Source organism: Mannheimia indoligenes (genome assembly GCF_036880405.1).
Lineage (GTDB): Bacteria > Pseudomonadota > Gammaproteobacteria > Enterobacterales > Pasteurellaceae > Mannheimia > Mannheimia indoligenes.
In genome coordinates, this window is sequence record NZ_JBAJJM010000011.1 from 1 (window position 1) to 92,986 (window position 92,986).

Consider the following 92,986-nt stretch of genomic DNA (forward strand, 5'->3'; position numbering starts at 1 on the left):
AAACTTAAAAAAGTTAAAATGAATTTCTAGTTAGCACCTATTAAGACTTCAAAATTAAAAAATATTTTTAAAATCAAGTCAATCAACAAGTGCCCACACAGATTGTCTGATAAATTGTTAAAGAGCAAAATAAAACGACGCACCGGAATCAAACTTAATCTCTTCACAACAGTGCGTCGTTGTGTGGGGTGCATTATAGAGATTTTTAAAACTGTTGCAAGCCCTTTTTTTAAAGTTTTTTATCAACTGGATTATTTTTCATCAAAAACCTTAACATCGCTTAAACATCAATCACAGATAGTTGATTAAACCCCCAATCCTGCATAATTTGTCGTTTAATCTCGAATGCAGAAGTTTCTGAGGTACAAAATGCTTCATTAACTAACTCATTATTTTGATTAAATTTAACTTCTCCTAATAAGCTTAAAACCCGTTTAGCAATCCCTATTCCCGGATCAACAAAGTATTTCACTTTTGGTAATACTTGCTGCAATTCATTTTTTATCAAGGGAAAATGGGTGCAACCAAGAATAACCGTATCTAATGTGGAATGATCTTGCCAATCCTCAACAACTTTTTGTAAACGAGCCATATCCACTCTGCCCGTTCTCTGTTTTTCTTCTACAATTTCAACTAAATCCGTTGTACCAATTTTTTCTACTATGCAATCTTGAGCATATTTTGCAATGAGTTCATCAACATAGGGGCGAGAAACCGTTCCTTTTGTGGCTAGTAAACCGATGGTTTTACTTTCAGAAATTGCCGCAGCAGGTTTAATAGCCGGTACAGTGCCTACGATTGGAAACTGAAAATGCTCACGCAATGCAGGAAGCACAACTGTGCTTGCAGTATTGCACGCCACCACCACCATATCAAGCGGTTGTTTTTCTGCAATTTTTTGCACAATTTTGACCGCTCGTTCAATCAATACCTCTTCTGATTTCTCAGAATAGGGGAAAAAAGCATTATCAAAGCAATATAAATAGTGAGCCTGAGGTAGTACTTTACGGATTTCGTCATAAATCGTTAAGCCACCCATACCAGAGTCGTATAAAAGGATTGTTGGTTTCATTGTTATTTACTGAATGAATTAGTGTGGAAATGCTACTCCTTTCCCTCGTTATATTCAAGTTATCTCTATTTGACTTGATTATCGAAAATCGCAATAATCATTCTATTATTTAACCAAGGAGAACATTATGCAAAAATTTAACACACAAGAAATTGGTTGGATTGGTTTAGGTCAAATGGGCGAACCAATGGCTAAACACTTACTTAACAGTGGGGTAAAAGTAGGGGTTTATAACCGTAGTCCTGAAAAAGCGGAGAAAGTAGTGGCAGCAGGTGGGAAATTATATTCTTCTGTGGTGGAGTTAGTAAAAGCTCACGATATTATTTTCTTAATGATTGCAGACTACGCTTCTATTCAGCAAGTATTAAGTGCTGAGGTCTTAGCACAGTTAAAAGGCAAATTAGTCGTGAATATGAGCACCATTTCTCCAAGTCAAAACCAAGCGGTTGAAGCACTTCTTGCAGAACACGGAGCGGAGTTTGTGGAAGCACCTGTTTCAGGCTCAAGCAAAGTTGCAGAAGCTGGCAAACTATTAGTGCTTTCCGCAGGTAAAGAAGAAATTGTTGAGCAAATCAAGCCGCTTTTCGCTGCATTTAGTACGACAACTTTCTATTATGGCTCTGTAGGCAAAGCCGGTGGTATTAAATTAATGATTAACTCACTATTAGGCATTTTCGTTCAAGCTTACGGTGAGGCATTAAATTTTGCTGATCAGTACGGCATTCCGAAAGAGCAAGTGATTGAGATGATTTCAGGTTCGTTTATGAACAGCCCGATTTTCCAAGCAAAAGTGCCGATGTACTTAGCGAACGAGTTCCAACCTGCGTTTATGATGAAACATATGACGAAAGATTTTAACTTAGCAAGCGAAGAAATTGCGAAGTTAGGTAAATCTTATCCGTTAATTGAACAAGCAACCAAAACATACAATCAGGCAAACGATTCAGGCTTGAGCGAAGTGGATATGGCTGCGATTTATCAATATCTAGCAAAATAAAATCAAAAATCGGTTGGTGTAATGCCAACCGATTTTTTATAAATAAGGAAAGTTTTCTAAAAACAACTCTTTGACTTCAAGGAAATAGCCATTGATTTGATACACCCCTCGGCGGGCAAATAAACCGTTTTCTGCTTGAGCCCACTCTAATTTTTTCCTGATCGGATTTTGAGAAAACAACCATAAACCAATCGGCTCGTTACCAAGTGTCGGTATATTTGGGGCGATATTTTCAATCGTTGATCTCGGCACAAGCGTTTGAGCAAAAATCCAATTGGTATCACCATCTTTTAATAACACTTCTCTCAACCAAAAGTCTTCATTGCAAGCGGTCAGATTTTGCGAATTTTTTGCAACCCACTTTTCTTGCACCACTTCCACGTTGAAATCGGTTGCCACATCAAGTAACTTTTGAGTAAGCGAGCCATCGTGCAGAAGCCAGTTTTGTTGAGTAAAAGAAAGCGGCTCCGGCACTGAATGCCATTCCGCCGCTAACAGAATTTTACGATATTTTGTAAACATAAAGAAAAAAGGTAAATTGTAACATCAACAATTTACCTTTTTTGCCTTTAAATTTAAAGATTAACCTTTAATTAATTTTCTTACACCTTCTACCACAACAGAAATTGCTTTATGTTCGGTTTCGTGGATTGTGGCTTCGTTTGGAATTTCTTGTTGAGTACGGTTTACAATCACGCCGGACACCATACCTGCTCGTAAACCTAATGCAGAACACATTGTAAAGAGCGTAGCAGATTCCATTTCAAAATTCATTACATTGAGATCTTGCCACTGTTTTAATGAACCTTGAAAATGGCGATAAATTTTGCCTGTGAAGGTGTCGTAACGCTCTTGTCCCGGATAGAACGTATCAGAAGAAGCAGTAATACCAACGTAAGGTTTAACCCCTGCATCAACCGCAGCAGCGTAAAGTGCGTTAGTACACTCAAAGTTTGCTACAGCCGGATATTCCATTGGTGCAAAGTGTTTGCTTGCACCGTCTAAACGTACTGCACCGGTGGTAATTAAAATATCGCCTACATTGATATGTTCTTGAATTGCACCTGTTGTGCCAATGCGTAAGAAGGTACGAACGCCTAATTGAGCGAGTTCTTCCACACAAATTGAAACCGAAGGACCACCAATCCCCGTTGAACAAATAACTACGGCTTCACCTTCTACATAACCTAACCAAGAGGTAAATTCACGGGTAGATGCTAAAAACTCCGGGTTATCCATTTTTTTTGCAATACGCTCACTTCTGGCAGGATCTCCCGGTACTATCGCAATTTTTGCCCCTTTTAACATCGCTTTTGTTAAACCTAAATGAAATACTTCAGACATAACGATCTCCTTTTGATTTCTAATCATCATTCAAAATCATTCTACCTAGCAAGCGGTTGATTTTCGATATTTTTTTGCGATCAATGTTTGATTTTGTGAAGTAGATCAAAGGCAAACGGTTTCGTTCACTGAGCCTTTTTGATTTGCGATTCAATATAAGTCGGAGCGAAAAAATCCTTATCAGACAGATAGAACACAAAATCTTCTTTAACCAACATCGCAATTAGCTCATTAAGATTTTGAATATCCATCGGTGAATAAATCACCGTTAAATTATCAAATTTTTGAATGATTTCTGAGGCTGGGCGGTAATATTGCTCGCCATTCACAAAAATATAGTGCTTACAAGGGTAAACTTGCTTTTTCACACTTTCAATTGCTCGCCCCAACTCAGGTTGAGCTGTGGTTAGACTAACTACCGCCACCGTTGGTTGGTTGGTTGGTTGGCATTCATTCTATTTCCTTTTATTTATATTGCTATTCTTATTTGCAAAAATTAATGCTTTTTTAACCGCTTGTTACTAAGGCAAAATATCTCTCAAAATCGGATTTTGTAGCGAAATCAAAGTTTCTGTTGATTGAATTTCATCAATAGATTGAATTTTGCCCGCTAAAACCGAATGCAATTCTTCAATAGTGTGAGTCATCACTTTAATAAAAATCGAATAATTACCTGTTGTGTAATATGCCTCCACTACTTCATCAAACTCGTTAAGCTTCGCGATTACTTTATCGTAATCTTTTGCCGATTTGAGAATAATTCCTATAAAACAACACACATCATAGCCCAATTTCTGTTCATTGACTACAATTTTTGTTGATTGAATAACCCCTGCTTGTCGCATTTTTTCAACCCGAACGTGGATAGTTGCCGCACTTACGCCAAAATCTTTCGCCATTTCTGCATAAGGTATGCGAGCATCTTTAATTAAACAGCGTAAAATTTGCTGATCGAGTTTATCAATTTCTAATTTCACTTTGTTTTTATTGTGCATTTTTCCTCCTCAAAATCCATTTATTTAGATTTTATCTAAAATAACTTAACTTATTTTAAACTAAATTTAATACATTTGCTTTTTTATTTGATAAATATTGCATTTTTAACAGAATTCTTTAAATTAGCAACTGTTCATATTTCATATTCATTAGGAAAGCAATAAAAATGAAAAAATCATTCATCTTACAACAACAAGAAATCAGTTTTGTTAAAAACACCTTTACGCAATATTTAATCGACAAACTAGGCATTGTGGAAGTACAAGGTCCAATCTTGAGCGAAGTCGGTAACGGTATGCAAGATAACCTTTCCGGTATCGAAAAAGCAGTAAAAGTAAACGTAAAATGTATTCCAAACGCCACCTATGAAGTGGTTCACTCTCTCGCTAAATGGAAACGCCATACATTAGCTCGTTTCGGTTTTAAAGAAGGTGAAGGCTTATTCGTGCATATGAAAGCGTTGCGTCCGGACGAAGATTCATTAGACCGCACGCACTCGGTGTATGTGGATCAATGGGACTGGGAAAAAGTGATTCCTGAAGGTCGCCGTGATTTTGCGTTCTTAAAAGAGACCGTGAACGAAATCTACAAAGCGATTCGTTTAACTGAATTAGCGGTGGAAGCTCGTTTCGATATTCCATCAGTTTTACCAAAACAAATTACCTTTGTGCATAGCGAAGATTTAGTGCAACGCTACCCAAATATGACCGGTAAAGAGCGTGAAAATGCGATTTGTAAAGAGTGCGGTGCAGTGTTCTTAATCGGTATCGGCGGCAAATTATCAGACGGCAAACCACACGACGGTCGAGCACCGGACTATGATGACTGGACAACCGAATCCGAGCAAGGTTATAAAGGCTTAAACGGCGATATTTTAGTGTGGAACGAAGAATTAGGCACAGCGTTCGAGCTTTCTTCAATGGGTATTCGTGTGGATGAAAAAGCATTACGTTTACAAGTAGCAATTACCGGCGATGAAGACCGTTTAGAAATGGATTGGCACAAAGATTTATTGGCTGGCAAGTTACCACTTTCTATCGGCGGCGGTATCGGTCAATCACGACTAGTAATGTTCTTGTTACACAAAAAACACATTGGTGAAGTGCAATCTAGCGTATGGCCAAAAGCAGTGTTTGAAGAGTTTGAAAATATTCTCTAATCATAAAAAAGCGAACCTTCTGGTTCGCTTTATTTTTTCTACAAGCGGTCTGTTTTTGCAAAAAATTTACCGTTTTTGACCGCTTGTAAGTCTACAAAAATTATTTCTTCTCGCCTGCTACGCCAAAAACAGTACCTCTCTCTCTATCACCATATTTTTCAGCAGTTGTCTTATTTGTTGTTATTCCACCTTCAAATTGTTTATAAAGATAGGCCTCACCAGCAATAGCTTGTGCATTTTCACCGTAAAAACCTAATTCGTACTTACCTGAAATACCACCTGAAGCAGAAGCATTTGCTTTAATCATACCATCAACAATATTACCTTTTTCCAACTGGATTGTTGGAATAGCAGCATTATTAAATTGTGAAAGAGAACCTACACCTGTTTTCTCAGTAAAATTAACTTTGTAATTCAATGTTCCTACATTATCCGAGTTAAATGCTTTGCCAACATAAGTTACTTCGCCAGATGTAGGAAGATTTGTAGTTCTTACCCCTTCAATTCGGTTAACTCTAAACCTTCTTTGTTCTGTTGTATCTTCATTCCAAAATGCACTAATATCACGCCCAACAACGGTTACACTTGGGGTAAGATAAATATAGTGATTACCAACAAAAATACCGTCTAAATTTTCTGCAGACATACTAATGAAAGCGTGTTTACTTAACCCTTTTGGTAAAGATAAACCTGTGTGATCAATCCAAGAATAATTTCTTCCTTGTTCTTTGGTAATTTCAGCTGCTTTTTGTACTATTTCTTTTATTAAAGCCGTTTTATTTTTTAATGCAAGCTCAGCCGCTTCTTTTTCTTGTTTTGCTGTTGCTAACTGCTCAGCTGTACTATTTTTATCCGCTTGAGCCTTTGCTAAATTTGCTTCAGCTTTCTGTAACTCATTTTTGGCTTTTACTAATTCAGCATTTGCAGAATTTAGCTGATTTTGTACCGCTTGTTTTTCGTTATTTATCGTAGTTAATTTGCTTTCAGCGACTTCTTTTGATTTTTGTAACTCATTTCTCGCTTTTGCTAATTCAGCATTTACAGAATTTAGCTGATTTTGCACCGCTTGCTTTTCATTATTCATCGTAGCTAATTTACTTTCAGCTAATCCTTTCGCTTTTTCAGCATTTTCAAGGTTTATTTTTGCTTGTGTAAGTTGCTCAGAAGTTGCATTTTTATCAGATTTCAACTTTGCTAATTCTGCTTGAGCCTTTTGTAAATCACTTGTTGATGTTGCTAATTCTGATTTAGTTGTATCTAACTCTGTTTGGACTGAATTATTTTGAGGTTTGTCAGTAATAACATCTGATGAACCGCCACCGCTACTACAAGCAGTAATCCCAAATAAAATCAAACTAGCTAAAGAGAGTTTTTTAACATACATAGTGTTTTCCTTATAAAATTGACCGTGCAAATGCACACAAAAATTGTACAAAAAAAAAACAACTTGTCGTCAAGTAGAAATGAATTTAAAAAAATATTTATCTGTAAAAAATTAGCATTTTTAAACCGCTTGTAAAAACAAAACCCCACTTGCGTGGGGTTTTTCAGTATTAACGTTTGTTCGCTAATTTTGTTTTTGTGAGTTCGTAAACACGCAATTTCGCAATTTCTTTCGCTAATTTCGCTGTTAAATCAGCGTCGTTAGTTTTAGACAAGGTTTCTTCTGCTTTACGTTTTGCAGCAAGAATACGTTGTTCATCAAGTTCATCACCACGAATTGCGGTATCTGCAAGCACGGTAACAATGGTTGGTTGTACTTCAAGGAAGCCACCAGATACATAGATAAATTCTTCTTTGCCATCAGCTAAAGTGAATTTAACCATACCCGGTTTGATAGCGGTTAATAGTGGGGTATGCCCTGCATAGATCCCTAATTCGCCATCAACCCCTGAAACACGCACACTCGTTACTGTGCCTTCAAAGATTTTACTTTCCGCACTCACAACTGTGAGTTCAAATTGAGATGTCATACTGTTCTCCTTTGTTTAAGAACAATTACATCTGTTTTGCTCTTTCAACCACTTCGTCAATTGAACCCGCCATATAGAACGCTTGTTCCGGGATATGGTCGTATTCGCCTTCTAAAATGCCTTTAAAGCCACGAATTGTCTCTTTTAACGGTACGAATTTACCTGGTACGCTGTTGAATACTTCCGCAACGTGGAATGGTTGTGAAAGGAAACGTTCAATTTTACGTGCACGAGCTACTAAGCGTTTGTCATCTTCCGATAACTCATCCATACCTAAGATTGCGATAATATCTTTTAACTCTTTATAACGTTGTAATGTACCTTGTACACCACGAGCAACATTATAGTGTTCTTCGCCAACAACTAATGGATCTAATTGGCGAGATGTTGAGTCTAATGGGTCTACCGCAGGGTAAATACCAAGAGATGCAATGTTACGGCTTAATACCACTGTTGAGTCTAAGTGTGCGAAAGTCGTTGCCGGTGATGGGTCAGTTAAGTCATCCGCCGGTACGTAAACCGCTTGTACAGAAGTAATAGAACCTGTTTTGGTTGAAGTAATACGCTCTTGTAATACACCCATCTCTTCTGCAAGAGTCGGCTGATAACCTACCGCAGATGGCATACGACCTAAAAGTGCTGATACTTCAGTACCTGCAAGAGTATAACGGTAGATGTTATCTACGAAGAATAACACATCACGACCTTCATCACGGAATTTCTCCGCCATTGTTAAGCCGGTTAATGCTACACGCAGACGGTTGCCTGGTGGTTCATTCATCTGACCGTAAACCAGTGATACTTTGTCTAATACGTTAGAGTCTTTCATTTCGTGGTAGAAGTCGTTACCCTCACGAGTACGCTCACCTACGCCCGCAAATACAGAGTAACCGCTGTGCTCAATCGCAATGTTACGGATTAACTCCATCATATTTACGGTTTTACCTACACCCGCACCACCGAACAGACCAACTTTACCACCTTTCGCAAACGGAGCGACTAAGTCGATAACTTTAATCCCTGTTTCTAACAACTCAGTGCTGTTAGACTGCTCTTCGTAGCTTGGTGCTGCACGGTGAATTGTCCAACGCTCTTCTTCGCCAATTGGACCTGCTTCATCGATTGGCTCACCTAATACATTCATAATACGACCAAGCGTTTTTGTACCAACAGGTACTTCAATCGCTTTATTTGTATTTTCAACTTTTAAGCCACGTTTTAAACCATCAGATGAACCTAATGCGATACAACGTACCACACCGCCACCTAATTGTTGTTGAACTTCAAGCGTTAAGCCTGTTTCAACTTTTAATGCATCATAAACTTTTGGTACTGCATCTTGCGGAAACTCAACATCGATTACCGCACCGATGATCTGTACAATTTTTCCCGTTGCCATTACCGTTCCTCTATTCATTGTTAAATTGCTGCGGCACCCGCGACAATTTCATTTAATTCATTCGTAATACTTGCTTGACGAGCTTTGTTATACACCAATTGTAACTCATTAATCAGATTACCTGCGTTATCCGTTGCCGCTTTCATCGCAACCATTCGAGCTGCTTGTTCAGAGGCTAGGTTATCAACTACTGCTTGATATACCTGAGATTCTAAATAACGTACAAGCAAGTTATCTAATAACGCTTGTGGACTTGGTTCATAGATATAATCCCAAGAACCTGTTTGTCCTAATGAGTCATTTTCAAGTTCCGGCAATGGAAGTAGTTTTTGTACTGTCGGTTTTTGCGACATTGTGTTTACGAAGCGGTTATATACTACGTAAACTTCATCAATATCACCATTACGGAAGGCTTTTACCATACCGTTTACAATACCAACTAAATTTTCCATTGTTGGTGTATCACCCAATCCATTAATATGACCTTTAATCTCTAATCCCATTGGGTTGAAGAAAGAAATACCTTTGTTTCCAACCAAACTTAATTCAGATTTGATACCTTGATCATCTTTTTCTTTTAACTCATTTAAAACGGTTTTAAATAAGTTAATATTCAAACCACCACACAATCCGCGATCAGTTGAAACGACTAAATAGCCCACTTTTTTCACCGGACGTGAGATGAGGAACGGGTGTTGATACTCGATGTTACCTTTGGCAATATGGCTAATTACTTTGCGAATGCTATCTGCATAAGGGCGAGAAGCCGACATACGCTCTTGGGTTTTACGCATTTTTGATGCAGCAACCATTTCCATCGCTTTGGTAATTTTTTGCGTATTACGAACACTTGCAATTTTGGTTCTTATCTCTTTAGCACCTGCCATATTTTTTCTCCGCTAAAAAGTTAGATTACCAAGCACTGTTCTTTTTGAAACCAGATAAAATCTCGTTCAATTTATCTTTAATTTCATCATTGAAATTGCCAGATTTTGACAGTTCTTGCATAAACTCGCCGTAGTTGCTTTGAGCATACGCTAATAAGTTAGCTTCAAATGAACCTACACGCTCAACAGGCACATCATCAAGATAACCATATTCTGCTGCTGCTAGCGATAAACCTAACTGTGCTACAGACATTGGCTCGAATTGTTTCTGTTTAAGTAATTCAGTTACTTTTTGACCGTGTGAAAGCTGTTTGCGTGTTGCTTCATCAAGGTCTGATGCAAACTGTGCGAACGCTGCTAATTCACGATATTGTGCAAGTGCGGTACGAATACCACCGGCTAATTTTTTCACCAGTTTAGTTTGTGCAGAACCACCAACACGAGAAACCGAGATACCAGGGTTTACCGCAGGACGAATACCAGCATTGAATAATCCTGACTCTAAGAAAATCTGACCATCAGTAATCGAAATTACGTTGGTTGGAACGAACGCCGAAACGTCGCCAGCTTGAGTTTCAATGATCGGTAATGCAGTTAAAGAACCTGTTTGACCTTTCACCGCACCGTTAGTGAAACGTTCTACATAGTCTGCATTTACACGAGATGCACGCTCAAGTAAGCGAGAGTGTAGATAGAATACATCACCCGGGAATGCTTCACGACCCGGTGGACGACGTAATAACAATGAAATTTGACGGTAAGCAACTGCTTGCTTAGATAAATCATCGTAAACGATTAACGCATCTTCACCACGATCACGGAAGTATTCACCCATTGCACAACCTGCATAAGGAGCTAAGTATTGCAATGCTGCAGATTCAGATGCAGATGCTACAACCACGATAGTGTTTTGTAATGCACCGTGCTCTTCTAATTTACGCACTACGTTTGCAATAGTTGATGCTTTTTGACCGATCGCAACGTAGATACATTTAATGCCTGAATCACGTTGATTAATGATCGCATCGATAGCTAATGCAGTTTTACCGGTTTGACGGTCACCGATGATAAGCTCACGCTGACCACGACCGATTGGAACCATTGAGTCAACCGCTTTATAACCGGTTTGAACAGGTTGATCAACAGATTGACGATCGATAACACCCGGTGCAATCACTTCGATTGGCGAGAAACCATCATTTTGGATTTCACCTTTACCATCAATTGGCTGACCTAATGTATTAACTACACGACCTAATAAACCACGACCAACCGGCACTTCTAAAATACGACCTGTGCATTGTACTTCCATACCTTCTGCTAAATCTGCATAAGGTCCCATTACAACCGCACCGACAGAATCTCTTTCTAAGTTTAATGCAATCGCATAACGATTGCCCGGTAATGCAATCATTTCGCCTTGCATTACATCTGATAAGCCGTGGATACGAATAACCCCGTCACTTACCGAAACGATTGTCCCTGTGCTTTGAGCTTCGCTCACCACATTGAATTGGGCAATACGCTTTTTAATCAATTCACTAATTTCTGTTGAATTTAGTTGCATTTTTTATTCCTCTTACAAGCTCAACTCTTGACTCAAGCGGTTTAGCTGTCCACGACTACTACCATCAATCACCACATCATCATAACGAATGATTACACCCGCAATTAATGAACTATCAATTGATGAAGTAATACGTACTTTTGTTCCGAGTCGCTTTTCCATCGCATTGGCAATTTTTGCTTCTTGTGCATCTGTTAATTTATCTGCAGAAACAACCTCAACATCTTTTATTGATTCGTGCTCTGCTCTTAATTCTAAAAATGCATTCAATACAGCAGGTAATACCGCTAAACGCTTATTATCAGCCATAACGCGAATGAAATTTTGCCCATATTGATCTAATTGGTCGCCACAAATATTGATAAACGTATCAGAAATTTGACCGCTTGCAAGTGATGAACTGATGAAATCAGCTACTTGCTCATCATTCGCGACAGCTGCAGAAAATTGCAACATTTCCTGCCATTTATCCAATTGACCTTGTTCTAAAGCAAAATCGAAAGCCGCTTTAGCATAGGGGCGAGCTACTGTGCTTAATTCTGACATCTGCCCCACCTTTTTATAGTTCTGCAACTAGCTTATCAATAATATCGTTGTTCGCTGCAGCATCCACTGAACGACCGACAATTTTCTCAGCACCGGCAACAGCCAATGCAGCCACTTTTTGACGAAGCTCTTCTTGAACACGTTTACGTTCGCTTTCTACTTCCGCATAACCTTGTTCAATAATGCGTAGACGTTCAACTTCAGCCTCTGCTTGTACAGACTCTAAAATTTCATTACGACGTTTTGTTGCCAAATCAATAATTTTTTGTGCTTCTTCTTTTGCTAACAGGATTTCTTGATCTGCCGCAGCTTTAGAATCAGCCTGCTCTTGTTTCGCTTTTTCGGCAGAAGCTAAAGCATTAGCAATATTTGCTTGACGCTCTTCAATCGCTCGAATTAGCGGTGGCCATACATATTTCATACAGAACGCAACAAAGAGTGCGAACGCAATAAGCTGACCAATTAGTGTTGCATTTAAATTCACAACGCCTCCTATAAAGTTAGTTAAATTACCCGAAGGTAACGCCTATTATTTATAGGGATTAGCCTAATAAACCAATGAATGGGTTAGCGAAGATGAATAATAATGCGATACCCACAGCGATCATTGAGATAGCATCTAAAAGACCTGCAACGATAAACATTTTAGTTTGTAAGCTGTTTGCTAATTCAGGCTGGCGAGCAGAAGATTCTAAGAATTTACCACCTAATAATGCGAAACCAATCGCAGTACCGAATGCAGCGAAAGCTAATAAAATTACTGAACCAAAAATTGTTGCGGTAATTACGTTTTCCATAATGTTCTCCATAAGGGTTGAGGAATTTAGCCAAAGGCTAGGTTAGTTAAATATCAAAGGCTTATGCCTTTCATTTCATTGTTTTACAGAGCAATCACTCTACAAAATTTAAAATTGTAAAAAATTAAGATTTTTTAACCGCTTGTATTAATGATCGGCTTTATTATAACCAATACTTAAATACACGATTGTCAGCATCATAAAGATGAATGCTTGAAGCGTAATAACTAAAATGTGGAAGATAGCCCAAACAATTTGAAGCGGCACACCCAACATTTGAGGTACTATGCTTTCTGCCATATACATTACAGCAATCAAAATAAAGATTAACTCACCTGCATACATATTACCGAATAAACGGAAAGCAAGAGAAATTGGTTTAGCGAGTAAAGTAACCACTTCTAATAAGAAGTTTACCGGAATAAACGCCCAATGATTAAAAGGGTGTAACGTATATTCTTTTACAAAGCCACCAAAACCTTTCGATTTGATTGTGTAGTAGATAATTAGGCAGAATACACCAATTGATAAACCCAATGTTGCACTAATATCTGCTGTTGGTACTGCACGTAAATAGTCAATACCTAGCAAACTTGCTAATTGAGGTGGATAATCAACCGGGATCAAGTCAATAGCATTCATAATGAATACCCAGCAAAAGATGGTTAATGCTAATGGACCTACTTCGTGGCGAGGACCGTGAAAGTTCTCTTTAACCACACCGTTTACCCATTCAATAATCATCTCAACAAAACATTGCCACTTACCCGGCACGCCTGTTGTTGCATTTTTTGCTGCTTTGCGGAAAAAATAAAGGAAAATAGCACCTGCTACCAATGAGAAAAATAAGGTATCTAAATGCACATTCCAAAATCCCTCACCTGTCGTTAAAAACGTCAAATGGTGAGTGATATATTCTGCGGTAGACCCAGCCATAATTTATCCTTTCAAAATTAAAAAACTATGTTGATTTCCGACTCAAGAACATCGGCAATGCAATGTTTAAAAACAGTGCTAAAAAATAACCTACAAAAAATACTAAAAATTGGAAATGCGGAATTAAGGTAAAACTCACTATCATTAAAATGATTGCAACTAACCATTTAACCCCTTCTCCCCAATAGAAAGCGGTCATTTTTGTCCGATCTTTTGCAGAATTTCTAAAGAAAACCCAATACACAAAAACACAGTGAGGCACAAAACTAGAGATACCTCCAGCAAGAAAGGAAACTGCAATATTCCCTTTACACAAAAAAAGAATAAAAGCTAAAACTAAAATAGCTCCCGCTTCAATTCCCAACGCTCTGCGATATTGTGATTTTGCTTTATTGATTACAGCAGACACATTTTACCCTTTTTGAACAAGTTTACCTTAACAAACAGGCTAATAATTAGCCACTGTTGAATCAATGGAAATCCAACGAGAAATTATACTTTACAAATTAAGAGTTGCAACCTAAAACTTCATAAAATGAGTCATTCTTCACATTTTTGAAAAAAAACTCCGATTTTTACAAAAATGTAAAAAATTTGATCGGGGAATACATAGAAAGACAAGGTTGATTTGAAGGGAATAAGGGAAGTAAATGCGGTCATCTTGTTACAAACATATTACAATATTCTTTTAAGAACTTTGTAAAAAATAAGCCAAAAACAACCGCTTATTATCAATAATTACTTATCTAGAAAATTTATAAGCTAAATCATTCCAACGTAATTCATTTTTAAGCTGCGGTAACTCCGTATTTTCATTAATGTGAATGAACTCAATACCGAAATATTCAGCGAATGTGCGTAACATTTCTGCATCAATATCCAAACTGAAAGCACTATGGTGAGCTCCACCGGCTAAATTATCTATAGCATTTAATGTTTTTTCTCCACTGGCACGGCAATTTTAATAATTTCAACACAACTAAATGTCTTTCACCGACCAACTCCGGCACTTGTAATTCAATAACTTCAACCAATTCAATATCCTTTTTAACCGCTTGTACTTCGGTTTCATCATACACGCCTTTTAACGCATAAAATTTACCGTTTTCATTCGGTAAGTGGTAGCACCAATTTACCATATCATCAAGCGAGGCAAAGGCTCGACTCAGAACTCCGTCAAATTGTTGCTCTTGATATTCTTCCACACGGCTCAGAACAGGGGTTACATTTCGAATCCCCAATTCACGCAACGCATTTTTGATAAAAGTGATGCGTTTTCCCAAGCTATCCAATAAAACAAATTGTTTATCTGGATTAATAATCGCCAACGGAATCCCCGGTAAACCCGGACCTGTTCCCACGTCAATAAACTTTTCGCCCTGTAAATGTTGGCTCACGACAATGCTATCCATAATATGTTTCACCAACATTTCATCAGGGTTACGAACGGAAGTCAGGTTATAGGCTTTGTTCCATTTATCCAACAACCGAACAAACCCGACCAACTGCTCTTTTTGCTGATCGGGTAGGTTAATTTCAGCTTGGGCTAACAAGCGGTTAAGTTTTTCTAACATTTTGTAAATTCTATTTTAACCGTTCTAATGCTTTATGGGATTGTTTTAACATATCATCCCATTCTAGGTTATTATCATCATTGATAATATTTTCAATCGTCAGTTGATAAAATTTTCTTGCTTGAGCAATATCTTTTGAAGTACCAATGCCTTTCTCATACATTTCTGCTAATTTAAAAGAGTATTGCGGAAAGGATTTATACCCATTATTCAAATAAAGCGACCAATCATAATTGAGTTTATAATAATGAAAAGCCTCTTTTTCATTTTTACTTACGCCAGCTAAACCTTGCTCATAAATTTTAGCAAGGTTTACCAATGCCTCGTTCCAATAAGAAATACCCTTTACAGAATCAATTCGTTTTAAAGCTCGTATCGCTAACTCGCCCTTTTCTTGCTTTAAATAAAGATAGCTCAGATCTATATTGGTTTTTGCTGAACGATGGTATTCAACATCAACCTCAACGAGTTTTTCATAGTAATAGATTGCTTTATCTATATCCTTATTAACACCTGCTCCCTTTTGATAGGTTTGTGCAAGATATTCCAAAGCCTCTAAAGATCCAGAATTAGCGGCTTTTTCAAACCAAGTCATTCCTTTTGCACTATCTTCTGCAACATATTGCCCTGTCCAGTAGAGGTGCCCTAAATAATACATTGCATATAGTGCATTATCAGAATTTCCCTCTTTTGCCTGCTCTTCTAATAGCTGAATTGCATGAGGAATATCTCCTTTATCAAAGGCTCGATAGGCTTGTGTAATTTTATCTGAACTCATTTCATTTGCTTTGATATAAGACGAACATAAAAAGCAAATAAAAATAAATATTTGCTTTATATTTTTCATTTATAGATCTCCACGTTTCAACATTCCTTGCTTTTTCAAATTCACAAGTAGAATCGAAATCGCCGCTGGTGTAATGCCCGAAATGCGGCTGGCTTGTCCGATGGAAACTGGGCGGTGTTGCATTAGTTTTGCACGCACCTCGTTGGATAAGCTGTCCACTTTGTCGTAGTCAAACTCCGGTGGAATTTGGGTGTTTTCGTGGCGTTTGTGGCGTTCAATTTCGTTATATTGATGCTCAATGTAGCCTTGGTATTTAATCGCAATTTCCACCTGCTCTGCGGCTTGTTTATCTTCAATAGCTGGAGCAAACGGGGCGATTTGAGTGAGTTTCTCGTAGCTCATTTCAGGACGACGAATTAAATCTTCACCGCTGGCTTCACGGGTAAGTGGCGTGCTCAATAACGCATTCAGTTCATCTAAATTTGGCATTTGTAAGTGAGCCCACGTCTGTTTTAAGCGTGTGCGTTCTTGCTCAATCGCTTCCATTTTTTGATTGAAACGTACCCAACGAGCCTCATCAATTAAACCTAGCTGGTGAGCAATCGGTGTTAAACGAATATCGGCATTATCTTCACGCAGTAATAAACGGTATTCCGCACGAGAAGTAAATACACGGTATGGTTCTTTTGTACCAAGCGTGCAGAGATCATCCACCAATACGCCGGTGTAAGCCTGATCACGGGTTGGGAACCAAGACTCTTTACCTTGCACCTGTAATGCCGCATTAATCCCCGCTAATAAACCTTGTGCTGCCGCTTCTTCGTAGCCTGTTGTACCATTGATTTGACCGGCAAAGAATAAGCCGTCAATTGCTTTGGTTTCTAGGGTTGGTTTTAAATCACGAGGGTCAAAATAGTCGTATTCAATCGCATAACCCGGCTTGATAATACGGGTATTTTCCAACCCTTTCATTGAGTTTACGATCCCCATTTGCACATCAAACGGTAAGCTGGTTGAAATACCGTTAGGGTAAACTTCGATCGTGTTTAAACCTTCCGGTTCAAGGTAAATCTGGTGAGAATTACGATCGGCAAAACGCATCACTTTATCTTCAATCGATGGGCAATAGCGTGGGCCAATTCCTTCGATAATCCCTGTGTACATCGGGCTGCGATCCAAATTAGAACGGATCACATCGTGAGTTTGTTCATTTGTATGGGTAATGTAGCAAGGAATTTGACGAGGGTGCTGTTCCACCGATCCCATAAATGACATTACCGGTAGCACATCATCGCCGTACTGTTTTGCCAAAACATCAAAATTAATGGTACGAGCATCTAAACGTGGCGGTGTGCCTGTTTTTAAGCGATCAACACGCAAATTCAGATCACGCAAGCGATCTGCAAGCATAGTAGCAGCCGGATCACCTGCTCGACCACCTGCATAATTATCTAAACCAATATGGATCTTACCTGCAAGGAATGTACCAGCCGTTAAAACCACAGAACGAGATTTAAAAATTAGCCCCATTTTTGTTACCGCACCGACCGCACGGTTATTTTCCACTAAAATATCCACGACTTCTTGTTGGAAAATATCTAAATTTGGTTGATTTTCTAATGCGGTACGCACGGCATTACGGTAAAGCACACGGTCTGCTTGAGCACGAGTAGCACGCACAGCCGGACCTTTGGAACTGTTTAATGTACGAAATTGGATCCCTGCAAAGTCGGTAGCTATCGCCATTAAGCCGCCCATTGCATCAATCTCTTTCACTAAATGCCCTTTACCAATCCCCCCAATGGCAGGATTACAAGACATTTGCCCTAAAGTATCTACATTATGTGTTAAAAGTAGGGTTTTTAACCCCATACGGGCGGGAGCAAGTGCAGCCTCAGTTCCCGCGTGTCCGCCACCTACGACAATCACATCGTAAATTTGGTTATAAATCATATATCGCCTTTTCTCTCAAAAATACTGTGCAAAAATAAACGTGTATTTTAGCTTAAAAAGGGATCATCAGGGAAATAAAATTTAAATTGAACAAGATCCAAAGTTCCTTTGCTAAAGATAATATAGATCTATATAAAGATCTTTATTGTTAATCTTATTAGATCCTCTACTTTATGTGAGTAAAAGATCTTTTACAGGAAAAACAACAAGTTAAATCCAAAAATGGTCGTGAATAGATCTCACTAAAAGAAGATCTAACCTGTGGATAAAATCTAAAGTTATCCACAGAAGCTAAAATAAAGAAACTTTTAACAGTGTAATTCCCAAATAATTCAATCTTTTTTCATAAGTTATCCACATAGGGTATGTAACGTTTTTTAGATTAAATTCCTTTTTTCGTATTTCTACAGTAAAATTTTACTTCATTTTGATATGTAAAAAAGTGAGAAAAAATGACCGCTTGTAACTGCCAATCAGGCAAAAAATATACCGAATGTTGTGAGCCTTTTCATTTAAAAGCTGAAATACCACAAACAGCAGAACAACTTATGCGTTCTCGTTACTCAGCTTATACGCTGGTTAATATTCCCTATATTGTTGAAACTACAGTTCCAAACCAGCAAAAATATCTTGATCAAGCAGCAATGAAAACGTGGGGAGAAAATACAAAATGGGCTGGTTTAGAAATTATTAAACATTTACCTAACCTTTCAAAAATACATAGTCAGGTTGAATTTAAGGCATTTTTTGACACAGAAGAGGGAAAACAAGCACATCACGAATTATCGCTTTTTGTCAAAATAGAGAGTAAATGGTTCTTTGTAGACCCTACTGTTCCTTTACCAAGTCAAAAGCAAAATTGTGTATGCGGATCGGGCAAAAAATTTAAACATTGTTGTGGTCATTATCTTTAATATTGAATTGAACTCTTTTTAAATCAAAAAGACTAAGTAAATGAATTCTATTCACCAACGACTAACTTACCTACAGGGGAACGAAAAATGGATTTCAATAAAATTTTAAACCAAGTGTTAAATACGGCAAAAGATGCAGCAACTAACGGATTAATCAAAGGTAATACGACAAATGACCAAATCGCCAAAGTAGGTGGTGGTGCTGCTGCTCTAGGTCTTATTTCAATGTTATTTGGACGCAAAGGCGGCTCAGGTTTAGCGAAATTAGGTTCTTTAGCCGCTCTGGGTAGTTTGGCTTATCAAGCATATCAAAGATATCAAGAACAAAATGCGTCAGCGTCTCAATTAAGCCAAGATAATTTTGAAGAAGTTGATGCGAATGAAGCAAGTAAGGTGATTTTACAAGCAATGGTTGCCGCAGCGGCAGCAGATGGTGCAATTACTGAAGATGAAAAAGCCGCAATTGTTGCACAAGTATCACAAGATCCGGAAGTATTATCGTGGATTAGTCAAGAAATGAATAGTCCTGCAAGCGTAGAAGAAATTGCTCGTCAAGTAGGTAATGATCAAGCTCTTGCGACTCAAGTTTACCTTGCTGCTCGTGCAGTATGTACAAACTTAGAGCGTAAAGAAATCATTTTCTTAGCAAACTTAGCGAATGCACTAGGTTTACCGGATGCGTTAGTTGAACAGTTAGAAAAAGATGCCGGATTCTAAATTTAGACTATTTTAGTTTAGCTACAAGCGGTTATATTTTGAGAGTTTTTTGCAAAAAACTTGTGAAATATGACCGCTTGTTCTTTTTAAGCTTTTTGGATAACAATTTCCCAAGCGGCATCACCAATTTGAGCGAAATGAGTAACAGGATAATTATTCTCAGCAGCCCAGCGAGGTAAATTTTCCGTAGCTTCAGCACAAGTAAATTGGATAGCCAACTCGTCGCCAATATTTAAATCAACAATTTTCTTTTTAGCTTCCATTAATGGATAAGGGCATAGATGCCCTTGAGTATCAAGCTCGTAACGCATATTTTCTCCTTATTGAGGTTGTTTGGTCGGTCGGATATGAACAAAATAAGTCATTATCCACACTCCGATCATAATAAAAAACAGTGAAATCCAGCCTTTGGCACTCATTATTGCTGTTGCCGTTAAACCATTGCCAATCGTACAACCACCGGCAAGTGAAGCTCCTATTCCCATTAATAATCCGCCGATGACACTGTTCCGACAAGTTGTTAGATCAGGCATCCTCCATTTAAACTCTTTACTCCCTTTGGCTGCAATGTAAGAACCAAGCATAATGCCTAATACAAGGAATACTCCCCAGTTTATTAACTTAGCATCTCCGGTAACAGTATATCGAATGATATTAGCCGATGGACCTGTGATACCTAATCCGGCTGATTTCCCATACAGAGCATTTACTCCCCAAGCGGCAAAAGCTAATAATCCAATTAATACAGCAGCAAAAAATGGATGGTAACGTTTCTCGAATAAATAGTGGCGAATACCGGTCCATTTAGGTGGTAAAGAAGCAACTTTAAGTGTTGGTTTTGACAATGTTCGATAAACTAAAAAGCCAGTAATAGTAATAAGTATCCCGATTAACCACCATATAGATATATTTAATAAAGCAGCTAAGTTTTCCTCTATTTTGCCGTATTGCATCATTGATTTTGTAAAATCACTTAATGCACCAAATCGCATCGCAGCAGCACTAATCATATACATCAATAATGCAATCCAAGCACTAATTAACCCTTCACCTGCGTGATACCAAGTACCGGTAGCACAGCCACTTGCTAAGATAATACTCATACCAAAAATTAATGAACCGATAATAGTGGTTGGGAGTGAGAAATCTTTATAAGGTAAAGTGATATAACCCAATTCCATTAAGGAAACTACGCCTATACTTTGCACCGAAATTGCGATTAGCAAAGCATAAAACATACGATTATTTTTGAGGAGATACATATCACGAAATCCGCCTGTTAAGCAGAAGCGGGAGCGTTGAAAAATAAAACCAAGTAATCCGCCGATTATCAAGGCTGATAAGAAAGACCAAAACATAACTAAACCTTAGTATAATGTAATGAAAAAGAGGTAGACATTTTTGTCGTGTTTATAAACTTTGTCAATTGAGTTAATTATATTTTGTGAGATCTCTCACAAATTTCATTTTTGTGTCCGATTTTATATTAGATAAAAAGTAAACGTTTGCCTGAGTTTTATTTGATAACTCGATCACAAAAAAGCAAATAAATCCTTTAAAACAAAGGCTCTTTGCGTTAGTCTAAGTCAAATTTTAAATTATAAAGGAGTAAAAAATGACTATTTTTCAAGTTGCTCAAAACTGGTTAGCACAAGACCCTGATGCTGAAACGCGTGCAGAGTTAGAACAGCTCATTCAAGCGGCACAAACGGATGAAAAAGCGAAAGCAGAGTTGGAAGCTCGTTTTGATGGACGTTTACAATTCGGTACGGCAGGTCTGCGAGGCAGATTACAAGCAGGCTCTCAAGGTATGAACCGTGTATTGGTTGCACAAGCTGCCGGTGGATTAGCAGAATTTGTGAAAGGTTATGATAAATCCCCTTCTATTGTGATTGGTTACGATGGTCGTAAAAATTCTGATGTGTTTGCTCGTGATACTGCCGAAATTATGGCTGCGGCAGGCATTAAAACCTATTTACTTCCTCGCAAATTACCTACACCTGTGCTTGCCTTTGCCATTCAATATTTTGACACTACAGCCGGTGTAATGGTAACTGCGAGCCACAATCCACCTGAAGATAACGGTTACAAGGTTTACTTAGGTAAAGCCAACGGTGGTGGACAAATTGTTTCCCCAGCGGATAAAGAGATCGCAGCGTTAATCGACAAAGTCGCAAGCGGTAGCATTTCTGATTTACCTCGCAGCCAAGATTTCACCGTGTTAGATGATGAAGTGGTAAATAAATATATTGAAAAAACTGCCTCACTGGCGAAACAGCCAAAAGCGGAGATCAACTACGTTTACACAGCAATGCACGGTGTGGGGTATGAAGTATTAAGCAAAACCTTAGCCAAAGCAGGATTACCGCAACCACATTTAGTAGAAGCACAAATTCAGCCGGACGGCTCATTCCCAACAGTAAACTTCCCAAACCCGGAAGAGAAAGGGGCGTTGGACTTAGCCATTGAATTAGCGAAAGCGAAAAATGCAGAATTCATTATTGCAAATGACCCCGATGCTGACCGTTTAGCGGTTGCAGTGCCTGATGCTCAAGGTAACTGGAAGCCTCTTCACGGCAACGTGATCGGTTGTTTCTTAGGTTGGTATTTAGCGAAACAGTACCACGCACAGGGCAAAAAAGGCGTACTAGCTTGTTCACTTGTATCTTCCCCTGCATTAGCGGAAATTGCAAAAAAATATGGGTTAGAGTCAGAAGAAACGCTTACCGGCTTTAAATATATCGGCAAAGTTGAAAACCTCTTATTTGGCTTTGAAGAAGCGTTAGGCTATTTGGTTGATCCGGACAAAGTGCGTGATAAAGACGGTATTTCAGCGGCAATTATGTTCTTAGATTTAGTGTGTAGCTTAAAACAAGAAGGTAAAACGCTTGCAGATTATACTGCTGAATTTGTGAAAGAATTTGGGGCTTATGTAAGCGGTCAAATTTCTATCAGAGTTTGCGATTTAGCCGAAATCGGCAAATTAATGACCGCATTACGTAATAATCCGCCGGCAGATATTGGTGGATTTAACGTAGCTGAATTTATCGATCATACAAAAACGCCACGTCAAAATGATATTTTAGTATTCATTTTAGAAAATGGCAGCCGTTTAATTGTCCGCCCTTCAGGTACTGAACCAAAAATTAAGTTCTACTTAGATGCTCGAGGTACTGATGCAGCAAATGCCGAAGAAGTACTAAGCCAATTTGATGCAAGTGTGCGTGCATTACTACGTCAAGAACAATACGGCAAACAAGATTGTTAATTTTTACTAAGAGAGGGTTATTCCCTCTCATTTTTTTTATAAAGGAGAAACTAATGGCTCAAAAAATTATTTTAGATTGCGACCCGGGGCACGATGATGCAATTGCGATGATGTTAGCTTGGGGAAATCCGAATATTGATTTACTCGCTGTTACTACAGTTGTAGGCAATCAAACATTAGAGAAAGTGTCTCGTAATGCGTTAGCGGTGGCGGAAATTGCGAATATCCGCAATATTCCTTTTGCGAAAGGTTGCCCTCGTCCACTTGTGCGTGAGGTGGAAAATGCCCCTGATATTCACGGTGATTCAGGAATGGATGGTCCGAAATTACCTGAACCTACTCAGCAATTTTCCGAAAAACACGCCGCTCAATTAATTATTGATTTGGTGATGTCGCACCCTGAAAAAACGATCACCTTAGTGCCAACCGGCGGTTTAACCAATATTGCGTTAGCTGCTCGATTAGAACCTCGCATTATTGAGCGAATGAAAGAAGTGGTGCTGATGGGCGGTGGTTATCACACAGGTAACTGGAGTGCAGTGGCGGAGTTTAATATCAAGATTGACCCGGAAGCCGCTCACATAGTATTTAATGCGGGCTGGAAAGTAACGATGGTTGGCTTAGATTTAACTCACCAAGCTCTTGCAACCCCTGATGTAGTAGAACGTTTTAAAGCCTTAAACAGCAAACCGGGACAGTTTGTAGTTGAGCTTTTAGCATTCTTCTCCAAAAAGTATAAACAAGTGCAAAACTTTGATGCCCCACCGGTGCACGATGCTTGTGCGGTAGCTTATGTGATTGACCCAACCTTGATTGAAGTGGAACAAGTGCCGGTCAATATTGAATTAACCGGCACGCACACGCTTGGAATGACGGTCGCAGATTTCCGCTACCCGCCAAAACCTTGTAATACTTGGGTAGCGAAAAAATTAGATAAAGAACGTTTTTGGAATTTGGTAATCGATTCTATCAAAAATCTCGGCTAATCTAATCATCAACTTGTTAAGCGTTGGTATATTCCGCTTTATCGTCTAACCAACGCTTAATTAATGCCTGTGCAAGCGGTGGATTTTCCACAATAATTTGCTTGGCGTAGTGCTGTACAAGCGGAATCATTTTGCGGTCTCGCATTAAATCCGCTACTTTAAACTCTGCCATTCCAGTCTGTTTTGTACCGAGAATTTCGCCTGTGCCTCGAATTTCCAAATCTTTTTCGGCAATGAAAAAGCCGTCTTGGCTATCTCGCATTACCTGTAAACGCTTGCTGGAAATTTTGCCGAGCGGCGGTTTATACATTAACACACAATGGGAAGCGGTTGCTCCTCTCCCAACTCGTCCTCGTAATTGGTGAAGTTGAGCCAAGCCCAAACGCTCTGAGTTTTCAATAATCATCAGGCTGGCATTTGGCACGTCCACGCCCACTTCAATCACGGTGGTTGCCACGAGTAAATCCAATTCTGCCGCTTTGAATGATGCCATAATGGCTTGCTTTTCTTGCGGTTTCATTCGACCGTGTACTAAACCGATACGCAAATCAGGTAAGGCTCGTTGCAAATCTTCGGCAATCGCTGCTGCGGCTTGAGCCTCTAACACTTCCGATTCATCAATTAAAGTACATACCCAATAGGCTTGGCGGTTTTCGTTTTTACAGGCTTGATAAACCCGTTGCACAATTTCTGCTCGTCTGTCTTCCGAAATCACCACGGTGGTAATAGGGGTTCGCCCCGGTGGGAGCTCGTCAATAATGGAGGTGTCTAAATCCGCATAAACCGTCATTGCCAGCGTTCTTGGAATTGGGGTGGCAGTCATAATCAGTTGGTGTGGATAAATGTCCTGCCCGTTAGCATTTTTCGCCCCTTTTTCACGCAGTGTTAAGCGTTGATGCACGCCAAAACGGTGCTGTTCATCAATAATCACTAAGGCTAGATGATGGAATTCTACCGCCTCTTGGAACAGTGCGTGTGTGCCGATGATCATCTGCACCTCGCCGTTTTTGATTGCCTCAAGTTGTGCAGTTCGAGCCTTGCCTTTCACTTTACCGGCAAGCCAGCCGACCTCAATCCCAAACGGTTTAAGCCAGTTGGCAAAATTATTAGCGTGCTGTTCAGCGAGAATTTCAGTCGGTGCCATTAGGGCAACCTGCTTGCCATTATCAATCGCTAACAGAGCAGACAAAGCCGCAACCAGCGTTTTTCCAGAACCCACATCGCCTTGTACTAACCGCATCATTGGTGAAGGCTGAGCTAAATCACGCTCAATATCTGTCGTAACTCGATTTTGGGCATTGGTTGGTTGGAATGGTAGGCTTGCTAAAAAACGATTTTTTAAATCTGTTTTATAGGTTAGTGGCTCGGCAAATTGCTGTTTGACTCCTAAACGGAGCTGCTGCATCGCTAAATTATGGGCAAGCAATTCCTCAAAAATCAATCGTTTTTGGGCGGGGTGTTCGCCTTTTTCTAAAATTTCTGCTGAAATGGTTGGTGGCGGACGATGCAAAAGCTGCAACGCCTCTTTTAAGCTATATTTGTGTGGATTGTATTCATCGGGCAATAATTCTGCCACTTTCACATTGTTTAATACTGCTAAGGCTTGCTCGGTCATTTTGCGTAATGATGCTTGTTTTAAGCCTTCGGTGGTGGAATAAATCGGCGTGAGCGTTTCCGCTAGTTCAAGCGGTTGATTATTACGGATAATTTGATATTCGGGGTGATGAATTTCCGCCATAAAACGCCCACGTTTCACTTCGCCAAAGGCTTTTACCCGAACGCCTGTAGCAAGGCTGTTTTTCATTCCTGTATTGAAATTAAAGAACTTGAGCATAATTTTGCTCGTACCGTCAGAAAGCGTAACGGATAAAATCGGTCTACGCCCAAATTGCACTTCTGTGAGTTGTACATAACCCTCAATGGTGCAGTAACTTTCAGGGCGAACATCGGCAATCGGCGTAATGCGAGTACGATCTTCATATCTCATCGGCAGATGAAATAACAAATCCTGCACATTATTAATGCCGATACGACCTAGTTTTTCTGCGATTGCAGCCCCTACGCCCGAAAGAGCGGTTAGAGGGACACCGTCTAATAATTGTTCGCTCATTATATTTATTCAAATAACCATTATTGGAAACAAGTATAAGGGGAAAATAACGTTTTCTCTATTTTTTAATCATTTTTCTTACAGACAAGCGGTATTTTTTCTCTCATTTTTTGCAAAAAATCTTGAAAATTTGACCGCTTGCCCCATTTAGTTTCTGTTTTTAGATGAAAAAGGAATACACAATGGCAAATCAAGAAACCCGTGGCTTCCAGTCGGAAGTAAAACAGCTGTTACAGCTGATGATCCATTCTCTCTACTCTAACAAAGAAATTTTCCTGCGTGAGCTGATCTCAAATGCGAGTGATGCGGCGGATAAACTCCGTTTCAAAGCCCTTTCCGAGCCGGCTCTATATGAAGGCGATGGTGAGTTGCGTGTGCGTGTATCGATTGATGAAACGCTCGGCACAATTACTATTGCCGATAACGGTATCGGTATGACTCGTGAGCAGGTAATTGACCATTTAGGCACGATTGCGAAATCAGGCACAAAAGAATTTTTAGCCTCACTCGGCACAGAACAAGCCAAAGATAGTCAGCTTATCGGTCAATTTGGCGTGGGCTTCTATTCTTCGTTTATTGTAGCGGATAAAGTTACCGTCAAAACCCGTGCTGCCGGCGTGCCAGCCGAACAAGGCGTGATTTGGGAATCGGCAGGCGAAGGGGAATATACCATTGCTGATTTTGAGAAAGCTGATCGTGGCACGGAAATCATTCTACACTTACGTGAAGAAGAAAAGGCATTTTTAAATGAATGGCGTTTGCGTGAGATTATCGGTAAATACTCCGACCACATCGGCTTAGCGGTGGAAATTCAGACCAACGAATACGATGACGAAGGTAAAACAAGCGGTCAAAAATGGGAAAAAATTAACAAAGCTCAAGCCCTTTGGACGAGATCGAAAAATGAGATTTCAGACGAAGAATATAAAGAGTTCTACAAGCACATCAGCCACGATTTTGCCGATCCGTTGCTCTGGTCGCATAACAAAGTGGAAGGCAAACAAGAGTATACCAGCTTGCTCTATGTGCCGAGTAAAGCCCCTTGGGATTTATTCCAACGTGAGCAGAAACACGGTTTGAAACTCTACGTTCAGCGTGTATTTATTATGGACGATGCAGAAGTGTTTATGCCAAACTACCTGCGTTTTATGCGTGGTCTATTAGACACTAACGATTTGCCACTCAACGTCAGCCGCGAAATTCTGCAAGAAAACCGAGTAACCCAATCGCTCCGTTCTGCTCTGACTAAGCGTGCATTGCAATTACTGGAAAAACTAGCGAAAGACGATGCGGAAAAATATGCTCAATTCTGGCAAGCGTTCGGCTTAGTGCTGAAAGAAGGCGTGGGCGAAGATTTTGCCAACAAGCAACAGGTGGCAGGCTTGCTCCGTTTTGCTTCAACGCACTCAGACAGTAGCGAACAAGCGGTCAGTTTTGCCGATTATATTGCAAGAATGAAAGAGGGGCAGAAAGCGATCTACTTCTTAACTGCCGACAGCTATAGTGCTGCCAAAAACAGTCCGCATTTAGAGCTATTTAACAAAAAAGGCATTGAAGTATTACTGCTTTCTGACCGCATTGATGAGTGGTTAATCAGTCATCTTACCGAATTTGACGGTAAACCATTGCAAAGCATTACCAAGTCGGATTTAGACTTAGGCGACCTTGCCGACAAAGCGGAAGAAGAAACCCAAAAAGCCCAAGAGGCAGAATTTGGCTCATTCTTAGAACGAGCTAAGGGCTACTTTGGTGAACGAGTGAAAAATGTAGTGCTCACTCATCGCTTAACTGATACCCCAGCTGTGGTTTCCACCGATAGCGACGAAATGACCACCCAAATGGCAAAACTCTTTGCTGCAATGGGGCAACAAGCACCGGAAGTAAAATATACTTTCGAGCTAAACCCGGATCATACTATGGTGAAAAAAGTAGCGGATATTGCAAGTGATGATGAGTTTAATGAGTGGATTGAATTACTGTTTGAGCAGGCATTACTCGCCGAACGAGGCACGCTGGAAAACCCAACGGCATTTATTAAACGAATGAATAAACTCTTAGGGTAATAACAAAAAAACACCTTCAATGAAGGTGTTTTTTGTTAGAAAGAATTACTGCTTATTAGTTTCTGGTTGTTGTTCCGCTTTTTGCTCTCTTTGACCTTCTAAAGATTGCTCTTCCGGTAAGGCTTGCTCTTTATGCGGAGCAGGTTCTTCTTGACCCACGGCTTTAGATAACTCTTCAGGGGTGGTTTGCTGAACGGCTGGTTTAGCCTCAGGGGCTACGCTTGTTGATGTTGCGGGATTGTGTTCAAGCGTCTTTGCGTGAGCTTCTGGTTTTTGCTCATTGGCTAATGTTTTTGGCTCTGGTTGAGCTTGATTAGCTTGTGGAACATCAACAGGTTGCTGCTGTTGATGACCTTCAAGTGATTGTTCTTCCGGTAATGCTTGTTGCTCACTCGGTGCTGGTGTTGGTTCAGAATCTTTTGCTTGAGCTGCCGCTTCTTCTTTTGTAACAGGCGGAAGAGGCTCAGGTTTTTTTACCTCCAACTCTTTGTGTTGCTCTGCAACTTGTTGAGATGGTTTTTGAGCTTCCGTTTTTGCTGCTTCAACCGTTTCTACTTTTTCTTCCTTCTTATTATTGCCGATAAGATAATTACCACCAATAAATACCACCAAAACCAGTGCAATTAATAAAAATATTCTAGCCATAGTTGATCTCCTTTATCAAGTTTTCCTTATCCTAACATTTTTTAAACGTAATACACAACAAGCGGTTAAATTTTCGAAAAATTTTGCAAATTGCAAAAAAGATCGGAAATTTGACCGCTTTTGTTTTAAAATAAGCAGATTTTTGAGATTTCAATATTTAAAGAGAGATAGGAATAACAATGCGTACAAGTCAGTATTTATTTTCAACCCTGAAAGAAACTCCGAACGATGCTCAGGTGGTTAGCCACCAATTAATGTTGCGTGCGGGAATGATTCGCCCGATGGCATCAGGTTTATACAACTGGTTGCCTACCGGGATTCGTGTGTTGAAAAAAGTGGAAAATATCATTCGTGAAGAAATGAACAAAGGCGGGGCGATTGAGGTATTAATGCCGGTGGTTCAGCCTGCGGAATTGTGGGTGGAATCCGGTCGTTGGAACGATTATGGTCCGGAATTGCTGCGTTTTAAAGATCGTGGTGAGCGTGATTTCGTGCTTGGTCCAACCCACGAAGAAGTTATTACTGATTTGGTTCGCCGTGAGGTCTCTTCATACAAACAACTTCCGCTGAATCTTTACCAAATCCAAACCAAATTCCGTGATGAAGTTCGCCCTCGTTTTGGTGTAATGCGTTCCCGTGAGTTTGTGATGAAAGATGCTTACTCTTTCCACACAGACAAAGAGAGCCTGCAAGAAACCTATGATGTTATGTATCAAGTTTACAGCAACATCTTTACCCGTCTTGGCTTAGATTTCCGTGCGGTGCAAGCGGATACCGGCTCAATTGGCGGTTCGGCTTCGCACGAGTTCCAAGTGTTAGCTTCAAGCGGTGAAGATGATGTGGTGTTCTCAACCGAGTCAGATTTTGCGGCAAATATTGAATTGGCGGAAGCGGTTGCGGTGGGTGAACGCCAAGCTCCAACGGCGGCAATGGAATTAGTGGATACGCCAAATGCGAAAACAATTAACGAGCTAGTGGAAAATCACGGTTTAGCGATTGAAAAAACGGTAAAAACCTTGATCGTAAAAGGTTCAACCGAAGAACAATCATTAATCGCATTAGTGATTCGCGGCGACCACGATTTAAACGAAATCAAAGCCCAAAAACATCCGTTAGTGGCTGACCCATTTGAGTTTGCTGATGAAGCGGATATTAAAGCCAAAATCGGGGCAAGTGTCGGTTCATTAGGTGTAATTAACTTGCCAATCCCAGCGATTATCGACCGTTCAGTAGCGTTGATATCAGATTTCGGTTGTGGAGCAAACATTGATGGTAAACATTATTTCAATGTGAACTGGGAACGTGATGTGGCAATGCCTGAAGTGTTTGATTTGCGTAATGTTGTAGAAGGCGACCCAAGCCCAGACGGTAAAGGTACTCTTCAAATCAAACGTGGTATTGAAGTTGGGCATATTTTCCAATTAGGGAAAAAATATTCCGAAGCGATGAAAGCCACAGTTCAAGGCGAAGACGGTAAACCGCTAGTGATGACAATGGGTTGCTACGGTATTGGTGTAACCCGTGTGGTGGCGGCTGCGATTGAACAACATCACGATGAGCGTGGTATTATTTGGCCAAGTGATGAGATTGCACCGTTTACGGTAGCGATTGTACCGATGAATATGCACAAATCGGAAAGCGTTCAAGCCTTTGCGGAAGAGTTATATTCAACCTTAAAAGCACAAGGTGTGGATGTGATTTTTGATGATCGTAAAGAGCGCCCGGGTGTTATGTTTGCGGATATGGAATTAATCGGCGTGCCACATATGGTGGTAATTGGCGAGAAAAACCTTGAAAACGGCGAGATTGAATACAAAAACCGCCGCAACGGTGAGAAACAGATGATCGCCAAAGAGAGCTTGCTTGATTTCTTAAAAGCGAACGTGAAAGCATAATTGGCAAAATTCTAGCGAAAAAAGACCGCTTGTAACCTCTACAAGCGGTCTTTTTTTATCAATTTTTTGCAACTTATTTTTTCAGAAGGGTTTGAATTAGTAACAAAATTGCGGCGGCATCATCCACTAAGCCAAGCGGACCTAAAATCGCCTCAGGTAAAATATCCACCGGGCTAAACAGATAAAATAAAATAATGGCAACTTTAATCCATTTTGCTTTGTTCATTTGGTAGCCTTTATAGTTTTTCCACAAAATTAGGTAACCACTCCTCAGCACTCGCATCATGGTCAAAATTATTCACTACATCAATGCGTAGCGATTTGCACACTTGGTTTGCACCTTTAGCTTTAAGAGCGTTTTCTACAATATTGACCGCATTGCAGAACGTGTCGTAATCGGAACTCCCTAATCCAACCACACCAAATTTCATTGCACTGAAATCGGCAGAGCTTGCAGCTAAATCATTAAAAAGCGGTTGGATATTATCCGGCAGCTCTCCGGCTCCGTGGGTAGAAGTTACCACAATTAAATGTGATTTCCCTTCAATATCGGCAAGGGTCGCTTGGTTAAATAATTCCACCTCAAAACCTTGGCTGCTTAATACATCATTAAGGTGATCGGCAACATATTCCGCTCCGCCTAAGGTACTGCCGGTAATAATGCAAATAGATGTCATAGTAAATCTCTCGTTAGAGTTAGAAATAGTTGGAGTATTCTAGCGAAGATGGGGGGCTTTGCAAATTATTCTTTTTATATAGACAATAATCTGTTTTTTCTCTATCGTGCTTATATGTAACATTGTTTGGGGTATTAAATGAGAAACAAAAAATTATTTTCTATTTTAGTATTAAGTGCAGCAGTTTATGCTGAAAGTAGTGATAGTCATAAAGAGCAACAGTGTTCCGAAGAGCATAATAAAATCATTGCACAATATTTAGATGTTTCCACTGAAGAACTCTCTCACCGTACTTTAGATTTTGCTTGTAAGCTTGACCCAAACAATAAAACAGAAACCTTGGTGAGTTATGCGGTAGTAGAAGCTAAATATACGAAAGAAAATTATGGTAACGACCAGAACAATACGCCGAAATGGGAATTTTTAGTCGCTCGGTTAAATAATCAAGAAATTCTGCAATCATGGAAAGCAGAACAAGAAATTGATGCTGCCGTGGATGTTTCAGTTGGTAGTCTGAAAATTGATACTGCACGTTACATTCTTAACAAAAATGTGCGAGCGTTCGGTGTGAGATTTAATAACGCCACACGTGGTCCGAGTGCCCCAGAATATTCTTCAAATGATAATTTAATGTTATTTATTGCAGAAAATAATGCGTTAAAACTGATCTTTGATTACCCAATGCAGACTTGGCATATTGTTGATTCCGAAGAGGCAAAAACCGAGAGTGCTGAAATTGTACTAGAGATGGATACTAAAAATCAGACGAATGGGTTTAACGATATTATTTTAAAAGCCGATATTACCCAAAGAGTATGGAGTAAAGGGGTTTATATGGTAGATTCTGAGCTAAAATCAGAAACCAATCACCAAGAAAAACTACGATTAAAATATAAAGACAATTACTATAGACCAGAGAAAAAGGTGGATTGGCTCTACTAAGCTGTTTAGATAAAATCACCGCTTGTAACATAAACAAGCGGTGATTTTTTTGCTATTTTTTACAAAAAAGCACCTTGAGTAGTTGGTTACATCAAGGTGCAAAGTTTTATTGTTTTATTGTAGTTTTATAGGAAATTATAGGAATTTCGCTTTTAACTCTTTCACAACTGCTTTTTGTTGTGCGTTGAGTTCTTTGGTCATCGGCTCACGGCAGTAGCCTGCTTGAACGCCTTCTTCTTCCAATAAGGCTTTGATGGTTTGATATAAACCGTTGCCTAAAATACCTTCGATTAAATCGTTGGTCACGTTTTGGATTTCAAATGCTTCTTTGATTTTACCTTCACGCGCTAAATCAAAGATTTGGCGAGCACGAATACCGTTTACGTTGAAGGTTGAGCCGATTGCACCGTCTACACCTAATACGGTTGCTGGTAACATCATTTCATCAAAACCTGCATAGATTAAGTGGTTCGGGAAGGCTTTACGCAGACGCTCTAACAGATAGAAATCGCCCGCGGTGAATTTCACGCCGATAATTTTTTCGTTTTCAAATAATTCAGCGAATTGGCTTACGCCGATGTTTACACCTGTTAAGAATGGGATTGAGTAAACAATCATTTTGTTGCCGGTTTCACGAATAATGGTTTCGTAGAAGTTTTTGATTTCCGCAAAGCTGAATTTGTAGTAGAACGGTGTTACCGCTGATAGGCTGTCGTAGCCTAATTCGGTTGCGTATTTACCTAGCTCTACCGCTTCTTTTAAGTTTACGCTACCCACTTGAGCGATTAATGCAATTTCGTCTTTCGCTTCATCTTTCGCAATACGGAAAATTTCTTTTTTCTCTTCGGTAGAAAGCATAAAGTTTTCACCGGTTGAGCCGCCCACATATAAACCGTCTACTTTCATCTTGTCGATGTTGTAGCGGACGATTTGACGTAAACCTTTCTCATTGATCGTGCCGTCTTCGTTAAAAGAAACGAGTAACGCACTGAAAATACCTTTTAAATTTTTCATTTGAATCTCCAAAATAAGAGTTTGGTTAAAGAGTTAATCCTTGTTTAATGCGATTTTCCGCCCAATATGCTGCACCGATTAAGCCGGCATCTTGTCCGGATTTTGCATTTTCTAATGCACATTGATAAACAGTAGGCATTTCTGATAAGTAGCCTTGAACAAGTGGCAAATACCCTTCCGCCAAGCCTACACTACCACCTAAAACAACTTTTTGTATATCTAAACTGATTTTTAAATCTGCAATTAAATTAGCAATTGCTTTTGCAGATTTTTCCACTAATTCGACCGCTTGTTGATTACCTTGTCTAAAGCGTTCGAATACTTCCTTAGGTGAGCAAGGCTCCGCCCATTTGCTGGATACTGCCTCAATCGCTCTGCCGGCTGCAATGGCTTCAACACAACCCACACGACCACAACCGCAAACAGGACCGTTTGGATCAGCAAGCGTGTGTCCGATATGACCGGCAATGCCGTTCGGGCCGGTTTGTAACTCGCCATTTAAAATAATACCGCCGCCCACGCCGGTGGAAACGGTAATAAATACAAAGTTTTTGACCGCTTGTGCATTCTCAAATAAATATTCCGCACACACCGCTGCTTGTACATCATTTAATAAACCAATTGGCTTATCGGTGTGGCGAGCGATGCTCTCTTTCAGCGGGAACTCAGCTAATCCGCCTAAGTTTTTCGGGTTCAGAGCGGTGAGTACACCTTGGTTAATAATGCCTGTTGAGGCAACAGAGACAAAATCAAATTGCCCTTGATAACCTTGCACAATCTCGCCAATCGCTTGGTGTAAACTTGCGGCTTGGTCTTCTTGAGGTCGATCGGTTGGAGTTTGAATTTGCTTACGTTGTTCCACTTGATTGTTGTGAACAATCGCCGTCGCAATTTTCGTACCACCAATATCTATGGCTAAACAACGCATACGCTACCTCTATTTTTGAGCAGATTTCACCGAATCGGCAAACCAGCTAACGATGTGTTCTAATCTAGTAAGTGCTGAACCAACGGTTACATAATCAGCACCGATTTCCATCGCTACTTTAGCAAGTTCCGGGGTGTTGTAACGACCTTCTGCCATCACATTACAACCTGCGGCTTTTAAATCTTTCACTAATTGATAGTCCGGCTCATCAGGAATAGGTCCGCCTGTATAGCCCGACATTGTACTGCCGACAATATCAAAGCCTAATTGTTGGCAAAATAAACCTTCTTCTAGGTTTGAGCAGTCTGCCATCGCTAAACAGCCTTTTTCGTGAATGCGTTTTACCGCATCTTCGATGCTGACCGGACGTGTGCGGAATGTGCCATCTACGGCAATAATATCGGCACCGGCATCAGCGAGAGCGTCAATATCTTCTAAGAACGGGGTAATACGAACGGGTGAATCGGGCAAATCACGTTTTACAATACCGATAATCGGCACATCAACCGCCGCACGAGTGGCTTTTAAATTATCCACGCCCTCAATACGGATGCCTTTCGCTCCACCAATCACAGAGGCTGCCGCCATTGCGGCAACAATTTCAGGTTTATCCATCGGACCATCGTCCACCGGTTGGCAAGAGGCAATTAGCCCATTTTGAATTTTATTTAAAATAGTATCACGAGATAGTTTTGACATAACGTTTCCTTTTTTAGATTTCAAAAGGTAGTCAATGGACTAGATTTTGGTGTGAAGAAATACTCCAAACAATTATACTTTAATAAATATTTACTACAAATAGAAAAGTAGAAAAATGTGAGATAGGTCGCATTTTTGATAAAAAGTGAGTGATATGTAGAAACGAAAAAAGCCGTTATTGCTAACGGCTTTTAGAATTTGGCGGAAGTGAATGGGAGTCGAACCCACCCGAGAACGCTGGCGTCCTCAACAGGATTTGAAATCCTGCCACCTCACCGGAGATGACGCACTTCCGAATGTGTAGCAATATTCTACTTTATTTATTAGAATTATCCAATCTATTCTCAACAGAAAAAAGACTATGCAGCAACTATTTCGCCAAATTCCGTCTATAGACTATCTCTTAAAGCAACCGCAAGCGGTCGAATTATGCCAAAAATTTACACATTCTACGGTGGTGGAACAATCACGCCTGCTGATTGAACAGGCTCGGCAATTTATTGTTAATCATCACGCTGTTCCCTCTTTTATTTCTGATGAAAATGAATTTTTTACTTGCTTGGCACAGCAACTTCAAGCATTGAGTGAAGTAAAAATTCAAACCGTCTTTAACCTTACCGGCACGGTGTTGCATACGAATTTAGGGCGTGGATTATGGTCGGAAAAAGCGGTTAATGCAGCAACCAACGCGATGCGAAATAATGTAGCGTTAGAGTTTGATATTTCGGAGGGCAAACGCTCGCATCGTGATAATTATATTTCTGAGTTAATGCAAAAGCTCACGGGTGCTGAGGCGGCTTGCGTAGTAAATAATAATGCCGCAGCGGTGTTGTTAATGCTTGCCACTTTTGCTCAAGGTAAAGAGGTGATTGTTTCCCGTGGCGAATTGGTGGAAATTGGCGGAGCATTTCGCATTCCTGATATTATGGCTCAAGCGGGCTGTAAGTTGGTGGAAGTCGGTACAACCAATCGAACCCATTTGAAAGATTATCGTAATGCGATCACCGAAAATACCGCCTTTTTGATGAAAGTTCACGCCAGTAATTATCATATTGAAGGCTTTACCAGCTCGGTGTCGGAAGAAGAATTAGTGGCGTTAGGCAAAGAGTTTAACTTACCTGTGATTAGCGATTTAGGCAGCGGCTCGCTAACCGATATGCGAGCATTAAATTTACCTGCTGAACCAATGGTGCAGCAAAAAGTAGCAGCAGGCGTGAGCTTGGTTTCGTTCTCGGGCGATAAATTATTAGGCGGCCCACAAGCTGGCATTATTGTGGGGAGCAAAGCGATGATCGAACAATTGCAACAACACCCATTAAAACGGGTACTACGTTGCGATAAAGTGATCTTATCTGCTCTTGAAGCAACACTCCGCCACTATTTATTCCCTGAAAAAATCACACAAGATTTACCGACCTTAAACTTACTCAGCCAATCGATCGAAGTGCTACAACGTAAAGCCGAACGACTAAAAGAGGCATTAAGCAAGCGGTTAAATTCCACTTATATTTTGCAAATTGAACCCAGCATCGCACAAATCGGCAGTGGTGCGTTACCGTCTGAAACCTTACCTTCGGTAGCGGTAACCATTTCCGCCGAAAAACAGAGTGATTTACTGGTATTAGAAAAACAATTTAAAACCTTCCCAAGCCCGATTATCGGCAGATTTTCAGCCCAAAAATTTTGGTTGGATTTAAGATCGGTGGCGGAGTTTGAAAAATTGATTGAGATGTTGGGGTGAAAAAAGGGAGCAAATTCGCTCCCTAATTTTTATTTGTCGCCACATTCAAAAATTTCGGCTTTAACTAAATAACTACTAACATACTGGCTATCTATTGTTTGATCTTTACATACAACTCCTGTAGAGCAGAATGCAACTTCAGAAACAATTTTTAAAACGGTTCTTTTCTTAGAATTTCCTACAACATCGACAGCATTATTACGTAAATCATTCATTGCTCCATCTCTCATAACAGATAAAGAATTCCCTACTAACCTTACTCCTCCCGCAATAGGAGGAACTCCATCAGAAGGAGGAATGTCATCTTTACCTTCAATTTCACCTAACACTTTACAACCATAAGGAGTTGTTCTCACTGTTGAAATACCTTTAGCATTTTCATTTAGTTGTTTAGGTACAAAATCTTTAGTAGCACAACCTGCTAGTAATACAGATAATCCTAATAATGTACTTAGGTTTAAGAGTTTCTTTTTCATTTGAGTTTCTTCCTTATTAAGCAGAATTTATATAATTATAGATCTAAATAGTTGATTTTATCAACATAATAAGTTGTTTTTAAAACAACTTTTTAAATCCTGTTACTTACGTAAGATTTTTTATTCACTAACTACCTCAATACTAAGGGGTAGATATGGGTGTAGATAAAACAATTTTTTCAAAACAACTTGGTGTAAATATTGCAAAATATAGACAAGCATTGGGTTTAACCCAGGAACAATTAGCTGAAAAATTAGATTTGGGAAATGAAGCAATATCAAGAATTGAGCGTGGAGTTGCGATGCCTAGCTTGATGAGACTGTTTGAATTTTCTAAGGTTTTCCATTGTAATGTTGCAGATTTATTATATGAAGGTTCAACTCAAAAAGATGATATTGAACATATCGCATTATTATTAAAAGATCTTTCGGATAATGATCGTCAATTTTCAATCAAAATGTTGGAGCAATTAGTTATTCACCTAAAAACCAAGCCTTGAACTTTACCCAAATACGGCTAGAATGTTTAAATCAAATAGTGGAGGGAAATAATATGGATCTCACTTTATCAGCTGATTTGCAGACATTAGAGAAACAAAAGCATTTCTATACAGATGATGAGCTTGATTTGTTATCCAAATTGGAAAAAGGTTTGGTTGAAACCAAATCACACGATCAAGTAATGGAAGATTTGCGTAAAAAATTAGGGTTATCTGAAAAATGATGAAGTTTGATTACAATATCGTTTGGTTGATACAAGCCGAAAGAAAATTGTTTAATCAAGCGGATTATATTTTACAACAATCCCATAACCCGATTATTGCTGAGCAATTTTACGATGCAATAAAAAGTGAAGTGGATAAACTTTCCTATACGGCTGATGTTTATCGACTTCGTAAGAAAAAAGAAATTCCCATTTTAAATGGTAAATATCAAGTAAAATTCCTGATTGGTCAGGAAAACATCTATATAGTAGATTTTAAATCTGCTCGTCAAAACAGTTACTGATTTTATACAAGGACTTCCAATGATCATCTGCACAGCAGGGCACGTCGATCACGGCAAAACCTCTCTTTTACAAGCCTTAACCGGCACAGATACAACCCATCTTCCCGAAGAACAAAAAAGGGGGCTGACCATTGATTTGGGTTATGCCTATTTGCCCGTTGAAAATGATATTTTAGGCTTTATTGATGTGCCGGGGCATCAGCGTTTTTTATCCAATATGTTGGCAGGTTTGGGCGGTATTAACCACGCATTATTGGTTATTTCTGCCGAAGAAGGCATTAAACCGCAAACGGAAGAGCATTTGGATATTTTACGTTTGTTGAATTTCCAACATATTATGGTCGTAATTACCAAAGCAGATCGGGTTCAGCCTGAGCAAATTTCAGCTCTTGTTGAGAAGATCAAAACGCAATATCCGTTTTTGGCGGAATCAAAAACGTTTATTACTTCAGCGAAAACCGCACAAGGTATTGATGAATTAAAAACGCATTTAATTCAGCTTAATCAGAAAAATCACCAAATAAATAAGCCGTTCCGTTATGCGATTGACCGTGTATTTAATGTGAAAGGAGCGGGCTTGGTGGTAACAGGTACAACGGTGGCAGGCAAAGTTAGCGTTGGCTCTGAGTTGTTTTTGTCGAACGGTAAAAAAGTGCGTGTGAAAGCCATTCACGCCCAAAATACACCTTCGGAAATGGGAGTAGCAGGACAACGCTTGGCGTTAAATATTGCAAACGTGGAAAAAGAAGAAATCAAGCGTGGCGATTGGATTACCGAGCTTGAGCCGAAATTTGCCACCGACCGTATTACGGTTTTACTTACGGCAAATCAAGCCTTAAAAGAGAATAGCATTGTTCATTTGTACCACTTCGCCTCGCACATTACAGGCAAACTCAATTTGCTTGAGGGCAAACAAGCGGTCAAAAATCAGCAATATTTTGCAGAAGTGATTTTAGACGAGCCATTGCATATTGCGGTAAATGATAAGTTGATTATCCGCAGTGGCGATGACAGCCAAACTTTAGCGGGGGCGGAAGTGTTGGAAATCCACTCGCCGAAACGTCATAAACGCACGGATGAGCGTTTAGCATTGGTAAAAAATTTAGCAAAAACGACCGCTTGTAATGATTTTTCGGCACGCATTGATCTTTATCTGCAAAACAGAGCAATGGATTTGCCGTTACTATTATGGGCGGAGCAATGTTTTGCTGAAGATATTGCAAAACTTGGCTTTGATGTTTCTTCAAAATGGTTATTCAATGCCGATTTTAAAGCCCAAGCTCAGCAACGAGTGTTGGAAAAAATGGCGGAATATCATCAGCAGCACCAAGATCAAATCGGTGTAACCAAAGCCCGTTTATATCGCATTGCGTTATTGGATTTGCCTGAACATTTGGCTAATCAATTTATTGATGATTTGGTGGAGCAAAAAGTCTTGGCAAATAGCCGAGGTTGGTTGCACTTGCCTGAACATCGCATTGAGTTTAATGCGAGCGAATTGCAAATTTGGCAACAAATTCGACCGCTTTTTGAAGCAACTAATCAAGCACTTTGGGTGCGAGATATTGCGAGCTCGCTCTCTATTGATGAAACCCAAATGCGTAATCTTCTGTATAAAGCAGGCAAGTTAGGTTATTTGATCCCGATTGTGAAAGACCGCTTCTTATTAAGTGAGCAAATTAGCGAATTTGCCGCATTGATTAAGAAATTTATAGCGGAAAATGGCTCGATTTCGGTGAATCAATTGCGTGATGAGTTAAGTTATGGGCGAAAATTAACAGTTCAGTTAATTGAATATTTCGACCGTTCCGGTTTTTTGAGACGCAAAGGTGATGTACATTTGTTACGAGATTGTGAAACTTTTGCATCAAATTAATTCAGAATAGAATTTTTTATTATTAAAAATAAATTTACTAATTTAAAAATCTATGTTAAAACTCAAAATCCAAGAGGCAAATGCAACTCAAAGAAGTTTCGTATCTCTTATGGTGTTTGGAGCGGTGGCTCAAAAACAAAAATTCTTATTTTCCCTCTTAATATTTAGGAGCTAAAAAATGAAAAAATTAGTCAAACTTTCTTTCCTTGCAAGCCTTGTGATGGGAACAGCTTCAGTTCAAGCTGCTGAAACATTTGTAACTATCGGTACAGGTGGTCAAACCGGGGTTTATTATGTTGTGGGTCAATCAATCTGCCAATTAGTAAACCGTGATTCAGCGAAAACAGGTTTAAAATGTAATGCACCTTCAACCGGAGCTTCGGTTGCAAACCTAAACTCAATTGCAGCGAAAGAAATGGATATGGGTATTGCACAATCAGATTGGCAATATCACGCATATAATGGCTCAAGCTCATTTGAAGGTAAGAAAAACGATAAGATCCGTGCTATTTTCTCACTTCACCCTGAACCATTCACCGTAATGGCTCGTACTGATGCGAATATCAAATCTTTCGATGATTTAAAAGCAAAACGTGTAAACGTGGGTGATCCTGGTTCCGGCACTCGTGCAACAATGAATGTTATCTTAGCTGCAAAAGGTTGGACGGATAAAGATTTCAAAGTGGCTTCTGAGTTAAAACCGGCTGAAATGGCATCGGTAATGTGTGATAACAACTTAGATGCAATCACTTATAACGTAGGTCATCCGAATGGTGCGTTAAAAGAAGCAGCAGCATCTTGTGATGCAAAATTAGTACCGGTAACTGGTCCTGAAATCGATAAATTAGTGGCAGATCACTCATACTATGCAAAAGCAACTATTCCGGGCGGTTTATATAAAGGTTCTGATGAGCCAACAGAAACCTTCGGTGTGTATGCAACCTTAGTAACTTCTGCCGATGTTGATGCAGATAAAGTGTATAACGTAACTAAAGCGGTATTTGATAACTTCGACCGTTTTAAACGTTTACACCCTGCGTTTGAAAATTTAAAACAAGAAGAAATGATTAAAAATGCACTTTCTGCTCCGTTACACGAAGGGGCTGTGCGTTACTACAAAGAGAAAGGTTGGATTAAATAGTCCACTTTTATCTTAGATTTATGCGTAATCAGCACGTTTTTTGGCGTGCTGGTTTTTTGCGTTTATAAGGCTGTTGATAATTTATCGATTTTTCCTTTTGATCTATAAGTTATCCATAGTATTTTGTTTAGCAAGCGGTGGTTTTTTCGAGAAAATTTGCAAATTTTTTATCAAATATGACCGCTTGTCTTTTTGAGGAATTATTATGTCGGTTGAATCTAAAGCTGATTATGATGACCTACAAGATATGGTCGCTTCAAACGATACAGGTGGTCGAACTCCGTCCGGTTTGGCGAAAAAAGCCATTGTGTATGTCGCTATTCTTTGGTCTATCTTCCAAATTTACTACGCTTCTCCATTGCCATTTGTTTTCCAAGAATGGCTTACTCAAGCAGGTATTAACTTGAATGTGGTGGTAGATGACACCAAAGCTCGTTCTATCCACTTAGCCTTTGCGATGTTCTTGGCTTTCCTGTCTTATCCTGCCTTTGCAACTTCGCCAAAACATCGTATTCCAAAGATTGATTGGGTGTTTGCGATAGTCGGAGCTTGCTTGGCGTTGTACTATATTTTCTTCTATGAAGGCTTGGTAAAACGCTTTGGTGCACCTAATACACAAGATATTATCGCAGGTTGCTTAGGGATTTTATTAGTGCTTGAAGCTACTCGTCGTAGCTTAGGCTTGCCGCTTGTTATTATTGCGATTGTGTTCCTGATTTATAACTTCTTCGGGCAATATTTTCCGGCTGATTGGATTGTAAGTCATCGTTCAGGTTCACTTTCCCAAATTATTAACCAACAATGGATTACCACCGAAGGGGTGTTTGGTGTTGCACTCGGTGTTTCAACGAAATATGTGTTCTTGTTTGTGTTGTTTGGTGCATTGTTAGACAAAGCCGGTGCAGGTAACTATTTCATTAAGACCGCTTTTGCTTATTTAGGGCATTTGCGTGGTGGTCCTGCAAAAGCAGCGGTGGTTTCTTCTGCATTAACAGGTTTAATTTCCGGTTCATCAATTGCGAATGTGGTAACTACAGGTACGTTCACTATTCCAATGATGAAACGTGTTGGTTTTACTAAAGAAAAAGCGGGTGCGGTGGAAGTGGCATCTTCCGTGAACGGACAGATTATGCCACCGGTAATGGGAGCGGCGGCATTTTTGATGATTGAATATGTGAATATGCCATATAGTCAATTAATTACGCACGCCTTCTTACCGGCATTGATTTCTTATATCGCATTGGTTTATATCGTGCATTTAGAAGCTTGTAAGATGAATTTACAAGGCTTACCAAGAGCGGAAGAACCAAGCCCGATTTTAGTTTTCTTGTTAAGAACTGTTGCTTCAATTTTAGTGATTGTTGGTCTGGCTATCGGGGTTTACTACGGTTTAGGTTGGATTCGTAATGTTGCTGAAGATTATGCCTTCATTATCGTTTGCGTCTTCTTAGGCTTGTGGTATTTACTGGCAATTCGCCGTGTAGCAAACTACCCTGATTTAGAAGCGGACGATCCAAATTCAGAGATTGTCTCTCTACCAAAAAGAAAACCAACCGTAAATGCAGGCTTACATTACCTCATTCCTGTTGTTGTGTTGCTTTGGTGCTTAATGGTGGAAATGCTTTCGCCAGGTTTATCTGCGTTCTGGGGAACAATTACCTTAATTTTCATTCAATTAACCCAACGCCCGTTACTCAATTTCTTCCGTAAGGAGACGGTAACGAAAGAGATTATCAAGCAAGGTATTCGAGATGTGGTAGATAGCCTTGAGGCTGGCGGTCGTAATATGACGGGTATTGCCCTTGCAACTGCAACCGCAGGTATTATTGTGGGGGTTGTTGCATTAACAGGTTTCGGTGTGCAGCTCTCAAGTGTGATTGAGTTACTATCAATGGGCAACATTGTACTAATGTTGATTTTAGTTGCCATCTTCAGCTTGATTTTAGGTATGGGCTTACCAACTACGGCAAACTACATTGTGGTGTCATCATTAATGGCAACAGTGATTGTGGAAGTTGGTCGCCAAAACGGTTTAATTGTGCCATTGATTGCTGTGCATTTATTTGTGTTCTATTTCGGGATTATGGCTGACGTTACCCCACCTGTTGGTTTAGCTTCTTTCGCAGCAGCGGCAATTTCAGGCGGTAGCCCGATTAATACAGGTATGGTTGCGTTTAAATATAGCTTAAGAACCGCAATTTTACCGTTCTTATTTATTTTTAATACCGACTTATTATTAATTGATCTGCGTTATCCGGGGCACGGCTGGGTAGTCTTTATTACTGCAACCGTTGGGGTTCTCGCCTTTACCTCTGCAACAATGCAATATATTGTTACCAAAAACAAATGGTGGGAAACCGTGTTGCTTGTGGTTGCGGCATTTGCCTTGTTCCGTCCGGGTTTCTTTATGGATAGAATTTATCCGTCAGAACGCCATATTGAGCCGGTGCAGTTTGCAGAGCAGTTACTTGAAAGTAAAGTTGGTCAAAACGTTACCTTAAAAGTGGAAGGTTTGAACCCTTATGGTAAAGAAATTGAGTTCTACGCTCAATTACCTGTACCGGAAGGTTCAACCGGCGAAGAACGTTTGAAAAACTTAGGTTTAACGCTTATTCAAACGGATGAGAAAATCGAAGTTGATGGAGTAGAAACACCAAAAGTGGTGATTGATATGGTTGAGATTGATTCCCCAGCGGCTAAAGCAGGCTTAAACTGGGATCAAACTATTCACTATGTTGCAGTTCCACAAGATGCACCAGCTAAAGATTGGATTTTCATTCCAGCCTTGTTAGTGGTGTTTGGCGTGGTGGCAAACCAACGTCGTCGTGTGAAAAAATCATAAGTAAATGGGAGGGCATTCCCTCCCTATAGGATTTATTATGTATAACAAAATACTGATAGCTATTGATTTAGCAGATCTTAAAAGTGCGAAATATGTGGTAGATACTGCGTTAAAAATGACTGCAAATAATCCAAATGCAGTTTATCGTGTGGCTTCTATTATTGAACCTGTGGATAACAGTCTCATTTCAGCGTTTTTACCAAAAAATTTTGATAAAGAAGTTGTAGCAGAAGCTAATCAAAAACTGCACGAATTCACTAAGGCACATTTTCCTGAAGGTTCAAAAGTGCAACACATTGTTGCGTATGGCACAATTTACGAAGAAATTTGCCGTATTGCTGATGAGAAAGCGGTTGATTTAATCCTAATGCTTGCAAGTAGTAAGCCGGAAGCAAAAGGATTAAGCTCTAATACGGTAAAAGTTGCTCGTAATACAAACAAGCCAATTTTAGTTTTAAGATAATCTCGCATTCAGTTACAATAGTGCCATTCTGTCGAATGGCATTTTTATTTATGAAAAAACAATCTACAAAAGCACTTTCTTCTCGAGCAGTAAGTGCAACTATTATTTTACAAGTTTTAGATCAAGGGAAATCGCTCTCAACCCTTATTCCTGAAGCTCAAAAACAGCTTGACCCAAAAGATTTACCTTTGGTACAAGAAATTACTTTTGGGGTGTGCAGAGTGTTGCCTCGCCTTGAATCGATCATCAAATTATTGGTAGAAAAACCCCTAAAAGGCAAAACCCGTTTAGTGCATTGCTTATTGCTGGTGGGTTTATATCAATTGCTTTATATGCGAGTACCTGCCCACGCAGCGGTTGATGAAGTAGTTAATGCAACCAAATCTCTAAAATTAGATAGTTTCCGAGCTTTAACCAATGGTGTACTTCGCCGTTTCTTGCGAGAGCAGGACGAAATGTTGGCAAAGGTAGATAAACATTGGCAAACGTTACACCCTGAATGGCTGGTGAACAAACTCAAAAAGGTCTATCCAAATTGGCGAGAAATTGTGGAGGCAAACAACCAACGTCCACCAATGTGGATTAGGGTCAATCAGCAACATATCAAAGCAAAAGACTATGCCGTATTACTTGGCGATGTAGTTGCAAAAAATTCAGCAAATCTGACCGCTTGCTCCCCTCATTGTGCCTTGCTATTAGATAAGCCGGTTAGCGTAAATCAACTACACAATTTCGAGCAAGGTTGGGCAACGGTGCAAGATGCTCACGCACAATGGTCGGCAGAATTGCTGGGAGCAGAAAATGGTGAAACTATTTTAGATGCCTGTGCTGCTCCGGGCGGAAAAACCACTCATATTTTAGAAAAAGCACCGAATGCAAAAGTTATCGCATTAGATATTGAAGAAAGCCGTTTAAACCGAGTGCGAGAAAATTTAGTCAGACTTCAGCAAAGTGCAACTGTGATTTGTGGTGATGCTTCAAAGCCTCAAGAATGGTTAGACGATGATGTAATGTTCGACCGTATTTTATTAGATGCCCCTTGCTCCGCAACAGGGGTTATTCGTCGCCACCCTGATATTAAATGGCTACGCCAAGAAAGCGACATTCCGGAGCTGGCACAATTACAAGGTAATATTTTAAGAGTATTATGGGATAGACTGAAACCCAACGGTATTTTGCTTTATGCAACTTGTTCGGTATTACCTGAAGAAAATAGCGAACAAATTCAACGATTTGTACAAGAAACGCCAAATGCAAAATTAGTGGAAATGGATTTTAACGGTGAAAAAGTATTGGAAAAGCAGTTTTTTCCACACCAAAATGGTGGCGATGGTTTCTTCTACGCAAAATTACAAAAAGTGGCAAATTAAATGAAAATTATCATTTTAGGTGCAGGACAAGCAGGCTCTACACTGGCAGAAAATTTAGTGAGTGAAGATAACGATATTGTTTTAATCGACAACGATCCTGCACGCTTAGACAAGTTAAAAGATAAGCACGATTTACAAGTTATTCGTGGTGAATTTGCTTCTCCTCGAACACTCCGAGATGCGGGAGCAAATGATGCAGATTTATTAGTTGCCGTTACCAGTAGCGATGAAGTAAATATGATTGCTTGCCAAATTGCCTATACGCTATTTAATGTTCCGACCAAAATTGCTCGTATTCGTAATGCCGATTATGTGAGAGAAAGAGAGCGACTATTTAATAATGATGTGTTGCCAATTGATCACATTATCGCTCCGGAAATTTTAGTAAAAGAAGATATTCTACGCCTTATTCACTATCCGGGAGCATTGCAAATTACCCAATTTGCCAATGAATTAGTGAGCATTGTAAACGTAAAAGCCTATTATGGCGGACCGCTAGTGGGCTACCCAATTTCCGCATTGCGAGATCACCTCCCACACATTGAAGCTCGTATTGTGGCGATTTTCCGACAAGATAAAGCAATTGTGCCACAAGGTTCAACTATTATTGAAGCAGGTGATGAAGTCTTTTTCATCTGTGCTACTCAACATATCCGAGCGGTAATGGGGGAACTACAACGCCTAGATAAGCCCCATAAACGTATTATGATTGTAGGTGGTGGGAGTATTGGTTCGTCTCTGGCACGAGATTTGGAAGATCAATATCGAGTTAAAATTATTGAACGCAATCCAAAACTAGCCGAAAAGTTAGCAGAGAAACTCTCCAACACACTTGTTTTAACAGGTGATGCTTCTGATGAAGAATTATTGTTTGAAGAGCATATCGAAAATATCGATTTATTCCTTGCAGTAACGAGCGATGACGAAGCCAATATTATGTCCGCACTACTGGCAAAACGGCTAGGTGCAAAAAAAGTGATTATTTTGGTGCAGCGTTCGGCTTATCTACACCTTATTCAAGGTGGTACTATTGATATTGCAATCTCTCCACAGCAAGCTACGATTTCAGCTCTTGCGAGCTATGTGAGAAAAGGCGATATTTTGCAAGTTTCCTCCCTCAAGCTCGGCGTTGCAGGAGCGGTAGAAATTATTGCTCACGGCGATGAAAGCTCTTCAAAAGTGGTAGGCAGACAAATCCGAGAAATAAAACTGCCACAAGGTGCAATTGTAGGTGCGGTAGTGCGAGGCGAAGAAGTTATTATTGCCCACAAATCTACCGTCATTCAAGAAAACGACCGAGTTATTATTTTTGTAAACGATAAGAAACAAATAGACGAAATTGAAAAACTGTTCCAACTTGGGGTGTTTTTCTTATAAAGGAAAAGAGCATTGTGTTAGTACAATGCTCTTTTTCGTTTGCAAATTTTTAAGCAAATATTACCGCTTGTAGTTGATTAACGGAAAGGTTGATCTAACGGCACTTCTGCATCAGGTTCACGTGTAATGCGGTTACGCAAATCACGGCGGATAACCTCAATAGTCCAGAACCAGAAAATATGACCTACTAATTCTGAAATGTGTTCGTATAAAGGCCATTCAGCAACAGGTGGTGTTAATCCTAAAGCAGGGAATGTGATGTAGTGAACACAGATGTTTGCAATAATACCCGCACCAATACCTTGCCAGAATTTAATTTTTGGGAAAATTTCCGCAACGATACAGTAACCAATCGCAAATACTAAAGAGAAGATCATATGGGTTACACCGATTGAGTTGAATGGGTGATCTGCAAAGGTAAAGGCAACGGTGTTGTAAGGGTCGATGCCGATATAATCACGCAAGAACACCGCCGGTGGGTTTAAAAACGCACGTGAACACTCTTGTAATGCAATTGTTTTGGCGGCAACTTGATCTGCTGCGGCATTCATTGCATCTAAAACAGGCTGTGGACAAGCTGCGGTGAATAAATCAATCGGGCTACGTGGTGGGAATGGATGCTCTGCTCCCCATTTTACAAATGCTGAGATAATACCTGCAATAATACCGATAAATACAGCTAAACCATAACGGCGACGGTTTGGGTTTGTTTGTTGGAAAATACTCATAATGAAATCCTAATTTGAAAGAATTATTGTGTTACTCCATTTTATGAAACGTTATTTCACAATGGCAAGAGCATTTTGCACCTAATTAATTCAAATAGCAAATTAAATAATCAAGATGAGGTAATCATAAATAATTATTTAACTATTGAATAACATTTCATTCTTATTGTTTTCAATTTGGATACAAAATTGATTAAAAATAACCCCGCTCAAAAATGAGTGGGGTTTTGAATTTTTATCTTAAAAAATTAGACTTTATCATCAAACTGTAAGTAAACGACTTGGGTTTGCAGGTATTCTTCCAAACCGTGTTTACCATCTGCACCGCCAATGCCCGATTTACGCCAGCCTGCGTGGTAGCCTTGCATTGCTTCAAAGTTTTCACGGTTTACATAGGTTTCACCGAATTTCAGGCGAGAGATCACTTTCATCGCTTTATTGATATTTTGCGTATAAACCGAAGAGGTTAAGCCGTATTCACAGTCGTTGGCGAGTTTGATTGCCTCATCAATGGTTTCAAAAGTGGCAACAGGAATGACCGGTCCGAAGATTTCGTGCCTCATAATATCCATCGTGTTGTCCACATTATCGATGATAGTCGGTTCAAAATAGTAACCAGTACCTTCCACCGCTTTACCACCCAGCACTAAGTTACCACCTTGATGGATGGCGTGGCTCACCATTTCTTGTACTTTGTGCAAGCCTTTTTCATTCACCATCGGTCCCATATCAATATCATCACGTTCTAATGGGTTGCCATATTTGACCGCTTGCATTTTCTCCACTAATTTTTGGATGAATTGCTCTTTGATGGATTTGTGAACATAAATACGTTCTGCACAGTTACACACCTGCCCTGAGTTGATCACACGAGAGTTTACTACTGCCGTTGCTGCGAGTTCTAAATCAGCATCATCTAATACAATCGCAGGGGCTTTACCACCTAATTCTAAATTCACTTTGATGATATTTTTGCTTGCGGCTTCCATCACTTTTTGTCCTGCGAATTGGCTACCGGTAAACGACACCATTCCCACTTTTTCATTGCCGGAAAGTTCCGGACCGACTTCGTTGCCATAACCGGTTACTACGTTGAATACACCTTTTGGTAAACCGATTTGATGGACAATTTCTGAGAATAAAATCGCATTGTTTGGGGCATCTTCACTCGGTTTGATTACAATGGTGTTACCTGTTACTAAAGCCGGAGCCGCTTTACGAGCGATTAAGAAGAACGGGAAGTTCCACGGCAGAATACCGGTGGTTACGCCAATCGCTTTTTTGTAGAGGAAAATATGCTCGTTTGGGCGGTCGCTTTGGATAATCTCGCCTTCATAACGGCGAGCCCATTCCGCCATATAGTCTAAATAGTCCGCAGTGAAGTGCACTTCAATGGTGGCGAGAGAAAGAGTTTTCCCCATTTCTTCGGAAATCGTACGGGCAATTTCATCGGCACGTTCACGAATGCCTACCGCGATTTTACGCAGATATTGCCCACGTTGTACCGCAGGTAAACGTTCCCACGCTTCTTGTGCTGCCTCCGCAGCATCAATTGCAACTCTTGCATCGTTTTCCGAGCCTCGAGGTACTTCGGAAATTGCTTGTTCTGTTGCCGGGTTATAAACCGCTAAGGTACGACCATCTAAAGCCGGTACGAATTCACCGTTAATGTACATTTGATAAGATTTAAACATTATTTGCTCCTTTTATATCCGCTGTGGAAAAGTCATATTTATCATTGGCTAAGCGGCTCAAGTTTGCAAATGAATTGTTATTTTATTGTTAATATTGATGCATAAATGTGAATAAGATCACATTTATTTCGTATTCATAGCTGATTTATCACCAATAAAAATGCCCGATTTTTCACATTTGTGGAAAAATCGGGCGTTATATGAATGATATTTCGCCTTTGCTCAGAATAATACAAGCGGGTTATTTTGAGCAAAAATTTGCAACACACTGAAATTAGAAGGCAATTTTATACACTTCTAACAATTCTTCAGGTGTGCAATCACGAGGGTTACCGCCAGTGCAAACATCATTGAAAGCATCGACTGATAATGCCGGCAAGTCTTCTTCTTTCACGCCGATTTGGTGAAGTTTTGGTGGAATACCTACATCTTGTGATAGTTGTTGTACAGCTTGAATGGCGGCATTGCGGTATTCTTCTTGGGTCATTTCATCCACACCTTTAACACCCATCGCACGGGCAATTTCACGGTATTTTTCGCCGGTGTAGTTTTTGTTAAATTCCATTACATACGGAAGAAGAACCGCATTCGCAATACCGTGTGGGGTGTCGTAGTAAGCTGAAAGTGGGTGAGCCATACTATGCACTACGCCTAAGCCCACATTTGAGAAGCCCATACCTGCTACGTATTGACCGAGAGCCATTCCTTCAATATCTTTTGGATTTTTCTCGACCGCACCGCGTAGTGAACGGCTGATAAGTTCAATCGCTTTTAAGTGTAGTGCATCAGTTAATTCCCAAGCGGCTTTGGTAATGTAGCCTTCGATTGCGTGGGTAAGTGCATCCATACCGGTTGCGGCAGCAAGGCTTTTCGGCATAGATTCCATCATATCCGGATCGACTAATGCGACTGCTGGCACATCGTGAACGTCCACACACACGAATTTACGTTTTTTCTCTTCGTCAGTGATAACGTAGTTAATCGTAACTTCTGCAGCTGTACCTGCGGTGGTTGGCACGGCAATAATTGGTACACATTTTTTGTGGGTTGGGGCAACGCCTTCGAGTGAAAGCACATCGCTAAATTCAGGGTTATTGATGATGATACCAATCGCCTTCGCACTATCAATTGGTGAGCCACCACCGATAGCGATCAGGTAATCCGCACCTGAGGCTTTAAATTTTTCTACGCCGGCTTTGATCACATCAACTGCCGGGTTGGCTTTCACTTCATCAAAAATTTCATAAGGTAGATTTTCTGCATCAAGTAAGTCAGTTACTTTTTGTGCAACATTAAACTTGATAAGATCTTTGTCTGTAACGACAAGAGCTTTATTGAAACTGCGACTTTTCACTTCGTGAACAATGTGTTGAATTGCTCCTTTACCGTGATAGCTGGTTTCGTTAAGGATCAGACGATTTGACATAATATTTTCCTCTTAATTTAAAAAATAAATTTGGTTCTATCAACCTTGCAAGCGGTCATTTTTCACTATTTTTTTGCAAAAAAGCGGGCTTTTTGCCCGCTTGTATATAGATTATTTTAATAACACTTTCCAGCAACGATAGCCGTAGATTGCTATGGCTACAAAACAGATAAGCGGAAGAATGAATGAGAAATTAACTGCTGGCATACCAGCCACTGAACCTTGGTCGATAATCCAGCCTTGTAGAGGTGGCATTAATGCACCACCTACAATCGCCATTACTAAACCAGCTGCACCTAATGTAGACTCTTCGCCTTGACCATCTAATGCGATGCCGTAAATGGTTGGGAACATCAGAGACATAAAGCCAGAGGTTAAGACTAAGCAGTATAGTCCACCTATTCCGTCAATAAAGATTACACCGAGAATACTGAAGAAACCACCTACTGCGAAGAGAAACAACATTAATTCAGCTTTTAAATATTTCATTAATGCGGTGCTGATAAAACGGCTGGTGATAAATAATGCCATTGCCACAATATTCCAGTTTTGTGCTTCAGCTTTAGTTAAACCGATGCGTTCTGCATATTGAATAATAAATGTCCAGCACATAATTTGTACGCCCACGTAGAATACTTGAGCAATCACTCCTTCACGGTAGCGAGCATTAGCAATTAAGCGATTGAATGACTCTTTTACCGAAATACGGGCTGCTGATTCCACTTTCGTTGCAGGCATTTTGTATAACGCAATGATGATAAATACCGCAACAACCACTAAACCGATCACAACGTATGGGTTACGAATCATCGCTAAATCGTGTGTTTTAACCACTGCTTTTTCTGCTGCGGATAGGCTATTGAATAATAAGTTACCTGCTGCATCGCGTTTTTCAGATTCCAGATTGGTTAATACGATTTGTGAAGCAACAAACATACCTGTAATCGAACCTAGTGGATTGAATGATTGAGCAAGGTTTAAACGGCGTGTTGCAGTTGCTGGATCACCCATTGAAAGAATGTATGGGTTTGCTGTCGTTTCTAAGAATGCTAAACCAAAAGTTAAAATGTAAAGCGACCAAAGAAAGAACGAGAACTGCTCATACATTGCGGCAGGAATAAATAAGAATGCCCCGATAGCATAAAGTGCTAAACCTAATAGCACTCCTGCTTTATAGCTGTAACGGCTGGCAAAAAGTGCGGCTGGAATTGCCATTGTACCGTAACCTCCATAGAAAGCGAACTGAACGAGAGCTGCCTCAGAGGCGGGAATTTCCATCACAGTTTGGAACACCGCTACCATAGGGTTGGTAATATCATTTGCAAAACCCCAAAGAGCAAATAATGTGGTAATTAAAATAAATGGCACTACAAATTTTTTCTCAAGAACTTTAGCTGTCATAGGACATTCCTTCTGTTTGCATTATTGGTTTATTATTTTTCTTCAACCCAAGAGCCGTAGGATTTAAATTTTTCTAATACGATATCCATCTGTGCTTTATTTAAGGTTGGAATTGGCTTGCCGGTAGCAAGAAGTTTTAAATACCATTCGGCGATCACTTCCACTTCATGTGCCACACCTAAGGCTTTATCAAGGGTTTTGTCTGCAGTAATTAAACCGTGGTGAGCAAGCAAAATCGCTTTGCTGCCTTTGATGCCTTCACGTACATAACCTGCTAATTCGTTTGTACCGAAAGGGGCATAAGGCACGCAAGGAATATGGTCTGTACCGGTGCAAGCGATCATATAGTGGATTGCCGGAATCGGTTCACCGAAAATAGACACTGCCGCACAGTTTTTCGCGTGGTTGTGAACCACCGCATTTAATTCAGGGCGAGCTTCATACACCGCCAAGTGGAATTGCCATTCGCTTGAAGGGAGTTTTCCCTCTTCGTGTTTGCCGTTGGCATCAACGAACACAATAGACTCTTCGGTCATTTCTTCATAAGGGGTGCCGGTTGGGGTAATCAACATACCGTTTTGGTAGCGGACACTCACATTACCTGCGGTACCTTGGTTTAACCCTAGTTTCGTCATTTCAAGACAAGTATCTATGATTTGTCTTGAGAGCTGCTGTCTGTTCATAATAAACTCCTTTTAATTTGTAAAAAATTTGATGTTTTTAACCGCTTGTAATCGGCGATTAAGGCACAGGCGTTACGCCTTTTTTAATAATAATGTTGCCGTATTTCGCCAATTCGCCTGTGATCACCACAGCGTAAGCGGTTTTAGCTCGGTCGTAGAAGGCAAAGCGTTCCACTCGTTCGACTTTCGGTGCTACACCATTTACTTTTTTAATCGCAGCGAGATAACGCTCTTCCACGCTTGGGTCGAGAGAATCGCCCGGCACGGCTTGCATCATCGCAAGTGGGGCTTCTACATATTGGTCAAATTCAAACAAAGCAGAAATGCCTTCTAATAAAGTTGCAACACTTAAACCGTCTGCACGAATCACTTTTTGATGAATGGAATGTGCCGGGAAGTGAGCATCTGAAAGAACCAATTCATCACCGTGCCCCATTTCCGCTAATACTTTTAATAATTCCGGAGAAATTGCCGGGTGGATACCTTTTAACATTTCAAACTCCTATTTATAAAAATCGCTGTTGGCTGACGGCTCAACTCGTTTTACATTTGGTTTCATTGCTTGTTGTGCGGCATTTGGATTTTCAAACACTCCCGCACCGGCAAAGGTAAACATTGCTGCACCCAACACGGTACTTTCAGGGAAATCCACCACATCAATCGGGCGATTTAACACATCAGCACGGATTTGGTTCCATAACGCATTTTTGGAGCCTCCACCTACGCAAATTAGGCTTTCAGCATTAAAATTGCTGATTTCTTGTAGTAAATCTAAGCCTTCTTTTAAGCGATACGCCATATATTCCAAGCCTGCACGGTAAATTTCACCACGAGGGGTGTGCATTGATAAACCGATAATCGAGCCTGTGTGGCCGGTTGTACCGTCAAAGTTACCCACTAATTTCACACCGTTGGAGCCGGCAGGCACTTCGCTGGCTTCATTAATCATAGTGGTGTAGTAGTTTGGTGTACCCGCTACATCAGAGAAGAAACGTTTACCAAACCACTCCATCACACCAGAGGCAACCCATTGCACGCCCGGGTTGAAGTAGCCAGCTTGGCTGTCAAATTCAATGGTTAAACCGTTTTGAACGAATTGCCATTCCGGTTTCGCTTGTGGGGTGCGAACCATTAAAATTTCCCAAGTACCGGAGCTTAAAACCGGTTGGTTGTAACCAGCACCTGAACCAAAAATGGCGAATTGGGTGTCGTGTCCGCAAGAAATTACAGGAATTTGACCGCTTAAACCGAGCTCAATGGAAATGTCTCCTTTTAATGTTCCCACAACCTCTCCCGCACTTTTCATCGGTGGGAATTGGTTTTCGTTTAAGCCAAGTAAATCCAAGACTTCTTTATCCCAATGGTCGCTTTCAATGTTGGTTATCATTGAGGTGCCAGCCATTGTGCGGTCTGTGCTTTTTATACCTGTTAAGCGGTAGGTTAAAATTGAGGAAATAAATAAGAAACTGTCCGCTTGAGCATAAATTTCAGGTTTGTTGCGTTTAAGCCATAAGAGCTTAAATAACGTATTGAAACTGTAATGACCGACCCCGTTACGTCGATATAGTGCCTCCACATCAATATCGTTAGCGATATTTTCCATAATCGGTAAGGTTCTCGGGCATTTCCAAGAAATAATCGGATAAAGTTGATTGCCGGCTTTATCGAAAAGTGTACCGTCCACGCCAAAAGTGGTAACTGAAATCCCAACAATCTCTTTTCGTTGTTGTTCTGAAAGTTGAGAGAGCGTTTGTTTGGCACAGGTCATCAGTTTTGACCAGATTTCTTCAATATCCCAAATATGGAATTCAGGATTTTCTGCACCCGGTTGTGTATTATTCGGTAAGTGATGTGCCGCCACAATTTGACCGGTTTGGTCGATTGCAATAGTGCGAAGGTTTGTAGCACCACAGTCAAAAATAAGGGCAATAGACATAGGTTTTCCCCTTGTTATTTCCTTGTAGGGACGCACTATGGCGTCCGTATCGTTTTAGGTTTGATCAAGCGGTCTTATTTGCAAATTTTTTTACAAATTTAACCGCTTGTAAGTGCTTATTTATAAAGCGGTCCAAAGTTTGCACACGCACGGTAGTCTTGACCTTCTTTGTCTTGACCGAAACCGTTCCACGCACTTGGACGGAATACATCTTTATCTTCCACGTTATGCATACAAACCGGAATGCGTAACATTGATGCAAGGGTGATTAAATCTGCCCCCACGTGTCCGTAAGTGGCTACACAGTGGTTTGCACCCCAGTTCGCCATCACGCTATACACGTCTGCGAATGCACCTTTACCCGTTAAGCGAGGCACGAACCAAGTGGTTGGCCAAGTTTCATTGGTACGTTTGTTTAAGGTGTCGTGAACGTGTTCCGGTAAGTCGATTGACCAACCTTCCGCAATTTGTAATACAGGACCAATGCCTTTGATGAGGTTGATGCGGTGCATCGTAAACGGCATACCGCCTTTGGTTAAGAATTGAGAAGATAAACCACCGCCACGGAAATATTCGTGCACTGCCGGACACCAACGGGTATTTTCTAAACAGCGTTTGCCGTCTTCTTCTGTTACTTCCCAAACCGGTTTGATAACAGGTTTGCCGTCTTTGTCGGTATGCTGACCCGTGCCGTCTAATGCTGCTGAACCTGAGTTGATTAAGTGGATAAAGCCACTTTCCGGACGCCAGCCGGTAACACGTTCAACAGAATCTTCGCTCCAGTAAGTACGCACATCCGCAAACACTTGAGCTTGACCGGTTAATAAGTTACCGAACAACATATTCACGCCGTTTAAGCTGTCGTTTTCTGTTGCCATAATGTATGGTGCTCGCACACCGTTCCAGTCATAGGTTGAGTTGAGCGTTGCCTCTAAGAAATCGCCGTTTGGTAAATGGTCTGTCCATTGGCGTTGTCCTTGGAAACCGGCTGCAATCGCATTATGACCTAATGCCTCTTCGCCATAACCTAATTCTGCTAAACGTGGGTTGCCGACCATTAAATCACGGGCGATGATGGTCATTTTCACTACATCTTCCCAAAGTTTGGCACGCTCTTCTGGGCTACGTTGGTTTTCCGGTGCATTCACATCAACACCTTCTTTGCAATAGGTTTTTACCCATTCCATCGCTAATTTAAATTCTGCCTCATCGTAGATGTTGCGATCTAAACGGCGTTTAATTTCCGTCATATCCACGTATTCATTACGCATACCTAAATATTCTTGGAAGAATTGTTGGTTTACGATAGAACCGGCGATACCCATTGAAACTGAACCGATAGATAAGTAAGATTTGCCACGAAGGGTTGCCACCGCTAAGCCTGCACGAGCAAAACGCAATAATTTTTCACGAACATCAGCCGGAATGGATTGATCGCCCGCTTCTTGTACTTCTGTGCCATAAATGGAGAATGCCGGTAAACCTAATTGGCTATGACCTGCTAAGGCTGCAGCTAAATACACCGCACCCGGGCGTTCCGTTCCGTTAAAGCCCCAAATCGCTTTCGGCATATGTGGGTCCATATCAATGGTTTCAGAACCGTAGCACCAGCAAGGGGTTACGGTAATCACCGCTCCGACATTTTCACGTTTGAATTTTTCGGCACAAGCCGCAGCTTCGGCAACGCCACCGATGGTGGAATCAGCAATCACACATTCAACGAAATCACCATTTGGGTGGCGGACTTCAGATTGAATTAATTGTGCAACGGCTTTTGCCATATTCATTGTTTGATCTTCAAGTGATTCACGCACTCCTAAACGGCGACCGTCAATGGTTGGGCGGATACCAATTTTTACAGGGGTAGATTTCAACGTTGTCATAAATAGTTCTCCCGATTGGTTAAAAAAATTTGTGATTGAATTTATTATGCATACGCAATATGAGTTATGAAGAAAAATGCGAATTTAGTTTAAATTTTGTGAGTGCGATCACAAAAAATGGGGGATTTTGGTAAAAATGAGTGAAAAAAGAATGCCCGATTTTGTTTTATTTCTGAAAAAATCGGGCAAATTCGGGCAAAAATCACTAAATAATGATTTCAATTTGATGTGCTAAGCAATAATTTTTGAGAAAGTCCGGTGGGGGTTGGTTGATAAATAATTTATCAATGCAAGATAAATCTTCGATACGAAACAAGTCTTTACGCTCAAATTTACTGTGGTCGGCTAATAAAAAAACCTGTTTACTGTTCGCAATTAATTTACGTTTAAGGGAAATATTAATTTCATTTGATTCCCAAATCGCACCGTCTGCAATGCCTGTACAAGAAAGAATGGCAAGATCAATTTTTAAACGGGTCAGTAACTGCTCGGATAATGGACCATAGAAGGCATCGTATTTTTCGGAATAAATACCACCGGTGGCAATCGTTTTAATATGCGGTTTGTGTGAGAGGCTGTAGATAATCCGCATTGAACTGCTGACAACGGTGCAAGGAATATTTGGAATACGCTGTGCCACATTCCAAGAGGTTGAGCTGGCATCTAAAGCAATTACCGATTCAGGTTGTAAATATTCCAACACATTTTCTGCGATACTGCGTTTCGCCTCACTGTTCAGCCGTTGTCGGGTGGTAAATGAGCGACCAATATCTCGCTTTTTGTGGCTTACCGCTCCGCCGTGAGTGCGATGTAATAATCCATCTTTATCTAGCTTATTTAAATCTCGGCGGATAGTTTCAATAGAAACCCCACAATGTTCCGCCAATTCTTGAACGTTAGCTTCATCAAACTGTTCTATATATTCCATTATCTGTTTGTGTCGCAGCTGCATAATCTATCCTTTTTGTAAATTTTTCTCCAAATTTAACCGCTTGTAGCGTTACTGTCGAGCAAGCAAATTTGATTTTTAGAAGGCGATCACATTTTGTGTTGCAAGCGGTTAAATTTAGGGAACTTTTTGTAAAATTTGTAATATATTTTGTGAAATTTCATTTCAGACTAATTGACAACCATTTTTATCTCTGTAAAATTCGCTTTGTTTGATGTTGAGAATTGTTTTTAATATCAAAATTTGGTAATCCTCTTAAATAACTTACCTAAGGAAATGTTTCGAATGAAAAAATTTAAATTACTTCCTGTTTCAGCTGCAGTATTGAGCGTACTTGCTGCAAATGCAATGGCTCAAACTGCTTCAACAGATACAGTCGCATTAGATACTGTTACTGTAACCGACAATCAAGGCTTAAAAGTGCAAAGCAATGTGGTAACAACACAGAAAAAAGATGAGAGCACACAAACAGACTTACGTGGTTTATTAAAAGATGAGCCGGCAATTAGCTTAGGTGGTGGTAACGGTACATCACAATATCTCTATATTCGTGGTATGGGTCAAAACTCAATTGATGTAAAAGTAGATAACACTTACTCAGATAGCCAAATTTTGTATCATCAAGGTCGTCATATGTTAGATCCGGCATTGGTGAAAATTGTTTCTGTACAAAAAGGTGCAGGCAGTGCTTCAGCCGGTATTGGTCAAACTAATGGTGCAGTAATTGCTAAAACCGTTGATGCATTAGATTTATTAAAAAACAGCGATAAAAACTTCGGTGCAAAATTAGGTACAGGTATCAGCACTAACCACGCACATAATTTCAATGCAACCTTATATGGTAAAGGTGAAATCTTTGATGCTTTAGTTTCAGGTAATCTTGTGAGAGATCGCGACTATAAAGGCGGTAAAGATTACGTAAACCAATTCGGCACAAACCGTGTTCCGTATAGTGCATTGGATAAAACCAGCTTCTTAGCTAAATTAGGTGCAACATTGGGAGATCACCGTTTTGTATTAAGCCATTCAAGTGAGCGAAATGAAGGTCAGCGTTTAGTGCGTGAAGAATTTGATGTAGCACCTAACGGCACAAAGGTTTCTCCGTACAACCGCTTAACTGTAGAACGCCAAGCTCCAGCTAACCGTAGAATTACGGTTCAAAGAACTAACTTAGAATGGACTGGCAAAAACTTAGGCTTTGCTCAAGAAGCGACAGCTAACGTTTATCAATTAGTGCAAGGTCGTTGGTCTGAACACGAAAAAGGTAACGGCTACGCAGGTAATGTAGATTATGCAACGAAAACTAAAGTTGTTACTCACGGTGCGAATGTAAACTTTGATTCTGCCGTTCACGAAAATGTATTATTAAAATACGGTGTGAACTATCGCCACCAAGAAGCTAAACCACACACTAAATTTAACCCTCTTGTGAAAAACCAAGAGAAAACCGATACCGGCGTGTATGTTGAAGCAATTACTGCTCCAGTAGATAAAGTAACTTTAACTACCGGTGTACGTTACGACCACTTCAAATTCAAAGCAATGGATGGTAAAGAGCGTAGTAATGGTGCATTCAGCCCAAGCGTTGGTCTTATCTATGAGCCAATTGAACACTTAAGCTTAAGTGCAAGCCACAACTATGCAACTCGTAGCCCTCGTCTGCACGATGCGTTAATGGCACACGGTAAGCGAGGTATGGTAACAATTGGTGATAACACCAAAGCAGAAAAAGCTCGCAATACTGAAATCGGCTTCAACTATAATGACGGCACATTCAGCTTTGACGGTAGCTACTTCTGGCAACATATCAAAGATGCTTTAGGTACAACAAATGGTCGTGATAACCACGGTAATGCAGCACAAGCGATTGTGAATGGCGGTAAAATTAAAAATCGTGGTTATGAGTTAAATGCAGGCTACCACAATAACGGCTTTACGGCTCGTGTTGGTGTTGCTCATAGCAAACCTCGTTTCTACACACAAACCGTGATGCAACGTAATAATCAAGGTCAGTTAGCTGAAACTGCATTGTTAAGCAGTAACCCGGAATACGCATCAGCTATCGGTCGTACTTGGACAGCTTCTTTAAGCTATCGCTTTGAACAACCAAATTTAGAAGTTGGCGTACACCACCGTATTGTTGAGAAAGTGAAACCTGAAGATAATTTCTTCGTTACAGGCGGAGCATTACAAACAAATACAGGCACGGGTAAAGACAGCTACAATGTAACTGATATCACCTTAAACTGGAAACCACTTAAAGATGATAGCGTGAATGTAAACTTTGCAGTGGATAACGTGGCGAATAAAAAATACAACGCACACGGTCAGCGTGGTCAATTATCAGCTCGTGGACGTGAATTCCGTGCAGGTGTGAACTACACGTTCTAATTCTTAAATCAGACTAAAATGCCCGATTGAACTAACATTCTCAATCGGGCATTTTTTATGTTACAAGTGGTCAAATTTTCCAGTTTTTTGCAAATTCACAGCTATTGATAACTTATCTGTATTAAACAGATTTGTTTGATACTAACGAACAAATTTATTCAGTACTAATGAATAAATTTATTCAATCCTATCGAATATTTTCCATTAAAGATTGCTTCCCCTTATTTTTCAATGCTAGCAACCGTTTGCGTAATGAATTATAATCAGCACAAATTTTCATTTTAGATAGGAAAATCTCACCAATGACTATGCAAATCTTTCGTGGCTCGCCTGCCCTTTCAGAATTTCGTTTAAATCAACTTCAACAAAAATTTGTCGCCGCCAATCTGCCGGTGAAATCGATTTACGCAGAATATCTGCATTTTGCAGATTTAACCGCACCACTCTCGGCAGAGCAAGAAGATAAATTAGTTCAATTATTACATTACGGTCCAACCCTTGCCGAACACGAACCTATTGGTGAAACCTTTATCGTGATTCCTCGTTTAGGCACGATTTCTTCGTGGTCATCAAAAGCAACCGACATCGCCCATAACTGTGGCTTAGAAAATATTGCCCGTGTTGAGCGTGGTTTAGCCTACTATTTTGAATTTGAACGCGGCTTAACCTCTGAAGAAGAAAGCAAACTTGCTTCATTGTTACACGATCGAATGATGGAAACTGTGATTCGCAATGCAGACGATGCAGTGGAATTATTCAAACAACAAGAGCCAAAACCTTTCACCAGCGTGGATATTTTAGGCGGTGGTCGCAAGGCTCTCGAAGAGGCGAACGTGAATTTAGGCTTGGCGTTGGCGGAAGATGAAATTGATTATTTGGTGGAAAATTTCACCGCACTTGGGCGTAACCCGAACGATATTGAGCTGTATATGTTTGCTCAGGCGAACTCGGAACACTGCCGCCACAAAATTTTCAACGCCGATTGGACAATTGACGGCGTGAAGCAGGAAAAATCCCTGTTCAAAATGATTAAAAACACCTTCGAGAAAACCCCTGACTATGTGCTTTCTGCCTATAAAGATAATGCAGCGGTAATGGAAGGCTCAAAAGTGGGGCGTTGGTTCCCGGATCAAGATGGTCAATATCGAGCTCACGAGGAAGAGGCTCACATTTTAATGAAAGTGGAAACCCACAACCACCCGACTGCGATTTCGCCATTCCCGGGAGCGGCGACCGGTTCGGGCGGGGAAATCCGTGATGAAGGGGCGACTGGTCGTGGTGCGAAGCCGAAAGCAGGTTTAACGGGTTTCTCTGTATCTAACTTAGTCATTCCAAACTTTGAACAGCCTTGGGAAAATCCACTGTCTAAACCGAGCCGTATTGCGTCAGCACTCGATATTATGATCGAAGGTCCACTTGGTGGTGCTGCGTTTAACAATGAATTTGGACGCCCTGCGTTGCTTGGTTATTTCCGTACTTATGAAGAAAAAGTAAACAGCTTTGCAGGCGAAGAAGTGCGTGGCTACCACAAGCCGATTATGCTTGCAGGCGGTATCGGTAATATTCGTGCCGAACACGTTCAGAAAGGCGAAATCCCTGTCGGGGCGAAGTTGATCGTACTTGGCGGTCCGGCGATGAATATCGGCTTGGGAGGCGGTGCGGCATCGTCAATGGCATCAGGTAAATCCAAAGAGGATTTAGACTTCGCCTCTGTTCAACGTGAAAACCCGGAAATGGAACGCCGTTGCCAAGAAGTGATCGACCGCTGTTGGCAAATGGGCGATGAGAACCCGATTTTATTTATTCACGATGTGGGTGCAGGCGGTTTATCTAACGCAATGCCTGAGTTAGTCCACGACGGCGAGCGTGGCGGTAAGTTCGACTTACGTAAAATCCTGTGCGATGAAAAAGGGATGTCGCCACTCGAAATTTGGTGTAACGAATCGCAAGAGCGTTATGTGTTAGCGGTTGCCCCTGAAAAACTCGAACTTTTCACCGCACTTTGTGAGCGTGAGCGTGCCCCGTTTGCGGTGATTGGTGAGGCGACCGAAGAGAAACATTTAACCCTACACGATGAGCATTTTGGCAATGATCCGATTGATTTACCGATGAACGTGTTACTCGGCAAAACCCCGAAAATGCACCGTGAGGTTTCGCAAAAAACCGTTGAAAATGCACCGCTTGCAATGGACGGTATCGACCTGAAAGAAGCATTACACCGTGTATTACGTTTGCCAGTGGTTGCAGAAAAAACCTTCTTAATTACGATTGGCGACCGCTCGGTAACGGGTATGGTAGCACGTGATCAGATGGTCGGTCCGTGGCAAATCCCCGTAGCGGACTGTGCAGTAACCACTGCAAGCCTTGATAGCTATCACGGCGAAGCGATGTCAATGGGCGAACGTGCGCCAGTTGCACTATTAGACTTCGGGGCATCGGCTCGCTTGGCTGTTGCGGAAAGCATTACCAACATTGCGGCAACCAACATCGGCGACATTAAACGCATTAAACTCTCTGCGAACTGGATGTCGGCAGCCGGCCACGAAGGTGAAGACGCAGGCTTATACGAAGCAGTAAAAGCCGTGGGCGAAGAGCTTTGCCCGGCACTCGGCATTACTATCCCTGTGGGTAAAGACTCAATGTCGATGAAAACGACTTGGGAAGAAAATGGTGAGAAGAAAACCGTGACTGCTCCGCTTTCCCTTGTGATTTCTGCATTCGCCCGTGTGGAAGATGTGCGTAAAACGGTTACCCCACAACTTCGCACCGATAAAGGCGCAAGCCGCTTATTGTTAATTGATTTAGGCGAAGGCAACAACCGCTTAGGGGCAACGGCATTAGCACAGGTTTATAAACAACTGGGCGATACACCGGCGGATGTGGTGAATGTTCAAACCTTAAAAGATTTCTTCAACGCAATGCAAGCCTTAGTGGCAGAAGATAAATTATTAGCCTACCACGACCGTTCAGACGGTGGTTTAATCACCACCCTTGCGGAAATGGCATTTGCCGGTAACTGCGGTGTAGATGTAGATATTTCAGCCCTTGGCGACAACGATTTAGCGGTGCTATTCAATGAAGAATTGGGTGCGGTAATCCAAGTAGCAGATAGCGAACTCAATGCGGTACGTGAGGTGTTAAAAGCTCATAACTTGATTCACGTAACCAAAGAATTAGGTGCGGTGAATGCCGACAACCGCTTTGAAATCAGCCGTGGTTCTCGCAAATTGTTAAGCGAAAAACGTTCTGAATTACGTGGTATCTGGGCGGAATTAACCCACCAAATGCAACGTTTGCGTGACAACCCAGAGTGTGCAGACCAAGAGTTCGCAGCAAAAAAAGATGAGAATAACAAAGGCTTATCTGCTTTCTTAAGCTACGATGTGAACGAAGACATCGCAGCACCGTTTATCAACAAAGGGGCAAAACCAAGTATCGCAATCTTGCGTGAGCAAGGCGTAAACAGCCACTACGAAATGGCAGCAGCCTTCGACCGTGCCGGCTTTAAAGCGATTGACGTGCATATGTCCGACTTGATCTCCGGCAGACGTAACTTAAACGACTTCAACGCAATGGTGGCGTGCGGCGGCTTCTCCTACGGCGACGTACTCGGTGCAGGCGGCGGCTGGGCGAAATCGATCCTATTCAACCCAATGTTGCGTGATCAATTCAGCAAATTCTTCGCCAACCCGAACACGCTTGCCTTAGGTGTGTGTAACGGTTGCCAAATGGTATCGAACCTGGCGGAAATCATTCCGGGTACAGAAAACTGGCCACGTTTCGTTCGCAACAAATCCGAACGCTTTGAAGCCCGTGCTGCAATGGTGAAAATCAATGACACCAACTCACTTTGGTTTAATGGAATGGCAGGCAGCCATATGCCGATTGCGGTTTCACACGGCGAAGGACAAGTTGAGTTCAAAAGTCCACAGCAATTAGCGAACTTGCAACAGCAAAATCTCGTGATTGCACAATATGTGGATAGCCATCTCAACCCAACCGAACAATACCCAGCCAACCCGAACGGCTCTGTATTTGGTATCACCGCCATCGGCAACACAGACGGCAGAGTGGCCATTATGATGCCACACCCTGAGCGTGTGTTCCGTGCGGTCAGCAACTCTTGGGCTCCGGAAGATTGGACGGAAGACGGGGCGTGGATGAGATTGTTCCGTAGTGCACGTGTTGCGTTGAAATAATGAATGGGAGCACCCGCCTTTGGCGGGTGTTTGTTAGAATAATTTTAAAAATATAAGTCTTTTCAATATACAAATTATTTAAAGGAAGATTATATGTATAAACAATTATCTAACTTTTATTATGGTTCGGTATTTTCTCTATTAGAATTACAAGAAGGAAAAAATTTTTCTTTTTTAGGTAGCGCATTTATCTGCAGTAACAAGGGATATTTAGCCACTTGTGCTCATAATATAAATATTAGCAAACATGATAAATTATATATTGCTACAATTGAGCATTCTATAAATGAATTTACCCCATTAACAAATCAAAGTGTTAATGCCATTAAGGTATCCATAGTACAGTTTGATTCAAATTCTGATGTTTGCCTACTAAAAATAAATAACATCACTACTAACTTTCATGCCCCTGACAATTTTCTATTAAAAAATAGAACACTAGATGTAGGATCAAAATGTTTATATATGGGGTATCCATTTGGTGATTTTGGATTCCATAAGGCAAAAATTTCAGCTACAATTATTAGTAGTAAAATTATCAATGAGAAAGGTGTTAAACAATATGTGTTAGATACTATGGTACATTCAGGAAATAGTGGAGGCCCTGTAATTGATATAGAATCTGGATATATCTGTGGAATAATTTCTGGCAGATTTAACCCTATGGGAAAAAGTGGGATGTTTATAGGCAACTACCAAGTGGGTAGCGATACTACAATATCAAAAGCTATTCCTATTGAATATTTAATTTCTTTAATGAACAGGGAAAATATATAATGTTAAGTAACATTAATCTAAATAAATTACCTGATGGGTTGTTGGACTGGCAAGAAAAGGAAATACATAACTTAATTAAACAACAATCAGGTGAAGATGAGTTTTATAGATTAGGTGCAAGATTTTTAGGAGAAAATGATTTATCTATAGGCAGCTGGACAAATACAGGTGTGCCAAGTAACAATCAGCCAAACTCATTTTTTCTAAGTCTTAAAAAAGAAGTTCACAAGTTTTTTTGTACAGATTGTACTGAATATAATACTCAAAGAAATCAGTTAGGATCTACTTTAGAAAATATGGTTAAAGTAGTATCCTCCGCTATTGCGGGATCTTTGGGAATTGCAGAAGGAGTTATCATAGGAACAATAACTTGCATTATTATTGTAATAATTAAATTAGGTAAAAATGCTTGGTGTAATAGTATTAATATAGATTAATAGAAACCTGATGGTGCCCCCCGATAGCGCTCGTCTCTGACGAGTGCCTTTTTCTTCGCTGTTAAACGTAACTTTCCTTCTATTAAATTACAGCACTCGTCAGAGACGAGCGCTATCTTTCCTATTTGCAAAAAATGAAGTGAAATTGACCGCTTGTATTTTTGCGATCTCTGTCGAAAAATTGTGATTTACTGCTTGTCTGCTAGGAGATTTTGAGTAAATTCAGCTTATTATGTTTTAGTTGAAGGTATTCTATGAGTAGAAAATACAAAATGAGAAATAGCGATGGGGCTTATTTTGTGAGTTTTGCAACAGTATATTGGATAGATGTTTTTATTCCTGAGGTTTATTTTTAAGTATATTAAAAAATTTTCTCCAATTTTTTCTATAATATTCTTCTATATAAGCTACAAATTCTAAATTACTCACATTTTTAGTGCAAACAGAACCCTCAGGCATAAAAAGCTCATCATTAGAATGATAATTGGAATTCATATAGCAACTACATACACCAATATGAGGGTTCTTTCTATTATTTAGTAATCTACCTTGTGCTCTTTCAATTAATGAAAGTGGTAGCCTATCAATAAAACATTCTCTAAGTGAATGAAGAGTATCATTATTCCCTACAGTACCAACCAGCATTTTTTCCCAAGTATGTGAAGGACTAATATCTGACACAATAAAATGACAAATCGCTACATATGGGAAACCTATATCATATAGTCCTTGTGCTTGGGTGAAACCAAATTTCTTAGGTGATTTTCCTTGCTGTTCGTATGATGCTCTTATGACTTTAGCCTCTACTGCAAGAGATTCTGAAAATACAATATTATTCTCAGTATAAGGAATTATTAGCATATCAATATCACCCGGCTTATTTAAGTTTTGATGCAGTTCTTTAGAAGGGATAAGTATAGTTGCTAAAACTCCCTTATAGTCAGAGATACTAAAAAATGTAGGATGGGTTTTTCTTAAAAACTCACCTAATAATCGCATATTAGCTATTAGTCTTAACAGCATTCCATTTTCATTATGATTGTTCATCCATTCTTTAGGACAAAAAAGAGGAGTATTACTAGTAAGAGGTTTGGTTTTGTAGAGTTTCATTTATTATTTTTATAACCTTGAATTACATTATAGAATGAAGTTTATCAAAATAATCGAAAAATCTCCTTGATGGAATAAGTGCTATCCTTTCAAGTTTGCAAAAAATAAATTTAAATTGACCGCTTGTATTTTTGCTCTCTTTGTTGAGAAATGATGATTGTCCAGGTGTCTGCAAGAAATAAAGATATTCTATGAGTCAAAAAAACCAAATGTAACCTATTTCTACCCAGCAATTAATTCCCTCTTTTATGTACCAGATCAAATTATTTACACTGATTTATCGGTATGATCTCTTTAGTTTTTTTAATTAAGGAGTCTTATATGAAATTCAAAAAATTAGTATTAGCAGCAATGTTCGGTGGCTTATTTGTAACAGCCAATGCGGCAGAATTACCTAATATCACTATTTTAGCGACAGGCGGAACTATTGCCGGTAGTCAGCAGAATGCGAATAGCAGTGCATATCAAGCGGGGCAATTGAATATTGAAACCTTAATTGAAGCTGTACCAGAAATGAAAACATTGGCGAATATCAAAGGTGAGCAGATTGTGAAAATTGGTTCACAGGATATGTCGGATAGTGTGTGGTTAAAATTGGCTAAAGCGATTAATCAACAGTGTGCAACAACAGATGGCTTTGTCATTACACACGGTACAGACACAATGGAAGAGACGGCTTACTTTCTTGATCTGGCAGTGAAATGTGAGAAACCTGTGGTATTAGTAGGAGCTATGCGTCCGGCAACAGAAAAAAGTGCCGATGGTCCATTGAATTTGTATAATTCAATTGTGGTGGCAAAAGATCCAAAATCTGCCGGGCGAGGTGTGTTAGTGGCAATGAACGATGCGGTACTGGGTGCAAGAGATGTTACCAAAACCAGCACGACTGCGGTGCAAACATTTAGTTCGCCGAATTTTGGTTCTTTAGGTTACGTCCATAATAGTAAAGTGGATTATGAACGCTCTCCGGAAAGCAAACATACCGTTAATACCCCATTTAATGTGAATGAATTAAATGAATTACCTAAAGTCGGTATTATTTATGCTTATGCTAATATGCCGACAGAGCCGCTTAAAGCCTTGTTAGATGCGGGTTATCAAGGCATTGTAGTGGCAGGTGTTGGTAATGGTAATATGAATGCAGAAAATCTTGCATTATTAGAGGAAGCAGCGAAAAAAGGCGTTGCGGTGGTACGTTCTTCTCGTGTACCAACTGGTTATACTACTCGTGATGCGGAGGTTGATGATAGTAAATATGGCTTTGCTGCTTCCGGCACGTTAAATCCGCAAAAGGCTCGTGTGTTATTGCAATTAGCTTTAACCCAAACGAAAGATATCAAAACTATTCAGCAATATTTTGAAGATTTTTAATAAACGTTAAAGCATATAAAAAATGGCATAAGTGAGTAAACTTATGCCATTATTTTTTGTATGTGGTTTGACTGCTGCAAGTGGTGTGATTTTGCTATTTTTTTGCAAATTTAGCCTGTATTTTATGAGCAACAATAAACAGCACTAAGACTCCGATGATAATTGGATCGAATGTTACGCTCTTTACCGACCAATAATAATGCACCATTGCCAATACTAATGCAGGATAAGCCCACTGGTGAATCGTCCCCCAGCGTTTTCCTAATTTTCGTTTTAACATTGGCAGCGAAGTTACTGCCATTATGCTTAGAATGAAAAAAGCAGCTGCTCCTAAAATTAAATATGGGCGACTGGCAAGCTCGCTAAAAAATAATTTTACATCAAGGCTTAATTCTAACAATAGATAGCTTGAAATATGTAGAGCTGCCCATACAAACGCCCATAAGCCCAATGGGCGGCGTAAAATTTGATACTGATTTTTCTTTAGGTATTGTAGGGCAATACCAAGTATAAACATTATACAAAAAATGACGATCGCACCATACCCGAGAAAATGCTCCAGCTCTTTAATCGGATCGGCACCTAATACCGTTTCATTACCTGTATATAATAGCTGAGCCACCCAAACTAGCGGTAATAAGCAGCCAAGATGAATGAGTATGCGTAATCCGGTTAGCATTAGTAGTTCACCTTTAAATCTAAGCCACGGTATAAATTTGCCACTTCATTTTCGTAGCCATTAAACATTAGTGTTGGTTGGCGTTTGACGGATAATAACCCGCCTGCACCAATTACTCGTTCAGATGCTTGCGACCAACGTGGATGATCAACATTCGGATTCACATTAGCATAAAAGCCATATTCATTTGGAGCAAGACTTTCCCAAGTAGTTAGAGGGCGTTTTTCGGCAAAGGTGATTTTCACAATCGACTTAATGCTTTTGAATCCATATTTCCAAGGTACGACTAAGCGAATAGGTGCACCGTTTTGCGGTGGCAGGGTTTTACCGTATAAACCGACGGATAGTAGTGTTAGTGAATTTAAGGCTTCATCTAAGCGTAAAGCTTCTACATAAGGATAATCAATCCCTCCACCTAGCAAGCGGTTTTTTTGCCCCGGCATTTGTTCAGGATCATATAAAGTGTGAAAGACCACATATTTGGCTTTACTGGTTGGTTTTGCCATCTCAATCAAGCGAGCTAACTCAAAGCCTATCCACGGCACAACCATTGACCACGCTTCAACACAGCGAAAACGGTAAATGCGTTCTTCTAGTGGAAACGTATTAAGCAATTGTTGATGATTTAAACTAAACGGATTTTCAACTTCGCCGCCAATTTCTAATATCCAAGGATCAGTTTTAAAGTTTGCTGCATTTTTTGCCGGTGCACTTTTATCAACACCAAATTCATAGAAATTGTTATAGCCGATTATTTTGTTTTCCGGAGTGAGTTCAAGCCCTTTATTGGGATCCGGTTTAAACTGTAGTGATTGCAAGTGTCTTTGTGTTTCTGCCATACTTACTTTAGGCAATGCAGAAGCTGCAATACCTAAACCTAACGCGGTAATAATTTTACGGCGTTGGTAGAAAATAGTTTCGGGTGTAACATCTTGAATTGTTAATTTTTTCATCGAACTATCCTTTTTTTATGAATTGTTGTTATTATTTTGGACTAAGCTGATCTAGAATTCTTACAAAATAAGTGTAATTTTTTATTGGGTATTCCCTAAAGGAGATATATGAAGAGTCTATCTTCTATACAGATAGAAGAGATTAGAAAGCAAATGGTTAAATTTGCCACCTTACAACTAGCCGATAAAGATTTAGCCGAGGATGCTGTACAGGATGCCTTAACCAATGCCTATAAGCATTCAGCCTCTTTTCGGCGAGAAGCTGCACTTAAAACTTGGATTTTTGCTATTTTAAAGAACAAAATTTTAGATTTACTCAGAACACGAAAACGACATATTCCGGTCAGCTCTCTATGTGAGGAAGAAGAATCACCAAGTGCCTTTTTCGATCGCCACGATCATTGGTTGCAACATCAAGATGTAACTGAATGGAGGGGGATAGCTCAATCAACTTACCAAAAAGAATTTTGGGCAATTTTTGATATTTGTTTAAATAAATTACCCGCCCAGCAAGCACGAGTATTTATGATGCGTGAACATTTGGAGATGAGTAGTGCGGAAATTTGCCAAGAATGTGAAATTTCTCTCTCTAACTTAAATGTATTACTTTATCGTGCTCGTTTACGTTTACAAGAGTGTTTATCTCGCAATTGGTTTAGAGAGGAATCAAAATGAAATGCAGACAAGCAACAGAACTTATTTCACAGTCTTGTGATGAGAAACTTCGTTTGCAACAACATATGCGTTTGCAGTTGCATCTTTTGGTATGCCCTAAATGCCGCAATTTTAATAAAAATACCAAGAAATTAGGCAAGATATTAAGAGCTTACTGTAACGATAAAGATGCTCCGTTCTGATTTATTATACATTTTAAAAGGAGAAAAATATGCGTTATTGGTTAATAAGTTTAAGCATACTATTAAGTGGCTGTGTCGTGCCGGTTACTCCTACAGGGCAAGCCGGTATCCCTATGCCGATTATAATTGGTGTCTCAGATCCACTTGATTCCAAAGAGGTTCACATTTGTACTCTAAAGCCATTTACTCAGGAATATCGTAGTGAACATAGTAGCCGAGGCAGAGCCAAATTAAATGTACAAAAGCAATGCCGAGCAAACCACAGTGAAATGTTTTGTGAAGAAAAAGATATTGTTTGCAAAACCTATGATTAGTTAAACAAGCGGTCGTATTTTATCTGTTTTTTGCAAAATTTTCCTAAAATTTGACCGCTTGTTTATTTAAGCAGATAACATCAAAATTTTATGAGGATTGTCTATGCAACCCATCAATATTGCCATCGCAGGTGCCGGCTTTTCCAGCCGAGTGTTTCATATCCCGTTTTTGAAGCAAGATGCTCATTTTAATATTGTAAAGGTGTATGAACGTACTTCTAACAATGCGGCAGAATGGTTGCCGAATGCAGAAACAGTGCGGGATTTCAACGCTCTTTTAACGCCAGAAGTGGATTTAGTGCTGATTACCACACCGAATCAAACCCATTATGAAATGATAAAAGAGTCATTGCTTGCAGGCAAACACGTTTTAGTGGAGAAACCGTTAGTGGCAACAGCGGCTGAGGCGGAAGAGTTAGCAGCACTTGCAAAGCAGCAAGGAAAGGTACTTTATGTGTACCAAAACCGCCGTTGGGACAGCCATATTGCGACGGCAAAATCGCTAATGGAGCAAAATTTACTGGGAGAGTTGGTAGATTGCGAAATTCGTTTTGACCGTTATGCGAAAGAGAAAAATGCTAAAGTATGGAAAGAATCAGGCGAGCTTGGCACAGGTTTAGTGTATGACTTAGGTGTACATTTAATCGACCAAGCTTTGTATCTTTTCGGGAAGCCGGAGGCGGTGTATGCTGATGTGCGTTATCAGCACGAAGGGGCGTTGGTTGATGATAACTTTGATATTCAGCTCTATTATGCTAACGGTTTTAAGGTTGTGTTGAAAGCCAGCCGATATGCCCGTGAGCCAAGTCCGACGTTTGTGTTACACGGAAAATTAGGTTCTTATCTGAAACAAACGTCAGATAATCAAGAAGATTTGCTGAAAAATGGCGTACAACCTATTGGCAAAGATTGGAATATGGAGGAAAAAGAGAACTGGGGAATTTTACACACTGAAGTGGAAGGCAATGTGGTTCGCCAGCCCTATCCAAATGCAGAAGTCAGTTATCAAAATCTGTTTGATGATTTATACCAAGTGATAGCCCACAATGCCGAACCGATTATCAAGCTAGAGGAAGTCATTTTTGTACTAAAAGTGATTAACGGTGTATTTGAAAGTGCAAAATCAGGGCAAAAAATCTATTTGTAAAATTTTGATCATTTCTGACCGCTTGTAATAAAAAATGGGGGAAAATATATTCATTTTCCCTCTTATGGCATAAGCATCCACGTTTGTGCCTTTTAATACTCAGTTAATTTAAAAATCTAACTGTTAGTCAAAATATCTAACTAAATTCGGAATATTATTTCTCTATCTTAACGCCTTATCCCAAAAACTATCCAACTCCCAATTTTGTGGAATCCCCATATATTCTTTTTGAATTTGAGGGTAGTTATCTAATAATTCTTTTAGTCTTTTTATCCAAGTAGAATTAGGGCTAATTTCATATAACATCACTTGAATAGCAACCAAAATAGGATAAAGACGCTTATCTGCATTGATATTTGTATTATTCAATAAAATTGCAGACGAAAGCCATTGTGTGTTTTTACTTATTGGGATTTTAATAATACGTCCAAATTCTCTATTCCATAGTCGGCTGTGGTGAGCACAAATATTTCGTACATCATTTAAGACTTTTAGCCAAGACTCTAAAATAGGTGCTTGTACACCAAAATGTTGTGCTATTGGCTTCTGGTATTTTTCTAATAATCCTGAGTATAAATGGCTTAACTCTCCCCAAGTTAGCATTTCAATCATCATCCAAGAAGGTAATAATTTAGGTGTGTTATATTGTGTGAGGTAATGCCGTAAGAAATTTTCTTTACGAACATTATTGAGTAAGCGATCACGCTCTTTATCGTCAATATTGTTGTTTTTATATCTTTTTAAAATATGCTTTTCATCACGTTCTAATCGTTGTTGCTCATCAGTAAGTTGTTTTTCGATATTAGCTAGAAGGCGGTAAAGATTAAAATTATTTTGGAAATAATCTTCTTTAATATACCAAAAAGGATTTTGAGATTGTATGCTCATCTCATTACTAATTTTTGTACGAATAGAAACTTCAATACGTTCAATCGCATCAAGCACTATTAATCTTAGTTCACGGTCGAAAATATATAAATTAAGAATATCATTAAATTTGGTATCAGGCTTAAATTGATGAGAAGTATTACCTAGTTGTTGAAAGGGAATCGTATAAGCAGAAAAACGATAATAGCTAATATGCTCTAAATAGCGTTCGGCACGGGTTTCATCGGGAATAATTAAACCTCTCTCTTTCCACTGTTGTACAAGTTCTGAATTAGATTTAGCTGGTTTGATGAATTGGCTCATTTCTATTTTCCGTGTAAAAAAAAACCTGCAAATTTGTGCGTAACTAAGTGAACTTAGTCATAGGCATAGCAGGTATGTTATTTATTATAATATCACAGAAGATATTTTTTACAACTATATCTAAATCTAATAATGCTTCCTTGATAATATAATTTAGCTAACTTCCATTGCTTTTCCCCCTTCAATTGGCTAATATGCAACCTCATCCGTAGTTAGAATACTTAATATGTTAAGTTTTAACTGTTTCTTCAATCTAATAAGGATCATTTCTAATGAATAAACTTATTGCTTCTCTTGTTGCATCAAGCTGTGCAACTGCTTTTGCAGCCCCGGTTCAACACAATAATTTCCACACCAACACTCATACTTACGAATTTACCCAATCTTATGATTTAGTGGTTCCACAAGGTTCTTCCGGCACAACGAATTTATGGATTCCGCTGCCGTCTGATACCGATTATCAAACCGTTAAATCCATTGAGTTTGAGGGCAGCTACAAAACCGCTTATATCACCGAAAATAACGCTTATGGTGCAAAAACCCTTTATGCTACTTGGGATAAAGATGCACCGAAACGTGATATGAAAGTAAAATTGGTTATTCAAACTCAAGACCGTGAGCCAATGGCTCAAGGGGCGTTGAAAGATTACCAAATGCCGGAAAAAATCATCTATTCTGTGGATGTGTTGGAATACCTCAAACCAACCGCACACATTAAAACAGACGGTATTGTGAAAGAGTATGCGGATAAAATTGTGGGTAACGAGAAAAATCCTCTCAAACAAGCCGAACTTATCCACAACTGGATCGTAAACAATATGGAGCGTGATAACTCTGTGTTGGGTTGCGGTGATGGTGATGTGGAAAAAATCTTAACCACCAAAGTGCTGAAAGGCAAATGTACCGACATCAACTCTGTATTTGTGGCCTTAGCTCGTGCTTCAGGCATTCCGGCACGTGAAGTGTTTGGTATCCGTTTAGGTAAAGCGGATAAAATGAGCCAATATTCCAAAACCGCATTCGGTAGTTCAAAAGACGGTATTGCGAACGAAAACAGCGGACAACACTGCCGTGCGGAGTTCTATTTAGCCGGCTTTGGTTGGGTACCGGTGGATTCTGCCGATGTAGCAAAAATGCGTTTAGCTGAGAAAAAAGAAGTGGCAGATGCTGATGTTCAAGCTGTCTCTAAATATTTATTCGGCAACTGGGAAATGAACTGGGTAGGCTTTAATCACGGTCGTGATTTCAACTTATATCCACAACCTGAGTTAGCACCGCTTAACAACTTCGGTTATCCGTATGCAGAAGTAGGTGGCGATCCGTTAAATTCCTTTGATGCAAAAGAATTTGGTTATGAGCTTATCTCCAAAGAATTATAACAGTAGCTATAACAACAAATTCATTACAATGTGTATCACCGCTGTAGTAACAGCGGTGAGTTCAACCTTGTGCTGCATTGCACCGCTCATTTATTTGTTGTTTGGAATTTCATCTCCTTGGCTGATGGAATTAAATCAGCTCGAATTTTTGCAAATTCCAATGCTAATTCTTTCACTTTGTGCATTTGGCTACGGTTTTTGGCTACTTAATTTTTCCAATAAGATTATTTGTACCAAATACTTCTCTCGCAGAACCTTAGTGATTTTGTATTGGGTGGTGTTTGTGGTGGTTATTTTCTTTTTAACTTACCCTTATGTTTTGCCGTACATTTTGGAAATGTGGGGCGGAGAATAAAATGAAAAAATATGTCGCATCTATGTTGTTGGCTTTTGGATTGATTAATTCAAGTTATGCACAAGAAAAAGCCGTTCAAACCGAAATGCAACAAGCTGAAAAAACAGTTGTACTTCATATTCCTGAAATGTACTGCCAGCTTTGTGTCTATTTAGTAAATAAAGAACTGCGAGCGGTAGAGGGTGTAATTTCGACCAAAGCCTCAATGAAAGAACGAACTGCAACCGTAGTGGCAAAAGCCGATGTGGATAACCAAGCGTTAATACAAGCGGTCGAAAAATTGAAATATTCTGCAAAAGTGATGTAAGAAATAAGTCGGGAAAGCCCGACTTTTGTTTTTCAAAATTAGCTTAAATCGGGATAAATTGGTAAAATTGGCTCATTGCAAAAAATCAGTGGATTTTAACCGCTTGTGAGGAAGAGATGAATCATCTAGACAGTGCAAAAGAAACGCTGAGCCTTTATGCTCAGCAGATTATCACGCTAAACCATCGACTCTCTGAAGAATTTAATGAGGTCGTTGAAATGATGCTGGCTTGTCAAGGGCGAGTGGTGGTAGGTGGTATTGGCAAATCAGGATTGGTGGGGAAAAAGATGGTGGCGACATTTGCCTCCACAGGAACGCCAAGTTTTTTCCTTCATCCGACAGAAGCTTTCCACGGCGATTTAGGAATGCTAAAGCCGATTGATATGGTCATTTTAATTTCTAACAGTGGCGAAACCGATGATGTGAATAAGCTGATTCCCAGCCTGAAAAATTTCGGTAACAAAATTATTGCGATGACGGGCAATCCTTACTCCACACTTGGGCGAAATGCGGATGTGATTTTAAATATCGGCGTAGAGCGTGAGGCTTGCTTGAACAATCTTGCTCCAACCAGCTCGACGTTGGTTACTATGGCATTAGGTGATGCATTGGCGATTGCATTAATGAAAGCCCGTGATTTCCGCCCTGAAGATTTTGCCCGCTTCCACCCGGGTGGTAGCCTTGGTCGCCGCTTGCTCAACCGAGTGAGAGATGTAATGGTGCGAAACTTGCCGATTGCCGATCTCAATACCCCGTTTACTGAATGTTTATCTGTGATGAACGAAGGCAGAATGGGCGTTGCAGTCATTATGCACGAGGGAAAATTGGAAGGGATTATTACCGATGGTGATATTCGTCGGACTTTAGCCAAATACGGTGCGGAAAGCCTAAGCAAAACCGCAGAAGAAATTATGACTCACAATCCTAAAACGATTAATGATTCCGTATTCTTAGTCAAAGCGGAAGATTTAATGAAAGAGCTTAGAATTCACTCGCTTATTGCGGTTGATGATGAAGGCAAAGTAACAGGATTAATCGAATTTTCCAGTTAGTTTTTGGTTAAACCCTATAAACCCAAACCAGCGTGTTTGGGTTTTTTTATAGATTGAAGGGTAAACTACAATAATACAAACTGAGTAATACCTAAGATTTTTTATAGCCGATTAGTGTTTTACAAATTTTTGACTAATTTCTACCGTTTGTTTGTTCAATCTATTTGATTTTTGCAAGAAGTATACTTCTTAATGCTTCCTCTTGATAGAGGAAGCATTTCACAACTTAAATTCTGAGGTACATTACAATGTCTATGGAAACATTAAAAAAACAAATACTCGAGCTAATAGAAGAAAAATGTAGAGAAGATCTAAAAATAGATCCTACTCAACCTGTCGGCTACGATTTGCCGGCCTTACAAGTTGAATTAGATAAACTTAACGGGGTAGGGAGTACGCAATTTGCAACATTGGAAACTGTTTTAGTTGAGCTTCTTCAGGAAAAAAAGCTTTCGGAGCAGGCTCGTTCTTATATTTTAGTTGTTTATGATAATCGGAGAAAATTTTTATGATCATCAATCAGTTTAAAACATTCACTATAGCTTTAGCTCTACTGTTTTCATCTGTATTTAGTATGGCAGAGCAAGCACCATTTACAGTGCAAACTCAAAGATATTATTCCTCAACAAAAGTCATTATCCAATCTAAAACAGACAATTTATTGGTAGAAGATGTTTCTGTAAATAGAGGACAGTGTCGAATTGAGGTTTCTGCACCTCCAGTGGTTAGGACAGGGGAAAGCTATATGGATGCGATTAACAATCTAAAAGCTGGCTATCATGGGTCTGCACAAAAATCATTAGGTGCTTTCTATGATGAAAAGGTAGCAGAGAAAGATTTAGAAAGGGCTACAAACTTATTCCTAGAAAGACGAGAGTTGAAATTCTCCCAAGTTTTTACTCCAGTTGCAAATTGTAGACCAGAGGAAATCCTTGAGATTAGTGTTATTACCAATAAAGGTTCTTGGACCTTTGGTCAATAAAATCAAAATAGTATTAAGTGTAGCGTACTTTAAAAAATCTTGAAAACTCACCCATTAATTGCAGTTCACGCCAAAGGCAAAGTAACAAGATTAATCAAGTCTTTCAGTTAATTTTTTACTAAATCAATCAACCCAAACCAGCGTGTTTGGGTTTTTTAATGGGAAATAGGAAAAATGTGATCAAGATCACATTTTTAAATTACGCCTAAAAAAAATAATGTGATCTGGTTCACATTTTTGAGAGAAATATTTTTGTAACTTTTTAAAATGGTGCTATTTTGCACAGGATTTATTCAACCCTAATTTTCTCTCCTTTTCGAGGTTCTTATGTCTAATTTAAAAGTGAAAGTTCAAGGCTTTGGACGCTTTCTCTCTAATATGGTGATGCCAAACATCGGTGCATTTATTGCCTGGGGTTTCATCACTGCTCTCTTTATTCCAACAGGTTGGTTGCCGAATGAAACCTTCGCTAAACTGGTTGGTCCGATGATTACTTATTTGCTACCGCTTTTGATTGGTTACAGTGGTGGTAAATTAGTCGGTGGCGAACGTGGTGCGGTTGTGGGTGCAATCACCACAATGGGTATCATCGTGGGTTCTGAAATCCCGATGTTCTTAGGTGCAATGATTGTAGGTCCATTAGGCGGCTGGGCGATTAAAGCATTCGATAAAGCGATTGACGGTAAAGTGAAAAGCGGTTTTGAGATGTTGGTAAACAACTTCTCGGTCGGTATCATCGGTATGATTTTAGCGATGCTTTCATTTGCGTTCATCGGTGGTATTGTAACCCAAATTTCTGCGGCATTAGGTGCTGGCGTGGGTGCATTAGTTGAAGCAGGTTTATTACCATTAACGTCAATCATTGTTGAACCGGCGAAAATCCTATTCTTAAACAATGCGATCAACCACGGTGTATTCACCCCACTTGGCACAGCGCAAGCACAAGAAGTGGGTAAATCTATCCTGTTCTTAATCGAAGCGAATCCAGGTCCGGGTTTTGGTGTCTTACTTGCTTATATGTTCTTCGGTCGTGGTACAGCAAAACAAACGGCAGGTAGTGCGTCAATTATTCACTTCTTAGGTGGTATCCACGAAATTTACTTCCCGTATGTGTTAATGAGCCCACGTTTAATCTTAGCGGTAATCGCAGGTGGTGCAACAGGCGTTTTAACTAACTCATTATTAGGCGGTGGCTTAATCGCTCCGGCATCTCCGGGTTCTATTTTCGCAATCCTTGCGATGACTGCACCGGGTGCACATTTTGCGGTAATTGCTTCTGCAGTGCTTTCTTGTGCGGTAACTTTTGCGATTGCTTCCGTATTACTTAAAACACAAAAAACTGATGCTTCATTAGAAGATGCACAAGCACAAACCCAGGCAATGAAAGCAGAGAGCAAAGGTGTTGCGGTAGCTGCGGTAAACGGCAATATCCGTAAAATCTATGTAGCGTGCGATGCCGGTATGGGCTCAAGTGCGATGGGTGCAAGTATGTTACGTAAAAAAGTACAAGCAGCCGGCTTAAACATTGAAGTACAAAACTTAGCGATTAACGATTTACCGAAAGATGCACAGTTGGTTATCACTCACAAAGACTTGACTGCTCGTGCACAACAACGTGTTGCATCAGCTCAACACTTATCTTTAACCAATTTCTTAGACAGTGCGTTCTACGATAGCTTAGTATCGAAATTAAGCAATGAAATTGCTCCGCAAGCGGTTCAAAATTCACAAAATTTTGCAAATCCGGTTGTGGTTGACGGAGCACAAGAAGAAGGCTTAAAACTTCAAGCATCGCAAGTGTTCTTAGGTTTAACGGCAAACAGCAAAGAAGAAGCTATCCGCTTTGCTGGCGAACAATTAGTGAAAGCAGGCTTTGTGCAACCAAGCTATGTTGATGCAATGTTCGCTCGTGAACAACTGGTTTCAACTTACTTAGGTGAAGGCTTAGCTGTTCCACACGGTACAGCGGATGCGAAAGATAGCGTACTCAAAACCGGTATCGTCGTTTGTCAATATCCGAACGGTGTTCGCTTCACCGATGAAGAAGATGGTGTAGCGAAATTAGTGGTAGGTATTGCAGCAAAAGGCAATGACCACATTCAGATTTTAAGTGCGATTACCAACGCTTTAGATGATGAACAAGCAATGCAAACTTTAACGCAAACTCAAAATGTAGATGAAGTATTAGCGTTATTGGCTAAATAATATTATGGGGCGACTTTCGCCCCTTTGTCTTTATATTAATTTTTTCGGAGAACAAATTATGAACGCACTCCATTTCGGTGCAGGCAATATCGGACGTGGCTTTATCGGTAAATTATTGGCAGATAGCGGCGTGTTCGTTACTTTTGCTGATATTAACCAAACTCAAATTGACCAAATCAACCAAAACAAACAGTATGGCGTGAAAATTGTGGGCGATGCCAGCCGTGTTGAAATGGTTAAAAATATTGCGGCGATCAATTCTAAAGATGAAGCGGCAGTGATTGAACAAGTTAAAACAGTTGATTTAATTACCACTGCCGTTGGTCCAAACGTATTAGGCTTTATCGCCCCACTTTTTGCAAAAGCACTAGTGGCTCGTGTGGAAAGCGGTAATACTCAACCGTTAAACATTATTGCCTGTGAAAATATGGTGCGTGGTACAACGTTCTTTAAAGGCAAAATTTTTGAAAACTTAACTGCTGAGCAACAAGCAGAAGTGGAAAAATTGGTCGGTTTTGTGGATTCTGCGGTAGATAGAATTGTGCCACCGGCAGAGCTAAACGAAAACGATCCGCTTGAAGTAACGGTTGAAGAATTTAGTGAATGGATTGTGGATAAAACTCAATTTAAAGGCTTAATTCCAGATATTAAAGGAATGGAATTAACCGATAACCTAATGGCATTTGTGGAGCGTAAATTATTTACGCTTAACACAGGGCATTTAATTTGTGCTTATTTAGGCAAACAAGCTGGTGTGCAATGGATCAAAGAAGCGATTGCAATTGATGAAATCAAAGCCCAAGTTAAAGCCACAATGGAAGAGAGCGGTGCGGTGCTAATTAAGCGTTACGGCTTCGATGCACAAGCTCACGCTGCCTACATCGAGAAAATTCTTAAACGTTTCGCCAACCCATACTTAAACGATGATGTAAACCGTGTCGGTCGTGAGCCAATTCGCAAACTCAGCCCGAATGACCGTTTAATTAAGCCACTTTCAGGCACATTAGAATATGGTTTACCACATAGCAACTTAGTGAATGGCGTGGTAATGGCGTTGCAATATCGTAACGAAGAAGACCCACAAGCGGTCGAATTGAGCCAATTTATTGCAAATCACGGTGTAGCCGCAGCAGTTGAGAAATACACCGGTTTAACCGACCAAGCGGTGATTGCGAAGATTGTTGGGTTATATCAGTAAGTCTGGATATTGTGGACTACATCGACAAACTAAGTGAGGAAGCTACGTTACGGGGCTTTCTCGCCACCGCAAATCAGCTGTTCACCAATGCGGTGGAACAGTTGATTGAGCGGGTGTTTCGCAAAACGGATTTTGCATTAAAATCAGTGGTGGATTCCTTGTTTGAACATCAAGGTCCACTCGCTGATCTTTCTGTTCGCTTAAAAGTTTTACTCGGCTTAGGTGTGATTTCGCCTAAAGTGTTTGAAGATATTTCGCTTTTTCTTGAAGTGAAATCCCATTTAAGCGAAGAGGAAGAAGACTTCTCCTTCTCCCACCCTGCGGTGGTGCAATTTGCCAAAGATTTAAACCACGTCGATTTTTTGCCGATTAATGAATTGCTGAATGTAAAAGCAACAAACGGTAATAAAGATTCAATGTTGTTTCAAATGCAGCAAATGCGGTTAGAAAAGATCGTGCGTTCCAGCTTGATTTTGGCGGTTACTGAAATTGATGAACAGTTAAATGTGGAAAGCCCGTTATAATCGTTAGGGACGCACTCTGTGCGTCCATTTACAAGCGGTTAGATTTTGCTGAAATTTTACAAATATAAATTAATAGATGCACGCAGTGTATCCACCTAAATTCCTTCTCTTTTTGATCTTCTCGACTTTTTTATTTCCCTAAAGCGGTGTAATCTATCTCTAACTATTTTGGAGGATAAGACTATGCAATCGCTTCTTGCTTTCGTACCTGATTTTTTACAGCAGCCGCTCTTTTGGGTAATGGCTCTCCTTGTGTTTGCCATTTGGCAATTTATCCAAAACAAACTGCGGATGGATGTTGTCGCTTTAATCGTAATGCTCTTTTTTAGCCTAACGGGCATTTTGTCGGTAAAAGAGGTATTAGCTGGGTTAAGCGATCCAAATGTAGTGCTGATTGCTCTCCTTTTTATTGTGGGCGAAGCCTTAGTGCGAACAGGGGTAGCAAATCAAGTAAGCGATTGGCTAATGCGTGTTTCGGGAGCAAGTGAAACAAAGGTATTAGTGCTATTAATGCTCTCAATTGCCGGGCTTGGCTCTTTTATGAGTTCTACGGGCATTGTGGCGATTTTTATTCCTGTGGTATTAGCGATTTGTGCTGGTATGGGGATTTCCCCCCGCCGTTTAATGATGCCGCTGAGTGTTGCAGGTTTGATCAGCGGTATGATGACCCTAATTGCCACGCCTCCCAATCTTGTTGCTCATTCCGAATTAGTAAAATCGGGCTTTGAAGGCTTTAGTTTCTTTAGCTTTACGCCGATTGGCTTAATCATTTTAGTGCTAGGTATCGGCTATATGCTGGTTGCCCGCCGTTGGTTAGATAATGGTGAACAGCGTGAGGAGCTAAACTCAGCTAAACATTTTTCGATGTCTCACTTAATTGAAGAATACCAACTACGTGGCAGAGCCAAAATGCTATTAGTTGAGCCTGATTCTATCTGTGTCGGCAAAACCATTGGACAACTGGATTTACGCATTGTGCACGGTTTGAACATTGTCGCCATTCAACGTAATAAACATTTCAGAACCATCACGATAAATGCTTCTGTCAATGAAGTGTTTCAGCCCAAAGATATTTTGTTACTTGATACTGCCTTAGACGATGAAGCCTATCAACAACGTTGCGAGGAGCTTAAGCTTCGCCCGATTGAACTAAAGGGCGAGTTTTTCTCGACCCATTATCGCTCGGTAGGTATGGCGGAAATTTCAGTAATGCCTGAGGCTGAATGTATCGGCAAAACCATTCGAGAGTTAAAGTTTCGCTCAAGATATCATTTAAGCATTGTCGGTTTAAAACGGGGTGGTGAAATCATACAAGATGAATTGCTTGATACGCCGTTGAGATTTGGGGATTTGTTATTAGTAATGGGGGTTTGGCAGCAAATTCACCGAATGGATGGCGATCACCGTGATTTCTTCTTACTGCGAGCCCCGGCAGAAAGCAAAAATGCACCGCCGGCTCTAAGCCAAGCACCGCACGCTCTTTTTTCTGTATTCACAATGGTGGTACTGATGATTACAGGCATTGTACCGAATGTAATGGCGGCACTGATTGCTTGTTTGATGCTAGGTAAATTCCGCTGTGTTGATGTAAAAAGTGCCTATGATTCCATTCATATGCCAAGCATTATTTTAATTGTGGGTATGATGCCGTTTTCTATCGCCTTACAAAAAACAGGTGGGGTAGATTTAACCGTCCGCCTTTTACTTGATGTGATGCAGGGTTTAGATGTGCATTTTGTCTTGATTGTATTATTTGTTTTTACGGCAATTCTAAGTGCGTTTATTTCCAACACCGCAACGGCGATTTTGGTGATGCCGATTGCGATTGCTATCGCTAACCAATTAGGCTACTCAGCTGCTCCGTTTGCAATGATTGTAGCGGTTTCCGCTTCTGCTGCCTTTATGACACCGGTTTCCTCACCGGTAAACACAATGGTGCTTGCCCCGGCTGGTTATAAATTTGTGGATTTCGTCAAAGTCGGTGTACCGTTTACGGTGCTGGTGATGCTGGTTTCGGTATTTGTGATTCCTCTGCTTTTCCCACTCTAATTTCTTTCAATACAAGCGGTTATTTTTTTGTAAATTTTTACAAAAAAATGACCGCTTGCTTGCCTTCTCAAAAGTGTGATCTACCTCTCAAATTTACAAAAATATTTATAACTATTTGATTTTAAATAATTTTTATATTTTTGCTTTGATTGACTTTAAACTGCCTTAAGAGTACCTTATGAAACGTAATTTTACTATTTGAAATTTTAACTTTTAGAGGTATCCAAAATGACTATTCGAGTGTCTTATGACGATTTAAAAGCTCAATTTAAACGTGTTTTACTTTCCCGTAACGTGCGTGAAGAAATTGCGGAAGAGTGTGCAACCGTATTTGCTGATACAACCCAAGCTGGTGCGTATTCACACGGGGTAAACCGTTTCCCACGTTTTATTCAACAGTTAGAGAACGGTGATGTGATTCCTGAAGCCGAGCCGACGAAGGTATTATCATTAGGTGCAATCGAGCAGTGGGACGCCCACCAAGCCATCGGTAACTTAACTGCGAAAAAAATGATGGACAGAGCGATGGAACTTGCATCACAAAACGGTATCGGTGTGGTGGCATTGCGTAACGCAAACCACTGGATGCGTGGCGGTTCTTACGGCTGGCAAGCGGCAGAAAAAGGCTACATCGGTATCTGCTGGACGAACGCCTTAGCGGTAATGCCACCTTGGGGTGCAAAAGAGTGCCGTGTAGGTACAAACCCGCTTATCATCGCCGTGCCAACTACCCCAATCACAATGGTAGATATGTCTTGTTCAATGTACTCTTACGGAATGTTAGAAGTTCACCGTTTAGCCGGTCGTCAAACCTTCGTAGATGCCGGTTTTGATGATGAAGGCAACCCAACCCGTGATCCGGCAACTGTGGAGAAAAACCGCCGCTTAATGCCAATGGGCTTCTGGAAAGGTTCAGGCTTATCTATTGTGTTAGATATGATCGCAACATTGCTTTCTAACGGTGAATCAACCGCAGCAGTAACAGAAGATAAAGACGATGAATACTGTGTATCTCAAGTTTACATTGCGATTGAAGTTGATCGCTTAATTGACGGCAAAACTAAAGACGAAAAACTTAACCGTATTATGGATTATGTTCGCACCGCAGAGCGTGCAGACCCGGATGTTGCCGTTCGCTTACCGGGGCACGAGTTCACGCAAATTCTTGCCGACAACAAAGCCAACGGCATTCCGGTAGATGATACCGTGTGGGCGAAATTGCAATCGCTGTAATATTTTAGAGCAGAGGCGGAGCCTCTGGGTAATGAGTAACCCCACACGGCTCGTGTGGGGGTAAAACAGAACGGAGCAACAAATGTTTTTCGGTCATATTTCAAATTACAACCCTGCTCAATATCCAAAAGCGATTCAATTTGCCTTGGATTATTTAAAAAATACCGATTTTGATGCGATGGAAGCCGGCGTTTACGAACTCAAAGGGCGTGATATTTACGTTCAAGTGTTAGATCTTGAAACGAAAGAAAAATCTGCTTATCAGCCGGAAGTGCATCGAAATTATTTAGACGTGCAATATTTACACAAAGGTGTGGAATTAATGGCGGCATCCATTGATTTAGGCAATAACCCTGTTGCGGTGGAATATAACCCTGAGCGTGATATTCAATTTTATGCATCGGTGCAAAATGAAAATGAATTCCGCTGTGAGGCTGGCAACTTTGCGGTGTTCTTCCCTGAGGATACACACCGAACAGCCATTTTTGCAGGAGAAGCAAAAATCCGCAAAGTGGTGGTAAAAATTAAAATGAGTGAAATTTGAGGTAGTTTATGAAAGCTTTTGCTCAATTAGTTGGAAAAGCATTAGAGGCATTGGTGGTAATTATTTTATCCGCTATGTCTATCTTGGTTTTCCTCAATGTCGTATTACGTTACGGCTTTAATAGCAGTATTAACGTTACAGAAGAAGTTTCACGTTATATGTTTGTATGGCTTGCTTTCTTAGGTGCAGTATTGGCGTTTAGTGAAAACCAGCACGTTAGAGTAACAATGCTGACAGACAAATTATCGCCGGTTGGTAGAAATATTTTAAGTGTGTTTACTGATTTAGCGATGTTGTTCTGCTGCTACTTAATTGTAGATGGTAGTTGGATTCAATTTAATCTTAACTTGAATAACTTTGCCCCAATTTCGGGCTTACCGCAAGGAATTACTTTCCTTGCAAGCACGGTGGCAGGTGTATTAATCGGTATCTTAATTGTTGTACGCATTGTTGCAACCATTGGCGTAATTGCGAAAGGAGAAAGTAAATGACTGTTGTAATTTTTCTTTCCGTATTACTTGGCTCGATTTTATTAGGCATTCCGGTTGCCTTTGCACTTTTAGTCTGCGGCGTGGCTTTAATGCTGCACTTAGATCTGTTTGATGCTCAAATCCTTGCTCAACAAATCGTCAGTGGTGCAGACAGTTTCTCGTTAATGGCGATTCCGTTCTTCATCCTTGCCGGTGAAATTATGAACGAAGGTGGTTTGTCTAAACGCATTATCGACTTACCGATGAAGTTAGTGGGGCACAAACGGGGTGGCTTGGGCTTCGTGGCAATTTTAGCCGCAATGATTATGGCGAGCCTCTCGGGTTCAGCAGTTGCAGACACAGCAGCGGTGGCGGCAATGTTGTTACCGATGATGAAAACCACCGGTTATCCGATTGATAAATCTGCGGGCTTAATCGGCACGGCAGGAATTATCGCCCCGATCATTCCGCCGAGTATTCCGTTTATTGTTTTCGGTGTGGCAAGTGGCGTATCCATTACTAAACTGTTCTTAGCCGGTATCTTCCCGGGCATTATGATGGGTATCTGCTTAGCTGCTCTTTGGTGGTGGCAGGCAAAACGTTTAGATTTAATGACCTTCTCCAAAGCGACCAAAGAAGAACTTTGCATCTCCTTTAAAAACAGTATTTGGGCGTTATTACTTCCAGTGATTATTATCGGCGGTTTCCGCTCAGGAATGTTCACCCCAACTGAAGCCGGTGCAGTGGCGACATTCTATGCGTTGATTGTTTCACTGTTCGTTTACCGTGAAATGAAGTTCAAAGACTTATACAAAGTGGTATTAGCCGCAGCAAAAACGACCGCAGTGGTAATGTTCTTGGTAGCAGCGGCAAACGTAACCGGCTGGTTAATCACGGTGGCAGAGTTACCGACAATGCTCACCGAATTATTAGAGCCGTTAATTGAAAGCCCAACCACCCTATTATTGGTGATTATGCTTGCGGTATTTATTATCGGTATGGTAATGGACTTAACCCCAACCGTATTAATTCTAACCCCTGTATTAATGCCGTTAGTGGAAGAAGCGGGTATCGACCCAGTTTACTTCGGTGTGTTATTCATCTTAAATACCTCAATCGGCTTAATTACCCCACCGGTGGGCAACGTGTTAAACGTGATTACCGGTGTGTCAAAATTACCGTTTGACCAAGCAGCGAAAGGCGTTTTCCCTTACTTAATGATGATGATCGCATTGTTGTTACTCTTTGTTTTCTTCCCATCATTAGTACTCGTGCCATTGAGCTGGATGCAGTAAAAATTTAACCCACAAGCGGTGGGATTTGGTAAAAAATTTACAAAATCTAACCGCTTGCACCCACAATTTGTTTATCACAGGAGAACCCTATGAAACTTTTTAACTTAAAAACTTTAGCCGCATTAGTTGCAGGTGTAGCCGTAATGAGTTCTTCAGCAATGGCTGAAACTTCACTACGTTTCGGTTATGAAGCCCCACGCTCAGATAGCCAACACATCGCAGCGAAAAAATTCGATGAGTTATTAGCTGAAAAAACCAAAGGTGAAATCAAATTAAAATTATTCCCGGACAGCACCCTAGGTAATGCACAAACGATGATCAGTGGCGTGCGTGGCGGTACTATTGATATCGAAATGTCAGGTTCACCAAACTTCACCGGCTTAGAGCCAAAATTAAACGTAATCGACATTCCGTTTATCTTCAAAGATCGTGAACACGTTTACAAAGTGTTAGACGGTGAAATCGGTCAAGGTTTATTAAAAGATTTAGAAGCTCAAGGCTTAAAAGGCTTAGCGTTCTGGGATGTTGGTTTCCGTGCGTTCTCTAACTCAAAACACCCGGTAAACAAACCGGAAGATATTAAAGGCTTAAAAGTACGTACTAACCAAAACCCAATGTACATTCAAGCGTTTAACTTATTAGGCGGAAACCCGGTACCAATGCCGTTATCTGAGCTTTACACCGCGTTAGAAACCCGTGCGGTAGATGCACAAGAGCATCCAATCGGTATTTTCTGGTCGGCAAAATTATATGAAGTACAAAAACACTTAAGCTTAACCAACCACGGCTACACCCCGTTAATTGTGGTAATGAACAAAGCAAAATTTGATGGCTTAGTACCTGAACTGCAAACGGCATTATTAGAAGCTGCGAAAGAAGCGGGTCAGTTCCAACGTGATCTCAACGTGAAAAACGAACAAGAGATCATCGAGAAATTACGCAAAGCGGGTATCGAAGTAATCGAAAAAGTGGATAACGCACCGTTCAAAGCAGTAATTGAAGCAGAAGTACGTAAAGCTTTCGTTGAAAAACACGGCGATGAATTATTGAAAAAAGTGGATGCTTTAGCAAAATAATATAAGCTAAAGTAAGTCTCTTAACATAATAACTTCGCATTAAAACCGACAAGCGGTAAGAAATTGCAAATTTTTTGCGAAATCCAACCGCTTGTTGTTCTTCTTCAGGTTGTAAGGAAAATATGATGAATTACACACTCGGCATTGACTGCGGCGGCACTTTTATCAAAGCTGCACTTTTTGACAATCAAGGCAATATTCAAGCACTTCATCGTGAAAATGTATCTGTAATTAGCGAAACAGCAGGCTACGCAGAACGTGATATGCAACAGCTTTGGGCGATTTGTGCGGAAGTGGTGCGTTTAACGATCGAAAAAAGTGGCGTAAACCCAAGCGATATCAAAGGTGTTGGCATTTCCGCTCAAGGTAAAGGGGCATTTTTGCTCGATAAAAACAAGCAACCGCTTGGGCGTGCCATTCTTTCTTCCGACCAACGTTCTTTAGAGATTGTGAAACAGTGGCAAGCTGAGGGAATTCCACAGAAACTTTACCCCATCACTCGCCAAACGCTGTGGACAGGTCATCCAGTTTCCATTTTGAAATGGATACAGAAAAATCAACCCGAACGTTATGCACAAATCGGCTCAGTGCTGATGTCGCACGATTATTTGCGTTTTTGCCTAACCGGCGAGCTGCATTGTGAGGAAACCAATATTTCTGAAAGTAATCTCTACAATATGGCGAAGGGCGAATACGATCAAAGTTTAGCTGATTTGCTCGGTATGCCTGATGTGTTAGAAAAAGTACCGCCGGTGATTGAGCCGAATAAAATTGCAGGTTATGTAACTGAAGAGGCGGCAAAATTAACAGGTTTAGCCGTAGGTACGCCTGTTGTTGGTGGTTTATTTGATGTGGTTTCAACGGCTCGCTGTGCAGGTTTAGATGATGAAACAAAGCTCAACGTGGTACTAGGGACTTGGTCGGTGGTAAGTGGTATTACTGATAATATCGATTTAAGCCAAGAATTACCATTTGTTTATGGGCGTTATGCTGAAGCAGGTAAATTTATTGTGCACGAGGCAAGCCCGACATCGGCAGGCAATTTGGAATGGTTTGTTAAACAATGGAGCAATTTAAGCTACCAAGAAATTAATGAGGGCATTGCCGCATTACCGCCGGCAGGCAGTTCGGTGTTGTTTGTACCGTTCCTTTACGGCTCAAATGCAGGTTTGGGTATGCAGGCAAGTTTCTACGGAATGCAGTCTTACCATACGCAAATGCACTTGCTACAAGCAATTTATGAAGGGGTACTGTTTAGCTTAATGACGCACTTAAACCGTATGTTTATTCGCTTCCCACAAACTAATGTGCTACGAGTTACAGGCGGACCGGTGAAATCAACAGTCTGGATGCAAATGTTGGCGGATTTAACAGGAATGAGGCTCGAAGTACCACAAGTGGAAGAAACAGGCTGCTTAGGTGCGGCATTGATGGCTATGCAAGGTGTTGGGTTGGATATTAGTCAAGTACAAGCCCTAAATGCAGAAATGCAAGTGTTTGAGCCAAATGTTGAAAATTACTCAGCATATCAGACGAAATATCAGCGTTATCAAAAACTAACTGAGGCACTTAAAGCGATGATTTAACGGACTTTAAACACGTTTTACAAGCGGTCATATTTTGTAAAAAAATTGCAAATTATGACCGCTTTTGGTTTATAAATTATAGGGATAACGAAGAATTGATTTATTATAGAAATTACCGTTAATATGTGTTTTATGTAAATGATATTGGCGATAACCTTTAAATACTTCCTCATTTGGTAGTTGTGGGTTCACCCAAAAAGTATCTAATGATTGCTGATCCGTTAATCCTTCAAAATCGTAATTTGCTCGCCCTAAGGTTTTTACCGGCATATTATGTAATAAACCTGAAAGCCCGCTTGTTGAATTTAATGTAACCATACCTTTCCCTTTTCTTAAGAAAACAGGTAAAGGTACATCGTGAATATAAAAAACTTTATTGTTTAGATGAGGGTATTTTTCTAAAAATTCATAAATTACAATTTTATAATCGATAAACCCTCTATCCATTGGATGATGTTTGATAATTAAATTTAAATGTGAGGGAGCAAATTTTGCAAAAGAAGTTAATACTTCTCGTAAAAAAATCTCAACACTTTTTTGATCGCTATGTACTCTTACTTGTGTGTCATCGTAAACTTGTAGTGGTACAATAAAAAAATTGCCGAATTCACCATTTTCTACTCTTTTTGCAAAGCCACTATCATATAACCAATAACATAGTCTTTTTATGATAGATTTTGACCATAAATTAAGATAATACCTTAAATTGATAAAACGATGATGTTGATATTTAGGATATTCTTTACGCGTCTCATAGGCTTTTAAATAATAAGAGATAGCTCTCTTTGCCATATATTTAAAGCCTTTTGAAACTTTTTCAGGTTCAGGGGAATCTAGTTTTGAATATTCTAAAAAGAAAGATTGATTTCTCGGCAGTGGAGAAAATGCATTTACACCCCATTTTTCGAGAGTAATATATTCGGGGCGGAAATAACCTTCTTCAAATGCCCAGAAAATAATATCTAAATTTGAGCAAACATTTTTAGCTATCTTATGGTAATAACGATTATCGCCAAAACATAAGATATTATCTATTTTATTTTTCTGGCAAAAATTAACTAAGAAATTTTCAAAATTTTCTAAACTATCACGATAAGCAAAAGTGTTTGATCTATCATTCGGATAAAAATATTCATCACCACCATTGAAGTTTAATTTAAAGACTGTTTTTTGTTCTTTTTCTAGCCAATTTGCAAAATCTGTGAAAAAATATCCTATCGGACCTTGTAATAACAAAATCCGTTGGCTATTTTTAATTAATTCATCTAAATAATGTTCCATTCAGAGACCTTCGCTAAATTTAATTAATGCTGTGAAGTTTGACTAAAAACTCGATAAAGTTGTTTTAACTTTCCATATTGTTTACTTATCCAAGAACGCTTAATACCGTGATTAGATAATTGTTGCTTCTGTTGCATTAATAAATTAATGGCTTGATTGGCATCAATAAATTTACCCTGAATGGGGTCAATATAAAGCGGATAATAAATTAATGTTGCTGCAATTAATTGTGATAATGTAAGTGTTTTATTACGGCGTTCTATTTGTAATAAATCTTCCGTTAGCCCCCAACCAGCATAGAAGGGTATTCCATAACAATGCACTTTTTTACCTCTTAATAATGCTTCGAAACCAGCTAGAGAAGTCATTGTGTGCACTTCATCCACTTTTAAAATACAATCTAAAATATTCACATTATCGACAATAAGATCAGCAAAATAGAGAGCTTCCATCTTTGGAATATTGCCAATTCGATTTCCACTAACTACATCAGGATGCGGTTTATAAACAATATAGGCTGTAGGGTTTAGCTCTCTGACTTTTTTTAATAAATCCAGATTTTTCTTAATTTGTGGAGAACCTGATTTAATTGAAGCATCATCTTCAACCTGCCCCGGCACTAAAATAATTTTTTTGCCTTGAGCATTAAAATCGACATCGCCACTACCTACATTGTATTTTCCAATATGGCTTGCAACTAACTTTTGTCTTAGAGCTTCAGCATTAGACAAATCATTATCAGAAAAATGTTCTGCCTTTAATAAAATTTGTTCTAATCGGGAAGTAGTTTCCGCATTAAAATAAATGCCTAAATCGTCAACCACTAATGAAAGTGGAGCAACTAAATTTGCTCCTAGCCCAACAGAACGAATAAAACCATCTTCCATTCTTAGTAACGGAATATTATTTTGTTTCGCAAATTGTAGAATTTCAGGTTTACCATTACTCCAAACAAGAATTTTTGCATTCTCTGCAAGCGGTCGTTTTTCTAAAGAATTTAACGAACGTACAAAATGCAATTTACATTGTGGTAGGTTAAAAAATGGCTTAATGACTGCCTGTTTCCATAAAGACATTCCAACACAATAAAGATTTCCGCTTAAACGTTGATTCAATATTTTTACTTTATGCAAATAATCAATCACATCAAAAATTGAACCACTCTCGCCAGTATTTGGATTAATATAACGGCTATAATTAAAATAAGCAGCATAAAAAAGCTGAAGTAATGAACGTTTTACCCTTCTATTTTGCTGAAAAAGTGATTGAACATTCTCATTTCGATCATCCGTTATCCCCCAACCGGCAAACCAGGGCACGCCGAAAGTAATCACTTTTTTGCCTAATAACAATGCTTCAAACCCCATTTGAGAAGTTACGCAATAAACTTTCTCACACCATTTAATTAGACTTGCCGGGTTTACATCTTCGGTAATAATCCGTACTTTATCGGTATATTGGGGTAAATCAGTTAGATAGCCTTTTTTCTTACCACTTAACACATCTGGATGGGTTTTTACCCAAATTTGAGCATCAGGATTTTCAGTTATTGCGGATTCTAACATCTTATTAAAATCAGCTTCGCTCGCTTGCCCATATTTCACTGCCATATCGCCAAAGGTTTGGTCGATAACTAACACAATCTTACTCTCTGGAGGGACTTGCTCGCAGAAATCTAATGCGTGATTATATTTTGACAGTTGGTAAGTTAAAATTTGAGATAAAGCTTTCTCCGCATTTTTTATTTTAGCTTCATCTTGCAAAGGTTGCTCTAGTAATAGATTTTCTAGACGAGATGGACGAGTCGTATCGTAATATATTCCTACATCATCATACACAAGAGAAAATGGTGGATAGCCTTTTACACCCAAACCTAATGAGCGAAGAAAGCCGTCTTCTAATGATACAAAGGGCAAGTTGTGCTTAACTGCATAAGCACGAGCTTTTCGAGTAGAAGGGCGAAGCCCCCAACCAATCACCTGATCTATCAAGATTCTATGCGGAATAGCTCTCTTCAAATAAGAAGCAAAAATCATTCTGCAATCTGGTAAAAAGCTATTCAAGTTCGGGATATTGAGAATTCCTTTTGAGAAAATCAGTGAATTAATCATCATTCTATAGTTTTTATTTAGGATTTCTGCAAATGCTCTGCAGTATTTCTGCAAGTTCTCTGCAGTATTTCTGC

88 protein-coding genes and 1 tRNA gene are annotated in these 92,986 nt (G+C 40.0%); 44 read left to right on the forward strand and 45 right to left on the reverse strand.

All coding sequences use genetic code 11. From position 1 onward, the window contains the following. Positions 1-280: 280 nt before the first annotated feature. Positions 281-1,072: a glutamate racemase gene (murI, locus tag V6W77_RS08220; RefSeq protein WP_334254359.1), complete on the reverse strand. Its 792-nt coding sequence runs from the start codon at positions 1,070-1,072 to the stop codon at positions 281-283. A gap of 127 nt (positions 1,073-1,199) precedes the next feature. Between murI and V6W77_RS08225 the strand changes: the two genes are divergently transcribed. After that, positions 1,200-2,069 (forward strand): NAD(P)-dependent oxidoreductase, encoded by an 870-nt coding sequence (locus V6W77_RS08225; protein WP_176671899.1) that lies wholly within the window; start codon positions 1,200-1,202, stop codon positions 2,067-2,069. Positions 2,070-2,105: 36 nt separating this feature from the next. On the opposite strand, the gene V6W77_RS08230 is transcribed toward V6W77_RS08225, so the two are convergent. The 4 genes from V6W77_RS08230 to asnC form a co-directional block, all read right to left on the reverse strand. Further along, on the reverse strand, positions 2,106-2,591 hold the full coding sequence (locus V6W77_RS08230; RefSeq protein ID WP_334254360.1) for a chorismate--pyruvate lyase family protein: 486 nt from the start codon (positions 2,589-2,591) through the stop codon (positions 2,106-2,108). 60 nt (positions 2,592-2,651) lie between these two features. Then, positions 2,652-3,413, reverse strand: a complete 762-nt coding sequence (udp, locus tag V6W77_RS08235) for a uridine phosphorylase (protein ID WP_025216331.1) — start codon at positions 3,411-3,413, stop codon at positions 2,652-2,654. A gap of 125 nt (positions 3,414-3,538) precedes the next feature. Next, the gene (locus tag V6W77_RS08240) at positions 3,539-3,838 is read right to left on the reverse strand and encodes a glycosyltransferase family protein (protein WP_334254361.1); all 300 of its coding nucleotides are present in this window, start codon (positions 3,836-3,838) and stop codon (positions 3,539-3,541) included. A 96-nt stretch (positions 3,839-3,934) separates the two neighbouring features. Further along, positions 3,935-4,408, reverse strand: a complete 474-nt coding sequence (gene asnC / locus V6W77_RS08245; RefSeq protein WP_334232532.1) for a transcriptional regulator AsnC — start codon at positions 4,406-4,408, stop codon at positions 3,935-3,937. A gap of 167 nt (positions 4,409-4,575) precedes the next feature. Here asnC and asnA point away from each other — a divergent pair, with 167 nt between their 5' ends. Then, a complete protein-coding gene (asnA, locus tag V6W77_RS08250) occupies positions 4,576-5,568 on the forward strand; it encodes an aspartate--ammonia ligase (RefSeq protein WP_188157170.1) in 993 nt (330 codons plus the stop codon). Positions 5,569-5,668: 100 nt separating this feature from the next. Here the strand turns inward: asnA and V6W77_RS08255 are convergent, their stop codons facing one another. The 14 genes from V6W77_RS08255 to mnmG form a co-directional block, all read right to left on the reverse strand. Then, complete coding sequence (locus V6W77_RS08255; protein WP_334254362.1) at positions 5,669-6,952, reverse strand: factor H binding protein domain-containing protein; 1,284 nt, start codon at positions 6,950-6,952, stop codon at positions 5,669-5,671. 169 nt (positions 6,953-7,121) lie between these two features. Next, positions 7,122-7,541 carry a F0F1 ATP synthase subunit epsilon gene (locus V6W77_RS08260; RefSeq protein ID WP_334254363.1) on the reverse strand — a complete coding sequence of 140 codons (420 nt, stop codon included), beginning with the start codon at positions 7,539-7,541 and terminating at the stop codon, positions 7,122-7,124. A gap of 25 nt (positions 7,542-7,566) precedes the next feature. Next, on the reverse strand, positions 7,567-8,940 hold the full coding sequence (atpD, locus tag V6W77_RS08265) for a F0F1 ATP synthase subunit beta (protein WP_283386652.1): 1,374 nt from the start codon (positions 8,938-8,940) through the stop codon (positions 7,567-7,569). Positions 8,941-8,960: 20 nt separating this feature from the next. Beyond that, positions 8,961-9,827, reverse strand: a complete 867-nt coding sequence (gene atpG / locus V6W77_RS08270) for a F0F1 ATP synthase subunit gamma (RefSeq protein ID WP_334254364.1) — start codon at positions 9,825-9,827, stop codon at positions 8,961-8,963. A gap of 25 nt (positions 9,828-9,852) precedes the next feature. Next, positions 9,853-11,394 (reverse strand): F0F1 ATP synthase subunit alpha, encoded by a 1,542-nt coding sequence (gene atpA, locus V6W77_RS08275; protein WP_334254365.1) that lies wholly within the window; start codon positions 11,392-11,394, stop codon positions 9,853-9,855. Positions 11,395-11,406: 12 nt separating this feature from the next. After that, a complete protein-coding gene (gene atpH / locus V6W77_RS08280) occupies positions 11,407-11,940 on the reverse strand; it encodes a F0F1 ATP synthase subunit delta (RefSeq protein ID WP_334254366.1) in 534 nt (177 codons plus the stop codon). A 13-nt stretch (positions 11,941-11,953) separates the two neighbouring features. Next, positions 11,954-12,424, reverse strand: a complete 471-nt coding sequence (gene atpF, locus V6W77_RS08285) for a F0F1 ATP synthase subunit B (RefSeq protein ID WP_025236986.1) — start codon at positions 12,422-12,424, stop codon at positions 11,954-11,956. Between the two features lie 58 nt (positions 12,425-12,482). Continuing rightward, positions 12,483-12,737: a F0F1 ATP synthase subunit C gene (gene atpE / locus V6W77_RS08290; protein ID WP_025236987.1), complete on the reverse strand. Its 255-nt coding sequence runs from the start codon at positions 12,735-12,737 to the stop codon at positions 12,483-12,485. A 147-nt stretch (positions 12,738-12,884) separates the two neighbouring features. Continuing rightward, positions 12,885-13,673 carry a F0F1 ATP synthase subunit A gene (atpB, locus tag V6W77_RS08295; RefSeq protein WP_025236988.1) on the reverse strand — a complete coding sequence of 263 codons (789 nt, stop codon included), beginning with the start codon at positions 13,671-13,673 and terminating at the stop codon, positions 12,885-12,887. A gap of 25 nt (positions 13,674-13,698) precedes the next feature. Beyond that, positions 13,699-14,082, reverse strand: a complete 384-nt coding sequence (locus V6W77_RS08300) for an ATP synthase subunit I (RefSeq protein ID WP_334248945.1) — start codon at positions 14,080-14,082, stop codon at positions 13,699-13,701. A 333-nt stretch (positions 14,083-14,415) separates the two neighbouring features. Then, positions 14,416-14,538 (reverse strand): hypothetical protein, encoded by a 123-nt coding sequence (locus tag V6W77_RS08305; protein WP_428981782.1) that lies wholly within the window; start codon positions 14,536-14,538, stop codon positions 14,416-14,418. A 52-nt stretch (positions 14,539-14,590) separates the two neighbouring features. Beyond that, positions 14,591-15,247, reverse strand: coding sequence for a 16S rRNA (guanine(527)-N(7))-methyltransferase RsmG (gene rsmG / locus V6W77_RS08310; protein WP_334254367.1), 657 nt, complete (start codon positions 15,245-15,247; stop codon positions 14,591-14,593). 10 nt (positions 15,248-15,257) lie between these two features. Continuing rightward, on the reverse strand, positions 15,258-16,094 hold the full coding sequence (locus tag V6W77_RS08315) for a tetratricopeptide repeat protein (protein WP_334254368.1): 837 nt from the start codon (positions 16,092-16,094) through the stop codon (positions 15,258-15,260). Next, positions 16,095-17,987, reverse strand: a complete 1,893-nt coding sequence (gene mnmG / locus V6W77_RS08320; protein ID WP_334254369.1) for a tRNA uridine-5-carboxymethylaminomethyl(34) synthesis enzyme MnmG — start codon at positions 17,985-17,987, stop codon at positions 16,095-16,097. 452 nt (positions 17,988-18,439) lie between these two features. Here mnmG and V6W77_RS08325 point away from each other — a divergent pair, with 452 nt between their 5' ends. Together V6W77_RS08325 and V6W77_RS08330 are read left to right on the forward strand one after the other, a co-directional pair. Continuing rightward, the gene (locus V6W77_RS08325) at positions 18,440-18,901 is read left to right on the forward strand and encodes a YchJ family protein (protein WP_188157159.1); all 462 of its coding nucleotides are present in this window, start codon (positions 18,440-18,442) and stop codon (positions 18,899-18,901) included. 87 nt (positions 18,902-18,988) lie between these two features. Continuing rightward, positions 18,989-19,618, forward strand: a complete 630-nt coding sequence (locus tag V6W77_RS08330; RefSeq protein WP_334254370.1) for a tellurite resistance TerB family protein — start codon at positions 18,989-18,991, stop codon at positions 19,616-19,618. A gap of 86 nt (positions 19,619-19,704) precedes the next feature. Here the strand turns inward: V6W77_RS08330 and V6W77_RS08335 are convergent, their stop codons facing one another. Beyond that, positions 19,705-19,929 (reverse strand): sulfurtransferase TusA family protein, encoded by a 225-nt coding sequence (locus tag V6W77_RS08335; protein ID WP_025234956.1) that lies wholly within the window; start codon positions 19,927-19,929, stop codon positions 19,705-19,707. A 9-nt stretch (positions 19,930-19,938) separates the two neighbouring features. Continuing rightward, positions 19,939-20,976, reverse strand: coding sequence for a YeeE/YedE family protein (locus tag V6W77_RS08340; RefSeq protein ID WP_188157157.1), 1,038 nt, complete (start codon positions 20,974-20,976; stop codon positions 19,939-19,941). A 257-nt stretch (positions 20,977-21,233) separates the two neighbouring features. On the opposite strand from V6W77_RS08340, the gene V6W77_RS08345 reads away from it, so the two are divergent. Together V6W77_RS08345 and uriH are read left to right on the forward strand one after the other, a co-directional pair. Further along, positions 21,234-22,886, forward strand: coding sequence for a phospho-sugar mutase (locus V6W77_RS08345; RefSeq protein ID WP_334254371.1), 1,653 nt, complete (start codon positions 21,234-21,236; stop codon positions 22,884-22,886). Positions 22,887-22,939: 53 nt separating this feature from the next. Continuing rightward, positions 22,940-23,872 (forward strand): uridine-preferring nucleoside hydrolase UriH, encoded by a 933-nt coding sequence (uriH, locus tag V6W77_RS08350; protein ID WP_334254372.1) that lies wholly within the window; start codon positions 22,940-22,942, stop codon positions 23,870-23,872. Between the two features lie 16 nt (positions 23,873-23,888). Here the strand turns inward: uriH and recG are convergent, their stop codons facing one another. Then, the gene (gene recG, locus V6W77_RS08355; protein WP_334254373.1) at positions 23,889-25,982 is read right to left on the reverse strand and encodes an ATP-dependent DNA helicase RecG; all 2,094 of its coding nucleotides are present in this window, start codon (positions 25,980-25,982) and stop codon (positions 23,889-23,891) included. A 182-nt stretch (positions 25,983-26,164) separates the two neighbouring features. On the opposite strand from recG, the gene htpG reads away from it, so the two are divergent. Next, a complete protein-coding gene (htpG, locus tag V6W77_RS08360) occupies positions 26,165-28,045 on the forward strand; it encodes a molecular chaperone HtpG (RefSeq protein WP_283386640.1) in 1,881 nt (626 codons plus the stop codon). 45 nt (positions 28,046-28,090) lie between these two features. Here the strand turns inward: htpG and V6W77_RS08365 are convergent, their stop codons facing one another. Next, complete coding sequence (locus V6W77_RS08365; protein WP_334254374.1) at positions 28,091-28,690, reverse strand: hypothetical protein; 600 nt, start codon at positions 28,688-28,690, stop codon at positions 28,091-28,093. Positions 28,691-28,869: 179 nt separating this feature from the next. On the opposite strand from V6W77_RS08365, the gene proS reads away from it, so the two are divergent. Further along, the gene (proS, locus tag V6W77_RS08370) at positions 28,870-30,585 is read left to right on the forward strand and encodes a proline--tRNA ligase (RefSeq protein ID WP_334254375.1); all 1,716 of its coding nucleotides are present in this window, start codon (positions 28,870-28,872) and stop codon (positions 30,583-30,585) included. A 73-nt stretch (positions 30,586-30,658) separates the two neighbouring features. On the opposite strand, the gene V6W77_RS08375 is transcribed toward proS, so the two are convergent. After that, entirely contained in the window at positions 30,659-30,811 is a 153-nt protein-coding gene (locus V6W77_RS08375; protein WP_334254376.1) for a DUF1232 domain-containing protein, read from the reverse strand. Positions 30,812-30,821: 10 nt separating this feature from the next. Beyond that, on the reverse strand, positions 30,822-31,262 hold the full coding sequence (gene mioC, locus V6W77_RS08380; RefSeq protein ID WP_334232478.1) for an FMN-binding protein MioC: 441 nt from the start codon (positions 31,260-31,262) through the stop codon (positions 30,822-30,824). 138 nt (positions 31,263-31,400) lie between these two features. Between mioC and V6W77_RS08385 the strand changes: the two genes are divergently transcribed. Then, on the forward strand, positions 31,401-32,204 hold the full coding sequence (locus V6W77_RS08385; RefSeq protein ID WP_334254377.1) for a PA3715 family protein: 804 nt from the start codon (positions 31,401-31,403) through the stop codon (positions 32,202-32,204). Positions 32,205-32,339: 135 nt separating this feature from the next. Here V6W77_RS08385 and nanA read toward each other — a convergent pair whose 3' ends face one another. The 4 genes from nanA to V6W77_RS08405 all read right to left on the reverse strand — a co-directional run bounded on the left by nanA (position 32,340) and on the right by V6W77_RS08405 (position 35,139). Continuing rightward, complete coding sequence (gene nanA / locus V6W77_RS08390; RefSeq protein ID WP_334254378.1) at positions 32,340-33,218, reverse strand: N-acetylneuraminate lyase; 879 nt, start codon at positions 33,216-33,218, stop codon at positions 32,340-32,342. Between the two features lie 25 nt (positions 33,219-33,243). Further along, positions 33,244-34,146, reverse strand: coding sequence for an N-acetylmannosamine kinase (locus V6W77_RS08395; RefSeq protein ID WP_334254379.1), 903 nt, complete (start codon positions 34,144-34,146; stop codon positions 33,244-33,246). 9 nt (positions 34,147-34,155) lie between these two features. After that, positions 34,156-34,845 carry an N-acetylmannosamine-6-phosphate 2-epimerase gene (locus V6W77_RS08400; RefSeq protein WP_334248923.1) on the reverse strand — a complete coding sequence of 230 codons (690 nt, stop codon included), beginning with the start codon at positions 34,843-34,845 and terminating at the stop codon, positions 34,156-34,158. A gap of 199 nt (positions 34,846-35,044) precedes the next feature. Further along, positions 35,045-35,139, reverse strand: a tRNA-Sec gene (locus V6W77_RS08405). A 67-nt stretch (positions 35,140-35,206) separates the two neighbouring features. On the opposite strand from V6W77_RS08405, the gene selA reads away from it, so the two are divergent. Then, positions 35,207-36,586 carry an L-seryl-tRNA(Sec) selenium transferase gene (gene selA, locus V6W77_RS08410; RefSeq protein WP_334254380.1) on the forward strand — a complete coding sequence of 460 codons (1,380 nt, stop codon included), beginning with the start codon at positions 35,207-35,209 and terminating at the stop codon, positions 36,584-36,586. A 29-nt stretch (positions 36,587-36,615) separates the two neighbouring features. Here selA and V6W77_RS08415 read toward each other — a convergent pair whose 3' ends face one another. Next, a complete protein-coding gene (locus V6W77_RS08415) occupies positions 36,616-37,062 on the reverse strand; it encodes a hypothetical protein (RefSeq protein WP_334238449.1) in 447 nt (148 codons plus the stop codon). A 155-nt stretch (positions 37,063-37,217) separates the two neighbouring features. Between V6W77_RS08415 and V6W77_RS08420 the strand changes: the two genes are divergently transcribed. The 9 genes from V6W77_RS08420 (at position 37,218) to trkA (ending at position 47,139) form a co-directional block, all read left to right on the forward strand. Then, on the forward strand, positions 37,218-37,562 hold the full coding sequence (locus V6W77_RS08420; protein ID WP_334238447.1) for a helix-turn-helix domain-containing protein: 345 nt from the start codon (positions 37,218-37,220) through the stop codon (positions 37,560-37,562). Between the two features lie 53 nt (positions 37,563-37,615). After that, positions 37,616-37,786, forward strand: a complete 171-nt coding sequence (locus V6W77_RS08425; protein ID WP_334254381.1) for a hypothetical protein — start codon at positions 37,616-37,618, stop codon at positions 37,784-37,786. Continuing rightward, positions 37,783-38,070: a type II toxin-antitoxin system RelE/ParE family toxin gene (locus tag V6W77_RS08430; RefSeq protein ID WP_334232466.1), complete on the forward strand. Its 288-nt coding sequence runs from the start codon at positions 37,783-37,785 to the stop codon at positions 38,068-38,070. Before V6W77_RS08425 ends, V6W77_RS08430 begins: the two co-directional genes overlap by 4 nt. Positions 38,071-38,089: 19 nt before the next feature. Further along, positions 38,090-39,946: a selenocysteine-specific translation elongation factor gene (gene selB / locus V6W77_RS08435; RefSeq protein ID WP_334254382.1), complete on the forward strand. Its 1,857-nt coding sequence runs from the start codon at positions 38,090-38,092 to the stop codon at positions 39,944-39,946. A gap of 178 nt (positions 39,947-40,124) precedes the next feature. Next, positions 40,125-41,087: a TAXI family TRAP transporter solute-binding subunit gene (locus tag V6W77_RS08440; protein ID WP_025342030.1), complete on the forward strand. Its 963-nt coding sequence runs from the start codon at positions 40,125-40,127 to the stop codon at positions 41,085-41,087. A gap of 205 nt (positions 41,088-41,292) precedes the next feature. After that, complete coding sequence (locus V6W77_RS08445; RefSeq protein WP_334235414.1) at positions 41,293-43,929, forward strand: TRAP transporter permease; 2,637 nt, start codon at positions 41,293-41,295, stop codon at positions 43,927-43,929. Between the two features lie 37 nt (positions 43,930-43,966). Next, positions 43,967-44,392, forward strand: coding sequence for a universal stress protein (locus tag V6W77_RS08450; protein WP_334232458.1), 426 nt, complete (start codon positions 43,967-43,969; stop codon positions 44,390-44,392). Between the two features lie 35 nt (positions 44,393-44,427). Beyond that, positions 44,428-45,762 (forward strand): 16S rRNA (cytosine(967)-C(5))-methyltransferase RsmB, encoded by a 1,335-nt coding sequence (gene rsmB, locus V6W77_RS08455; RefSeq protein ID WP_428981783.1) that lies wholly within the window; start codon positions 44,428-44,430, stop codon positions 45,760-45,762. Beyond that, the gene (gene trkA / locus V6W77_RS08460; RefSeq protein WP_334254384.1) at positions 45,763-47,139 is read left to right on the forward strand and encodes a Trk system potassium transporter TrkA; all 1,377 of its coding nucleotides are present in this window, start codon (positions 45,763-45,765) and stop codon (positions 47,137-47,139) included. Positions 47,140-47,216: 77 nt separating this feature from the next. On the opposite strand, the gene V6W77_RS08465 is transcribed toward trkA, so the two are convergent. From V6W77_RS08465 to V6W77_RS08505, 9 genes are all read right to left on the reverse strand, one after another. Further along, complete coding sequence (locus tag V6W77_RS08465; RefSeq protein ID WP_025234978.1) at positions 47,217-47,867, reverse strand: YagU family protein; 651 nt, start codon at positions 47,865-47,867, stop codon at positions 47,217-47,219. A gap of 248 nt (positions 47,868-48,115) precedes the next feature. Continuing rightward, the gene (gene aldA / locus V6W77_RS08470; protein ID WP_334254385.1) at positions 48,116-49,561 is read right to left on the reverse strand and encodes an aldehyde dehydrogenase; all 1,446 of its coding nucleotides are present in this window, start codon (positions 49,559-49,561) and stop codon (positions 48,116-48,118) included. 274 nt (positions 49,562-49,835) lie between these two features. Then, positions 49,836-50,987, reverse strand: a complete 1,152-nt coding sequence (fucO, locus tag V6W77_RS08475; protein ID WP_334254386.1) for a lactaldehyde reductase — start codon at positions 50,985-50,987, stop codon at positions 49,836-49,838. A gap of 111 nt (positions 50,988-51,098) precedes the next feature. After that, the gene (gene fucP, locus V6W77_RS08480; RefSeq protein WP_334254387.1) at positions 51,099-52,388 is read right to left on the reverse strand and encodes an L-fucose:H+ symporter permease; all 1,290 of its coding nucleotides are present in this window, start codon (positions 52,386-52,388) and stop codon (positions 51,099-51,101) included. A 32-nt stretch (positions 52,389-52,420) separates the two neighbouring features. Then, complete coding sequence (locus V6W77_RS08485; protein WP_334254388.1) at positions 52,421-53,071, reverse strand: L-fuculose-phosphate aldolase; 651 nt, start codon at positions 53,069-53,071, stop codon at positions 52,421-52,423. Positions 53,072-53,129: 58 nt separating this feature from the next. Then, complete coding sequence (gene fucU, locus V6W77_RS08490) at positions 53,130-53,564, reverse strand: L-fucose mutarotase (protein ID WP_334235421.1); 435 nt, start codon at positions 53,562-53,564, stop codon at positions 53,130-53,132. Positions 53,565-53,573: 9 nt separating this feature from the next. Further along, positions 53,574-55,007, reverse strand: a complete 1,434-nt coding sequence (fucK, locus tag V6W77_RS08495; protein ID WP_334254389.1) for an L-fuculokinase — start codon at positions 55,005-55,007, stop codon at positions 53,574-53,576. A gap of 116 nt (positions 55,008-55,123) precedes the next feature. Next, entirely contained in the window at positions 55,124-56,890 is a 1,767-nt protein-coding gene (gene fucI / locus V6W77_RS08500) for an L-fucose isomerase (RefSeq protein WP_334232438.1), read from the reverse strand. Positions 56,891-57,095: 205 nt separating this feature from the next. Then, complete coding sequence (locus tag V6W77_RS08505) at positions 57,096-57,842, reverse strand: DeoR/GlpR family DNA-binding transcription regulator (RefSeq protein WP_025234989.1); 747 nt, start codon at positions 57,840-57,842, stop codon at positions 57,096-57,098. A 282-nt stretch (positions 57,843-58,124) separates the two neighbouring features. Between V6W77_RS08505 and V6W77_RS08510 the strand changes: the two genes are divergently transcribed. From V6W77_RS08510 to V6W77_RS08525, 4 genes are all read left to right on the forward strand, one after another. Next, on the forward strand, positions 58,125-60,230 hold the full coding sequence (locus V6W77_RS08510; protein ID WP_334254390.1) for a TonB-dependent siderophore receptor: 2,106 nt from the start codon (positions 58,125-58,127) through the stop codon (positions 60,228-60,230). Positions 60,231-60,532: 302 nt separating this feature from the next. Beyond that, a complete protein-coding gene (purL, locus tag V6W77_RS08515) occupies positions 60,533-64,429 on the forward strand; it encodes a phosphoribosylformylglycinamidine synthase (protein ID WP_334254391.1) in 3,897 nt (1,298 codons plus the stop codon). A 93-nt stretch (positions 64,430-64,522) separates the two neighbouring features. Next, on the forward strand, positions 64,523-65,206 hold the full coding sequence (locus tag V6W77_RS08520; RefSeq protein ID WP_334254392.1) for a S1 family peptidase: 684 nt from the start codon (positions 64,523-64,525) through the stop codon (positions 65,204-65,206). Continuing rightward, positions 65,206-65,643 carry a hypothetical protein gene (locus V6W77_RS08525; protein ID WP_334254393.1) on the forward strand — a complete coding sequence of 146 codons (438 nt, stop codon included), beginning with the start codon at positions 65,206-65,208 and terminating at the stop codon, positions 65,641-65,643. Before V6W77_RS08520 ends, V6W77_RS08525 begins: the two co-directional genes overlap by 1 nt. 333 nt (positions 65,644-65,976) lie before the next feature. Here the strand turns inward: V6W77_RS08525 and V6W77_RS08530 are convergent, their stop codons facing one another. Continuing rightward, positions 65,977-66,753 (reverse strand): hypothetical protein, encoded by a 777-nt coding sequence (locus V6W77_RS08530; protein ID WP_334254394.1) that lies wholly within the window; start codon positions 66,751-66,753, stop codon positions 65,977-65,979. A 321-nt stretch (positions 66,754-67,074) separates the two neighbouring features. Between V6W77_RS08530 and ansB the strand changes: the two genes are divergently transcribed. Then, positions 67,075-68,124: an L-asparaginase 2 gene (gene ansB / locus V6W77_RS08535; RefSeq protein ID WP_334254395.1), complete on the forward strand. Its 1,050-nt coding sequence runs from the start codon at positions 67,075-67,077 to the stop codon at positions 68,122-68,124. Positions 68,125-68,218: 94 nt separating this feature from the next. Here the strand turns inward: ansB and V6W77_RS08540 are convergent, their stop codons facing one another. Both V6W77_RS08540 and msrP read right to left on the reverse strand, forming a co-directional pair. Then, positions 68,219-68,803, reverse strand: a complete 585-nt coding sequence (locus V6W77_RS08540; protein WP_334254396.1) for a protein-methionine-sulfoxide reductase heme-binding subunit MsrQ — start codon at positions 68,801-68,803, stop codon at positions 68,219-68,221. Then, complete coding sequence (gene msrP, locus V6W77_RS08545) at positions 68,803-69,756, reverse strand: protein-methionine-sulfoxide reductase catalytic subunit MsrP (RefSeq protein ID WP_334254397.1); 954 nt, start codon at positions 69,754-69,756, stop codon at positions 68,803-68,805. The genes V6W77_RS08540 and msrP overlap by 1 nt, the downstream gene beginning before the upstream one ends. A gap of 108 nt (positions 69,757-69,864) precedes the next feature. Between msrP and V6W77_RS08550 the strand changes: the two genes are divergently transcribed. From V6W77_RS08550 to V6W77_RS08565, 4 genes are all read left to right on the forward strand, one after another. Continuing rightward, positions 69,865-70,431, forward strand: a complete 567-nt coding sequence (locus tag V6W77_RS08550) for a sigma-70 family RNA polymerase sigma factor (protein ID WP_334254398.1) — start codon at positions 69,865-69,867, stop codon at positions 70,429-70,431. Beyond that, entirely contained in the window at positions 70,428-70,613 is a 186-nt protein-coding gene (locus tag V6W77_RS08555; protein WP_006249756.1) for a zf-HC2 domain-containing protein, read from the forward strand. Before V6W77_RS08550 ends, V6W77_RS08555 begins: the two co-directional genes overlap by 4 nt. Positions 70,614-70,642: 29 nt before the next feature. Continuing rightward, positions 70,643-70,927 carry a hypothetical protein gene (locus V6W77_RS08560; protein WP_006249755.1) on the forward strand — a complete coding sequence of 95 codons (285 nt, stop codon included), beginning with the start codon at positions 70,643-70,645 and terminating at the stop codon, positions 70,925-70,927. 103 nt (positions 70,928-71,030) lie between these two features. Beyond that, positions 71,031-72,074 (forward strand): Gfo/Idh/MocA family oxidoreductase, encoded by a 1,044-nt coding sequence (locus V6W77_RS08565; RefSeq protein ID WP_334254399.1) that lies wholly within the window; start codon positions 71,031-71,033, stop codon positions 72,072-72,074. Positions 72,075-72,236: 162 nt separating this feature from the next. Here the strand turns inward: V6W77_RS08565 and V6W77_RS08570 are convergent, their stop codons facing one another. Further along, a complete protein-coding gene (locus tag V6W77_RS08570) occupies positions 72,237-73,265 on the reverse strand; it encodes an Abi family protein (protein WP_334254400.1) in 1,029 nt (342 codons plus the stop codon). Positions 73,266-73,537: 272 nt separating this feature from the next. On the opposite strand from V6W77_RS08570, the gene V6W77_RS08575 reads away from it, so the two are divergent. From V6W77_RS08575 to V6W77_RS08650, 16 genes are all read left to right on the forward strand, one after another. After that, positions 73,538-74,644 carry a transglutaminase-like domain-containing protein gene (locus V6W77_RS08575; protein ID WP_025235001.1) on the forward strand — a complete coding sequence of 369 codons (1,107 nt, stop codon included), beginning with the start codon at positions 73,538-73,540 and terminating at the stop codon, positions 74,642-74,644. Next, positions 74,619-74,999 (forward strand): mercuric transporter MerT family protein, encoded by a 381-nt coding sequence (locus V6W77_RS08580; RefSeq protein WP_334254401.1) that lies wholly within the window; start codon positions 74,619-74,621, stop codon positions 74,997-74,999. Before V6W77_RS08575 ends, V6W77_RS08580 begins: the two co-directional genes overlap by 26 nt. A 1-nt stretch (position 75,000) precedes the next feature. Continuing rightward, positions 75,001-75,306 (forward strand): heavy-metal-associated domain-containing protein, encoded by a 306-nt coding sequence (locus V6W77_RS08585; protein WP_334254402.1) that lies wholly within the window; start codon positions 75,001-75,003, stop codon positions 75,304-75,306. Positions 75,307-75,422: 116 nt separating this feature from the next. Next, on the forward strand, positions 75,423-76,358 hold the full coding sequence (locus V6W77_RS08590; protein ID WP_334254403.1) for a KpsF/GutQ family sugar-phosphate isomerase: 936 nt from the start codon (positions 75,423-75,425) through the stop codon (positions 76,356-76,358). A gap of 248 nt (positions 76,359-76,606) precedes the next feature. Continuing rightward, positions 76,607-76,870, forward strand: coding sequence for a hypothetical protein (locus V6W77_RS08595; protein ID WP_334234528.1), 264 nt, complete (start codon positions 76,607-76,609; stop codon positions 76,868-76,870). Further along, on the forward strand, positions 76,867-77,340 hold the full coding sequence (locus V6W77_RS08600; RefSeq protein WP_334232587.1) for a hypothetical protein: 474 nt from the start codon (positions 76,867-76,869) through the stop codon (positions 77,338-77,340). The genes V6W77_RS08595 and V6W77_RS08600 overlap by 4 nt, the downstream gene beginning before the upstream one ends. A gap of 327 nt (positions 77,341-77,667) precedes the next feature. Then, positions 77,668-79,545, forward strand: coding sequence for a PTS mannitol transporter subunit IICBA (locus V6W77_RS08605; protein ID WP_334254404.1), 1,878 nt, complete (start codon positions 77,668-77,670; stop codon positions 79,543-79,545). 58 nt (positions 79,546-79,603) lie between these two features. Beyond that, positions 79,604-80,743 carry a mannitol-1-phosphate 5-dehydrogenase gene (locus V6W77_RS08610; protein ID WP_334254405.1) on the forward strand — a complete coding sequence of 380 codons (1,140 nt, stop codon included), beginning with the start codon at positions 79,604-79,606 and terminating at the stop codon, positions 80,741-80,743. Between the two features lie 8 nt (positions 80,744-80,751). Further along, entirely contained in the window at positions 80,752-81,267 is a 516-nt protein-coding gene (locus tag V6W77_RS08615; protein ID WP_428981784.1) for an MltR family transcriptional regulator, read from the forward strand. Positions 81,268-81,450: 183 nt separating this feature from the next. Beyond that, positions 81,451-83,316: an SLC13 family permease gene (locus tag V6W77_RS08620; protein WP_334235441.1), complete on the forward strand. Its 1,866-nt coding sequence runs from the start codon at positions 81,451-81,453 to the stop codon at positions 83,314-83,316. Between the two features lie 234 nt (positions 83,317-83,550). Next, entirely contained in the window at positions 83,551-84,549 is a 999-nt protein-coding gene (gene yiaK, locus V6W77_RS08625; protein WP_334254411.1) for a 3-dehydro-L-gulonate 2-dehydrogenase, read from the forward strand. Positions 84,550-84,631: 82 nt separating this feature from the next. Beyond that, entirely contained in the window at positions 84,632-85,093 is a 462-nt protein-coding gene (locus V6W77_RS08630) for a NanQ anomerase/TabA/YiaL family protein (protein ID WP_138317729.1), read from the forward strand. Between the two features lie 8 nt (positions 85,094-85,101). Next, a complete protein-coding gene (locus V6W77_RS08635) occupies positions 85,102-85,584 on the forward strand; it encodes a TRAP transporter small permease (RefSeq protein WP_025235017.1) in 483 nt (160 codons plus the stop codon). Then, positions 85,581-86,858: a TRAP transporter large permease subunit gene (locus V6W77_RS08640; protein ID WP_025343168.1), complete on the forward strand. Its 1,278-nt coding sequence runs from the start codon at positions 85,581-85,583 to the stop codon at positions 86,856-86,858. Before V6W77_RS08635 ends, V6W77_RS08640 begins: the two co-directional genes overlap by 4 nt. Before the next feature lie 89 nt (positions 86,859-86,947). Further along, positions 86,948-87,934 (forward strand): TRAP transporter substrate-binding protein, encoded by a 987-nt coding sequence (locus V6W77_RS08645; RefSeq protein WP_334254406.1) that lies wholly within the window; start codon positions 86,948-86,950, stop codon positions 87,932-87,934. Between the two features lie 125 nt (positions 87,935-88,059). Continuing rightward, positions 88,060-89,520, forward strand: a complete 1,461-nt coding sequence (locus V6W77_RS08650) for an FGGY-family carbohydrate kinase (RefSeq protein WP_334254407.1) — start codon at positions 88,060-88,062, stop codon at positions 89,518-89,520. A 69-nt stretch (positions 89,521-89,589) separates the two neighbouring features. On the opposite strand, the gene V6W77_RS08655 is transcribed toward V6W77_RS08650, so the two are convergent. Both V6W77_RS08655 and V6W77_RS08660 read right to left on the reverse strand, forming a co-directional pair. Further along, on the reverse strand, positions 89,590-90,801 hold the full coding sequence (locus V6W77_RS08655; RefSeq protein WP_334254408.1) for a capsule polysaccharide biogenesis protein: 1,212 nt from the start codon (positions 90,799-90,801) through the stop codon (positions 89,590-89,592). A gap of 23 nt (positions 90,802-90,824) precedes the next feature. After that, positions 90,825-92,912, reverse strand: a complete 2,088-nt coding sequence (locus tag V6W77_RS08660; RefSeq protein ID WP_334254412.1) for a capsule polysaccharide biogenesis protein — start codon at positions 92,910-92,912, stop codon at positions 90,825-90,827. Between the last annotated feature and the right edge of the window lie 74 nt (positions 92,913-92,986).

Coding starts and splice junctions, on each gene's coding strand:
- V6W77_RS08425 (WP_334254381.1), top strand. CDS start 37,616: ATGGATCTCACTTTATCAGCTGATTTGCAGACATTAGAGAAACAAAAG.
- V6W77_RS08620 (WP_334235441.1), top strand. CDS start 81,451: ATGCAATCGCTTCTTGCTTTCGTACCTGATTTTTTACAGCAGCCGCTC.
- V6W77_RS08610 (WP_334254405.1), top strand. CDS start 79,604: ATGAACGCACTCCATTTCGGTGCAGGCAATATCGGACGTGGCTTTATC.
- V6W77_RS08340 (WP_188157157.1), bottom strand. CDS start 20,976: ATGTTTTGGTCTTTCTTATCAGCCTTGATAATCGGCGGATTACTTGGT.
- V6W77_RS08335 (WP_025234956.1), bottom strand. CDS start 19,929: ATGCGTTACGAGCTTGATACTCAAGGGCATCTATGCCCTTATCCATTA.
- selB (WP_334254382.1), top strand. CDS start 38,090: ATGATCATCTGCACAGCAGGGCACGTCGATCACGGCAAAACCTCTCTT.
- atpH (WP_334254366.1), bottom strand. CDS start 11,940: ATGTCAGAATTAAGCACAGTAGCTCGCCCCTATGCTAAAGCGGCTTTC.
- V6W77_RS08540 (WP_334254396.1), bottom strand. CDS start 68,803: ATGCTAACCGGATTACGCATACTCATTCATCTTGGCTGCTTATTACCG.
- udp (WP_025216331.1), bottom strand. CDS start 3,413: ATGTCTGAAGTATTTCATTTAGGTTTAACAAAAGCGATGTTAAAAGGG.
- atpA (WP_334254365.1), bottom strand. CDS start 11,394: ATGCAACTAAATTCAACAGAAATTAGTGAATTGATTAAAAAGCGTATT.
- fucO (WP_334254386.1), bottom strand. CDS start 50,987: ATGTCAAATCGTCTGATCCTTAACGAAACCAGCTATCACGGTAAAGGA.
- V6W77_RS08325 (WP_188157159.1), top strand. CDS start 18,440: ATGACCGCTTGTAACTGCCAATCAGGCAAAAAATATACCGAATGTTGT.
- V6W77_RS08400 (WP_334248923.1), bottom strand. CDS start 34,845: ATGTCAAAACTATCTCGTGATACTATTTTAAATAAAATTCAAAATGGG.
- V6W77_RS08525 (WP_334254393.1), top strand. CDS start 65,206: ATGTTAAGTAACATTAATCTAAATAAATTACCTGATGGGTTGTTGGAC.
- V6W77_RS08595 (WP_334234528.1), top strand. CDS start 76,607: ATGTCTATGGAAACATTAAAAAAACAAATACTCGAGCTAATAGAAGAA.
- atpE (WP_025236987.1), bottom strand. CDS start 12,737: ATGGAAAACGTAATTACCGCAACAATTTTTGGTTCAGTAATTTTATTA.
- rsmB (WP_428981783.1), top strand. CDS start 44,428: ATGGCATTTTTATTTATGAAAAAACAATCTACAAAAGCACTTTCTTCT.
- V6W77_RS08630 (WP_138317729.1), top strand. CDS start 84,632: ATGTTTTTCGGTCATATTTCAAATTACAACCCTGCTCAATATCCAAAA.
- V6W77_RS08375 (WP_334254376.1), bottom strand. CDS start 30,811: ATGAACAAAGCAAAATGGATTAAAGTTGCCATTATTTTATTTTATCTG.
- atpB (WP_025236988.1), bottom strand. CDS start 13,673: ATGGCTGGGTCTACCGCAGAATATATCACTCACCATTTGACGTTTTTA.
- uriH (WP_334254372.1), top strand. CDS start 22,940: ATGGCTCAAAAAATTATTTTAGATTGCGACCCGGGGCACGATGATGCA.
- V6W77_RS08385 (WP_334254377.1), top strand. CDS start 31,401: ATGAGAAACAAAAAATTATTTTCTATTTTAGTATTAAGTGCAGCAGTT.
- htpG (WP_283386640.1), top strand. CDS start 26,165: ATGGCAAATCAAGAAACCCGTGGCTTCCAGTCGGAAGTAAAACAGCTG.
- V6W77_RS08440 (WP_025342030.1), top strand. CDS start 40,125: ATGAAAAAATTAGTCAAACTTTCTTTCCTTGCAAGCCTTGTGATGGGA.
- trkA (WP_334254384.1), top strand. CDS start 45,763: ATGAAAATTATCATTTTAGGTGCAGGACAAGCAGGCTCTACACTGGCA.
- V6W77_RS08530 (WP_334254394.1), bottom strand. CDS start 66,753: ATGAAACTCTACAAAACCAAACCTCTTACTAGTAATACTCCTCTTTTT.
- aldA (WP_334254385.1), bottom strand. CDS start 49,561: ATGTTTAAATCTTATCAAATGTACATTAACGGTGAATTCGTACCGGCT.
- V6W77_RS08640 (WP_025343168.1), top strand. CDS start 85,581: ATGACTGTTGTAATTTTTCTTTCCGTATTACTTGGCTCGATTTTATTA.
- V6W77_RS08230 (WP_334254360.1), bottom strand. CDS start 2,591: ATGTTTACAAAATATCGTAAAATTCTGTTAGCGGCGGAATGGCATTCA.
- V6W77_RS08445 (WP_334235414.1), top strand. CDS start 41,293: ATGTCGGTTGAATCTAAAGCTGATTATGATGACCTACAAGATATGGTC.
- V6W77_RS08585 (WP_334254402.1), top strand. CDS start 75,001: ATGAAAAAATATGTCGCATCTATGTTGTTGGCTTTTGGATTGATTAAT.
- V6W77_RS08345 (WP_334254371.1), top strand. CDS start 21,234: ATGACTATTTTTCAAGTTGCTCAAAACTGGTTAGCACAAGACCCTGAT.
- atpD (WP_283386652.1), bottom strand. CDS start 8,940: ATGGCAACGGGAAAAATTGTACAGATCATCGGTGCGGTAATCGATGTT.
- V6W77_RS08550 (WP_334254398.1), top strand. CDS start 69,865: ATGAAGAGTCTATCTTCTATACAGATAGAAGAGATTAGAAAGCAAATG.
- V6W77_RS08520 (WP_334254392.1), top strand. CDS start 64,523: ATGTATAAACAATTATCTAACTTTTATTATGGTTCGGTATTTTCTCTA.
- V6W77_RS08225 (WP_176671899.1), top strand. CDS start 1,200: ATGCAAAAATTTAACACACAAGAAATTGGTTGGATTGGTTTAGGTCAA.
- V6W77_RS08450 (WP_334232458.1), top strand. CDS start 43,967: ATGTATAACAAAATACTGATAGCTATTGATTTAGCAGATCTTAAAAGT.
- V6W77_RS08415 (WP_334238449.1), bottom strand. CDS start 37,062: ATGAAAAAGAAACTCTTAAACCTAAGTACATTATTAGGATTATCTGTA.
- V6W77_RS08365 (WP_334254374.1), bottom strand. CDS start 28,690: ATGGCTAGAATATTTTTATTAATTGCACTGGTTTTGGTGGTATTTATT.
- V6W77_RS08255 (WP_334254362.1), bottom strand. CDS start 6,952: ATGTATGTTAAAAAACTCTCTTTAGCTAGTTTGATTTTATTTGGGATT.
- nanA (WP_334254378.1), bottom strand. CDS start 33,218: ATGAAAAATTTAAAAGGTATTTTCAGTGCGTTACTCGTTTCTTTTAAC.
- fucI (WP_334232438.1), bottom strand. CDS start 56,890: ATGACAACGTTGAAATCTACCCCTGTAAAAATTGGTATCCGCCCAACC.
- V6W77_RS08420 (WP_334238447.1), top strand. CDS start 37,218: ATGGGTGTAGATAAAACAATTTTTTCAAAACAACTTGGTGTAAATATT.
- purL (WP_334254391.1), top strand. CDS start 60,533: ATGACTATGCAAATCTTTCGTGGCTCGCCTGCCCTTTCAGAATTTCGT.
- V6W77_RS08580 (WP_334254401.1), top strand. CDS start 74,619: ATGAGCTTATCTCCAAAGAATTATAACAGTAGCTATAACAACAAATTC.
- V6W77_RS08315 (WP_334254368.1), bottom strand. CDS start 16,094: ATGAAAAATATAAAGCAAATATTTATTTTTATTTGCTTTTTATGTTCG.
- mnmG (WP_334254369.1), bottom strand. CDS start 17,987: ATGATTTATAACCAAATTTACGATGTGATTGTCGTAGGTGGCGGACAC.
- V6W77_RS08430 (WP_334232466.1), top strand. CDS start 37,783: ATGATGAAGTTTGATTACAATATCGTTTGGTTGATACAAGCCGAAAGA.
- V6W77_RS08565 (WP_334254399.1), top strand. CDS start 71,031: ATGCAACCCATCAATATTGCCATCGCAGGTGCCGGCTTTTCCAGCCGA.
- V6W77_RS08395 (WP_334254379.1), bottom strand. CDS start 34,146: ATGCGTTGTTTAGCCATAGATATTGGTGGTACGAAAATTGCGACGGCG.
- V6W77_RS08510 (WP_334254390.1), top strand. CDS start 58,125: ATGAAAAAATTTAAATTACTTCCTGTTTCAGCTGCAGTATTGAGCGTA.
- V6W77_RS08555 (WP_006249756.1), top strand. CDS start 70,428: ATGAAATGCAGACAAGCAACAGAACTTATTTCACAGTCTTGTGATGAG.
- recG (WP_334254373.1), bottom strand. CDS start 25,982: ATGAGCGAACAATTATTAGACGGTGTCCCTCTAACCGCTCTTTCGGGC.
- rsmG (WP_334254367.1), bottom strand. CDS start 15,247: ATGTTAGAAAAACTTAACCGCTTGTTAGCCCAAGCTGAAATTAACCTA.
- V6W77_RS08655 (WP_334254408.1), bottom strand. CDS start 90,801: ATGGAACATTATTTAGATGAATTAATTAAAAATAGCCAACGGATTTTG.
- V6W77_RS08645 (WP_334254406.1), top strand. CDS start 86,948: ATGAAACTTTTTAACTTAAAAACTTTAGCCGCATTAGTTGCAGGTGTA.
- murI (WP_334254359.1), bottom strand. CDS start 1,072: ATGAAACCAACAATCCTTTTATACGACTCTGGTATGGGTGGCTTAACG.
- proS (WP_334254375.1), top strand. CDS start 28,870: ATGCGTACAAGTCAGTATTTATTTTCAACCCTGAAAGAAACTCCGAAC.
- V6W77_RS08600 (WP_334232587.1), top strand. CDS start 76,867: ATGATCATCAATCAGTTTAAAACATTCACTATAGCTTTAGCTCTACTG.
- msrP (WP_334254397.1), bottom strand. CDS start 69,756: ATGAAAAAATTAACAATTCAAGATGTTACACCCGAAACTATTTTCTAC.
- V6W77_RS08560 (WP_006249755.1), top strand. CDS start 70,643: ATGCGTTATTGGTTAATAAGTTTAAGCATACTATTAAGTGGCTGTGTC.
- V6W77_RS08485 (WP_334254388.1), bottom strand. CDS start 53,071: ATGAACAGACAGCAGCTCTCAAGACAAATCATAGATACTTGTCTTGAA.
- fucP (WP_334254387.1), bottom strand. CDS start 52,388: ATGACAGCTAAAGTTCTTGAGAAAAAATTTGTAGTGCCATTTATTTTA.
- asnC (WP_334232532.1), bottom strand. CDS start 4,408: ATGCACAATAAAAACAAAGTGAAATTAGAAATTGATAAACTCGATCAG.
- V6W77_RS08575 (WP_025235001.1), top strand. CDS start 73,538: ATGAATAAACTTATTGCTTCTCTTGTTGCATCAAGCTGTGCAACTGCT.
- V6W77_RS08590 (WP_334254403.1), top strand. CDS start 75,423: ATGAATCATCTAGACAGTGCAAAAGAAACGCTGAGCCTTTATGCTCAG.
- ansB (WP_334254395.1), top strand. CDS start 67,075: ATGAAATTCAAAAAATTAGTATTAGCAGCAATGTTCGGTGGCTTATTT.
- selA (WP_334254380.1), top strand. CDS start 35,207: ATGCAGCAACTATTTCGCCAAATTCCGTCTATAGACTATCTCTTAAAG.
- V6W77_RS08570 (WP_334254400.1), bottom strand. CDS start 73,265: ATGAGCCAATTCATCAAACCAGCTAAATCTAATTCAGAACTTGTACAA.
- asnA (WP_188157170.1), top strand. CDS start 4,576: ATGAAAAAATCATTCATCTTACAACAACAAGAAATCAGTTTTGTTAAA.
- V6W77_RS08635 (WP_025235017.1), top strand. CDS start 85,102: ATGAAAGCTTTTGCTCAATTAGTTGGAAAAGCATTAGAGGCATTGGTG.
- V6W77_RS08305 (WP_428981782.1), bottom strand. CDS start 14,538: ATGTTACGCACATTCGCTGAATATTTCGGTATTGAGTTCATTCACATT.
- fucK (WP_334254389.1), bottom strand. CDS start 55,007: ATGTCTATTGCCCTTATTTTTGACTGTGGTGCTACAAACCTTCGCACT.
- mioC (WP_334232478.1), bottom strand. CDS start 31,262: ATGACATCTATTTGCATTATTACCGGCAGTACCTTAGGCGGAGCGGAA.
- V6W77_RS08330 (WP_334254370.1), top strand. CDS start 18,989: ATGGATTTCAATAAAATTTTAAACCAAGTGTTAAATACGGCAAAAGAT.
- V6W77_RS08260 (WP_334254363.1), bottom strand. CDS start 7,541: ATGACATCTCAATTTGAACTCACAGTTGTGAGTGCGGAAAGTAAAATC.
- V6W77_RS08465 (WP_025234978.1), bottom strand. CDS start 47,867: ATGAGTATTTTCCAACAAACAAACCCAAACCGTCGCCGTTATGGTTTA.
- V6W77_RS08650 (WP_334254407.1), top strand. CDS start 88,060: ATGAATTACACACTCGGCATTGACTGCGGCGGCACTTTTATCAAAGCT.
- V6W77_RS08505 (WP_025234989.1), bottom strand. CDS start 57,842: ATGCAGCTGCGACACAAACAGATAATGGAATATATAGAACAGTTTGAT.
- V6W77_RS08660 (WP_334254412.1), bottom strand. CDS start 92,912: ATGATTAATTCACTGATTTTCTCAAAAGGAATTCTCAATATCCCGAAC.
- atpG (WP_334254364.1), bottom strand. CDS start 9,827: ATGGCAGGTGCTAAAGAGATAAGAACCAAAATTGCAAGTGTTCGTAAT.
- fucU (WP_334235421.1), bottom strand. CDS start 53,564: ATGTTAAAAGGTATCCACCCGGCAATTTCTCCGGAATTATTAAAAGTA.
- V6W77_RS08605 (WP_334254404.1), top strand. CDS start 77,668: ATGTCTAATTTAAAAGTGAAAGTTCAAGGCTTTGGACGCTTTCTCTCT.